We start from the raw sequence: 115,343 nt of genomic DNA, 5'->3' as shown, positions 1-115,343 counted from the left end.
AGCCGGCTGACTGTATGGAGCGTCGTTCCGGTCATTTCCGCAATATCCTGGCGGGTGATGGGAAAGGCGATCTCGATGCCGTCGGCAGTCTTGCGGCCGGATTGCTTCACGAGGCGCAACAGCGTGTGGGCGATCCGCTGCTCCACCTGCTGGGTCGATATCTCCACCACCCGCGCCTGGGTTTCCTGGAGACGGTTGCCTATGGTTTTGTAGGTGTTCGCTTCGAAAGCAGGTACGCGTGACTGCAGGTCAGGCCAGACGCTGTTTGGCCAGGACAGCACGACGCAGTCGACCGCCGCGATCGCCGACGCGGGATATGTGCTCCTGCCCATAGTGATGGCGATCCCGAAAAGCTCGCCCGCGTTGATGTATCGCGCGATGACCTGATCGCCTTCGGGCGAGGTGCGCACGACCCTTATGTGGCCGGAAAGCAGAAGAAAAAAGAACTTCGCTTCCCCGTCCTGCGCGAACACCTCCGTGTCCTTCGCAACGTGGGACGAGCGAGCCTGGACCAGGACGGCGTCGAGGGCATCGTCATCGCAACCCGCGAATGCAGGCAATCCAGCGATCAGGGTCTTGTCCAGCGCCATCCTTGGGGCGTCTCCCTCGTGTTGAACCGGATGCGCTGTATACCGTCCAACCACGCCAGCACAAAATGCTGCAGACGATTTCGCCTGAAGGAGGCCGGACTTGCGCAAATTGTGGCGCACACAACCCGGCGCAATAGGAAGTCACCGAGATAGCTGATCAAGCAGATCTGTGAGCGGCCGGACATGAAGCTCTACTTGGACAGCCGACGCGAATACGAGGGCGCGCCACCTTTTGGGGTCCATCAGGAGCGAAAGGGGTGGTGGCAGAGCGTTCACGGCTCGCGGCATGACGGAAGACCAGGCTGTTTAGGCCCAGCCAACAGCCTGAGCGCTACCTGGGAGAAAGCCACGCACGCGGCCGCGCGCGTCCAGAACGGATGCGTCCGTCATCATGCGTTGGCGCGTCGGCCCCAAAGAATTGGGGTGTAGCGCAGTGCAAACAGCAGGAATGCGGCGCTCCAGAATGCCCCGCCCCAGGCGAGCGCCGGCCCATACCAACTGCCGACCAGCGGCGCGACGACGCGCAACACCGCACCTGCCGTCACCAATGCGTAGATCGCCATGACAGCCGCGTCCGCCACGATCGACCGGCCGGTATGGCCGAGACTGGCGCGGGTCATCACGGCGAGCGTCATGGTGCCGATCGCACCAGCTGTCAGCGCATGCAGCGCCGCATTTTCGGGCAGAGCGCTGGTGAATACCGAAACTCCCAGGAGCGCCAGCGACAGGCCGAGCCAAGCGTATCCTATGTGCAGGATGAAAAGTATGGGTTCGCCGACGGTGCGAAGCCCCCGCCATCGGGCAAGCCGGGCGAGAAGCAAGACGGCGGCGACCACGAGCAGAGCACCCGAGGCGGGCGATCCGGGGTAGGTGACCCAGCTGGCGGCGCTGAGCGCGGTCGCGGCCAGCGCCATCTTGTCGAGACGGCCGAAGCTTGTCGGAAGGCGTGTCCCGCCTTGTTTCACAAGCCAGTTGCGCGTGAAGCTCGGCACGATCCGACCGCCAATCAGCGCCATGAGCATGTAGATTGCGGCGAGCGCGACACGCATGCCCAACCCCTCCGGCGCCAGGCCAAGATTGACCGCGTGGTCGAGCAGGTTCGCCATCGCGAACACCGTGATCATAACGGCCACGGGCGCATTCTTCCAGTTTCGGCCGGCGGCGACTTCGCGCCATACCGCGAAGCAAAGCATCGCTGGAAAGCCGAGGTCGATAGCCATCGCCACCTCTGGCATGGAGACAAAAAGACAGGCCAGGCGCCCCGCCACCCATAGGGCCACGAGCAGCGCGAGAGGCATGCCGCTCAGCGGCAGGCGGCCGGTCCAGTTCGGGATCGCTGTCAGGATGAAGCCGGCGACCACGGCGTATAAATAGCCGAAAACCATCTCATGAGCGTGCAACTGCAAGGCTCCGAATGGTCCTGCGATCTCCAATCGCCAGAAATAGGCCAGCAGCCAGAACGGGATCGCGAGCCCCGCATGAAGCGCTGCCAGGAAGAAGAACAGCCGAAAGCCGTCTTGCAGGATCGGAGGCATCGCCGAGATGCGTCCGCGTCCGTCGCGAGAGAAGTCGCCGGCTTTTCGCAGCGCGCGTGGGACCGACCTGTCAGGCCGTGGCGAAGCGGCCGGCATCAGTCGTTCTCGCTGGACGCAGATGCTCGTGCCGCCTGCGCGCCTCGCTCTGCCATGCCGCGTATCTCGTCGAATACCTCCGCGATCTGCAATGCGATGGTGCGCTGCGGCTCGCCGGGTAGCAGTTCGAACAGTTCATCGAGCAAGGCGACAGCAATCGCCACGCCTTCACGCATGGATCCTGCGTTCGAGACGGCGCCTGCCAATCGGAGACCCGTAGCGTCGTTGGCTGCCGCATACTGTCCGTCTGGGCCTTGCGCATAATAGGAATTCACCAAGGCGATTCGTCGTCTCAGTTCGACCAGCGCCGAACGTTCGCCCTTAGCGGTCAGTGCGGCCAGACGGGATGACGCCGCCACCAGTTTTTCGTTGGACATCCTGTTCTCTGTGCATTACCGGCGCTCGCCCAGGCCTGTACCGGACGAGGACAATTGCGGGATTGGAGCATTGCTGGTCCGCTGGCGGCCCGGACATGTTTTCCGGACCGCGGGCCTTCGCGCGCTCAGGCGGGTATCGGACCGGGAGCGGCAACCTGAGACATCAGGTCCTCGTTCCACTCGCCTTCGACCATCACGTGGGCCGTCGCGCCCAACTCCGCGGCCTCGATCAAATTGTGGTTGACGTAGGCGTAGAGGCCTGGCTGCCGGAAGGTGTAGAGCGCAGCGCCTGCCGATCCACCGCGAATGAACCAGGTTTCCAGGTCGCGGGCCGGCGGATTTGCGAACTTGCCCTGCTCCCACACATAGTCGCCGTGTCCGCCAATCAGATGCGGGCGCGTATCGCGATTGGCCTGCGAGTGGACGAACAGGACCGTCTCGCCGACCTTGGCCTTCATCGCATTGTCGCCCGTCAGCGCACCGACGCGACCGTTGAACACCACATGGGTGGGAACCAGCCCGCGCATGGCCTGGATCGTGTCGGGGTAGCTGTCGCCGAGCGTCTCGAAGTTGATGAAGCTGCCATTCGCGTTGCGCGGAATGTAGAACTCATTCTCGCCGACATAGAAGATTCGATCATATTTGATCGGTTCGTTCCGGTGGTTCCTGAGGCCGTCGCGCGGCAGGACCATGATGGTCCCGCTCATGCCCGAGACGACATGCCACGGGATCATGCCTTGCGGTGCGCAGTGATAGACGAAGGTTCCGGTGCGCGTAGCCTTGAAGCGCAGCGTCGCCTGTTCGCCGGGATTGACGAATGTGAGTTCCGCTCCGCCAAGCGCGCCGGTGGCGGCGTGGAAGTCGATGTTGTGCGGCATTTCATTGGTGTCGGGATTGACGAGGGTGAGTTCGACGTAGTCGCCCTCATGCACCACCATCATCGGACCCGGGATCGAGCCGCCGAACGTCATGGCCTGGAGAATCGTGCCTTCGTTGTCGATCTCTACCGGCTTCTCCTCGATCGACAGGGTAAACTCGACAACTTTTGGACCGCCCGTCGCGACCTGCTCGTGAGCATGCACGAAGGGTGGGGCGACCAGCGTCACCTTCTCGCGCGGCAGCGACGTGATCTCGGCTTCGCTGGCAAGTGCAGGGGAGACGGCCGTCATGCTCGTCAATGTGGGGGCGAGCACTCCGGTGGCGGCGGCCCCCAGCAGTGCCTGGCGACGCGTGAACATTTGGTTCTCCTTCTCGACCATGATTTCGATGAGGAGAACCTAGCCGGTCGCCCTTGTCCGCTCTTTGCGTAACGACAAACAAAGGAAACATTGCTCATACAGGGATCATGGTCTTCGCCGACATGCGGCACAGGCGGTGCTCGAGAGGAGCCAGCATCAATCGACATGGCGGCTCCATGTCGAGGTTGTGCGGCCGCCGCCGCCGACGCGCCCACCGCGACGAAATCGATCGCCGGCACGGTCTCACGGATCGATCCCGACCTCGCGACCAGACATGGAGCGCAAAGTTGTCTTCTGGGCGCGGCGCCGGTGACATGGAGCGAATTGAATTTTCTAGGGTCGGAAGCGGTAGCGACTTTCTTTGAGTGGCTACGGTCTTCGGGCGGTGCACGATTCCCGCGAAAGGTTCATTCCGATCGCTCGCAACGCAAACGGGCGCGACACCGCGCCCGTCCGTTAAGGCAATCAATGCTCAGCTTGCGGGAAGAGCCGCCAGAAGCTCTTCGAACTTCTTCTTCGCCCTGCCGGGATGTTTGACGATCCTCGCCTCTTCGAGGTTCGTCGGCTTGCCGACGGCAACCAGCATTACCATGCCCATTCCATAGTGGGGCATGCACTTCACTCCGTATACGCCCTCTTTTTCGACCGTGACGGTGATCTGTTCGTTCAGCTTTCCCTTGAACGGTGTGGAGTCCGCGGGAAACATGCCGGGAATGCTCTCCGCATTGTGGGACTTGTCCGTTGGAACGAAGGTGATGGTGTCCCCCGGCGCCGCCTGAACGAAGTCGGGCTCATAGACCATCGCTCCCTTCTTCCCCATGTTGAGCATCATGACCTGATGGTCGACGCTCGCCAGGGCGCGAACCGGCAGTAGCGCCAGAACCGTGGCTCCCGCCGCACCAGTCAGCACCTGACGTCTGGTAAACATCTTGCTTCTCCTTTCCTGAAGTCGGGATCCTCATAGACGGATGCGCCCGCTTCTCTTTGAGCAATCGCAAACTCAAACGGGTTCGCATAACAAGAGGACCGTGCACTGGTGCTAGGAGCGAAAAAGCTGCCGATCCGCATTGTCTGAGTTGGCGTGCCAACTTCAGACTGAAAGCGCCGACCTTTCTCCAGGCTTCGTCTCGTTCGACATCGATGGCCGCAACGCGGCCGAAGTGGTGTCCCGTCTCAGGCGACAAGTCGTAAACGCTTCGGTTGCCCCTATGCACACAGCCGCATGTACGGCTCACGCCAAACATCGTGAACGACGAAATGGACATAGAGCGCGCCATCGCGGACTGTCGGATGTCATCTGACCCCTCAGCATAGGCCAGCTTTCGGGGAGAAGCGGCTCACGACAGATTGCCGCCTCAAAAGAGCCCCAGAACGATGGCGGCGAGCGCGATGTAGCGGCCCGCCTTTGCGATGCTCACGGGCAGCAGGAAGCTCCAGAGCGGTTCGCGCAGCACACCGGCTGTCACTGTCAGCGCATCGCCGCCGAGAGGCGCCCAGCTCAAGAGCAGGCACCAGCGGCCCCATCGACGATACCAGCCCGTGGCGCGGTCGAGCGCCTGTTCGCTGACCGGAAACCAGCGCCGGTGACGATAGTGCTCGATCCAGCGTCCGAGCAGCCAGTTGGTGACAGAGCCGAGCACGTTGCCAATGGTTGCCACGATCACCAGCAGGACGGGCGACTGCTTGCCGAGTACCAGCAGCCCGACCAGCGCGGCTTCCGATTGGGCGGGCAGGACCGTGGCGGCGACGAAGGCGACGGCAAACAACCCGGCCAGAGAAAGCAGATATTCCACGCCCCCGGTCAGCGCTCACGCGGCCATGCGAGATGCATATCGTCGATCACATAAGCATGGGCGTGGCGATGCCCGTGCCCGGCATCCTCGAGATGCGGGTGACCCGCGGGCAAGTCGTTGTGGCTATGCTCCATCACCTCGGGATCGTCGGCTGACCACACGGCGAAGCCGATGCCGATCGCGGTGGCCGCTACGGCAGCAAGGATGACCGCGGTGAGCGGCAGGCCGAGTGCCGCGCCGGCCCAGCCAGCAAGCGGGTAGGCGATCAGCCAACAGGCATGGGAAAGCGCGAACTGCGCGGCGAATAGCGCTGGGCGGTCTTCCGGGTTTGCCGAGCGCCGGAGCAGCCGGCCGGATGGCGTCTGCGCTGTCGAATAGCCGAGACCGAGCACGAACCAAAGCGGCAGCAGCCAACCGTAACCAGGCAGCGCCGTTGCCGCCAGCGTTCCCATAGCCAGCAGCGAGGCGCCCGCCAGCATAGCGGTGCGGTCGGGCACGGACTCCAGCAGCGTCGGCAGCGCGAGCGCCGCGGCCATCGAGCCGCCGCCGAAAGCAGCAAGCGCCAGCGCCGTCGCCTGGTTGTCTAGGCCAAATCGGGCTTGCACGTAGACAACTGTGTTAACGATCACCAGCGCGCCGGCCGAGGCGACGGCGAGATTGATCGCCAGCAGCCCGCGCAGGCGCGGCGTTGCCAGATAGATACGGGCACCGCGGGTCGTGCGGTCGTAGATGCCGCGTGGCGTCGTCGGCTTCGGGCTTGGCAGGGCGACCGACACGACCAGCGCTGCGGAGACGAGAAAGCCGATCACCGTGCCGGCGAACAGGTCGTGGAAGGAGATGAAGGCGAGAAGTGCTGCCGCCAGCATCGGGCTGACGACGCTTTCCAGATCATAGGCGAGCCGCGACAGCGACAGCGCGCGCGTATACTCTTTCTCCTCCGGCAAGATATCGGGGATCGTCGCCTGAAACGTCGGTGTGAAGGCGGCCGAAGCCGATTGCAGGACGAAGATCAGGACATAGACCTGCCAGATTTCGGTGACGAAGGGCAGCAGCACGGCTACGGCCGCGCGCACGAGATCGAGCGCGACCAGCATGGCGCGGCGTGGCACCTGCTCGGCAAAGGCCGAGGCGATGGGTGCTACGCTCACATAAGCGACCATCTTGATGGCAAGCGCCGTTCCCAGAACCGCGCCGGCGTTCTCACCAGCCAGTTCGAAGGCGAGCAGTCCAAGAGCCACTGTCGCAAGGCCCGTGCCGATCAGCGCGATGACCTGGGCGAGAAAGAGGTGGCGATAGGTTCGGTTCCTGAGGATCGCCAGCATTACAGATACTTCGCGATTTCCTTGAACTCGTCGATCGACCGCCGCCGGTCGCGGGCGAGTGGCCCGACCACTTCTTCAAGGCAATGGTCAAGATGATCCTGGATCAGCGTCTTCTTGGCCTGCGCGATGGCCTTTTCAACCGCATGGAGCTGCTGGGCGATTTCGAGGCACGGCCTGCCGGCCTCAATCATCTTGATGACGCTGCGCAAATGACCGTCCGCGCGCTTCAAACGTTTGACGATCCGGGGATGCGTCTCGTGCAGGTGCTGGTTCATGATTTATGCTATCCCCCTGCATAGGATATGCCAAGGCGCAGTCGTCACTTTATTCGCTGCAGCGAACCAGCTGACGCCATGGGGAAACAACTCATCGACAGACGCGGCATCTCCGTGATCGTCGTGCCGCCGAACGACCCCGCTTACGCCGATCCAGCCGTCCTGAAACGGCTGGATCCTACTTTGTGAAGTGTTTTCCGGACAATACCGTGGAAGTCGCCTGGGTCGTGCAGCCACGCATCGAAGCCTTCACGGTGGCGTGCCGCGGTTGGGATGCCCGGTCGCCAAGAGCCGAGGCGCAGCAGAACGGCATGCCGAATTGATGGACTAAGCCTCGGCTCCTGGGGGGCGGTGGAGGTTGAGGCGCCACATGCCCCACCAGGCGAGCGGCGCAAGGACAAAGACGCTCGCCATCCCTGGTAAGTATCCATAGGGCTCGTTGGCCAGCAGCGGCATGATGAAGTGCGCCATCTCGGTCAGCCCCATGGACGCAAAGAAGGTCCAGGCGAGGAAACGGCCGAACTCGTGATCGCGCCGGAAGAGCAGGGGAATGGCCAGCCATGCTCCGACTGGGACGATCAGGAGCGCCAGCGCCAGCCCGACCGACATCTCCGGCACCGGTGTCCCCGTAATCCGCGCGGAGACGGCTTCGAAGAAGGCGGTGCGGTTTTCCTCGAGCTTGTGCAGCAAAAGGAAGGCAGCGAGCGTCAGCCAGTAGGGAACCCTGACGGATGCCCACGACGCTTCCTGTGCCGTGGCCAGCCACAGGATGAACCCGCCGAGATAGCCGACGAGGAAGATGAGAGCGTAAAGCCATCCGAGATAGAAATAGCCGAGCAGAGGGACCAGGATCGAAAACCCGAAGGCGGCGGCGACCAGCAGCGGACTTCTGTTCTGCATCACAGCCGATTCTCTCATAGTTCGGCCTTTCCTAGTATCCCGCGACCGCGTTCTGCTTGCCATGCAGGAAATGTGTAGGAAATAGCGCGGAGCAGGAATGTTCTGGCAAACGCCAGGTAGAGGGGCCAACCATACTGCACTGCCAGCATAAGCGACGTGATGGCGCCCGCCAAGTCCGCCACATGCCAGCCAGGTTGGACAACCGATCATTTGGAAGCGGCGGGATGCTGCAGGGAAAGACGAAGGCGGCGTGGATCAGCCCCCAACGCTGCGGCAAGAGCAGGCCACCGATCACCATCTCGACCTGGTCGGTTCGTTCAAGTCACGGGACATGACCGAACTCAATGTCAGCGCATTGTTCGTGCATAGCACGAATGGGAAGCTGCCGGAACCGGCAGTAGAAGCCGCAATTTTCAAGTGGACCATTCGCCTGTGACGCGCGGCATGCTGGTCTGTTAAGGAAATCTGTCTATAAACTGGCGGCAGGCGCTGATTTGCCATGGTCGCGCGGGCGGGGTCGGGAAGGTAATTGCAATGGCATCGGCTCAACAATTGATAGGGCTCGTCAAGAGCCACGCTGAAGGCGACGAAAAGCGATTCTTTGACCTTGCCATGCAGCTTGCCGCTGCGGAGGAGCAAAAGGGTCATGCTCGTCTGGCTGAACAGCTGCGGCAATGGGCCGACGCAGGCCAGCAACCGCAGACACCGACGCGTGTCACGCCCACGCCGATCTCTGCTCCACGCGGTGACCTGGCTGGATTTTTGAGCGCCAGCTATCCGACCACGCGGCTCAACGACCTGATCCTGCCGGCCCACATCGAGGACGAGCTGTCTCATATCGTCACCGAAACCCGTATGACGGAACGGCTCGAGGAGAAGGGCCTGCGGCCACGACGCCGGCTGTTACTTGCTGGTCCGCCGGGGACGGGCAAGACGCTAACGGCGGAGGCCCTCGCCGGCGAACTGAAGTTCCCGCTGTTCACAGTTCTCCTCCACGGCCTGATCACCAAGTTCATGGGCGAAACCGCGCAGAAGTTGCGGATGATATTCGACGCGGTTCGGACGAACCGCGGCGTTTACCTGTTCGATGAGATCGATGCGCTCGCGGCATCGCGCGGATCGGAGAACGACATCGGTGAAGCCCGTCGGATTCTGAACTCGGTCCTGCAATTCCTCGACGAGGACACGGGACCGTCGATCGTCGTGGCGACCACTAATCTGCCGGAAATCCTCGATCGCGCGATTCTTCGCCGCTTCGATCTGGTGCTACCCTATCAGCTGCCGGATGCCGATGCGATCGGAAAGGCCATGCGCCGACGACTGAGCGGCTTTGGCGTGGAGTCCGTGAATTGGAAAGAGGTAGTGCACCACGCAGAAGGGCTGTCGACGGCCGATGTGGTGGCTGCAGGGGAGGATGCGGCGAGACGGGCGGTCTTGGGTAATTCGAGCGAGATCAGGACGGTGGCAATCGTTGCGTCCCTCGAGCGCCGCCGGTCGCTGCACAGCATAGGGGCGGGAACGCATGCCGAGGGACCGAAGACACTTCATTCTCAACGAAATCTCAGCCGCAAACCCGTTCAAGCCAAAGGGCGGCGGATCCGCAAATCATCCTAGTGATGTCGTCAGCCGAGCAGCTCATGCCCAGTCGCTGCTTCACGCATTGGATTATCTGCCTGATATAAGCGCCGCTGCGCTGCCGGGCATCTACCTGGAGGTCGAGGGCAGGACAGGCGAGCCGATGATCACTGCGGGCCTCAATGCCAGCGATCTGACGCTACTTCGTGTCGAGCCGTCGCGGCCCGCAGCAAACCAGCCAGCCCGCGCTACCGTCTTTGCGACCGAAGAGGGCGTTGCAAAGCTCCGCAGAAAGGTCGAGGACTTCGCCGGCAAGGAGAGGAAATCCGGCCGACCCTACAATGCCGATCTGGTCCAGAGCATCGGCGCCATTGTCGAAGCCGGCCTGCGGGCATTGTGGCGCAGTCCGCCTCAACGGTTCCCTGCCCAGGAAGGGGCCGTACCGTGGGAGGTGTGGCTCGACAAGGCGCAGGCACAGGCTTTCATTGCCGGCGCGGCAGAACTCGATGTTGCGATCGGCGCCGATCGGCTCGAGTTCCCGGAAGATATCGTTGTCATCGCTACTGCGACGCGAGACGCGCTTGCGTTGGCGGTTCGGCGCCTTGCCGGCGTACGGGCGCTCGCTGCCCCAACGGTCACCGCCGACTATTTTGATGCGATGGACCCCGACGAGCAGGCCGATTGGGTCGACAACCTGCTCGGCCGGACAACCTTTGAGGCTATTGACGACCCGAACTATGTGACCCTGCTTGACCGCGGGGTTAGCCGGGCCCATCCGCTTATTGAGCCAGCGCTTGCCGTCGCTGATCGTCACGCCGCTCATCCTGCCTGGGGGGTCGAGGATATAGTCGGTCATGGCACACAGCTCGCCGGGCTTTCCCTATTCGGCGATTTGACGCCGGCGTTTCAGTCCATGCTGCCGATCCGGCTTCGCCATCGTCTGGAATCGGCAAAGATCATCCCTGATGCCGGTCACAATCCCCATCACCTACTCGGGGCAGTGACACGCGCCGGCATCAACGCGGCCGAGACGGCAGGCGTTCGCCGCCGGACGTTTACACTGGCCAGCACCACCGAGGACGACACGCCGCATGACGGAGCACCAACCTCATGGTCGAGCGAGCTGGACCAGTTGGCGGCCGGCGTATCCGGCATTGTCGCGACGCAGCGCCTCGTGCTGGTGTCTGCCGGAAACAGTGACCAGAACAGATTTGGAAACCACGACTATCTCACCACGAGCGACCATGCCGACAACGAGATAGAGTCGCCAGCACAGGCATGGAACGCAGTCTGCGTCGGTGCCTACACGGAAAAGAATGTTCTCCCGGCCGGCGTGCCCGGTACGCCTCTTGCTCCGATCGGTGATCTCGCGCCGTCTTCGAGAACCGCGAGTTGGTCGTCGCACTGGCCGATCAAGCCGGACGTGGTGATGGAGGGTGGGAACTGGATCGTGAACGGTCCACCACCGCCGATGAAACATCCCGCACTTTCGCTGCTGACAACCGACCGTCAGTACCCGCTGCGAGCCTTTACGACCGTCGGAGAAACCAGTGCCGCGACCGCACTTGCCGCTCGCGCCATCACTGAATTGTGGTCCGACTACCCGGAGCTTTGGCCCGAGACGATTCGCGCCCTTTTCGTCTCCTCGGCGCGTTGGACTGCCCGGATGCGGTTGCATCTGCCGGCAAGTCCGGGGAAGGGGCACTATGGTCCGCTGTTCAAACGCTATGGCTATGGCGTGCCGGACATGGAGCGCGCCCGGCGCAGTGCTTCTAATGCATTGACCTTGATCGTGCAGGACAGGATCACTCCCTATCGCGAAAGCGACACAGGCGGTGCTGATCATGTTCACAACGAAATGCGTCTGTTCGAGCTACCCTGGCCAGTCGAGGCATTGCGTGCGCTGGTCGCTCACCCCGTCAGGTTGAGGGTTGCTCTCAGCACCTTCATCGCGCCGAACCCCTCCGAGCCTGCTCGCGGCTCCAAATTCCGATACGCGTCACACAATCTGCGCTTCAAGCTGAACAGACCCAACGAGGATCGCGCGGCTTTCATCGCCCGCATCAGCAAGGTTGAAGAAGAGCCCGGGGGGCCGGCCTTCGATGAAAATGACGGCTGGACGTTCGGTCGCAATCGTCGGGACGTCGGCTCGCTTCAGATCGACGAGCTGACCTGCCCGGCTTCCGATCTTGCTCGCCGCAACCTGCTAGCCGTTCATCCGGTGGCAGGCTGGTGGAAGACGCGAGCGGTTTTGAATCCGAATGAGAGATCGGTTCGGTTCGCTCTGATCGTCGAGATCGATGCGGGAGAGGTGGAGTCCGAACTCTACGCCGAGGTGCAGTCTGCGATAGAAGTTCTCAACCTCGCCGAGATCGCTGTCTAGCTTGGTGGAGCCGTCGAGCCGTGCTTACATCTATAGTTCGACATCCCGATACCAACGCCAGGCGATCGTCACTGCGATCCTGAACTAATGAACCCCGATCAGTGCCCGAGGATCTGGCTGAGAAACAATTTGGTCCGTTCACTGCGGGGCGACGAGAAGAAGGCGACAGGCTCGTTCTCTTCAATGATCTGGCCGCCGTCCATGAAGACTACTCGATCGGCGACCGCTTGCGCGAAGCCCATCTCATGCGTCACGCACACCATCGTCATGCCCTCGTTCGCCAGTTCGATCATCGTGTCGAGCACCTCTTTGATCATCTCCGGATCGAGAGCGGAGGTCGGCTCGTCAAACAGCATGATCCGGGGTTTCATGCACAGGGCGCGGGCGATGGCAACGCGCTGCTGCTGGCCGCCCGAAAGTTGCCCCGGATACTTGTCCGCCTGTTCGGGTATGCGAACCTTGCGCAGGAAATGCATCGCGATCTCCTCAGCCTCCTCCCGCGGCAGCTTGCGCACCCAGATGGGTGCGAGCGTGCAGTTCTCAAGGATCGTCAGGTGAGGAAAAAGGTTGAAATGCTGGAACACCATGCCGACTTCTGAGCGGATCTTCTCGATCCCCTTGAGGTCGTTGGTCAGTTCGGTACCTTCCACCACGATCCGCCCGGACTGATGCTGCTCCAGCCGGTTTATCGACCGAATGAGCGTGGACTTGCCGGAACCTGATGGACCACAGACGACGATCTTTTCGCCTTGGCAAACCGTCAGGTTAACGTTCCGCAACACCTGAAAGTCGCCGAAGGACTTCCCGAGATTCTCGATCCTGATCGCCGGAGCGCGATCACTCAGTTTTTCACCATCGTTCATCCACGCTTCTCCGCACCGCTGCGTTCCAAGAAGTCTGCAAACCGCGCGAACGAAAAGGCGAGCGCGAAATAGATCAGGCCGATGAATAGAAAAGTCTCGGTGGACGGCGCCGGCCATGCCGGATCGGAGAGCGCTGCCTTGCCTGAACTGATCAGGTCGAAGAGGCCGACTACCAGCACGAGGCTTGTGTTCTTGATCATTACGATGATCGTGTTGGTCAGTGCCGGAATCACGATCCGGATGGCCTGCGGCAGGATAATCAGCCTTTGCGTACTCCAATAGTTCAGGCCGAGAGCCTCGGCTGCTTCCGACTGGCCGCCCGGTATGGCCTGGAGTCCTCCGCGGAGGACTTCCGCGAGATAAGCTGCGGCAAAGATGGTCAAGGCAAGCAGGGCGCGCACGAACTTGTCCGGAAGGAGTGATTCCGGCAGGAACAGCGGCAGCAGGATCGACGCGACGAAAAGCAGGCTCAGAAGAGGCAGCCCCCTTATCGTCTCGATGAAGAGCACGCTCAGAGTACGAACGACCGGGAGGCTCGACCTGCGACCGAGCGCGAGGAGGATGGCGGCCGGAAAGCCGAGCCCAATGGCAAAGACGGTGAGAATGAGCGTTACAGGCAGCCCGCCCCATGAGCTTGTCGGAACCGAGACAAGGCCGAAGCCGCCGCCCATCAGCCAAAGGACGATCGCCATCATACCCACCCAAATCGCCGCCAGCCCGGGACGCCACGCAGACGGTCGTGCCGATGCGACGAGCGTGATGATAATGAGGATGCACACCAGCCCAGCGCGCCATCTTTCCGCCGGCGGATAGATGCCGAAAAGGATCTGACCGGACTTCGCGATCACGAAGCTCCAGCATGCCCCGGTCGCGGCGGCGCAAGTTTCCGGTTCTGCAGGGAACAGGGCTGCGTTGAGGATAGCCCAGTCCACGAGCAGCGACCCGAGCCGGACCATCAGCCAAAGCAGGATCAGGGTCAGCGCAGCATTCAGTGGCGTGCCGAAGAACGGCGCGAGACGACGAAGCAATGAACGCGCGTCGGGCGCGGCGGCACGTGCAATCGTATTGGACGCTGTATCGGCCATGTCTCAGCGCTCCACGATTGCAATGCGGCGATTGTAGGCGTTGAGCAGCGCGGACAATGCCAGGTTCACGGCTAGAAAGACCCCCAGGATGATTGCGACGCCCTCGATCGCATGGCTGGTCTTGTTGATCATGGTGCTGACCACTGTCATGAAATCCTGGTAGCCCACCACGATTGCCAACGTGGAGTTCTTGACCACGTTGATATACTGGCTGTTCAGCGGCGGAACGATGCTACGGAGGGCCAGCGGCACGACCACGAGCCGATAAGTCTGGCCTCGCGACAGCCCCAGCGCCGTTGCTGCCTCCCACTGGCCTTTGCGAACGGCGAGGATGCCGCCGCGTACGATCTCGCCGATAAAGCCCGCAGTGTAGAAGGTGAGCCCGATCAGGATGGTGGTCAGTTCCGGGGTTAGCGACCAGCCGCCGGCAAAATTCGCCCGGCGAAATTCCGGAATGTCCAGGGAAATGACGTCACGATAAGCGAACAGAAAGATCCCGGCGGCGACCGCAACGAAAAGCCACGCGGCGCTCACATGGGCAGGGCGGCTTCCTGTCTCGATTTGCCGCCGCCGCGCAGCATACGAGGCGCCGGCTAGAATCACGGCACTCACGCCGACGAACGCTACCGGTGCAAATGCCGAAGTCGACCAGCCCAGCGCGGGCATCGACAGGCCTCGCACAGATATGTGCGTGCCGGGCGCGAGTTTCCATGCTTCGGTTGCGAGCGGCAGGATCTCCCACCACAGCGCGTAGTTGAAAATCAGCAGGACTACCAACGGCGTGTTTCGCGCCACCTCCACCCAGACACGGCATAGGCCGCTCACCAGCGGATTGGAGCTGAGGCGGCCAATTCCGATGAATAGGCCGATCACACTTGCGAGCAGGATCACGAGGACGGAAATGAACAGGCTGTTAGAAAGGCCGACCACGGCGGCCCACCAGTTTGGATCGGAAGACGAATAAGGCAGGATCGTCTCGGCGATCTGGAAATTTGCCGGCCGCCAAAGAAACCCGAAACCAAGCGGAATTCCACGAAGCTCGAGGTTTCGCGCCGTGGCTGTGAAGAGCATTGATCCGAGCGCTGCGATCCCTGCAAGAAGGGCGATCTGAACGATGATCGCGCGAAATCGTACATCCTGCAGCATCTCTGTCTCCTCACCCATTTGGCCGTCCGACCTTCGCCGGACGGCCTGTTAGCGCTTACTTGAATGGTATGGGGAACAGTATTCCGCCGTCCCGTGGAAGCGCGTTGAAGCGCCGTTCAGCCTTCAAGGGGCTATCTTCGCCGAGATTGCGCGCGAAAACTTCACCATAGTTGCCGACTTGCTTGATCACATTGTAGATCCACTTGTCGTCGAGCTTAAGAGGCTCGCCAATACCCGGATCCACACCAAGCGCCTTACGGGTTTCGCCGTCCGTCGAGCTTGCGGCGATTTCATCGACATTCTGCGACGTGATGCCCCGATCTTCCGCCCACACCATGGCATTGAATGCATAGCGGACAATGTCGAACCAGCGGTCGTCCCCACGTGGTATGGCCAACGCGAGCGGCTCCGTAGTCGCACCGCTCTGGAAGATCGCGTGTTCATCGGGATTGCCGGCGACAGCTGCTCGCTGTCCAGCGATCGCGAAACCGTCGCTCATATAGCCGTCGCAACGTCCGCCGAAATAAGCGTCGCGCGCCAAGATGGTGGAATCGAAATAGACGCGCTCCACCTTCACCTGATTGCTTTGCTCAATAATGTCGAGTGCATTCTCAACGAGGCTGCCGCCGCCTTGAAGGCAGATTGTAAGCCCGTCGAGGTCGGCTGCTTTCGCCACGTTCAACGCCTTGCGCAACATTATCGCGTCGCCATCGACGAGATTGATGGCAACAAATCGGACAGCGACGTCGCGGGTATAAGTCCAGGTCGTTGTGCGCGACAGTACGTCGACCTCGCCGGTCTGGACTGCGGGTATTCGCTGGGCCGCATTCAGCGGCACGAATTGGGCCTTCTGGCTGTCGCCAAAAAAGGCCGCGGCGACCGCGCGGCAGCTGTCCACGTCGAACCCTGTCCAGACACCCTTGTCGTCAGGACGGGAAAGCCCGGGCACTCCCTGACTGGCACCGCAACTGACATAACCGCGTTCACGGACCTTGTCCGCGATGGATTGCGCATTGGCCGATCCGGCCCCAATCATCGCCGTGGCCATGGCGACGGCAAACTGAATTGCAAGTTTCATCTGCGTTATCACTCCTCTTTTTATAGTTCCCTCTGATCAACAGCACGCTCCTGCGCGCCAGGCATGGTGCCCGCGGACAAGCCCATGAGAGCCGCTTCGATGTCCGCCTGCAGATCCTCGACGGGCTCAAGCCCGATAGAAAAGCGGATGAATTTTCCTGGTGTGGAGCCAGGTGCGGCGGTCAACCTGAACGCCAATTGGGGGGTCACGATGCTGTGAGTGCTGCCCCAGCTCGCCCCAATGCGGAAAACCCTGAGAGCATCCACGAACACTGACGTGCAGTCCTGATATTGCGGCGCCAGCTCAACAGAAAAGAGGCCGCTCGCACCCTGAAAATCGCGTTGCCAGAGGATGTGCCCCGGATCGCCTGGTAAGGCCGGGTGGAGTACCCGAGCGACTTCCGGGCGAGCAGCAAGCCAGTGCGCCAGGGTTAGCGCAGAGGTTCCCTCCCGCTCCAGGCGAAGAGGCATCGTCTGAAGGCCACGCAGAACCAAACTTGCGTCATCGGCGGACACCCCGAGTCCCATCAGTCGGCTAACGTCCTTCAATCGTCGAAAAAGCACCTCGTCGCGAGTAACGAGAGCGCCAATGAGCACGTCTGCATGTCCCCCCGCATGTTTGGACAACGCCTCCATGACTATGTCGGCGCCGAGATCGAGCGGGTTGCAGTGCAGAGCGGAGGCCCAGGTGTTGTCGGCCAACACTCGTCCTCCCGACGTATGTGCCGCTTGCACGATAGCGGGGATGTCCTGGATCTCCATCGTGTTCGAGCCCGGAGACTCAACCACGACCACGCGAGTGCGATCGTCAATGAGAGCGCCTATGCCAGAGGCGATGGTGGGGTCGTAGAGCGCAACCTCGACACCAAATGATGCGAGCACTTCAGTACAGAAGGTGCGGGTCGACCCATAGGCAGAGGTTGGCACCAGCACGCGATCTCCGGCCTTTAGGAGGGCGCTCAAGGCGAGCGCTGTCGCAGACTGCCCCGACGGCAGGCAAAGGCAATATTCCGCTGCATAGAGTTCAGAAATGCGCGCCTCAAGCGTGCGGCTGGTAGGCGTGCCGTAAAGCCCATAGGTATAGCCGTCGTAGAACTGCTCATACCGCCGTTCGAAGGCGTCACATGTGGGGAAGACGATAGTCGAAGCTCGGGTCACCGGAACCGCGAGGCTGCTGAAGCCTTTGTCGTTTGCGGGTTCAGCGCGCAGCAATCTGGTTTCTGTCTTCAAGGTCACTCTCCTGTGCGAGAGTTGTAGCGCAGCGCGCCTATGTGCAATAATGTTCTTGAGAGGTGTACATTATGCGTTGGTGTTATCATGCATCTGGGAGAACTTGAGGCATTCGATGCCGTTATGCGGATGGGCAGCACAAATCGAGCCGCCGACTTCCTGGGTATCAGCCAGCCGGCGATCAGCCGCGCTATTGGCCGGCTTGCCAAATCCACAAGGCTGACTCTGTTTCGCCAGGTTGGCGGCCGTCTTGTGCCGACGCCCGAAGCGTTGAGCCTGCACGAGGAAGTCCAGCGTGCGTTTGTTGGTTTGGACCAGTTGCGCGCGCGAGCCGCGATGATCCGCGAATTCGGCGCTGGCGGGCTTCGACTGGCTTGTTATCCCGCGCTTGGTTTGTCTTTCGCACCGAGAGCTATCCAAAGATATCGCGCCAAGGACCGGTCAGGACATGTGACCCTCCTGATCGCGGGGTCCAACGCTGTGCGCGATATGGTCGCTTCGGGTCAGGCAGATGTCGGACTCGCTGCAGATGAAATCGATGCGTCGCGCGTCTCTACGCAACCCTTCATGTCCGCGCCCGCTGTGTGTGTCATGCCGGCGGGCCACCGCCTGGCCAGCTACGAAACAGTTGCGCCCAGAGACCTTGCCGGTGAGCCGTTCATTGCTCTTTCGCCGGATGATACTGCCCGCAGGCGAGTCGAACGTATTTTCGAAGAAGCCGGCGTGCAGGCGCGCACTGTGGTCGAGACGCAGTATTCCGAGGTTGTCTGCAATCTGGCACTTGAAGGCGTTGGTATCGGAATTGCCAATTCCATGACATTCAAGGCCAGCAAATTCGAGAACCGAGGCTTAATCGCTCGTCCGTTCCACCCGCAGATCGCGTTTCGGGCCCTAGTCCTAACCGCAAAGGAGCGAGTAAAGTCTGCGCAGACACAGGCCCTGATTGCGGCGCTGCACGACACACGTGGTCAATTTGGAATTATGGCTGCACCTACAGCGCCCGTTGACTCGCCCAGCGGGATCTAATGGGTTTCGGTGACCGGGAATATGGCGGTCCCCACCCTGAGACTCGCATCCCGTAATCATGCAAGCGGAATGTGCCGCCGCTTAGTACGGTGGCCGACGATCAACGCGTCATGCAGGAAGCCCATTTTCCAATGCAGCAGACAAGCATCTAGACGGCGCCGCAGTGCTGTCTGAGCTAAGGAAATGAATAATCATACGATGCCCCAGAGGGATATCGAACCTGCCATCAATCTTGACAAGGTCGACTACTCAACGAGCATTCTACTGCAACGTAAAATCCGGTGTCACTCCCAGCATCGTTGCAGCGCGGCGAATGATGTTCGCTGCCATTGGCGCTGCGCTTACCCCCGCCGTGGCCGCGCGGCTAGATCCCTGGAGCTTTGGCTCGTCGACTATGGTCAGGATCACATACTTGGTGTCTTCAATCGGGAAAGCGGCCAGGAACACGTTGAAATTGCGATCCTTGGAGTAGCGGCCGCCGACAACCTTTTCCGCAGTGCCGGTTTTTCCCCCGACCCTATATCCCAGGACTGCTCCGCCCTTGCCCGACCCACCGGGCGCGGTGGCGTTAACATTGTAAAGATAGCGCATATCATCGCTGGTCTTGGCACTGACAACGCGTTCGGAAAGAGCATTCGCTTCCTCAATCGTCCGCGGCAGAAATGTTGGCGGCACGGGACGTCCGCCGTTCATGAGCGCTGCCGCCCCCGCAGCCGTCTGCAGCGGAGTGGTTGAGAAGCCGTAGCCGAAGGCTGCTGTAATCGAATGGCGCGGTCGCCAGAGGCTTTTAGCCTTGGCCACTTTCAAGGGTCGGCGATCCTGCCGGGCTGAGTTCCGTCAGTTGCGCGAGTCAATGCTCAGGATTCGCCAACCCGAAACGCTATCGCTGTGTCAACAGGCCTCGTTGTCGATAGGGCGGGGCCATGGTAGCTGGTGGCCATGATGACGGAGCCGAGACGATAATATGCGGATGGTCGCATTATGGGCAATGCTGCTGCCCTTCGTCCTTTCGTCGTTTGTCGCGCAGGGCTTCATGCCTGCCCGTGGCGCCGACGGCGTTATCACGATGGTGATCTGCACCGGCAACGGTATGGTCGAGATGGCGTTCGATGCCGTCACCATGGATCCTGTCGATGAAACTGCTTCGGGCAATGGCGAGAAGTCAGCGAGTGCCTATTGCGCGTTGGCCGCGGTAAAGCCTGCGGCAGCTCTTACGCTGCCGATTGCATTCGCTCTGCCGGTGCCGCCGGCTTCCGCCGTCAAATATTCCCGGCGGGAAGCGGTGCTGGAATACGCGGCGGCCACCGGACTACCCCACGCAACGGGACCCCCTTACCCGGTCTGACATTCTCGATCGAGCAATCAGACCAGGTAAGGTATTTGACACATGACCGAACTAACCGGCGGGGCCGTGTCCCCGAAGTCGGCTGCGCAAGCTGCCGGCAACATCGATCTCTATCGCGCGGTATGGCGCTGGCACTTCTATGCAGGACTGCTGGTCCTGCCCTTCATGATCACGCTGGCGGTGACGGGAGCGATCTATATCTTCAAGGACGAGGTAGACAGCTTCGTGCATGCGGATTTCATGCAGGTGAACTCCGTTAATCAACAGAAGCTGGCCCCATCCGGGATCATCGCGGCGGCGCTGAAGGCCCAGCCGGGTACGGCCGTCAAATACACCGACCCGCCAACCGACCGACGCTCGACGGAGATCACCGTTCAGCCGGAGACAGGTGGTCCAATGGCGATCTACGTCAACCAGTACGGCGGCGAGGTGCTCGAAATCCGGCCTGATCGCAGCACTTTTGCCTGGACCGTGCGCTACTTGCACTCCTTCCGGTTCTTTGGTGCGACGCCGCGCATGTGGATCGAGATCGTGGCAGGCTTCGCCATCCTGCTGGTTGCCACCGGTATCTATCTCTGGTGGCCGAGAAACCAGAGAGGTGGCGTCTTGTCTGTGCGCGGAACGCCACAACGGCGGGTTTTCTGGCGCGACACACATGCCGTCACAGGCATCGTCGCAGGCGGGTTCATCGTCTTTCTGGCCGCCACCGGCCTGCCCTGGTCTTCGGTCTGGGGAGCAAAGGTCAACGAATGGGCCAACGGCAGCAATTTCGGCTATCCGTCCGGCCTGCGCGTCGATGTTCCCATGTCCCAGGATCACCTCGACCATGTCGCCAAGACATCGTGGTCTCTGGAACAGGCGCAGATACCGGAAACCGCCGCGCCCGCCCAAGGCATGCCTTCGATCGGAATCGACACGGCGATCCAGACCTTCAACGAGTTGGGTTTGCACCGGGGTTATTCAGTGGCCCTGCCGTCCGGGCCGAACGGCGTGTTCTCCGGCTCCGTGTATCCCGATGACCTCAGTCAGCAACGCGTCATCCATCTCGATCAGAATACGGGGGAGCCGCTGATCGACATGAGCTATAGCGATTACGGTCCGCTGGCGCGCATTCTGGAATGGGGCATCAACACCCATATGGGACAGACCTTCGGACTGGCGAACCAACTTCTTCTTCTGCTGGCCTGTGTGGCGATAATCCTCCTGGCCGTTTCGGCGGCCGTGATGTGGTGGAAACGCAGGCCGTCCGGTAGTCTGGGCGTACCACCATTGCCCACCGACAAGAGGGTGTTCGCCGGCCTCTTCCTTATTCTCGGAATTGGCGGCCTGCTATTCCCGCTGACGGGTCTGGCGTTGCTCTCGCTGATACTGATCGACCTGAGTTGGCAGGGCTTGTCTCAGAGGCGGCGCGCCGCATAGGTGAACCGTATCAAAAAAAAACGCATCAGATCTGCCGATGGTGTTCCTGCTGCTAAGCAATCCCTGCCAATGGCTATGCTGCGCCGTTGGTAGGCTGAACAATCCATCCGTACGATGTTTACCGCCTCGCTAAGGGCCAGCAAAATGCCTCAGAGTGCCAAACAAGCGTGATTGTCACTTGTTCCCCTTGGCTGATAGTCGGACAATTTGCCCCTTGACCCTCTAGCGGGATGAGGTCCTACCGATGCCACAGTTAGACCGCCTGGCGGGATCTGAAACAGCAAGTCGCAGAACGACATCTGCGTTGCACGTATGAGAGCACCAATACGGAAATCGATCCGGCGTTTGATATATTTTGATCCCCACCCGTGGATGGCAAGCATGTCCGCTTTTTGGTGGTGATCCGTAGATTATCGAGGATATCAGCTCCAGTCTATGTCGTTCGAAAACACAGCCGAAACACTGGGGAATGAACCGCCTTTGGTGGCGGGCGGTCGTGGAAAGCCACCAGATGCGCGCGAGGTATCCATACGATGGCTGTCCGGGACGTTTCTCACAGGATTTACGTCATGTGTCCTGATGGGCGGTGCATTGCTTGCGACTCTTGATAGTAGGCAGGCTCTGAGCCCCCCACGTGAATTCGTCGAGAAATCGCCGCTCGGCGAATCCACAAACCAACCGACCGTCACGAAGACCGGTAGGCTGCTCTCTCCGCGAATCCTGTCGAATCTGAACGACACTCAACGCTTTGATATCTCCACCATAACTCCAGACCGCGACGGAGACCTTGTACGCACGACACCCTTTCTCCGGGTGAGCATGACGATGGCTGCCGAACACAGCATCGGCCGCTCATATGCCCCCTTCAACCCGCTCGAATTGTTTGACGAAGAACCAGCGCTGAACAATGCGAATACTGGCAATATTTACGGCGCCCGCGTCGAGAGCGAGGTCAAACTTCGTGTGGTCGACTTTCCGATCGCATCAGAAAGGTTTGATGACGAAGATGATCTAGCGACGCAAGATATTGAGATGGAGGTTCGAAATATTGCTGCTGTCCTTACGGACGGCGATGTCCAGGTCACGGCTCTCCAGCATGTTGACCCGCAACGATTTGGCGAAGCGGTCGGAACAAGTGGGATTGCACAGTCGTACGGAATCCGAATCGTACCTGAGAACATGTCAGTCGCGGTAGCAGGAGATTCTCGACGCATGGAATATGTCGAGGATGTCATTCCATTTGCAACTGATCGTGGAATTGATGATGCGCTGGCAAAGGCGGGTTACATTGGTGAGCGGTCAGGCCGTTTGGCGAATATACTGATGCGGAAGAATGGGTCCCCGATTCTGAAAGGCGGTAGCCTGCTGCGGCTTGGGATTGAATTGCGTCAGGACACTTCTGAAATCGTGAGGGCGAGCGTCTATTCAAAGAGCCAACATGTCTTCACTGTCGCCTTGAACGATCGTCAACAGCTCGTAGAAGGCCGCGAACCACAGCCCAATGCAACAATGGCGGCAGCCGTTGACACAACTCATCAACCCGCAGCCACCGAACCTGACAAACCCCCTGCTTTGTACGACGGCATCTATCGTGCTGCTTTCGCTCATGGTTTGACGCGCCCCATGACCCGACAGCTGGTAAGGATACTCGGAACGACAGCTGACCTGAAATCGCCGCTGAATCCGTCGGACAAAATCGAAGTATTTTTCTCTCAGCCGGACGATGAGGGTAAGGCGACGACCGGTTCAGAGTTGCTTTTCGTAAGGGCCGATTTTGATGGCGTCCCGCGCACTTTCTACAGATATCAGGCGAGTGACGGCACAATCGGCTACTTTGATGAGAATGGACGCAGCGCCCGCCAGTTTCTTCTGCGCAATCCGATTCCTGATGGCCGCTTCACATCCGGCTTCGGAAAAAGGCGACATCCTGTCCTCGGATACACCCGCCCACATACCGGAATTGATTGGGCGGCGCCACGCGGCACCCCTATCATCGCACCCGGAGACGGTGTGGTCGAGAAGGCGGGATGGAACGGCGGATACGGCCGCCAAACCGTCATTCGCCATGCAAATGGCTACCAGACCACGTTCAACCACCAAAGCAAGATCGCCGATGGTGTTCTCCCTGGTGAACGAATCCGCCAAGGACAGATCATCGGCTATGTCGGATCAACAGGCCTTTCTACCGGAAATCATCTCCACTACGAATTGATCGTCAATGGCTCCAAGGTTGATCCGATGCGAGTTCGATTGCCGGATGGGCAACTGCTTTCGAAGAGTGAGCTGGAGAAATTTCTCCTGGTGCGGAAGCGGATCGACAGCGTTCTCGGTGACAGAACGCGAAGGGATGCGGAGTTCACCACACCTGTCTGAAAACGATGCCGCCACAATGTCTTCGACGATGACACGCCGATACTTATCCGCGTTTGAACCATGCGGTGACTACGAACTTTCCTGTCACATTGAAACCGCAAAATGTCGCGCCACCATGGGCTGATGCAGTCTGCGAATTACTATGTCGCATCGACAGCGCTTATCGCGCCGATTTAGTATATGGCGATGTGCAAGTCGGCCTGCTCACGAAAAAGACACTGGAAAGACGGTCGTCTCATAGGGCTCCTTGCCTATGTTATCCTATTGCAAGGACTTGCAACCGCATATGCGACGACCCTCATGGCAACCGATCAATTCGGTCCCTCGTTCGTCATTTGCGCTCCATCCGGTAATGCTGATCAGCCAGCGAGCGATCCGCTCGAAGATGTGGCTCAAAAATGCTGCAGAGCTCTTTGCAAAGCGGCCAGCATGGCGGGCCCAGTTATCGAGCCGCCCGCAAGCGGGACACATTGGCTTGTCCCAACCGCAAGTCTGGTAAGCGCGTTCCCTTCGATTTTTCGTGCAGTCCCCACGGGCAGACAGGGGACACTTCCTGAAGCACGTGGGCCCCCGCGTTTCTCCATCTAATTCCTATCGCGGCATGCCCCCGAGGTGTGTGCCCCAACATGCATCCATTTGGAGAATACGATGTTCAGTTCCGCTCGCGCTGCAATCACAGCAGCACTTCTCGCCCTTTTCATTCCCGCACTCAGTCTTGAAGCAAACGCAGCTGAAATCGAGATCACGCAGCCCTGGACCCGTGCAACGCCGCCGGCGGCGAAGGTTGGCGGGGGCTATCTGACCTTGACCAACAAGGGCACGGTCATCGACACGCTTCTTGGCGCTTCGTCGGAGATTGCTGATCGTGTCGAGGTCCACAAAATGGAGATGGTGGACGGCATAATGAAGATGCGCCCTGTTCCCGAGGGTTTGGAAATACCGGCGGGGCAGACCGCAGAACTGGCGCCAGGAGGATACCACCTGATGCTCATGGGGCTGAAGAGGCCAATCACCCAAGGCGAAAGGATTTCGGTCACGCTCAAATTTGAAAAGTCGAATCCGGTCGATGTAGAACTTGTTGCCGGGCCGCTTGGCTCGTCTACGCCAAACAGTGGCGAAAATCCCAATGGTGGTAGTTCATCCATGTCGCACGGAGAGAGCAATTGATGCGAGGCCGCAGAATAGGGCTCATCGCTGCAGCGATTCTTGCGGTGGTGCTCACCGTCGTTGGTTTCACGATTGTTACGGGGTCGAAATCAACGGGAGGAGGGCCACGCGGCAGCGGAGTGGCGACGGTCGGAGGGCCGTTCACCCTGACCGGGGTCGACGGGCAGGCCGTGACTGAGAAGGATCTGCTTGGTAAACCCAGCGCCATCTTTTTCGGGTTCACCTACTGCCCCGAGGTTTGTCCGACGACCCTGTCCGAGCTGTCGGCGCTCGCCGACCAGCTTGGCTCCGATGCTGACAAGTTGAACCTCGTATTTATCTCCGTTGACGCGGAGCGTGACGGTCCCGAAGAAATGAAACAGTATCTCACCGCCTTCGATAGTCGCATCATCGGCTTAACCGGAACACCGGAGCAGATCGACGCGGCGGCCAAAGCCTTCAAAATCTACTATACGAAGGTGCCACTCGACGACGGTGACTACACGATGGACCACACAGCGTCGGTTATCCTGATGGATGCGTACGGCAAGTTCTTCGGGACCATGGCTTATGAGGAAGCGATGAGCGTGATGCTAGCGAAGCTCAAGAGGTTGATCGGCGAAGGCTGATCGGCCACGACAAAGCAAGGTTGCGACCGGCTTCAGTTCATCCGTCGCAACGAATCTTGACCTGCTGTTCGTGACCAACATGTTCGCTCGCGGTTCGAAGCGAGCGAACATGCCTTGCTCCAATTCCTGCTTTGGCGAGCGAGCCGATCGCGCAACATCCTTTCGCAGAAAGGGACGGCTGAAGGGTCACCTTCGTTGATCGTATGATCCGCAGTTAACTACGTTTGCTCTTTATACAGCCGTTCAATTGACGATCTCCAACCTCTCAGCTTAACCTTTTGTTAAGCAAGAATTGGGGTTGTGATGCGTACGAACGTGGGGCGGCGGTCCGGATCATTTGCTGTTGGCGCGATTTTGAGCGTTCTAATCTCGATTGCTCCTGCCCTTGCGGGTTCGGCGATGGAAGTGGGACGCCTGACATCCCAACCGATTGGTCACTACGAGTTTTGCCAGTCCAATCCCGACGAATGTTCAATCACGACGATTGCACCAAAGCGCGAGAAACTAACGGACTCGATGTGGCGTAAGATTGTGTCGGTCAATTCCGCAGTCAATCGTCAAGTCAGGCCGGTTTCGGATATGGAACTCTATGGCGTTGAAGAATTTTGGACGTACCCGGTGAACGGGGCTGGCGATTGCGAAGAATATGTCCTGGCCAAGCAACTGGAACTGCGAAACGCCGGACTTTCTATGTCCAATCTACTGATCACCGTGCTGCGTCAACGCAATGGCGAGGGTCATGCTGTGCTGACCGTGCGCACCGACAAAGGGGATTTCGTTCTCGATAACCTGAATGAGAAGGTGGTTGAATGGCACAATACCGACTACACCTATCTCAAGATCCAATCGAGCCGGCATAGTGGCAAATGGGTCTCCATTACCAATTCCGACGTACCTATGACAGCAACCGTGCGCTGAAAACTTCACGCCGTCGTTGAGCGTCGATAGAGATCGTGACCGCTCCTTCGATCACGATATCGCTAGTCGTATTTTTCGAAATTGCGTCACTGGTTGCTGTCTCCTAACGGAACAGCTTCCCCGTCCACGGCGACACGCACCGGCGTCCCCTCCGCCAGCCGGATGGACTGCATGGCGTCGACCTGCACTTCGACGCCGTTGCAGTCGACCCAGTAGGTCATGTCATGTCCCTTGAACTCCACCGCCACGATACGGCCGTTCGGCTGCTCGTCCGCTTCCACGGCGCGAATCCCGAGCCGCTCAGGCCTCAGAGAAATGCTCACCCGGCCTGATGCGGGGTGCGTCAGAGGCAGCAACCCGAGCGAGGTCTGCACGCAGCCACCTTCAGCGATCCCTTCCAGAAGATTCGTGCGTCCCAGAAAGGTCGCAACGAACGCATCGGCTGGCCGGTCATAGACTTCCTGCGCCATGCCGCTTTGCATAATGCGCCCGGCGTGCATGACTGCGACGCGATCGGCGAAACTCAGCGCTTCCTCCTGGTCATGCGTGACGAAGACGATCGCGATTCCGGCCGACTTGAGCAGTCGCCGGATCTCGCGTCGTGCCGCGCTGCGCAAAGCGGCGTCCAGATTGGAGAATGGCTCGTCGAGCAGAATCAGGCGGGGTTCGGCCGCGAAGCTGCGGGCAAGGGCGACCCGCTGCTGTTGCCCGCCGGAGAGCTGATCGGGATAGCGCTGGTCAAATCCCTCGAGGCCGACCATGCCGAGATAGCGTGCGACGACGTCCCGTCCTTTCTGCCGCGTACCGAACCGGATGTTTTCTCCGACAGTCATGTGAGGAAACAGCGCGTAGTCCTGGAACACCATGCCGATTCCCCGTTGTTCCGCAGGCGTCGAGGTCACATCCCGCCCCGAAAGCAGCACCCGGCCGGTATTCGGCGTCTCGAAGCCGGCAATCATCCGCAGTGTCGTCGTCTTGCCGCAACCCGAAGGACCGATCAGCGCAAGAATCTCGCCTGCATCAAGATCGAATGAAAGATCGTCGACGACTGCCGGTCCGCTGCTGGTAAAGCGCCGCGTCAGGCTGCGGACGGAAAGGAGATTATTGTCGGTCATGCCCATTCACTTCCCGGCAGCGCGCGCGGCGCTGCCTTCGTATTTCAGGATCAGCCCCACAAAGAGGCTGGAGAACAAGATGATGCTGAGCGCGAGCGGCGCCGCGTCCCCCATCATGCCTTCATTGGTTCGGCTGAAGACGTTCATGGCCAGCGTGCTGTAACCCATAGGGGCGAGCAGATAGGTGATTGGCAGTTCCTTCACGACCATGATGAAGACCAGGAGGGATCCGGCGACCATCGGCCGACGCAAGCGGGGCAGGACGACACGCATGAAGGCCGCCGTGGGTGAGACTCCAAGGGCGCGGGCGGCCTCTTCCTGCTTCGTGCCAATCTGCAAAAGCGCAAGCCGGAGCGGTCCGAACGCAAGCGCGACGAAGCTCATGACGTAGGCGAACATCAGCAGCGCGTAGCTTTGGTAGAGGAATGGCGCAGTCCGTAGTGCGAAGGCCACCATGGCCAGTGCGAAGGCCAGCGCCGGGGTCGCGTAGCCCATGAAGGCCAGCCTCTCGATCAGTGAGGCGAACGGTCCTGGATGGCGCAACGTCAAAACGACGACCGGCACCGCGAGCACCATTGTCAGGATTGCAGTCGGGCCCGCGGTCAGGAATGTACCGAGGGCAGTGCGACCAAGATGCGCCCAGTCCGCTTCCGGCACGCCGAGCCGCATCCAGTGGCCGAGAACCATCAACGGCAATCCAAGCGAGCACAGCACGACCAGCGCGAAGAATGCCCAGGCAGCCAGGTGCCAGCGACCAAGGCCAATTGGCCGGGTGATCCGCGCGGAGCCGGTTCCGGTACGCGCAAAGCGACGGTTGCGCGTGACGGCGCGCTGTGCGCTCAACGCCACGACAGTCAGCGCCAGCAGCATCAGAGACAGCCACGCGGCATAGGTGCGGTCGAAAGCGCCGCTGTACTGGGTGAATATGGCGTAGCTGAAAACCTCGTAGCGCATCAGCGCGATAGCGCCGAAATCGCCGATCACATAAAGACCGACGATCAGCCAACTTGCGACCATAGCGGGCCAGAGCTGAGGAAGAACGATGTGGCGAAAGATGACCAGGCGCGATTTGCCTAGGCTTTGCGCGGATTCCTCGAGCGCAGGATCCATGCCGAGAAACGCCGCCCGCAGGTTCAGGAACAGGTAGGGAAAGGTGTAGAGCGACAGGGCAAGGCCCGCGCCCCAGAGCCCGTGCAGGGGCGGCAGCGAGATGCCGGCCCATTGCCGGGCGAATCCGTAATAGCCGGAGAGCCCCAGCAACGCATAGGCCATCACATAGCCGGGAACGGCGAGCGGCAACGCCATGAGGAACGACAGAAGGCCCTTGAAGCGGATGTCCGTGCGCGTCACCAGCCATGCGGCTGGCAGGGCAAACAGCGTACCCAGCGTGAGCACGACCGCCACGAGCTTAAGCGTGTTCAGAAGAAGAAACAGGTTGCGCTGGCGGAAGACGATCTCACCGAGCTGCGACGCATCGGCATCGAGCGCGCGCATAAGCAGGTAGAAGACGGGCAAGAGTGTGCCGATGCCCACGACCAGCGCGGGCACGACAAGCAGGAGTGGAGGGCGGGGTGTGCGCCCCGCCCTCGTGAACGTGGCCAGAACCGTCACGAGCCGATCAGAGCAGACCGACTTCGCGCAGCAGGTTCAGCGTAGCTTCGAGATCGCCGAGCGTGTTGGTGTCGACCTTCGGGCTGATCTCGTTGACGGCCTCGAGAGGCTCAAGCGTGGCGTGCGGGATGATGCCGGTGCGAACCGGATACTCGTAGCCCTGCAAGGTGATGAACTGCTGGGCGGCGGGCGAGAGCAGGAAATCGATGAACTTGCGGGCGTTCTCCTTGTTGTCGCTCGCTTCTACGATGCCGGCGCCGGCGACGAGTACGAGATTGCCAATGTCCCCGGCTGCGAATGTGGTCTGACCGACAGGGAACTCCGCATCGCGAGCGGTGTAGCGGCCGAGGTAGTAGTTGTTGATCAGGCCGAAATCGACTTCGCCATTGGCTATGGCATCGATCTGGGTACCGTTATTGCGATAGACCTTCGCCTCATTGGCGATCATCGCCTTCAGCCATGCTTTGACGGTCTCGTCGCCTTTGGTCAGGCGGAACGCGGTGACGAAGGCCTGGAAACCACCATTGGTCGGCGCCCACGCGACGCGACCCTTGTATTTCTCGTCTGTCAGGTCAGCGATGTTCTTCGGCAGGTCATCGTCCTTGACCCGTTCGGTTGAATAGACCAGCACACGCGTGCGGCCCGAGGTCGCTACCCACTTGTTGGCGTCGTTACGGAAAGCGTCCAGCACCGTCTCGTTCACTTCAGCTGGAAGATCTGCAAACGCGGAAGAAAGTGCGCCGAGAGCGCCGGCATCCTGTGCCCAGAAGACGTCCGCAGGGCTTTTGGCGCCTTCTTCCAGCAGCAGGGTGGCAAGTTCCGAGGTGCCGCCGTAGCGGACTTCCGCAGTTACGCCGGTTTCGGCTTCAAACTGCTTGATCAGCGGTGCTATCAGCGCCTCGCCACGGCCCGAATAGATCGTGACCGTCTCAGCAGCGGCAAACGAGGTCAGGCCGAGCACGAGACCGAGACCTGCCAAAAGTGTTTTCTTCATAGTCGTTCCTTCCTTAATCTACCCGCACCCTCAGAGCAGGATCGCAAGGAAGTCCCGACATGACGGTCAGCAACGGCGCGTCGTGGCGGAACCACCGTGGCAGCTGCGAACGAATGCACAGCCAGCCAGCGAGCACGCTATGTGCGGTCGGTTCATAATACCTGCGGGTGGATGTTCCGAAGAGCTCTTCCGCTACGCGCGCAACCAACAACCCGGAGCAAAGACCATCCCCCATCGGTCTACCTACAGATAACTATCCTGAAATTGTCCAGTTTAACACTGGCTTAGGACCATTGGCCGAGGATATCAGACCAAAGTCCTATAAGCTCATTGGGCTTTCTCGCAGTTTCTCAGGACCAGCGCAGCCTCGGTACGGTTGCGCACATTGAGCTTTTGCAGGATGTGGGTCATGTGATGCTTGACCGTCTTTTCCTGGATATCGGCCTGACGGGCGACTTCCTTGTTCGAGCAGCCGGTCGCCACCAGTTTGAGAACCTGGGTCTCTCGTGGCGTGAGTTGCGACAGAAGGTACTTGCCACCGGAATCGGGCTCCTGCTGCATCGGTTGGTCAACACTGGCGTCGGACATTCGTCCTGCCGAGAGGATTTCCGCGGCCAGCGTCGGCGTGACATGGCCGACACCACGGGCGACATCACGCACCGCCTCGATCAATGCCCTGCTGCCGACGCCCTTCAGGACATAACCGTGTGCACCCAGCCTCAACGCTTTTAGCACGTCCTCACTGTCTTCCGAGGCGGTGAGCACGGCGATACGCAGATCGGGTTCCGAGGTACGGATGCGTTCCAGCGCGGCGAATCCTCCGCCTGGCATCGACAGGTCGAGCAGAACGACATCCGGCCGTAGTTCGCGGGCCAGATTCAAAGCTTCCTGCGCCGAAGAGCCTTCGCCGCAAACGGACAGGTCGCCGGCCTCAGAGAGCGCCATAAACAGTCCCTGACGGAAGATCGGATGATCGTCCACGATCAGAATCCGGGTCATGAAAGTTCGACCTCCGCCACTGCCGGCAAACGCATCACGACGCTCGTGCCCGATCCCTTCCGCGTATCGATATGGAAGCTTCCCTTCAGTCCCGCGACACGCTCGCGCAGACCAGGAAGCCCCAACCCTTCGCCACGCTCGTCCGGCTCGAAACCAGGGCCGTCATCGTGGACCTCGACCTCTAGGCCATCCACGATCCTCCGGATTGTAACGGTCTGTCGAGCGCCGCCAGCGTGCTTCGATCCGTTGTTAAGCGTTTCCTGCAGGAAACGATAGATACATGTCTTGGCCGCGAGCGGGAGCCCCGGTAGATCGTCCGCTATATTCATCGACACCTTGTGGCCGCAACGGGCCTCATGCGCCGCTGCGATACGCCTTGCTACCGTCGCAACCGACCAACCTTCAAGCTCGGGCAGCGCCAGCCCGCGGCAGATATAACGGATCTCCTGCATGGCCTCGTTGACTGCTTGCTGAACCTGTTCCTGCTGGAGGCTTTCGGGATTGCCGAGCCGCAATGCGGCGAAAGCCAGCAATTGCGTGGGGCCGTCGTGAAGCTCGGCGGAAATCCGGCGAAGCGTACGCTCGTGCAATTCGGCGATCCGGTGATTTGCCTGCTCCACCCGCCGCGCGAGACCGCTGTTCTTCTCCAGCAGCGACGAGAGCTGCTCAACCTTCTCGCCGAGCGCCTCGCTTTGACGCGCGATGGTGCGGCTGCCGCGCGCGAAGACGAAGTAAAGCGCCGAGAATATACCGAGCGAGACCATGCCCACGACGAGCCAGCTTCTAAGGCGTGCATCGAAGAGATGCTTCCGCAGCTTGTCAGCCGTTGTGTAGAACTCGGCTACGGCGATGATCTCGCCTGTCTTTGCCAAACGAACTGGGCTGTAGACCTCAAGAAGCGGTTCGTCGCCGAGGCTTTCGACGTCGTTGTCGGGATGCGACCGTCGAGCGTACGCAGCGTGGACCCTGCCGCCCAGGGCGCTCGTAAGACCGGGACTCAGATCGAAGATGCGCCCAACTATGTCGGGATTGTCGCTGAAAATAACACGGCCGTCCGGACCCCAGAGCTTGAATGCGGACACCTCGTCCCGCAGAGCGCCGCGCCGCAGGATGTTTTCGAGCTCAAGCCTTGCATTCGGGCTGAGTAGGCCAGCTTCACCGATTTCCTGCGTCACCGGCGCTATGATCGCTTCGACATAGAGCGCGGTCACCGCGCCCGCATTGTCGGTGACGCCATCCTCAATCTCTGAGGTTACCCAGAGGCCGATTACAAGCATTCCGGCGACAAGCACGATTCCAGCAACGACCATGAACTGGGCCATCAAGCCGGCTGACGCGTTCCGCCACCACGACGCAACAGTCTTGCGCCTCCCGACGTTGACATACACCTGTTCCCGCTCTCCTTGTTCGTCACATACGCTGGAGTTCATCGACAGACCGGAACCGCGGAACGACAACGCCTTTCTCGTGACGCAGCATGGGAGTTGCGGACTGCCGTCGTGACACGCACCTTCTGGACGTCGAAGCTCCGCTCCTTACTACTCCTCAAAATCTGAATACCATGCTCTACTTTTGTTTCCAATCACACCGTAGTTGAGTTCGACCCGCTTTCCGGCTGAGCCGACATGGCGTCTGGCCTGACGATCACGGCGATCATAGCTGTTGTTGTGACGGTCGGCGCGACCGGCATCGGCTTCGCCGTCAGGATCGTTTACATTTCTGGTCATGACGTGGCCCACTCGGACCGAAAGATTGCCAGCAAAAAACTCCACCTGCCAACCGGAGCGCTGATAGCATCCGCAATTGTTGCCGGGATGACTGCCGGTGCGGCTGGCGTCTACGTGTTCGGTGACCCTTTCGGAAGCGATAGGCTGCTGTCGCGACCGTCGATTCAGGTCAAAGCTGCCCTGAGCGCGACGACAAGATCGCGGCCGTCGATAAGGCCGCTCAAGGGGAGGTGGCGGCGATGCTGCCCGCCACGACGCCGCTTTCGATGCGCAACGTCGCGTACAACGGGCCAGATGGTGCGGCCATCACTGTCACCGAGTTGGCTGGCAAGACCCTGCGTATAAATCTCTGGGCGACATGGTGTGCGCCCTGCCGCGAAGAAATGCCTGCGTTGAATGAACTGCAGACGACGATGGGCGGCGCGGACTTTCAGGTCGTGGCCGTCAATGTCGACACCGGTGGCGACGAGAAGCCGAAGGCATTTCTGGAAGAGATCGGCGTCGACGAGCTTGCCTACTATCGAGATCCGTCGCTCGCGCTCTTCAACCGCTTGAAGCGACAGGGACTCGCTCTCAGACTGCCGGTAACCATCCTGATAGACAAAGAAGGGTGCCTTCTCGCCCTTATGAATGGTCCTGCCGAATGGGCCAACGACGACGCCAGGCTACTCATCGAAGCCGCGATGTGAGACGTTCCAGTCTGATCAGTCTGGTCACCCGGCGCCCGTTCTTGCGAACCTGTTTGGTAGCACCGCGCCGATCACTCCGCCGGGACATCCGACCTTGTAAGTGCGATCGGTTTCCGACTTGGTGCGCCGACCCGAAACCGACGATCGAACAACGATATCGCACCGCCGGCCATCATAGCCACGCCGCCGAACCATATCAGCAGCACGAGTGGTTTCCACCACACGCGCACCACCACGCCCCCGTCGGGGGTAGGGTCGCCGAGCGAGACGTAGAGCTGGCTGAAGCCGCGCGTGGCGATGCCGGCTTCCGTGGTCGGCATCTGTCGTGCCGTATAGAGCCGCTTGGACGACATGATTTCCCCGCGCTGCCGCCCAGCGCTGTCGAGATAGACGAAACGGGCCTGCTCCTCGGTGAAGTTGGGTCCACGGTGTGGCGCGATGCCGTCGAAGCGCAACGTGTATCCGGCGACGGGCAGCGTGTCGCCGGGGCGCATCACAACTATCCGTTCGATCTCGAGCGAGGTGACGGCGGCGATGCCCAACACCGTCACGCCCAATCCGAAATGAGCGGCCGTAGTACCATAGACCGAGCGCGGCAGCCCCCGAAAGCGCTTCCAAGCAACAAAAGCACTCGCGCTGCCGATGCCGGCCTTCAGCGCCAAATCGGTCAGCGCGCCCAGCATCAGCCAGACGGCGATACCGACCCCGAAGGCCGCCAGGGCGCCCTTGCCTTCAACGAAGAAGAAGACCACCAGTGCCGTCATCAGCGCAGCTCCGAAGGCGAAATAGAGACGCTGGGCAACGGCGTATGCATCCCCGCGCTTCCACGCGAGCAACGGCCCGAACGGCACGGCTAGCAGAAGGGGGATCATCAGAGGAATGAAGGTCAGGTTGAAGAAAGGTGCGCCCACGGAAATCTTGTCGCCGGTCACCGCCTCGACCATCAGCGGATAGAGTGTACCGATCAGTACGGTCGCAGCCGCCGTGGTCAGGAACAGGTTGTTGAGGACCAGCGCGCCTTCCCGCGAGACGGGATGAAACAGGCCGCCCTGCGTCAGCGTCGAGGCTCTCAGGGCGAAAAGCGCCAGCGATCCACCAATAAAAAGGATCAGAATCATCAGGATAAAGACGCCGCGCGCGGGATCGGTGGCGAAGGCATGGACAGAGGTCAAGATGCCTGAGCGCACAAGGAAGGTGCCGAGCAGCGACAGTGAAAAGGTCAGGATGGCAAGCAGCAGAGTCCAAATCTTCAGCGCCGACCGCTTTTCCATCACGATCGCCGAATGCAGCAGCGCCGTGCCAGACAGCCACGGTAGAAAGGAGGCGTTCTCCACTGGGTCCCAGAACCACCAGCCGCCCCAGCCGAGTTCGTAATAGGCCCAGTACGAGCCCATCGTGATGCCGCCCGTCAGGAAAAGCCAGGCCGCAAGCGTCCACGGCCTGACCCAGCGCGCCCAGGCGGCGTCGATCCGGCCCTCGATTAGCGCCGCGACCGCGAATGAGAAGCAGACCGAGAAACCGACATAGCCGAGATAGAGAAGCGGCGGATGGATGGCTAGGCCGATATCCTGGAGGATGGGGTTGAGATCGCGCCCCTCGATTGGCGCAGGGTTGATCCGGGCGAAAGGGTTCGATGTGGTGAGGATGAACAGCAGGAAGGCCGCGCCCACGAGTCCCTGTACAGACAGTACGTTCGTGCGCAGGCTCGCGGGAAGATTGTCGCTGAACCAGGCCACAAGCGCTCCGAAAAAGGTCAGGATCAGGACCCATAGCAGCATGGAGCCTTCGTGGTTTCCCCACACGCCGGTGAACTTGAAGAGCATAGGCTTCAGAGAATGCGAGTTCTCCCAGACGTTTTGAACGGAGAAGTCAGAGGTGACATAGGCGGTTGTTAGCGCGGCAAAGGACAGTACGACAAAGGCGAAGACTACAACTGCGGCCGGCCTGGCCACCGCCATCAGACGTGCGTCGCCCAGTTGCGTGCCGAGCCACGGTACGAAGAATTGCACCATTGCCAAAACAAATGCCAGGACGAGCGCGAAATGTCCCAATTCAACGATCATGGCGAGGTCCCACGCAGCCATCGCGGAGCGAACCAGTCAGTAACTGCGAGCGTGAACTGTCGTGTCGCAAAATGTCGATCCGTTCGTATGAGCACCAGGTCAACAGTAATCAACTCTGTTCTGCTCTGCGCTCAGGCGCGTTAGTCGGGAATACGCAGGAAACCGATCCCACATCCCAGCAAAGACATTTATCCAACCTCTAGCAGGGTGAGATGCAATAGGCCCGATTATCTGGACTCGTCAGGCGCACGCGGCCGCACTTGCCTTGGCGGTACACTGCTTCAAGCGCCGCTGCCGCCATGTACGAATGCGGCGACGAGCACCGCGTCGCCTCAACGCTGTTCGCCGCTCAGACCGATTTCACGGAGTTGCTAGGGTAGGTGAGATAGGTCAGGTCAACAGATTGCAGTATTGTTGTTCTATTGGGACATAGGCGCTTCCGGTGCGGCCCGCGTCAGGCCACCACCATCCTTATACGGCCCGGAGATCACTGGTCTTGCCAAACGAAATCGAACTCAAGCTCGAGCTGATGCGGGAAGCAGCCGCAAAGCTGATTGGATCTGATTTGCTGGCCGGCGATCCGGCTGTCTTCCAGCAACGCTCCGTCTACTTCGATACGCCGGAGTGTCGCCTGTCTGCTGCTGGCTTTTCGCTTAGGATCAGGCAGGTTGGAGACCGTCGCATCCAGACCGCCAAGGCGATCGGCTTCAGCGCCGCCGGCCTGTTCGCGCGGCCGGAATGGGAGCGGGACGTCGATGTCGACAGGCCACTCCTCGACGATAGTACGCCGATCCCGATGCTTCTAGGCATTAAGGTTCGCGATCTCGCGCCTGTGTTCGCCGTCGAGATAGAGCGACGGTGCTGGAACATCATCACCGACGAGGCGGCGATCGAGCTGGTGCTGGATCGCGGCGAGGTCGTGGCCGGAGAGAGGCGCACGTCCATCTGCGAGATCGAACTGGAGTTGAAGCGTGGATCAGGAAGCAGCCCGAGACGAATTGAAACCCAGACTTCAACGAATTGAGCTTGGTCAAATCTCTTCCGCATGGAAAGTGCTGGAACCCGCCGAGCCCATGTCCGCCGTTGACAAGCCGGTGGTCTTCGCCTGCCACGGTTACCCCATATCTCATTTCACCGGCTGACCTTCCGGCGCACCAAATACCACAATTTCTGTGTGCACGGCCTCCATGCGAACGCACGACGTCAACGCGTTTCGACATCGCGCTGTGAACCGGGTTGATCGGTGTCAGCTTGCGCCGGCCGCGCTGCAGTGTTTGGAAGGAAGCTGAAGAAAGCGCAGGACGTGTGTCTGCGAACATGTCGAGGCCATGCCTCTATTTCGCGGCCGGGGTTGGTCGAGGATACTCGCTTTGGAAGCAGGGACGTGGTTGGATGCGCAAGCATGGCGCTCCAAAGGCACCGCACCGCACGAGCCAACTATCTCGGCGGATCAGTTTGCGAAGGCCACCGTTCCGGGCACCAATCATGGAACTTTGCCGGCGAACAGCCGCATCTTGAGCAGGGCGGCAAAGTCCGCTACTGCCCGTCAGTATTCTCGTTGCCAACACCGCAGCGATGGCGTCGACGGAGATATGTTCGGCAAAGCGACCTTTTAGCCTCTCCAACCTGGGAAAATCGACCAAGAAATAGTTGAGGCCGAATTTGAGGACATCGCGAGTTCATACCCGCAATCAGACGCTACACCGCCACGGGGGACCCCATTTAGGTCCGAAAATGTCGGGACTTGATGTGCATCCCGGTTACATCAGCCCAAAGGCGCAGGCTTTCAGATAGTTCCTGGGGTGGTGGGGCGATCTTCGGACCCCCTAAAGACACGATGGAGTTGCGGCTTCCCTCAAGTCGGGAAGCCGCTGAAACGAACTACTTTTTAGTAGATCCGCTCTTGTCTCGATGACCATGCGGATCGAGATCGCCGGGTTTGTGCCCGGGATGATCATGATGCTCGCCGGGCACTTCCTTCATACCTTCCTTGTCACGGTGACCGTGGGGGTCGAGGTCACCCGGCTTGTGACCCGGATGGTCGTGGTGCTTTCCTGGTTTTTCCTGTGGCATTGTCTTCTCCTGGTTGGTAACGCCAGCGTGCATGCGTGACCCGAGGAAACGCTTGGACACAGCCTCACGTTCCCGACGTGTGCCAATCTGCAATCGAATCGCAATGCCTCCGCACATTTTCTGAGAGGCCAGACGCATGAGCGGCTGGTGGCGGTAAGCGACAGTTGCCACATGGCCAGGGCGGACGATGGTGGTTGCGCCGGCGACCATTTTCCCCTTCACATCATCGACATCGCCGACCGTGATCATGGCGCCATGCGCGACACGATGCGGTTCAACCATGCCTTGACCTCGGGCGGTCGTGCTCGCGCCGTGCCCAGCTGGATGCGCTGTCTGCCCCAGCGCGGGACGACCGGTGAGGGCTGGGCCGCCCGCCGCGAGCAGGCCTGCGCCGATCAGCCCTCGACGTTTGAGACCGGATGCGAGCCAGCATTGCGTCGACCAGGCCATCTACGATGTGGCTCGGCTATTTTGACGGAGGCTGCCCCACGGCGGCGTTAGAGTATACAGGAGTGCCACCTGCTCTGTCGACCACGACTTTGAGCCGGTTCAGTCGTAGGTCAGTTCGGTCGCCTTGCCGCCGAAGATCCGGTAGGCATAGAAGGAATAGCCGATGATGACAGGGAGCACGAAAGCGGTGCCGACGAGGATGATGCCGAGGCTCTCGGTCGCCGATGCGGCTTCCCAGATCGTCAGGCGGTCTGGCACGACATAGGGGTAGAAGGAGTAGGCGAGGCCGGCGAAGCCCAGCGTGAAGATCGCGGCGAGCGTCAGGAACGGGGTGATCGAATGGCGGTCGCCCTTGAGAGGCAGGTGGAACGACAAGTGCCACAGCCATAGGAATGCTCCTCCCGTGATGATCGGCAGCGGTGTCAGCCAGGCGATCTCCGGCCACGTGAACCACTTCTCGAAAATGCGCGGGCTGGCGAACGGCGTGGCGAGCGAGACGGCGACCATGCCCAAGGCCGTGAACAGGAGCGCGCCGCGCAGGAAGCGCACTGCCTTGCGCTGCAATTCCCCTTCGGTCTTGTAGATGAGCCATGCGGCGCCCATCGCCGCGTAGGACGCCGCGAGACACAGCGCCACCAGCGCACCGAAACCGAAGACGGCCAAGCCGTCGTCGAGACCCAGCACATAGACGCCGAGCATGTAGCCCTGCGAGAGGGAGGCCGTCAGCGAGCCGGCGAAGAACAGGAAATTCCAGCGGTGCTTGCGATGGACGGGAACCTTGGCGCGGAAGTCGAACGCGACCCCGCGCAGGATCAGCCCGACGAGCAGCACGAAGACGGGTAGGTAGAGCGCGGTCAGGATGATGCCGTGCGCGACTGGGAAGGCCACCAGCAGGAGGCCGACGGCCAGCACCAGCCAGGTTTCGTTGGCATCCCAGAACGGGCCGATCGCCGCGACCATCGTGTCGCGTTCGTCGTCGTCGGCCATGGCGAAGAGGATGCCGATGCCGAGGTCGAAACCGTCGAGCACGACGTAGATCAGGATCGACAGACCCATCAGGCCGGCGAAGATCAGGGGCAGGAGGACGGGCCAGTCGAGGGTCATTGGAGGCACTCCAGCCGAGGTGCGCGTCTGTGGACAGGAATGAGGCTCGACATCGTGCGGGCTACTCCCCGGCCTGCGCCGGCTGTGCCAGCGGTTCGTTGCGGACGCCCGGCATCGGTGTCTGGTCGCCGTCCTTTGCCGCCTTCAGCGCGAGATGCGTGAGCACGCCCAGATAGACGATCATCAACGTGACATAGAGCGCCACGTACACCGTCAGCGTGAAGCCGACCTGGCCGGCGGGCACGGGGCCTACCGCCTGTTCGGTTCGCAGGACGCCGGTGACCAGCCATGGCTGGCGGCCGATCTCGGTCGTGTACCAGCCTGCAAGCGTGGCGACCCAGCCGGAGAAGGCCATCGGCGCGTAGGCATAGGCGAGTGGCCTGGGCAGCGTGCCCCGCCGCAGGAGGAAGAAGCCTGTGGCCCAGGACAGCGCAAGCATGGCGAGCCCGACGCCGACCATAATGCGGAAGCCCCAGAACACGGGGGCCACCGGCGGATGGTTGCCGACATAATCGTTCAGGCCCGGCACGACACCGTCGATCGAGTGTTTCAGAATCAGGCTGGCCCCGTTGGGGATAGCGATCTCGAAGCGGTTTTCACGGGCTTCCTCGTCGGGCCAGGCAAACAGGACGAGCGGGACGTTAGGCCGGGTTACCCAGTTCGCCTCCATCGCGGCGACCTTCTGCGGCTGGTGCTCCAGCGTGTTGAGGCCGTGCATGTCGCCGACGAAGATCTGGACCGGGATGAGGCCCGCGCCGAGGAACACGCCGGTGCGCAGCGCCTTCCACATCGAATCGGATCGGTCGCCCTTGAGGTAGCGCAGGGCGGAGAGGCCCGCGATCAGGAACGCGACCGTCAGGCCCGACGCGATCAGCATGTGGGCCAGGCGATAGGGGAACGACGGATTGAAGACGATCGCCCACCAGTCGGTAGCGTAGGCGACGCCGTCGCGCATCTCGAAGCCGGCAGGCGTCTGCATCCAGGAGTTCAGCGCCAGGATCCAGAAGGCGGACATCGTGGTGCCGAACGCGACCAGCACCGTTGCCAGCGTATGGACCCGGTTGGAGACACGCCGGAAGCCGAACAGCATGATGCCGAGGAAGACGGCTTCGAGAAAGAACGCCGTCAGGACCTCATAAGCGAGGAGCGGCCCGGCAATGTTGCCGACCGTTTCCATGAAGCCCGGCCAGTTGGTGCCGAACTGGAAGCTCATGGTGACGCCCGAGACGACGCCCAGCGCGAAGGAGAGCGCAAAGACCTTCACCCAGAAGAAATAGGCGCGCATCCATGCGCCGTCGCCGGTGGCGTTGTAGCGCAGCTTGAAGAACAGGAGCACCCAGCCAAGCGCGATGGTTATGGTCGGAAAGAGGATGTGGAAGGAGATGTTGGCTGCGAACTGCAGTCTCGAAAGGATCAGCGCGTCCATGGGCCGAGCTCCGTTTTCTTCCACTTCCGCGTGCATAAGCGGCGGCAGCCGGTGGGTCAAAGTAACCACCTGTCGCAGAGGCGGAGTGTCGCGGAAGCTCCCATTGATAAGCGCGCGGCAATTCCGAAAGGTTACGGTTGCAAGCACTATCGATCTAAGAGGAACACGAAGCTCAGCAACTGCAGCCTTACTTCAGGGGAGCGGGTAGTGTTGTCGGATTTGCCGCACCGCGCGCGAAACTCGGCTTGGGGTTCGCTTGATGATGGCGATCCGCTCCCAGAGTGACCTGGGCCGCTTTTCGTGAGATGGCCAGGAAAAATCTAAACGAAATGAATCGCCATGCGGGATCAAACTGCCGGGCTCAAGGGCGGGATGCTCTTGTCGCTGATCCCGGCACAAAACAACTCAGCTTCTGTCGCACAACATGCGCGACTTGCGGCATCTGGCTGCGGGAAACGCAAGGCTGGACGGTATTGACGTCCAAGCCCTATCTTTGTCGCGCATAGGTCTCTGACTGGGCCATGTGTGGCGACACGGGGCGGCGATCTCGCTGCTGTCAAGAAATTCCGTGCGCGTGAAGACACCGACAGAGCGTGTCGGAACCCTCCGCCGCCGCAGGCGAATTGCCTGCGGCTTTGGTGTCGGCGACGCAACAGGGACGGTCGACTGCTCACGTCAGCCCTTCCTGACATCGGGTAGTATATTGACGAAACAGCACGCAGGGCTGGCCGAACGAACCTGCCGTTTCGTTTCGCAGCCACAAGCTACCGCGAGTAAAAACATCCGATTGCGTCGGTCGCAAACGTGGCCACGACGGTGACGGGGAGGTGATCCGTCTCCATCGTCTATGCTGGCACGGACTGCGCGCCTGCTTCCTTCAATCGCTTCGGCAGCAGGAAGTCGATCAGCGCAAAGAGCGCGATGCCGAGGCCGGTCAAAGGGAAAATGAGACAGACGACGACGGCGATCGCCATGATCGCAACTGGGGCCCTAAAATCGCGCGGGTAAAGCGGCGCGCCCAGTTGGCCCGCGGGACGCCGCTTCCACCACATCACCACACCGGAGAAGCACATGAAGAGGATGAAGAGGCAGAACAGCAGATTGAGCGCCGTGTTGAGTGGGCCGAGGTTGCCTTGATGCAGTGCAATTCCAACAGCCATCGCCTTGCCGGGGAGTGAATAGTCGGAAAATCCGACTTCGGCCAGCACCTTGCCAGTGTATTGATCGACATGGACCGTGCGGTCGCCTGTGGCGTTTGTCGTGTCGCCATCCATGGAGTCGGCGGAGATGGTGAAGACGCCGTCTTCGCCCTGCGGCACGTTGATGCGGAACTGCCCGTCGAAGCCGATTGTGCGCGCAAGTGCGGCCACCGTATCCAGGTTGACAGGCGTGCCCTCGGGGACACCCGAAGCGCCTGCCTCTGAGCCTGAGACGGGCATCGCCGTCTGCTCTATCGCCCACGGCACTTCCTTCAGCGCGCCGTGGTTCATCGAGGCGTGCGTCTTGTCCGAGAGCGGAACGTTATCCCACTTCTCTGCCGGGAATGTGCTCCAGGCCTGGGTGATCTTCTCACCCCATATGCCGGCCCAGGACAAGCCCGAGATCAAGAAGAATAGCAGCACCACGGCCATGTAGAAGCCGGCCGAAACATGCAGTTCCTTCCATGCGGCCCGGCCGCGGGCTGCGAAATTTGGCACGAGCGCGCGGGTCAGCGTCCTGCCGTTACGCGGCCACCACATATAGAGACCGGTGAGCACGAGCACGATGCCCAGGCCTGCGGCGATCTCCATGATGCGGTCGCCAATCGTGCCGATCAGCAACGTCCCATGGATGTTGTTGGCCCAATAGAACCAGGTGTTGTCCTTAACGATGCTGTGGACGACCTTCGGGCCATGCGGGTCCACACTGACGACGACGTTTTTCCCGTCAGCATCGACGATGAATACGCTGGCGCGATCACTCGATGCGGGATTGACGAGCAGCTTCAGGCTGCTTCCGGGAATGGCGGAAATGGCGGCCTCACCCTGCTCGACAAGGGAGGCGCGCTCCCCGTCTGGCGCGACATAGTGCTTGGCGCCTAGAAAGGTCTCGATCGAGTTGCCGTAGAGCATGATCATGCCGGTCAGTGCCGAGACGATCAGAAACGGTATGACGACGATGCCGGCATAAAAATGCCAGCGCCAGATGGAACGGTATAGACGCGTGCTGACTGTCTGGTCAGGCAGCCTTGGCTGCAAGAATGGACATGCTTCCCCCTCGGGATCAGAGGCAGCCTCTGAGGGCCGCCGGTTGGGTTGTGAATTGGTCAGGTCGGCCCGGGGGCCGACCACGCATGACGAAGGCCGTTACGACCCAGAGATCAGGCGCTTCAGCTTGGCAAGGCGCACATCGGCCTTCTCCTCGTAGGCGATGGTGCCAATAAACCGTCCGTCCGCATCCATCATGAAGATCGAGGCCGTGTGGTTCATCGTGTAGTCGCCATCGTCGGTGAGGATCTTCTCCCAATAGGCGCGGTAGGCCTTGCCGACGGTGGCGATGTCTTCCTCGCTTCCCGTCAAACCGACGATCCTCTGGTCGAAGGACTGCATGTAACGCGACAGCACATCCGGCGTGTCGCGCATCGGGTCGACCGAGATGAAGAGCACACGCAGCTTGTCGGCGTCAGGGCCCAAGGCCTTGAGCGCTTCCGACATTTCCCAAAGCGTCGTCGGGCAGACTTCGGGACAGTGGGTGAACCCGAAGAACACGGTAAAGGGCTTTCCGCGCAAGTTGCTGTCGGGAAACGCAGCACCGTTCTGGTCGGTCAGCGTGAAGGGGCCGCCGATTTCTACGGTCTGTTGCGCCGTCGGACGGAAGAGGCCCACGGCCAAACCGACTCCCAGGCTTCCGAACACGAGAACGGCAAGGATGGTCGACGCGATAAGCCGATTGCGCCAGACGCGTGCGTTAGCCGCCATGGCCGTTATGCTCCGTCGCGCCGCCGATTGCCTGGACGTCGAATTCGACGTCAACGGTACCGGCCTTCTCGAATGTCAGCGTACCCTTGAACTTTTCGCCCTGCTTGGCGCCTTGCTTGAGGTTCATGAACATGATGTGGAATGCGCCGGGCTTCAGTTCGACAGTCTCGCCCGCGCGGATCTCGACGCCACCTTCGACCGGCCGCATGGTCATGACCCCATTGGCGTCGACGGCCATTTCGTGGATCTCGGTTTTGCCGGCGATTTCGCCGGTGGCCGAGATCAGCCGATCGGGTTCCGTCCCGCCGTTCTTAAGGGTAATGTACCCTGCGGCAACCTTGGCGCCGTCTGGTGTGGCGCGCGACCATGGGTGCACGATTTCGATCTCGCCCGCCTTGAATTCATGGGCGAACAGCCCCTGGGTCATGGCAAAAAGCAGCATCGTCGTGAAGGCGAGGATGCCGAGACGCTCCTCGATCGAACGAAAACGTGAAAGCGGATAGGTGTTGGAAGCGACGCGCGCGGCATCGCGAATGGAATTGCGCATGAAATTGCTCCGAAGTCGCCCTTCTGCCGCATGGCAGCATGGGATTATGGCTGATATGATCGACGCTTCAGCGTCGGCGTGATCAGGCCGTTAGCGGAGGTGCGCGGGGACTTCCCGGATCGTGATCCGGTGAGGGCAGGACAACGCCCTTTCCGATTGAGAAAAGGACGTCGGAGACGATCAAAGGCCGGGCAAGACCGGTGCCGTCAGAATCCGGGATTGCAAGTAAGGGCGAGACCGTGCTGCAACCGAAAGTGCAGCAGTTCGGCATTTTTGAATGGTCGCTTGTGGAACCGCCTGTTGGGTCAGTACTGGTGATGCAAAGCGGATTGCCGAACGCGTCTAGCATCGGCGTGGCGGCCATCGCGCCGGATCCCCAGCCTGAGAGAGCTGTCTGGGCAAGAAGGATCAATGCCGCGACTAGCGCGACAAATATGTTCCTCTTGTGTTCGGCTGCCCTCACGATGTCTCTCCAGAATGGAGACTACCATCTCAGCGTGTGGGTGAAAATCGGGAGGGCTGCGACAAATGTGGCCACTGCACACTCAAACTGGCATAGGTACATGGGGCGCGCTGGATGCTGAGATCGGTATTTCTTAGCAGTGCTGGATATGAACCGCTCTGTTTGGTCGCGAAGGATCGAATATCGCGCCGATCGAAGAAAACCACGCACACCATTGGGGACGTTGCCCGATAGCGCTCATGATCGCTCACAAAATCCAGAAGAGCTATTGCGACCAAGCCCTTTCAGCAGGCACGCGGACATTTGAGAGAGGGATCGAACACGCGGACCTAGGGCAGGGGCGATCCTGTAATGATCAACTGAGAACCAACTCGTCTGTGTTCTTCACTTCGGCATAAGCGAACGCGAGGGCGGACATGTATGCGGCATGAACGTCCGACGCAGCAACGGTCTTACCGCCAAATTCAAGGTTGCGGGTCGCACAGGCATCCGACACGACCGTCACGCCAAACCCAAGGTCCACCGCGGCGCGGCTCGTGGCATCAATGCACATGTGGCTCATAGCGCCAACGATCACCAGTTCTGTGATGCCGTCTGCGTCCAGAACCGATTTTAGGGCCGTGTCGCGAAACGAATTCGGGTGGTGCTTGGTAACGACGGTTTCATCCGGCAGAGGTGTCATTTCCGGGATGATCTCTGAGCCTTCGGCGCCCGCTTCGAAAAATGGGGCGCCGACGGGATTTTCGTGACGAACGTTTATAACCTTGACCCCAGCGGCGCGCGCGGCAGCAGCTACTTTGGCGGCATTGCTGACGGCCTGTTCGATGCCATCGAGCGCGAAACGGCCTGAACTCAGATAATCCTTTTGAAGATCAACGACGATGACGGCGCGTTTGCTCATGGTCTTCTCCCCTTAGTGCTGCGAGAGTGGGCGGCAGCCTGCCACCCAATCAACTCACGTCTCTATTATCAAGTCTGGAGCGGCTTGGAAGGTGCGGCAATTGGGTCGCAATGTCGTTTCATCGAAACGCACAATATCAAAGAAGCACCGCCGGAGAATTGGGTGCTGACCCATTAGCCCGGTGAAACCGAGCGCAGCGGTGATGATAGACTACCACCGATACTCCCAGGCGCCGTGGATAGTTGTCGGTCGTCATGGCTCGACATTCTCGGAGTGTCGGCGGTTTTCACGAGTAGGTTGCACGGGTTGTGACAGACCGCCTAGAGGATCCGCTGCGGTCAAGACAACTGAGAACGGCGCCCGGCGAATGCTGGGCGACGCTCGATGTGGAAAACTCAACCGAGCGTTTCCGCAAGCCACTGTCTGACGCTGCGCGGCATTAGCCCGAGCACACTTTGCGCACTTGTCTCATTCCTAATGACGTTTGCCGGCGCTTCCCATAATGCCTTATACAGGCCGACCACATTGGCCGCAGCGGGGCCGAACATCGGCTCGATCAGCTTGCCGAATGAGTCCGGCGCGAGCGATTGAAACGCGACGCCGCGTCCGAATTCCTCGGCAAAGCCAGTGGCCAGATCCTCTCCTCCAAGCCCAGGCAGATGGCCGACCCCGACAATCCCGCTAACGGAATGATCGGTCAGAAGTTTTTGGGCGGCTTCAGCGACATCGAGGTGCGAGCACCAGGAAACAGGAAAGTTTGCCCGGATCGGATAGCTCAGCGTTCCGTCGGCTTTCGCGGCTTCGAAAATGGGCGGCAAAAGCAGATTTTCGAGATAAAGGCGCGGAGCGACGATAGAATGCGAGATGCCGCTGTCTCGGATACCGTTGACCAGGATCATGATGGCGCTGTCATCGGATGCTTGGAGCGGGCTGCCAGCCATGTCAATGATGGCACCGCTGGTCGAGGCGACGACCCGCTTCGGCCTGGCGGCCTTAATGGCAGCAACGATGTTTTGCGCATATTGTCGACGTACCGGCTCTGGCGCAGCCGGCAGGTGAGCGAAAACACCGTCGACTTCGTGATAGGCGACGGTCAGAGAATCGACCGATGCGTTGTCGACGGCGATTACTGGCTTGCCCTTCAATTGGCCAGGATTGCGCACCGCTCCGACTGCGGCCGTGCCGTTGGAAAGTAGTCGAGTGAGCAGCGGACCACCTTGTGCTCCACTGGCACCGTGAACAACGTAGGGCATCGAATTCCTCATAGGATATGGAAATCGGATAGCCATTGGTGCAATATCTGCATCGGTTACGTCAAATGCACCAATGCGAGAAAGTTCGATGAGTGTAAGAAACCTCCCGCAGTGCGGGGTGGACCGGTTCCTGATCCTGCTTGATGGACCCTGGGCCACGCTGATCGTGCGCGAGCTGTTGCATGGACCGCGGCGGTTTACTCAACTGCGCGAGGCGCTGTCAGGTATTAGCGCCCACACCCTGACGAACCGCCTGCGAAAGTTCGAGCAGCACGGTCTGGTGACACGCACGGCCTATGCCGAAACCCCACCAAAGGTGATTTATGAGCTGACGCCTCTCGGCACCTCTCTCCGCAACGTTCTCAACGCCATGAACGATTGGGGTGTAGCCGTGCCTGATACTGCGGTGATGCTGGCCGCGCCCGCCGAGACTCTAGCCAATCCCCTTCGTTAGGTTGGCCGTCACATGATCTTGGCGCGCATTCGTGTACCGACGAGCCTTTAACGAGCTGTGCCATCGCAAGGGAACAAGGCTGGCTGCCAAAAAGCGCCAGGAGTCACCAATTTCCAAATTATCTAACCGTAAATGCTAGACAATCTGCATTCCTTCGCCGCCAAAGTTGCTCTCTCCCTGACACAGTTTTCGAACGTGTGCCTCCTCTCGCTTTATGCGATTCGTTGCTCGATCATGCAGGCGGTATACCGACAACCACGGGGATTCCGATGACGCCGGAGTGAGTCCGGTAAAAGCGGCTCGTGATCCTGCGCTAAGCGGCGTCCACGATGCTGTAATATGTCCTGTCAAAGCCGCTGGTCCGCAGCGCGCCAAACACGTCCCGATGGGCAGTCGGTTATTCGTCCTCGGCGCTGGCGATTTGCTGCTCATCACCACCGACTTGAAGATCAAGGGTCAGATTACGACCGTCAGCCGGGTCTTGGTCTATCACCCCTAGGTCCTCAATCACACCGAGCCGGGCTAGCTGCTCTGGCCTGTGCCGATGGAATGGAAATGAACCGATCATCGCTGAACTTCGTAGCCCGCGTGTTCGACGACGTCGAAAATTGCACTCTCTGACACTTTGGTCGTATCGAGCTTTATAAGAGCACTGTTATCGACCAACGAAACCTTTACAGCCATGATACCCGGCAGCCTTCGCACCTCACTCTCGATGGTGCTGACGCAATCGGCGCAATCCATGCCCTCAATATTGAACTCGATAATTCTGGATGTCGTCATCGGTGGTTCCTTCGCATGTCTGGATCAACGATGACGCCCAATCTGAAACCTGCAGTTCCTCGAGGGTCAATAGCTTCTCTCGTGAAAATTGAGATAGCCGTATGCGCCAACGACGCACAAATCCGCACAAGGCCTCCTTCAACATGAAGGGTCATCTGCTATCGCTTCGCGGTAAAGTCTGCCGTTCGTGGCATCGGTCAGCACGGTCCGTCCTGACAGCGAGCCTTGGAGGACGATGATCCGAAATGCTGGGCTGGCCCATGCTCTCCACGTCATCTATGCGTTCCAAGGTCCTCTGGAGATACCGCTGCGGCCTTTAACTCATCACAGAGTTCATACCAACGGCGTGCGCCGTCAGAATGCGCCACGACACCGAATCTACGCTGCCGCCCGATAGGGGTCGCGGTAGGCAAGCAGGCGCAAGGCATTGAAGACTACGAGCAGGGTCGAGCCTTCATGGACCGCAACCGCAGCTCCAATGCTCAAACCGAAGATCGTCGCAGGCACGAGCACGGCGACGATGCCGAGGCTGACCACCACGTTCTGGAGGATGATCGAGCGGGTCCGGCGGCTAAGCCCAACGGCGAAGGGCAGGCGCGCCAGGTCGTCGGCCATCAGCGCGACATCGGCTGTCTCCAGGGCTACGTCAGACCCGGCAGCGCCCATGGCGATGCCGACCGTTGCGCTCGCCATCGCCGGCGCATCGTTGACGCCGTCGCCGACCATGGCCACTTTGCCTTCGGAGCGCAGTTTCTTGATCGCCTCCACCTTGTCCTCGGGCATCAGGTCGCCCCAGGCTTCGTCGAGTCCGACATCTCTGGCGATCGCGTCGGCGACCTTTTGGTTGTCGCCCGAGATCATGATCATGCGCGTGATGCCGATTTCGTGCAGCTTCTTCAGCGCGTCCCGCGCAGCGGCGCGTGGCGTGTCCATTAGCCCGATCGCGCCGAGATCGCGATCGTCCTTGCGAACCACCATAGTCGTACGGCCGCCGTCCCTGAGCTGCGCGATCGCCTCGGTCATAGCGGCGCCTAGAGCCGGGATGCCGTCGGAGCCGAACATTTCGGCCTTGCCGATCCACACCGTCTGCCCGTCGAGCGTCGCCGTCACACCTTTGCCTGTAAGGCTCTTGAGATCGGACGCCTCGGCAACAGCCTGTCCGTCCAGCTTCTCCCTGCCGTCGCGCGCGATCGCCGCGGCCAGCGGATGGTCGCTCAGGCTCTCGACGGCGACCGCGACCGTCAGCAGTTCTTGCTCGTCCACGCCCTTGGCGGTAACGATGTCGGTGATGCGCGGCTTGCCTTCCGTCAGCGTCCCGGTCTTGTCGAAGGCGATCGCCGTCAGCGAGCCGAGATTTTCCAGCGGCCCGCCGCCCTTGACCAGCACGCCGCCACGCGCCGCGCGGGCGACGCCCGAAAGGACCGCGCTCGGCGTAGCGATGGCGAGCGCGCAGGGGCTGGCGGCGACCAGCACCGCCATCGCCCGATAGAAACTATCTCGGAACGGCTCGTCCACGACGACCCAACCGAACAGCATCACGACCGCGAGCGCCAGCACCACCGGCACGAAGATGCGCTCGAACTTCTCGGTGAAACGCTGGGTGGGTGACTTCTGCGCCTCCGCCTCGCTCACCATCTTGACCACCTTGGCGAGCGCGCTGTCGGTGGAGCGGCGCGTCACCTCGATCTCGACCGCGCCCGCACCGTTGATCGTGCCGGCAAAGACGCGAGAGGCGCCGTCGACGGAGTCGGGCCGCGCCCGAGCCGCCGCGGCGTCGGTGACCGGACTTTTGTCGACCGGGATGCTCTCGCCGGTCACGGGCGCCTGATTGATGCTGGTCGTGCCGTTGATGAGGAAGCCGTCGGCGGGAAGTCGCTCGTTTGGGCGCACGACAACGATGTCGCCGACCACTAGCTCTTCCAGCGGGATCTCTCGGGTTTCGCCGTCGCGCCTGACGGTCGCGACCGGCGGCGCGAGTTCCGCTAGCGCCTCGATCGCGCGCTTGGCGCGGCCCATTGCGTAGTGCTCCAGCGCGTGGCCGAGGCTGAACAGGAACAGGAGCAGCGCGCCTTCCTCGAACGCGCCGAGGGCTGCCGCGCCGGCCGCGGCGACCAGCATCAGCGTGTCGATCTCGAACCGCCTGAGACGCAGATTGTCGACGGCCTCGCGCAGCGTGAAGAACCCGCCGAAGAAATAGGCCGCGATGAAGCAGGCCGTCGGCAGCCAGCCCGGCGCGCCCGCAACCAGATACTCGACGGCGACGCCGATGCCCAGCAGCGCACCGCTCGACAGAGCGAAGATCAGTTCGGTGTTCGGCCCGAGGAACTCGCCATGGGCATGATCGTGGCCGTCACCTTCGTCGTGCTTTTCGCCTTTCGGTCCGTGATTGTGACCGGCTTGCGCGTCCTTGCCGCCTCCCGGAACGGATGCAGGCTCCCCCGTTCGCCGGACGCCGAGGCTTCGCAGCGCCTCGTCTATGGCATCTTTAGATGTGGCCTCCCGATCGAACTCGACATGCACGGTGCCCGCGGCGTTCGCTTCGGCCTCGACGACCCCCTTCATAGCCCGTAGCTTTTCGGCGGCCGTACGGGCGCGACGTTCATGACCTATGCCTGTGACATTCCACGTCAGATGCCCGAAGCGGTTCGTGATCTGCGCGCCGGCGGCCTGGGTGATCTCGCGGATCCGCGCCAGGGGGAGAACTTCCGGGTCGTAATGGAGGCAAAGCCTGGCAGGAAACTCCGCTTCAGCAGGAACGATATGGACCTTTTCAACGCCCTCTCGAGCCGTAAGATCGGCGGTGAGGCGATTGACGCAAGAGTCCGCCATGTCGTCCACCTCAGGCAGAAGCACCGGAATATCCAGACGTAGCTTGCTTGTCATGCCGAAGGACTCCCGCGTCGTCAAACTTTGATTCAGTGACTCAATATCATTCCTGTACCCAAATCGATACTAGACGCTATAGCCCTTTGCCGCCTCTAGGCCACCGCTTGCCTACCCTCTGCTTGGTGACTTCAGGACTTCCGCTTCCGCCTTCTCAAGGGTCTTACATAAATCTCAAGCCTATGGCTGATAATCTCGAAGCCGTGCTCCCGCGCGATTTTCTGCTGAAGCCGCTCGATCTCATCGGACCGAAATTCGACCACCTGGCCCGATTCTACGTCGATGAGATGATCATGGTGTTCCGCGTCGGCGCGTTCGAAGCGCGCAGGTCCGCTTCCAAAAACATGCCTCTCGAGGACGCCTTTTTCATCGAGAAGGCTAAGTGTCCGGTAGATCGTCGAAAGCGCGATGCGTGGGTCGACTTTTGTCGCACGCCGATGAAGCTCTAAAGCGTCGGGATGATCGCTCGCCTGCTGAAGCAGCTCAACAATTACGCGTCGCTGACCCGTCAAGCGGAGACCGCATTCTTTGCAGATCTTGACGATATCAATCGGATCGGTTTGCAACGCTCTCGGCCAATCGTACCCTGCTACCATTCAATGGGCTGTGCCACCTCAACCTGCGCATCCCGACCCAAGAACCGCGGGCCGTGTCGAAATAGCACAAGTTCCAACCCTTCTGGCAAGGGCGGCGCTTCGGAGAACGTGCCGTAGAATTTCGTGTACTCGCTGCCTAAACACCGACTAGACTGCGCGAGTAGCTGGAGCTGCGTCGCGCTAGTGCCAAAAAGCTGAGATATTCAATTGCAGACTGATGAGAAGCCGAGGCATATCCAAAAAGTAAGCTCGGCGCTGAAAAGCGGAATACCTTGTGTGCCGATCAGGCAGTTGTGATCGAACAGCTGTGACGAGGCCAATCCCCGAAGTGTGCGGTACCCTCCGATCAATAGGATCGCCGGCTTTGTTGGTGACGGCGTGCTGCCAGTCGAACAGGCGCTCTCAGCGGGCCGTCAATGCCTCGGACATCAGTATCTCTGCAAGCCCTTTTGTCGCAGCGAAACAGAGATGACCGCGCTTGAACCTCGAGCAACCTGAGATGCTACCGAGGTAGGGGGTTAACCGCCATCTGACCGTCAAAGGGGGAGTGGATGTCGCAATAACCGTCAACGTATATTGTTTGATCAGTCTTATTGGAGCTGCAGCCGTGACGAAATTTTGTGAGATCGTTGTCGATGCGTGTCCGCGAAAAAATCTGACAGACACACTTCAATTTGCGCGCGAGATGGCTAATGCGTTTGATGCCAAAATCTCGGTCGCTTCCTATGCATGGCCAAAAACGTCTATGAAAGACGTCTTGGCTCCGAGTGTTTTTTGGGCTGAAGAGCAGGCCAGATTGATGGAGCGAGCCCTGGCGTCCAGCCGGACCATCGTCGACGAAGTCTTCGGTGCCGATTCTGATCAAGTCCACTGGTGTTCGGGAATTGGTGAACCTACCGCTTCAATGCAAGCGCACCTACTGACCGCAGACTTGCTGATCACGGATTCGTCAGAGGAAGAGGAAAGCGTGTTGCCAAACCCGGCTCACGTCGCCCTTGGTTCCGGTGTCCCGGTGTTGCGCCTCGGGCGCTCATTTGGGAAAGCTCACTTCTCACGCATCCTGGTCGCATGGAAGGACACGGCGCAAGCTCGCCGCGCGGTTCACGATGCACTTCCTCTGCTTGTCCGTGCAGAGAGTGTTTCAGTCGTGGGCGTGGGGGATGAGGTGTCGAGCGAAAGGCTCGACGCAGTTGCAGCACATCTGCGCTGTCATGGCGCAAAAGCACAGTATTTGCATATCCCGAATACCACTGGAGATGCTTGTTCAAGCCTACTCGATCAAGCTCGTCGTGAGCAAGCTGAGCTCATAGTGACCGGAGTCTTTGGACGCAATTCGCTGGCCGAACGCGTTTTTGGTGGTGTAACCTCCGAAATGCTGAGTAACGCCGAGATATGTTGGTTCATGTCGCACTGACGAGTGCTTTTGCAATGCGATATACAGATTGTATCCCATCTTGGCAGCACGCGTTGGCCTAACTCCATGGGAGCGTCTCGATCGGTTAAATAGGTAGAAGACTTCCTAGCTTTCATCCGAGCGTAGGAGCGTGGCTCGTGCTACGTGCCTTGCAATGACAATTTCTTCGTCAGCCGGCAAGACGCCTACATGTACGGCACTGGCATTCGCGCTGATAACTTCTGCGTGATGCTGATTTTTGTCGTCATCGATCTTCACTCCCATCCATGTCAGTCGTTCGCAAACCGCTTTCCGGACGACAGCGGAATGCTCGCCGATACCTGCCGTGAAGACAAGGCAGTCGAGGCCACCCAAGGTGTTCGCGAGCGCGGCGACTTCGCGGGCGATACGAAAGACAAAAAGCTCGATTGCTTCGCGAGCGTGAGGACTTGCACTTGCTTCCAGATCGCGCATGTCTCCGGATTCCGCTGAAACGCCGAGCAGGCCGGATCTCTCATAAAGCAGGTCGTGCAGGTCGTTAAGTGTCATTTTCTCATGCTGCAGGAGATAGAGGAGGACCCCCGGGTCGATACTTCCGCAACGTGTTCCCATGACAAGGCCATCCAGCGCCGAAAAGCCCATCGTCGTATCCAGGCTGCGCTTGTTACGCATGGCGCAGAGGCTTGCACCGTTACCGAGGTGGGCGACCACCGAGCGCTTATCCGCTTTGCCAGCCTGATCCAGCCGTGTCGCGATGTACTCGTAAGAAAGACCATGGAATCCGAAGCGGCGGATACCTCTTTCTACATACTCGCGAGGCAGAGCGAATCGATTGGCGGGCGCCTCGATCGTACGATGGAAGGCGGTATCGAAGCAGCCAATCTGCGGGAGTTGCGGTCGCAGTTCCACCATGACGCGGATCGGCGCAATACTACGCGGCTGATGCAGCGGCGCGAGCGGCGTAAGACTGTCGACCGCATCAATCACAGATGGCGTAAGAAGGACGGGATTGAAGAATGCCGTACCACCATGGACAATGCGATGACCGCAAGCAATCAGACGACGGTTGCCAAAACCATGCTCGATCCACTCCACCAGCGCGACGATCCCTTCAGCCAGACCGTCACTCTGCAAGATGAAGGTTGTCTGTAGCGCTGCTTCTATCGGATTGACCTCCAGACGTGGTGATGCTCCCATTTCGAGCGTTCCCCGCGCGGCCACCACAGGTCTATTGGCTTTACCGACATCGTAGACACCGAACTTGATGCTGGAGGAACCGGCATTCAGCACCAGGATCGCGTCGCACATCAGCCGCCCGCCTCGGCCGCGGCGCCATAGGGCCACGACCAATCGCGGATTTCTGGCATGTCTTCACCATGTTCGCGCACGAAAGCCTTGTGCTCTTCAAGCCTTCCCTCGAGGGTCGCGGCAAATTGCGCGGAGCGTTCGGCAAGCCGGGGCAGGCGCCTCAACGTGGCCAGCGCCAAGTGAAAGCGGTCGAGCTGATTCATCACCGCCATGTCGAACGGCGTAGTGGTCGTTCCTTCCTCTCGGAAGCCTTGAACGTGCAGGTTATCGTGATTGGTGCGCCGATAGGTCAGCCGGTGGATGAGATAGGGGTAGCCGTGATAGGCAAAGATCACCGGCTTGTCCTTGGTGAACAGCCGATCGAAGATCTCGTCGGTGAAGCCGTGCGGATGTTCGCTGTTCGACTGCAGCGTCATTAGGTCAACGACGTTGACGACCCGTATCCTGAGGTCCGGCAGGGCTGTTTTCAGGAGATCGACAGCGGCCAGCGTCTCCATTGTCGGAACGTCGCCCGCGCAGGCCATGACGATGTCCGGCTCCTCTTCAGCCGGGCAGGTCGACGCCCATTCCCAGATGCCTGCGCCGGCCCTGCAGTGAGCCTCGGCAGCTTCGGCCGTCAGCCATTGCGGCGCGGGCTGCTTGCCGGCGGTGATGACATTGATGCGGTTCCAGGTTCGCAGACAATGGTCGGTGACCCAGAGAAGCGTGTTGGCATCCGGCGGGAAATAGAGCCGTACCGTGTCGGCCTTCTTGTTGGCGACGAAATCGGCGAAACCGGGGTCCTGATGGCTGAAGCCGTTATGATCCTGCCGCCAGACATGCGACGTCAGCAGATAGTTCAGTGAGGCGATCGGCCTGCGCCATGGCAACTCCGCCGAGGTCTTCAGCCATTTGGCGTGCTGGTTCACCATGGAGTCGACGATGTGAATGAAGGCTTCGTAGCAGGAGAACAGGCCGTGCCGGCCGGTCAGCAGGTATCCTTCCAGCCAGCCCTGGCAAAGATGTTCCGACAGCACTTCCATGACGCGGCCCTCGCGGGCGAGGTGCACGTCATAGGGCTCGATCCCCTCCATCCAGACCCGGTCCGTGACCTCGAAGACGGCGTCCAGCCGGTTCGAGGATGTCTCATCCGGACCCATCAGCCGGAAGTTCCGGGCGTCGGCGTTCAGGCTCATGACATCGCGCAGGTAGACTCCCATGAGACGCGTCCCCTCGGCGGTCTTGCCGCCAGGGTGCGGCACGTCGAGCGCAAGGGTTTTCCAGTCCGGCAGCACAAGGTCCTTCCTCAGCACCCCGCCATTGGCATGCGGCAGTGCGCCCATGCGCTTCTCGCCTTCGGGCGCAAGGGCGGCGATCTCGGGTAGAAGACCGCCCTTCGAATCGAACAACTCTTCCGGCCGGTAGCTGCGCAGCCAGTCTTCCAGGATGTTACGGTGCACAGCGTCGCCGCGTGCGTTCGACACCGGCACCTGGTGCGAGCGCCAGAAATCCTCCACTTTTTTACCGTCGACCTCCTTGGGTCCGGTCCAGCCCTTCGGGCTTCGCAGGACAACCATCGGCCAGCGCGGCCGCGCAACGACGCTTCCGTCGGAGCGAGCATCCGCCTGGATGTCTCGAATGCGATCCATCACCTCGTCCATCGTGGCCGCCATCAGGCCGTGCATGGAAATCGGATCGCTGCCTTCTACGAAGAACGGATCGTAGCCGTAGCCCTTGAAAAGGTGCTCGAGTTCCCTGTCGTCCATTCGCGCCAGCAGCGTCGGGTTGGCAATCTTGTAGCCGTTGAGATGGAGGATCGGCAGCACCGCGCCGTCGACCCGCGGGTTCAGGAACTTGTTCGAATGCCAGGCGGCGGCCAGTGGGCCTGTCTCGGCCTCGCCGTCTCCGACGACGCAGGCAACGACGAGACCCGGATTGTCGAAAGCTGCGCCGAAGGCATGGACCAGCGCATATCCCAGCTCTCCGCCCTCATGGATCGAACCCGGGGTTTCGGGCGCGACGTGGCTCGGCACTCCGCCAGGAAAGGAGAACTGCTTGAAGAGCTTTTTCATTCCGTCGGCGTCGCGGCCGATTTCGGGGTAGATTTCGCTATAGCTCCCCTCAAGCCAGGTGTTTGCGACCATTGCGGGTCCGCCATGTCCCGGCCCGCAGACGTAGAGTACATCCAGATCGCGCTCCCTGATCAGCCTGTTTAAGTGGACGTAAATGAAATTCAGACCCGGCGTGGTGCCCCAGTGCCCGAGCAGCCGGGGCTTCACATGCTCGGCGCGCAGCGGCTCGCGCAGCAGCGGATTGTCCATAAGATAGATCTGACCCACCGACAGGTAGTTTGCCGCTCGCCAATAACGGTCCATCATTTCGATCGACGTTGACCTGTCATTCATAAGCTCAGTCCTTTCCAAACAACTCCACACTGCGATACCATCGGAATACATGGCGTATGCGAAACCGCGTATCGGACAACCACGAAAAAACAATGGCAATGTCCTTTGCGACTGCAGTTCGGAATCGACAGGGTCGCCTGTGTCTCATGCAAACTCAAAGCCCGATCAGTACCCATGCAACCCTCCGTCGCGACGCGGCACGATTCTATCGAGTAGAATCATCTGGAGGGGATCGCGGCGAAGTGAAGACGACCAAAGCGGCGCCGACTACGATGGCAATATCAGCGCCATTGAACGTCGGCCAATGCCAGCTACCCAAATGAAGATCGATGAAGTCAGTAACTGCGCCTTGCCGCATCCGATCGAAGATGTTTCCGACCGCGCCCCCCACGATCAGGCCGATCGCCATCGTCTGAACACGGGTTTTTGCGTAGAGCATCCACACAAAAAGAAACCCAACGACTAGCGATGTTGCGAAAGACAATATGGTCGAACTGTTTTCAAAGTAGCTGGAAAATATCCCAAAGCTTATTCCTTTATTATAAGACAGGGTGATATTAAAAAAACTTGTAATATAAATATTTCTAGGCGGCTGCATGACGATCTCGACGATCGCGAATTTCGACAGTTGATCGATCGAGAACGCCGAAACTGCGCATGCGAGACCGAGGAAAACTCGAGAGACATTTAATGTTCGCTTCACAACCATCCTCCGTCACATGGAGGACAAGAGCTTCGCTGCTCTAGCTGCTTGAGGTTCAATCGCTAACCTGCAGCTTCCTGTGGAAACTTGGCACCCCGTGCGCCGCCTCTTCACAAAGTCGTGGCCTAACGGCGATGGACGCGAGCCGCGGGAGCCATTAAGAGTTTGGTAATATCGATTAAGATCGGACGAGGGGTTGGGTAGTGACCTTGCGGGAGTCGATCGCCGCTGCGTGCATTGCGGCTGTATGGGCGCTTGGAAGCAGCAGCGCCTGGGCCCATCCGTCGGCCATGGTGACAGGAGGGCTGACCTCGCAACCGATCGGCCATTACGAGTTTTGCAAGCGCAACGCTTCGGAATGCGCGATACGCTCCCGTGACATGACGCCGTTGACAATGTCGGCCGAGCTTCTTGTGCGGCTGGAAGAGCTCACGATCTCCGTGAATCAAGCCGTCAAGCCGAAAAGCGATCTCGAACTCTACGGGAAGGAAGAGTTCTGGACCTATCCAGTTGATGCCGGCGACTGTGAAGACTACGCATTGGCAAAGCGACGCGTCTTGATGAACGATGGCATTCCGGCTTCGAATCTCCTGATGACAGTGTTGCGTCGACCAAACGGCGACGGACATGCTGTCCTCACCGTTCGAACCGACGTTGGAGATGTCGTTCTCGACAATCTCACGGATGCGGTCCTGAACTGGGATGAAACCGGCTACACCTACCTGAAGCGACAAGCGACCAATCACACCGGGCGATGGGTTTCGATACGAGAAGGAGACGCCCCGCTGGTCGGTTCAGTCCACTGAAACCCGAGCAGTCCATCCGTTTTCGTCCTGATCCTCGCTGCGTGATGGCACCGGCCGCGACAAGCAGCGCCATTATTGCCACGAGCGGCTTGTTCCCAAGCCTGACAAACACGATTTCAGATTTCACGGGCGCGGGCAGTGCGCCATCAATCACCCCGCTAACGTTTAGCGGAAGCAAGTCCTTCACTCGGCCATAGCCATCGACGATCGCGCTGATACCACTGTTGGCGGCGCGGATGAGCGGCAGACCGGCCTCGATCGCCCTGACGCGTGCGGCGAGAAAGTGCTGGTAGGGACCGGCAGACAGTCCGAACCATGCGTCATTTGTGATGTTCAAAATCCATCGTGCGTTGTCATTCCCAACACGTGGGAATATCGCCTCATAGCAAATCAATATCCTGGCAGCCGGTAAAGCGGCTAACTGGATGGGCATATCGCTCCTTCCGGGACTGTAGTCGATATCGCCGATTGTCATCTTCATGGCGCCAAGGACACTTTTGAAAGGGGTGAACTCCCCAAACGGGACCAGTCGAACCTTGTCGTAGTCCGCGATGACCCCTCCTTTGTCATCGAGCGCGAGGAGGCTGTTCAACAGGGCAGGGTCCTCAGGGCTTCGTCCAGCAACTTCCCTCACGGCTCCGGTGATAAGCAGCCCCCCTGATGGTATGGCAGCTAGAAGTATTGGAGGAATTTCGCGATCCGTTTCAAACAAAAAAGGATACGCCGTCTCGGGCCAGATCACATAGAGCGGTCGGGACGCATCACCGGACGTGCTAAGGGCGTGAAGCTTGTCAAGAATTCCTCTTGCTTCGCTCGGTTCCCATTTCTGGGTCTGAGGAATGTTCGGTTGGACGATCCGCACCCGTTCGCCATTGTCGGCCACGTCGACAGCCTCTAAACGCCATTTCCCCGCGGACCACAGAACGGCGAAAACGACCAGAGGCGTCAGCACGAAAACGAGCGCGGCTGGCAAGATGCCTAGCCGAAGTTTCCCGATGAGCAGGAGCGGCATCGTTGCGGCGAGAAGGGTGAGCAGCCCGAGGCCATAGATTCCTACAACGGACACAGTTTGGAGAATTTCATTGCTGAAGCCCCAGATGTATCCGATGAGGTTCCAAGGAAATCCCGTCAGTATCGCACCGCGGGCCATCTCCGCCATGGTCCAGGTCGCCGGAAGGACGATAAGTGCTCCTGAGCTTCTTCCGCCAAGGCATCGGGCAGCCATCGCGGCGATCGCAGGGAAAACTGCCAAGAATGCGGAAAGTACTATCACGGCGGGCCATGCCAGAACGCCGAATCTTTCCGCCTCGACGGCGAAGCTCTCGGTTATCCAATTCAGCCCAACGATGAATTGACCTAGGCCGAAGGCCCATCCGACCAAAAAGGCTGCAAAGACACTACGACTCTGCCGTATCAGCAAGGCCAATGCGCAGAGACCAAAATATGCGAGCGGCAACATGAAATAGGGCGCGAACCCGAAACCACTCAGTCCGCCGACCAGGATAGCAACGAGGAACCGATGACGCGAATGTTCGAGCCACCTTCCGCTCGCAATCGAGCTGATCCCGTTCGAATTCGGGCGGCTTTGCACCAGCCCTAGCCGATGTAGCCGAGACCAGGAAAGCGCTCGAGCAGCCAGAAGGCGATCAAGGTGAGACGTCCGGTCATCATCAGCAGGCCCATGGCGACCATGATGCCGCCGGCGAAAATGTTGAGGATATGACCAGCATAGCGAATACGCTTGAAGCCGGCAGCGAGGCTGCTGAAAGCGACAGCGACGATCAGGAACGGAATTCCAAGCCCTAGACTGTAGGCTGCCAGCAGGATTGCGCCACTCCCTGCCGATACCGCCGTCAGCGTAAGAATGGAACCGAGAACCGGACCGATGCAGGGTGTCCAACCGAAAGCAAAGGTTAGGCCAAGCGTGTAGGCGCCGGCCGGCCCCGATACGGTCTTCGGCCCTGGCAGCCTAAAATCTCTGAGGAGCACAGGTACCTTGATCAGGCCCGTCATGACGAGGCCGAAGCAGATAAGCAAGCCTCCTCCGAGGATATTCGCCTCGACGCTGTAACGCAGGAGCATTCCGCCGAACGCCTGCGCGCCGAGGCCGAGAATCACAAAGACTGTGGAGAACCCGGCTATAAAAAAGAGCGCTGACCAGACAATCCTGATCCGATCCGCAAGGCGTTTTGATGCAGGGTCGACACCACTTGAAACGAACGAAAGATAGCCTGGCACAAGCGGCAAGACACATGGGGAAATGAACGATATGGCGCCGGCCACAATCGCGGTGAGAAGTCCGACCGCTGACACGTCGATCGCCACGCCTGTCGACCTCCTTTGTTGACTACAATCCCAGACGGCTTTGATGACCGTTTAAACGCTCAAGCCACATGAGCTTCAATGGCAGCTTGACCAACCCCACCGTGACATTGCGACGCGCAGTCGCAGTAGTGTTAACCTTCCATCAAGGTTAACAATCAATTCTCCTTCTGCGTGGGGCATCCGGAGAATGAGATATTGCGGTCCAAACCGAAAGTCGCTTTCGAGCGACGATCCTCGAACGGTCACCGGCGCGTGCTCGCAATCCTCGGCGCAAGCTGGTTCGTATTCGGCTTTGCATCACCCACAGGAATCCAGGGTACCAGATCCGAGCTAGGCATCAGCCCCGACCCAAATCGCTGGGCGGCGTATGTTGAGCGAGCCGATGAGTGCTCTCATTTGCAGGAACTCCGACTGCCCAACGTCGCAATTCCAGCCCACGACGGAAACCTAGACCGCGTTCTCGGAGGCAAACGCCTCAATTTGCATGACGGCCAAGGGCCCTCCTTGTCGTCTCAGAGAGTGGTTGAAGAGGCGAAGAAGCCGCGACTTGTCAGTGTCGCACTCCAGACTGGATCGGATTCTTTGCGTGGCCAGCAAGAACTGGCCTCATGGATATTCTCCTCAGGGACGGACACCTCATATCTTCTACGGGGCTTTTCCACTCAATCTGATCCCGAAATGGTCGCGGGCCAATCGACTTTTCACAGCCCTGCGGACGACCGCCTTGTCGGAGTGCCGACGGCGCTCGCCGAACTGGTCACCAACGATGGAGCAGATATCCTCGCCACAGCCTATGCTCCAAAGGATGGTTTCCACACGCCTGCAAATCCCTTCGCTGCATTGCTCGGTTCTGATGAGACAGCGGGTCGCTTCGTTCCGCCTAGCGCCGAAGGCGATCACGATTGGATGAAGCAGCCGCTGCCTCGGAACGTGTTTTCTGCTGCCGAGCAAAAGTGCCTTGCAACCGCGATTTATTTCGAGGCGAGGGGAGAGGAGGTGCGGGGTCAGGCTGCTGTCGCGCAGGTCATTCTCAATCGGGTTCGAAACCCTGCTTATCCAGCAACCGTCTGCGACGTCGTCTACCAAAATGACAACTGGATCAACAAATGCCAGTTTTCCTTCGCGTGCGATGGAATTCCCGATGTCATCGCCGACAGAGGTGCTTACCGCCTTGCAAAAGACGTCGCCATGGCCGTTACTGGCGGGAAGGTCTTCTTGCCCGAAGTCGCATCATCGACACATTACAACGCGACGTATGTCAGCCCGCGCTGGGCGCGCTCGATGGAGCGCATGACGCAAATCGGATCGCATATATTTTACCGCACATTTGGTGGCGGGTGGAGTTGACGTTGTTGAAATCAGTGCATGGAAAGACGCCGTTTGAGCGCAAAAGAACCCTCGTAACCTGGATGTTGGCTCCGGCATGGCTGACGATTCTAATCGCAACCCAGCCTGAGGGTTTTGAAACGCTAGGTTACAGTCTGGTCGAGTTTTTCGGGTTCTTTCTGGTGTTCGGTGCGGTTCTTGGAAGACTGTGGTGCACGATATATATTGGCGGACGAAAAGATCAAAGATTGTGCCAAAGCGGACCGTATTCCCTCAGTCGAAATCCGCTTTACTTTTTCTCTTTCCTGGGACTAATCGGCGTGTGCCTTGCGGCACAGAATATTGCTCTTATGGCGATAAGCGCGGTCCTTTTTCTTGCCTACTATAGATCTGTGATCCTAAATGAAGAGAGAAGACTCCTTAGTCTCTTTGGATCCGACTACATACTATACATGGCTCGCGTACCGCGCTTCTTTCCTCGCTTCAGCTTTCCGCAAAGCGGAGACACTCTCCTTGTTCAGTCGCAGGCATTCGTTCGGTCGCTAAGGGATGTCAGCTGGTTTCTCGCCGCGATCATTGGTATTGAAGTGATTGAAGAGCTACGTCAGGCAGCTGTGATCTCCGGCTGGCAATTGCCTGTTTAGGCCAAGCATCTACAACAGCGTATGCCTATCAGGCCAAACCGAACTCAACGGTCGCCAGACGTTCGTTAATTCCCGCCGAAATGACGATAAATAGTCACCATGCTCGTATCGTATCCTCACGGCAAGGTTGTCTTTTGCCAGTGGCATACTGAGCAATTTTCAGTATTGCGATAATCGTGACGTCCAACCTTCGATACTGCACCACAGTCGTATACAGCGCTAATATACAGATCGCATCACCATTGCGCCCTTTCTGGAGGGCTTGCCGAGCAGCACCCTACATCGAAATGGCTTCATGCGGATGGCCGGCAAAGGGAGGGCTTGGGGGCTGGCGTGGCTGCATCATTGCGGGGAGGCTTGGGGGGCAGCACCGCCGGCCTCCAGGCAGTTATGATGCTAGTCCGCTGACGAGCCGTCGCTCTCTTCATCGAGAAGCACGGCGTTTGCGCCCGTCGCAGACAGACGCACGACGTTGTTTTCCACCAGGGCGACGAGACCACCCGGAACATAGTGTTTGTGCTTTGCATGGTGTCCAGAGCCTGCGGGTTCCAGCGCGATACGACCTCCTGTAACCGCTGCAACCTTACCGACAGGAGCGCCATCCGCTCCAAGGACCGTCATTCCGCGTTTGACATCTGCTAGATTCGACATGGCTCGCTCCTATCATTAAACACATCAATAATACCCGGCTTTTGCGGAAACAATCGAGCGGGTGACTGCCAATTCAGCAAAAGACACCTCGCTTGACATTCAGCGGCACCCGCTTGGGACCGCTGCCGCTAGTCCATCGTGAGCTGCACCTGATTGCGAACCGTGGTCGCTGTCTGGGTCGCGAAAAGCAACCCACATTTACGCATTGCCGCGATTGTCACGTGGTCGCTCTACCTCGCGGCTTGCCGATACATCCTGGTCACCAGTAGCTGCTCCGTTGCGACATTTATACGCTTGAACCTCATCCTACTCGAGGTCCTACCTTGGCAACAGCGAGGCTAGAAAATGCGCTTGCATGCCAGGAGATCGAGATGCTGCTCAATTCGCAGGGACCAAGCAATCAAGCCGCAAGCGCTCTTTGTCCACACTGCAGGATCGATCTCGTTATGAGCGAGCGACAGGGCATTGAGATCGACTATTGCCCGAAGTGCCGAGGGGTTTGGCTGGATCGAGGAGAACTCGACAAGATAATCGAACGGAGCGCTGCTGAAGATACACGATACGGGCAGGTTCAGGCTGGCCGAGGACGCTCACAAGCATCCCCTCGCGATGCCCAAAGTGACTGCCGTGAAGACCACCGCCGCGACTACAGCGACCATGATCGGCATGGCGGACACCATGGTCGGAGGCACGGTTCATTTCTGGGCCGATTGTTCGACTAACCGTTTGCGGAGCGGGACAATGAAGAGTGCGCGGTTAGGCCAGCTTGGATGTTATGCCATCGTTCTGTTGACAACGGTCGCACCAGCATCCGCTCAATCCGTTGACCGTGCGGAGATCGAAAAGATCGTCCGCGAATACCTCGTTCAAAACCCGGAAATCATCGAGGACGCACTAACGGAACTTGAAAGGCGGACTCAAATAGCCCAGGCCCAAGCCCGATCTCAAGCAATACTGGCCGAGACCGATGTCTTGCTCAGATCGGGCGACGATGTGATCTTGGGAAACCCGGACGGGGATGCCACTCTCGTTGAATTCTTTGACTTCAACTGTGGCTATTGCAAGCGGGCGGCGCCCGACGTGAAGGCACTTGTCGCCGAGGACCCCAAGTTGCGAATAGTCTTGAAGGAGTTCCCCATTCTTGGGCCGGGTTCGGTGGAGGCTGCGAAAGTGGCTTTGTCCGTGAAGCGCATTGCAGGCGATTCTGCTGCTCGTGATTTCCATGTCCGATTGATGGAGATGCAAGGACAAATAAACGCCAACCGGGCCTTGGATCTCACCGAGGAGATGGGACTCGACCGAAAGAAGCTCTCGGAAGAGATGGCCACTCCAGCGGTCGAGGCGATCATTGCGGCAAACCTCGCACTAGCGCAGCGACTCGGCCTGACAGGCACGCCGTCTTTCATTGTGGGCGATCAAGTCATCGCGGGAGCAGTCGGGAAAGAACCCCTAGCTGACGCAATCAAAGCGGTTCGCCAGAAATGAGAGTCTCGATCATCAGTCCTCGGCCTCTCGGGCCGTCAGCCTTTGGCGCGACTTCGACCCAACAGCGCAAATCATCTCGCAGCGGCGATATGGCCGTCGCAGTCGTCGACAATCCGCAACCTGCACAATGTCTGGTGCCGCTTCGCGAGAGACCGCGTCGATAGATGTTTTCTACACCGCAGCACTTCATGTTCCTGCGCCAGTGGGTCTCCAACCCCAAGATGGTCGGAGCCGTCCTTCCTTCAGGAATGTCGCTAGCTCGTTTGATGACCAAGGCAATCGACCAAACCACGGGCTCCGTACTCGAACTTGGACCCGGGACTGGCGTCTTCACCGGGGCTCTCCTGAGGCGCGGTCTTGCCGAAGAGCAACTGACACTTGTCGAACTCGACAAGAGATTTGCCGATCTGCTCTCGGCCCGCTTCCCGAGCGTTCGAATCGTCCAAGGAAGCGCGGCCCGGTTGTCTGCAGCGGGCGTCGCCAAAGATATCAGGTATGACGCAGTCATTAGCGGGTTGCCTCTTCTCTCGATGCCTGCGCCCACGGTGTTCCGGATTGTCAAGAATGTGGCGCACAGGCTCGCTCCCGGCGGAAATCTCTACCAGTTTACGTATGGAGCGCGGTGCCCTGTTGCCCGCGTGATGCTTGAGAAGCTTGGCCTGGAATCGCATTTGCTTGGGACTGCTGTTTGGAATTTTCCTCCAGCCTCAGTCTACCGCATTTCACATGCACGGGCGGGAGAGGAAAGGCATCCGAACACCTCCCATCCGTAAGCAATACCTGGCCGCAAGAAGCCAGGAAGGGGAGCGAGTTTCCCGAAGTAACTACATCCCCGAAGTACCAAAATCAAGGAGTTCGATATGTTTACTAGACGCGAGATACTGGCTGGAACAACTGCCATAGCAGCTCTGTCAACATTGCCGGCACGAGCACAGACCGGTGTCAATCACGAGGTCCAGATGCTGAACAAGGGCACGAAGGGTGCCATGGTCTACCAGCCGGATTTCGTGACTGCGTCGCCCGGCGATACCGTCACGTTCATTCCCACCGACAAGTCACACAATGCCGAAAGCATAAAGGGGATGCTGCCCGAAGGCGCAGTCCCCTTCAAAGGTAAGTTGAATGAGCAGATTACCATTACTATCGAGAACGAAGGCGTCTACGGCGTGAAGTGTACGCCGCACTATGGCATGGGCATGGTGATGCTTATTGCCGTCGGCACGCCCAGCAATTTTGATGAAGCCAAATCAGTCAAACATCCACCCAAAGCGAAGAAGCTGTTCGACGAACTCCTTGCCGCCGTTCCCTCAGCTTGATCTCTTCCGACTGCCATAGTGGGTTCCGGATGGCAGCACGCGGTCGATTCCCCGCGATCGTCTGCTGCCATCTTTTTCGAAGAAGGCTCGGAAGTTCACACGAGAGGCATCACAGGAAGGAGGCTGTGAAAACTATCTATTCGCTATCAGACAACAAGCGCTGGACTATTAGCTCGGCATCCGAACCCGCTCCCATGATCAGCGCCGATGCGCGGTTGCGCTGCCACGGACGGCCAACAAAGTATATGCCTTTCACCGGTGAGACGCCGGCCTCATGCAGAAACGCTCCATCAGGTCCCTTCGCTTCAGCGATATCGAGCCAGGATGTATCATCCTGATATCCTACCGCCCATATGACCGACCGGATATTCGCCGACGTGCCGTCGGCAAACTGCGCCACTCGGCCACTTGCCTCGGTAAGACGTGGTACAATCCTTATCCCTCTCCTCGCCAGACTATCAGTGCTCCTGTCACGATTGGGAAACGCGCCGGAGCCTTTGAGCATTCTGCCGATCCGCGACTGCGGAGGCGCTTTCAGAATGCCAAGCAGGTTGAGCCACCACCAGATGGATTTTCCCCAGACACGTTCGGGAAAGAGCCTGCGTGGGCCCCCCGCGGCGAGCAAAACGGGTTGGAGCGGCTTCACTTCCGCCGCGATATCTCGTCCACTCGCTCCATCGCCAACGACCAGGACGGGGCCATCGGGCAATTGGTTCGGATTGCGATAGGTTTCGGTCGTAAGCTGGAGTATGCCATTGCCAAACTGGAAGGCGAATTCTGGAACGACCGCCCGTTGGAATGCTCCTGTCGCAACGATCACGTCGCTGGCGGCGATTATCCTTCCGTCGTCCAACCGTGCCTCAAAACTCTCTCCGTCAGCGTTCAACAGCCGAGTCACCTGCCGGCCGAGTATGATTGGCAGCCGTAGCCGCCTCGCGTAGCTTTCGAGATAGTCTGCGAACTCATCCCGGGTGGCATAAAGCTCCCGGTTCCCCGCGAGCGCCAAGCCCGGCAGCGCGCTGAACTGCCGCGGCGTGAAGAGTGTCAGTGAGTCGTAGCGCGTCCGCCAGCTATCCCCGACCCGGTGATGGCTGTCGACGATCTGAAACGGCACGCCAGCCGCCCGCAGGTGGTACCCGGCAGCAAGTCCAGCCTGTCCGGCGCCGACTACAAGGACGTGTCTTTCCATCAGATGACGACGACTTGCGCCCCCACTGGCACTCGTTCGTAGAGATCCTCTACATGCTCGTTCACCATCCGAATGCAGCCGTTTGAGACCGCCTTTCCGATGGTCCATGGCTCCGTCGTTCCGTGGATACGGTAGAGCGTGTCCCGGCCGTTGCGGTAGAGGTAGAGCGCGCGCGAGCCCAAAGGATTGTTCGGCCCACCGGGCACGCCACCTGCATAACGGGCATACTTTTTAGGATCGCGACGGATCATGTTGTCGGTGGGCCGCCAGGACGGCCATTTCGCTTTACGTCCGATGAGTGCCGAACCCGTAAACGCCAGACCTGCCTTGCCAACACCGATACCGTAGCGCCACGTCCTCCCATCTCCCGTGACCAGATAAAGATACTTGTCGCGTGGAACCACGACAATCGTCCCTGCCGGGTAGTCGTATGGCGACACTATGCGCTGGGGAAGAAAACGCTCCTCAAGCTTGAACGTGCGCTTGGCGCCTTGCGCAAGGGCTTGCCCAGGCGCCACTACCAAGCCAACCGCGCCAATCAAAAATGCCCGTCGCCCGATTCCGACGGACGACGCCACGCCGGAATTGTTGTCGACGTCAGTGCTCATGACCATCCTCCTCGCCCTGCGGTGGCGCTACGTCAGGAACCAGCTTCTCCACCTTCGCGCCGGCCTTGAGCTCGGCAATAATTCGTCTTTCCTCCGTTGCTTCCAGGGATTGCCGAATCTGCGGTGCGACGGTTTCGAACGCCGGGGCTGGCCGGTTTCGCGTTTCCTCGAGCAGGACGACATGGAAGCCGAACGCGCTGGCAACTGGCGTCTGCGTGAACTCCCCGGCCTGCAATTTCGCCGCGGCGACATCGATCTCAGGGACGACTTGTCCATCGGCCACGAAGCCGAGATCTCCGCCGTTGACTTTGGACACCTCATCGGCCGAGCGTTCCTGCGCGAGTTCCGCGAAAGATTTACCCCCTTTCAGCGCGTCGATGACGGCGAGGGCATCGCTCTCGCTGCGAAGCAGTATATGTCGGAGCCGACGTTCAAGAACGGGCGGAATCTTCGCCGCCTGCTCATCATAGGCGGCCCTGACGGCCGCATCGGTTATCGCCTCTCCCACGCGCTGCTCAAGGAACAGAGAGCGGAGCGTCTGATCCTCGAAGAATGCCAGCTGTCTTTTGTAGGCTTCCTGCTCGGGCACGTTTGCCGCGCGCGCCGCCTCGGCCACGATCCTCAGGTCGATCAGGGCATCGACAAGAAGGGAACGTTTGGCATCGGCTGGCATTTGGCCGAGCTGCTGCGAATACATCTGCTCGGCAATGGCAAGGTCGTCTGCGGTAATGTCCTGGCCATTGACGCGACCGACGACGCCGGCGTCCTGCGCGAGGCCGGCCGAGCCAAGTGGCAACGACAGCGAAAGGATTGTCATGCCGACGAGCAGGCCGGCTTTCCATCGGTTTTTGATCCTGGTGGTCATCGGAACCTCCCTACTGCCTGGCCGCGGCAACCAGCGGATCGATGATCTCGCTGAAGCGTTCGATGCTGAGGGCGCCCTTCTGCATCTGCCCATTGATGAAGAATGTCGGTGTGGAATCGACACCGAACGATCTGCCGCCTTCGGCAACGGCCGTGACCTTCTCAAGAAGAGCCTGATCCTGGAGGCATTTTTCGAAGTCGGCGGTGCTCATTCCCGTCATGCCCATTGTCGACTTCAGAGCTGCCGTCCCGTCGGGCACGCGAGCCCAGTTGTCCTGGGTCCGGTAGAGCAGGTCGATCGTCGGATACCATTTGTCGTCGCTCACGCAGCGCGCCAGCATGAAGCCGGCGGATGAACGCGGATCGAAAGGGAACTCGCGCATGATGAACCGGACCTGGCCTGTATCGACATACTTCTTCTTGAGGTCCGGCCACACATTGACGTGAAAGGTACGGCAATGAGGACACGTCAGGGATGCGTATTCGATGATCGTCACCGGTGCATCGTCAGGTCCGAAGCTTTTTTCAGGCAGAACACCAGGGGCCAGCAGTGCCTCGGGTGTCGGCTGTGCCGACAGCAGCGCCGGATAGGCGGCGACCACACCAGTGGCGGCCATGCCGAAGATCAGATTGCGTCGTTTCATGTCGAGGTCCTTTCGTGAGGACAAGGTTGTGCAAGCTCTAGCCCCTTGAGAGGCAAGCGGCTTCTGTCAGACAAATGAGCGGGTGCCGCCGCGAACGACGATGGGAGTAGGCGTGGCAACACGGTCATACAGGTCAATGATGTCCTGGTTCATCAACCGGACGCAGCCACTCGAGACAGCCTTGCCGATGGTCCAGTACTCAGGCGTGCCGTGCAGCCGGTAGAGCGTGTCTTCGCCATTCTGGAAAATGTACAGCGCCCTCGCACCGAGCGGATTATTGAGCCCCGGTGGCTGCCCGCCGTTTTCAGCACTCCACTTCGCAAGTTCGGGCTGCCGCGCGATCATTTCCGCCGGCGGCGTCCACTTCGGCCAGCGCTGTTTCCACTGGATGACGCCTTCGCCCGACCATTCGAACCCTTGGCGGCCCAGACCAACGCCATAGCGCATCGCCTTGCCACCTGGGCGGACGAGATAAAGATAGAAGTTTCTCGTATCCACGACGATCGTGCCTGGACGTTCACCGGTCGGATCGTCGACAAGCCGCCTGTAGAAGCGCTTGTCGACCTTGGACAGGTCGACGGCCGGGATCGGAAAATCCTCCTCCGGCATGGCCCGGTACATGGAGATATAGGATGGATCTTCCGCTGGTTTGACCGGCGCAGGTTCCGCAGGCAGGTTCCCGGTGGTTGAGCAGGCTGACAAGATCAACCCGCTGGTGGCGGTGGCACCAAGGCTCAGGATTTGTCGACGTGAAAACTGTACTTGTTTGTTTTTTGGGGTCACTGTTACGCTCGCAATAAGGTCATCGGGAACCGGCGTCTGCGTGCAGACAGTGCCGGTGTGGAGCAACGACCTATCGAGCGCATCATGTCTGGCAGAACTGCCAACAGAGCGACGGCGATCGGTCTCGCCTCTCCTGACGTTATCGGGGCGGTGGGACGACTGAAGAAAATACTCCCGGAGGGAGGGTGTGAATAAGTCTATTCGGGGAAGAGGGATGCGCCTCACGAACTACAGGCGCATGCCATTCGGCAAGCCAGCTGCAGCTGTCATGACATTTGGCAGTGGCCTCAGGCGAAGGAGCATCATCACTACCAGTGTCAGCGCCTTCATCCCCAAGGACAGAGACAAGCTGAGCTGGCTCCTCGCCGGCTGCAGCCGCAGGCAATGCGGCATGCAGGCTGACGAAGCAGAGGAGGAGAAGAGCAAGCAGCGTCCGGACCATCGCGGTTTACTCGTCTGGCGAGTGCGGGTCTGCTATCGCCGCATCCGGCCGGCTAACTGGAACGGAAGATAGCGAGGTCCGCTTCGCCAACGCGGATTGGCCGCTACGCTCGAGCAGCCTACGAAAACTCGGATGCATGCCACCGTCGGCATAGGCGTGGGCCGAAAGCACAGTGCCAGCAGTAAGGAGTTCTTCCATCGCGACGCGATCGGACTGCGTCCTGGCGGCGACCAGAGCGTCTGGCGCGTTCAGCGCAGGGGGACATGGAGCAAGCACATCGCGCGGCTCACCTCCACCGAACTCCTTGTCGAAGACGTAGCGTCCTTCGCAATAGGACACTTTCGGCTGGCGTCGGGAGACCTCGAAGATGTCATATCCCTGCTTGAGATCGGACCAAAACGTGAAGTTCGGATCGTCCCGGTTCTTCGCCATGTTTTGAGGGGTCATTCGGAACGGAAACGCCTGGACCTGGAATGATCCTTGGCCGCCCTTCAGGGCCTCGCGCGCAACAGCATAAATCTCGGCTACTCCTTCATCGGTCAGCGCGAAACACCCGGAGGACGAGCATGCGCCATGCACCATGAGCGCCTCACCTGTGTAGCCAAGGGCCGCCTCAAGCTTGTTCGGGTAGCCGAGATTGAAGGACAGGTAATATTGGGAATTGGGGTTCAGCATCCCGGCGGAGACGTGGTAGAAGCCTTCGGGAGCCTGACGATCGCCGTTTTGCTTTTTCGGCCCCAGCTTTCCGGACCAGCGACACATCGGGTAAGTCTTGAGCAAGGCGAACCTTCCGCTTCGGTCGCGCTTCCAGATCTCCAGCTCGCTTTCCTGCTTGAAGATTCGCACGAGGATAGGCGCCGAAGGCGACATCGATTTGCGCGACATCTCTGCCGTAACCGCGGCGGGAATCGGCTGCGTCGCCTTGCCGTCAACCTCGAGAACGGTAGAGACGCATGCGCTCAATAAGAGCGTAAGCGCTGCAATCCCTCCGATCCTGACGGCCGTTAGCATCATTGAAAACCATTTCGTTGGCGCGCACCCTCTCCGGCGGCTCCTCGCACAGTTCGCCTATCATAGTTAAAATGGCGTTTCCGCCCACAAATTCGCGAGCGTCAAAGAACCGCAGCCGCAAAAAGAACCTGGTAGTACTGAGCTGGCGCTGAGTTACGGAGGCTAGGCATCCAATCAGGAAGGCAATGCGACGAGCGACGTGTTATTCGCTGCCATGAGGAAAAGGTAGACCTTGGAGTCTAATCCTAAAACAGAGCACGCGCCAAAGCTGTTGTCAGCATCCAACTGCCTTTCGATCCCGAACCCTGAATATGTTAGCGGCATTAGGCAAGGCCGGACGGCTGGTGCGGCCAAGACTGGTGTCGGCGGGCCCGCGGTCACCACGGTTTCATTGAGGTAGAACCTTGCGTCCAGGGCGACAGCCTTACAAGCGAACAAAAACTGTTCCCAAGCGCAAGCGTCAAAGAACCGCAGCACCAACCGTATGCTGCGATATCGAAGATCATCTAGATAAGAAGCTGACCAAGGCTCGAATGGAAGAAAGACCCAACCACGCCATGCCGGAAGGATCGGAACACCTTACCCTTGAAGAATCCAAGACGCTCGCACGCCGCAGACGGCGCATCAATTGGATGATCTGCGCGCTCCTGGTAGCGTTTGTCGTGACTGTTTACTGGATCAGCTTCAGCCACGTCCGCACTGAGACGAACGAAACGCAATCGCGCTACGAGGTCGATAACGTCGCAATCACCCACGCTTGAGTGGCAGATCGACCTTTTCGGTGTGAAGGTGGACCGGCTTGAAACCGTATCGGTCCACCTCTTGATGATTTTGCGTTTGGCCTGCTTTGCGTTGGTTGCACCTATTGCCTATCTGGCATTGGCCACGCTCTTCCGTTTGGTATGCGTCGGTCTCGGGCATAACACCATGGAAATGCTGTACGGAGGAACCGCTGTCTATCTCCTGACACTCGCCGCAGCAGTTGAGGGTGCCTGGCTTCTGCCTGAGGACATCAAGAGCTCTTCCTCGTTTATGAGGCTGACCCAGCGATTCAGGTCTTCTCCAGACTGACGCTTCAGATAGTAGATTTCCGTGTCCTTCCAGAGGAGCACTTTCTGTTCGAGGTTGTCGAGAACGAAGTCTCCCAGATCTGTCACCACAGTCAGGACTGCGTGCCCTCCGCCTTTGGCATCACGAGCGACAGTCAACAGAAGTGCTCCCAGGGGATAGCCCATTTCGTTCAGCCGCTTGCGCTTCAGAAGAGCGTAGTCCTCGCAATCTCCGACAGTCGCCGGGTATTCCCACCGCTCCTCAACTCCGAAGATTTCCATGTCGGTTAGCGGCGCAATCGCCGTATTCACTTCAGCGTTGACCAATACGATTTCTCGCCAGTTGGACTCGGTCAGCTTGATCATCGTGCCTTCTGGTCCGCGTGCGCACTCCCCGCGATAACGACGACAATAATCATAATAGCCCACCGGCATAGTTGTTGCGCCGTAAGTGAGCATGTTTCGTGCAGTTGTCGGCTGGGTCGGATTGAAGTGAAAGGCGTTGGCGGAAGCCACCACACAAGAGATTCCAAGCGCCAAAGCACTAAGAACAAAGCGTATCATTGATTGTCTCCCCGTCGTGTTGGGAAACAGATACAAGACAAGCCTCAAAATGACGCAAAATCAGTGGGTTAAATTAAGGACGAATTCTCGACGAATTTTGGTCCGCAATTCAAGGACCCATTTACCAACACGTTAGCCACGCAACCATCAGTCGATGGCAACATCTCCCTGGCCATGGTGATGTATCGTCAGTTGTTCGCGATACCGCAAGGTATCGGCTGCGACCACCATTTCCTGTCCGCCTTCGAAAACCAGAACAAAACTGCTTGCAGTCATGGGGTCCGAGCGCGCCACGGGCTCTTCCAGAAGCAGGCGAGTGCCGTTGGGTCGCATCGTGAGTTCCGCATGCCCCGGCACCAGGACGACTCCTTCCACAGGCCTCACGTCGGACATGTCCGACACGATTTCGCTTCTGACGATCGAGATTTTGGCGAATGAATCGCTTCGGATGGCCTCCAAGCCTACCTGCTGGCCCGTACCGTTCCAGATCGTGAGGTAGCCCTCAGCGCGACCCCCCTCATCGTCTGACATCAGGAGTTCCGCGTGCTCCACCGTCAAACGCTGAGGCGGGTTTGCGTGAACAACCGCGCCGTCGGACGCCTCCAGCGGTGTAGCCAAGACCAAAGTGGCAAGCGCGACTGACGCAAGAAATGCACTGTTCACGAGCATTCGTCCTCTCCCGAATGCCTCTTTGATTGACCACAATCTGGGCGATCCCGTGATTATCGGGACCGCACGATGCGGCAATTAAACACGTTTGCAGGAAGAAATCGTACGACATAATAGCTATAGAAACTGGAGCAAGAGATGCTGACAATCGGAGAGCTGTCACGCGCAACAGGCGTCAAGATTCCCACGATTCGGTATTATGAGCAGATGGGATTGATGACCGCCGCCGAACGATCCGAAGGCAACCAGCGGCGATACGAATCCCGGGATCGGGAACGCCTGTCATTCATCAGGCACGCCCGCGACCTTGGATTTACAATCGAGGCTATCCGAGAGCTTCTGGAGCTAAGTGCTCATCCCGAACGTCCATGTGCCGACGCGGATCAGATCGCGATCCGACAGCTCGAAATTGTGCGTGATAAGATTGCGAAGCTCCGGCCACTCGAAAAGGAACTCGAGCGTATAACGGCTCGGTGCCACGGTGATCATATCAAGGATTGCTATGTTCTGCAGTCGTTGGCGAACCACGACTTGTGCGCGAGTGAGCACTAGAAAGCTGCCGGCCAGAACCGCAATTCCAGCAATCGCTTGAAGGCTAGTGCGTTCCTGACGGGAAGCGCGGTTCGTGTCCTGGTTCGACAGATCGACGCGGGTGTCCAGCACGCCCTGCGATTGCCACCAGTGCGGTAATCAATGGAAGTAGGGCGGGTAAACCGATCTACCTGCCATTTTGAAGCCCATTCAAAGACAGCACGTGAGGCAGGGTCTGTTGCAGCACAGGCCACGGCAGCGCTCACCTTGCCAACGTTTCGCCAATGCAGTAATTGCAAATAAGATGCAACTGCAAAAGAATGAGTAAGAAATGACCGACCCGACATCGGATGGCGCCACCGGCTGGAAGCGCAGATCGTCCGTCCCCTCGATGTCGGATGTGCACCGATCGGTGGCCGTGCAGGGCATGAATTCGTCTTGGCGCCGCGCCGCTGCCTTCTTCGGACCGGGATATCTTGTGGCCGTGGGGTACATGGACCCGGGCAACTGGGCGACGTCGATCGCAGGCGGCTCGCGCTTCGGATACACGCTGCTGGTGGTGGCCCTGATCTCCAACATCATGGCGATCATTCTCCAGTCGCTTTGCGCCCGGCTTGCGATCGCTTCGGGAAGGGACTTGGCACAGGCCTGCAAGGATGCCTACCCGAAGGCCGTTTCGCGCACGCTCTGGGCGCTCGCCGAGGTGGCGATCATTGCCACCGACATCGCCGAGGTCATCGGAACCGCCATCGGCCTAAACCTGCTGTTCGGCATCCCGCTGGAAATCGGCGTCGTGATCACCGCGCTGGACGTGTTCCTTATCCTCTATCTGCAAAGGCTTGGCTTCCGCTGGGTCGAAGCCCTCGTGATCGTGCTGCTCGCGGTGATCGCCGTCTGCTTCGTGCTTCAGATCGTTCTGGCGGACCCGAATTGGGGCGACGTCATTCGCGGCTTCGCGCCGACCACCGAGATCGTCACCAATCCTGAAATGCTCTATCTCGCCCTGGGTATCCTTGGCGCGACGGTGATGCCGCACAACCTCTACCTCCATTCCGGCATCGTCCAGACCAGAAACTATGGCGACAGCCTGCCGGAAAAACGTGAAGCCCTGAAATTCGCCACGATCGACTCGACGGTCGCCCTCATGTTCGCGCTTTGCGTGAACGCGTCCATCCTCATCCTTGCCGCGGCCACCTTCAACACGACCGGCCGGACCGAAATTGCCGAACTGGGGGAAGCGCACAGCCTGCTGGCTCCGATGCTTGGCGCGGCCATAGCGCCGACATTGTTCGGGATCGCGCTCCTTTGCTGCGGCATAAACTCGACAGTGACCGCAACCCTGGCAGGCCAGATCGTCATGGAAGGGTTCCTCGACATCAAGCTGCCCCCCTGGCTCCGCCGGCTCATCACCCGGGCGATCGCCATCATCCCGGCCGCGGCGATCACCATCTGGTACGGTGAAAGCGGTACGGCCCAGCTACTGATCCTGACACAGGTGATCCTCAGCCTTCAGCTGTCATTTGCGGTGTTTCCGTTGGTGATGTTCACGGCCGACCGACGCAAGATGGGAGACCTCGTAGCGCCCCGCGCGCTGATAGCGTTCGCCTTTTTCATCGCGTTCGTCATCGCCGCCCTGAACATCAAGCTGCTGTTCGACTTTCTTGCTGCCGCGGCCTGATCGGGATGCCCTTAGGCTTCGCTGTCTTCCTCAAACCGGCAGAAGTAGGATACCCTGTCGACCGCGCCGTTTGATGAAGGAACATTGCGCAGGATGACAGTGATCACTGAGCTGTCCGCAGGCGCGACGATTGTCCCCTCTATCGTGACAGTTGGATGGTCATCCGGGACGAGTTCAAAGAGGTTCTCGTCTCCACGGGTCTCGCCGAACCGTACCGTCCCGGCATCGTAATCGCCTTCCGCAGCATAGGTGGGCTCCATCCTGCTTTGATCCAGGAACAGGTAGAATTCCACGTCCGAACCAAACGGCGCGCGGCCCCAAAGCCATGCCTCGGCCTTTTCACGGGAGGGCCTCGTAAGCCGCACGAGCGCGTCGCAATCCGCAGAGGAAGGCACTACCCCTCGCTCTGGAAACCATAGGAAGACACCGGTCGGCACTTTGGCCGCAGCCGGTGCAATGCTTGCAAGGGATGCCCCGAGAAGGAATCCGAACAACTGCCATGGCCAGGCTCGTCTGGTCCGCTCAATCCGAAGCATCTGTTCCTCTTGCCTCCAATCCGGACCGAGGGCCAGGCCTATGGAAGTGTCAGCCTCGCAATCACGGGAAGGTGATTTGAGCCGAACGTCGGTCCCATCGCCAGTCTATCCAGGCCCACGGCCGGCGACAGTACGATGCGGTCGATCGGCGTCCCAAGCTGCGTCAACGATCCAAACCTCATACTGAAGCGAGTGGGGCGAGGCCACCAACGGGATTCCGTCGTCCTGTATCCTGTAGAGGACAACAGGTCTTTGAAGAAGGGCGACCACGACGGGGTGTTCCAGTCCCCCGCGACGACAACCGGGGTATCACGCTGTTCGGATCTGAGCGCCTGTGCTAGGTCGCGTAGGTAGGCCGCCCGCTCGCGCCACATGCGCGGACTCCTTGGTGTCTGCGGGTGAACCGCATACACGATCAGAGTCCGGTCTCCCACGGCCAACACGTACCGCATTGCATAGCGGCCGCCCGTGTCGCTGCTTTCGGGCGAGATAGTTCTCGCAGCCAGGATCGGGAATCGGCTGAACAGCTTCATGTCGGTGTTGGCATGAAGGGCGCGACTGCTTTCGAACGGCCACCGGCCGCTCGCAGCCAATGCGTCCTGCCATCGCGGGGTCATCTCCTGCAACACCAGGATTTCGGCATCCGCTACGACCGGAAGAGCCAGGAAATCCGCCGGATCGGGATTGTCGACATAGACGTTGGCACTCACGATCGTAAAAGGCACGCCGCCTTGTGCGGGCGCGGGTACAGGCAAGAAAAAGAAGGGGGATAGAGCGCTCAACAATGCAAATGCCCCAAAGACCGCTGTGGCCAGGTGGCGGAAGAGCAAGCTCAATATGAAAAGGCATATTGCAAAAAGCAGCATGTGTGGTCGCAAGAAATTTGCGAGGTCCGCACTCCACATTGTGGTCGAGAGAAACATTGATCCTAATGATGCTACGGAAAACCCAGCACAGAGGACCGCCACGACGACGTTCCCGGCCTCGCGAAGTCCGTCTTTCACAGTCGCATCGAGCATTCTTTGGCCGCAAGACAGTCGGGACGGATCAATGAATAGTTCGTCCTTCTCGCCCTTGCCAGTGAGTCAAACTAACGCGGGCCAGGGTCTCTGAACGCTCTTGAACCTCTAGCACCTTGAGATTGTAGGCTATAGGCGAAGCAGCCGCTTCGAGCGGCTGACACTGAACGTGCAAGGGTCGTTCCCCCCGTGCTTCAACAGCGATCGAAGAGGTTCGGATGTGCCAGCCGACAGTTTGAACGGACATATTCTGGTAGTTGACGACCATCAGGACATTCGAGACCTGGTAGCAGGGTTGCTCGCCAAGGAAGGATATCGCGTTAGCGCCGCCGCAAACGGGCGACAGATGCGTCGCCACCTGATCGAGACTAGCGTCGACCTTGTGGTTCTGGATCTCATGTTGCCAGGCGAAGACGGACTCACGCTTTGCCGCGATCTCAGAGCCACGACCAACATTCCAGTCGTAATGCTCACGGCCAAAGCCGACGAATTTGATCTCGTGCTTGGTCTTGAGATGGGCGCTGACGACTATCTGACGAAGCCATTCGGGGGGAGGGAACTGGTTGCCAGGATTCGCGCAGTTCTTAGAAGGACACGATCGGTGCCAACGGGTACTCGAAGCCAAACGGCGTGCGTGTGGCGCTTCGGCCGCTGGACCTTCGATACGTCGACACGCTCCCTGAAGTCGACGAACGGCGCGCTGCTGTCTCTAAGTACTGCCGAATTCAACCTGCTGAGGGTGTTTGTTGAGCGACCGCAGATCGTTCTAACCCGTGATCAGCTCTTGGATTTGACGCGGGGCCGCGAATCCGAATTCATTGATCGGAGCATAGACACCAGAATCAGCAGACTACGCCGGAAAATAGAAGAGGATCCCCAAAACCCTCAAATCCTTAAGACAGTTTGGGGCGACGGCTATGTTTTTTCCGCCGACGTGTCCCGTGGATGACCGGGTTGCTGCCGAAAAGCCTTAGCGGTCGGACTGTCGTCTTACTCGTGTCCGGCCTAATTGCGACCCATATCGTGACCTTGCTCGTGCTATCGGAAGATCGGGTGGAGTCGCTTACGCGTACAGAAGAGCAGCACATCGCGCAGCATATCGCATCCATTGCAAATATCGTTTCAAATGTACCAAATGAATGGAGGGATCGCATCGTTCGTTCTTCCGATGGCCACCTGTTCAACGTCAGAATAACTGAGACCAGCAGCAACAAGACGATTCAATCCACAGGCACCAGCACCAGCACGCTGGGCGACCTCTTGCTACGACAAGTTCGACCCAACACAAACGAGCCGATATCAGTAGACATAAGTGATGTTGACCCCGGCAACACGGCGCCTGCGCGGGATAGCTGGCGACGGTGGCTGGAATCCCGACTTAGTCGCCTCGCCTACGGGCACGACCGCGACCAAGCCGTGCTGGTCTCCATTCCGCTCTCAGAAGGTCAAAGGCTCAGCTTCTCAACCTCGATGCCCATGGCTTCGGCGCCTGGGTGGGAGCGACAGCTGGCAGTTACCGGCGCGTTTCTGGTTATCGTATTGATGCTTTCCCTGTGGGCCATCAGGAAAATGTCGAGACCACTTGCGCTGTTTGCGAACGCCGCCACTACGTTCGCTCGGAATGTGTATGCACCATCCTTGCCCGAGACTGGGCCGAGTGAGGTTCGGGAAGCGGCCCGGGCATTCAACAATATGCAGAAGCGGGTGCTCCAGACGATCGAGGCGCGCGCCTACATGCTCGGATCCATCTCCCACGACTTGCGCACGCCGCTGACGACAATTCGTCTTAGGGCCGAGGATTTGGCCGATTCGGAAGCACGGCGTCGAATCCTCGCCTCGATTGAGGAGATGGACACGATGCTCGCTTCAACGTTGACGTTTGCACGCGAGGGCACAGCGCAGGAAGAGCTCCAGGCGACGGACATCGGATCTCTTCTGGAGGCGATCTGCAGCGACTTTTCGGACACCGGACATCAGGTCACATTGGTCGTCAATAGCACCATCGTTGCTGCTTGCCGCCCGTTAGCGTTGAAACGAGCTCTTTCCAACCTTATCGACAACGCTCTCAAGTATGGAGAGCGCGCTAATGTCGTCGCCAACGTCAAGGACGGAATGATCGACATCAGCATTACAGACCAAGGTCCTGGTATTCCAAGTGAGGAGCTGGAGCGCATATTTCAGCCGTTCTACCGCCTTGAGAACTCAAGGAACCGCAACACCGGCGGTATGGGCTTGGGACTGGCTATTGCCCAGATGGCCGTGGACATGCACGGCGGATCTATCCAGTTGGAGAACCGCAGGGAAGCTGCAGGTCTCTGCGTACGGGTACTGCTGCCGATGGGAACTAACGCCAACAAAGACGAACCCTACCGGAACCGTCGATCACGTTAGCTCAGACGCAACTCCTCGCCGGCGGCCACGCCGGAATGCTCGCCAGCGCCTCATGCCGACTTATATGGACCTAATAGAGCGTGACGGTGACGAACTGGACAACTCTTTCGGAAAATTATTGCAGAATGTGTCGAGGCCACCGTCGTGAAAGATTTCGCCATACCGCGACGGGGTTACGACGAACTCCCGTAAATTATGTCGTGTACGTGCCATCCAGCACTGTAGTTCTCCGCTGAACGGTATCCGGGGAGGACTGCCATGGGTCGATCTTCGACACTGGTGGTCTTACCCCGCCCTGCTTCGACTATTTCCGTTCAAGGAGCGTTACGGTAGCCAGACTTTTTCCTTGTCGCGAAAGTCGAGAGGCGATGGATCGCAAAGAGCGCACCGTATTCGTTACGATACTCATCAACGGCCTGCTGATCCTGTTCAAGTTCTGGCTCTCGACAGCCTCGGGAAGCCTGGCTCTTCGGTCAAGCGCCATCCATTCCTTGGCAGATCTGGCGATCGGCGTATTCGTTTTGATCGGTTTGTTCTTGAGCCGTACAAAACTAGCCGCGGCTGCTCAACACGGCGCTCGTGCCATGGAAAACTGGGTGGCGCTCCTGGTCTCGGCCGCGATCTTTTATGTCGGGTTCGATATCGTCGGAGAGGTCCTGGCAGGCGATCCGCCCGATCTAAGAAATCTCGGGCCAATCACTCTGGCTTCTTTGGTCACCGTCATCGTCGCTTACGTCATTGCCCGCTACAAGCTTTACGTAGGTCGCCAGACGGATTCCCCCGCACTCATAGCCAGCGGATATCATTCCCAAGTCGACATCTACGCATCGATCGTCGTCGTTGCTGGCTTAGGAGGTGCCGCCCTCGGCCTGCAAAACCTGGACACGGCAGCCGCGGCCATCGTCGTCGTCATGATTTTTCTTTCCGGGTTCGAGATAGCGGCGGCCGCGATCACTGCGTTACGAAATCGCGAGCAGCTGCAGGTGGAAGGCGAAAACGCACACGGCCATGTCCATAGTCGCGGTTGGTTACGCGTGTATGCCCCTATTTCCGCGCTCGCATTGGTCGGGCTCTATTTCCTCACCGGCATCTACACGGTCCAACCGGGAGAGGTGGCGGTGGTGAGGCGATTCGGGAAGGTGATCGAAGAGGCCGGGCCAGGGATGCACTATCGTTGGCCGAACCCGGTAGAGTCCGTTGATGTGGTCGCCCTCGACTTGGTGCGGCGGATCGAGACGGGTCCTCTCCAGATGCTGACGGGCGACGAGAACCTTATCTCTGTGCGGGCCAGCCTTCAGTTTGCAGTCGGTGATGCCTCTGCATTCGTTCTTAATGTGTCTGCTCCCAACGATCTCGTCCTACAAGCCGGTGTGGCGGCTTTGCGTCAGAGCGTCGGCGAGGAAGCCGTTGACGCAGTTCTCACAGTCGACAAGACCGCAATACAAGAAAAGGCCGTTGGCGCTGTACAGGCGTCGCTTGATCGCAGCGCCTCGGGTATCCGCGTTGTCGGCGTGCAGTTGCTCGAAAGCGCGCCTCCTCAGGAAGTCGCTGACGCATTTCGCGACGTGGCAAGTGCCCGGGAAGATCGCAATACGTTCGTCAACGAGGCGCTTGCCTATCGCAACGAAGTTCTTCCCACCGCGCGCGGCGATGCCGACATCATGCGACAGACAGCACAAGCATACGCAGTTGAAAAGCTCGCTGCATCCGCAGGAGACGCGGCGAACTTCGAGGCGCGGCGACAGGCCTACGCAGCGGCGCCCGATATCACCCGCCAGCGACTCTACCTAGAAGCCGTCGAGAAGTCGCTGGCAGGCTCGAAGAAATTTGTGATGGACCCGACGATCACATTACAGTCGACCGATCTTTGGATACCGCAACAGGGCAAGGCACAATTGCTCCCCCCAATACAATAGTGACGGGCGCGAGGACGAATATTCCATGAAACCACTTCGAATTACCGCCCTGGGCATCTTGGGCCTTGGCTTCCTGGCAGCAACATTGACGCTCTATCAGGTCGATACCACCGAATATGCGATCGTGACGCAGTTCGGGCGACCCGTCCGCGTCCTGGAATATCCCGGTCTCTACATCAAGGCACCCGACCCCATTCAAAACGTCCTGAAGATCAGCAAGCAAATCCAAGTCTACAACCTCCCAAAAACGGAGTTCCTGAGTAGAGACAAGAAGAACATTATGGTGGAGGCCTACGCAACCTGGCAGGTGACGGATGCACTGGCGTTTCTCAAGAACGTCAACAATCTGCGCGGCGCAGGCACACAGCTGAACGATATCATCAAGGCGGAGCTCGGAGCTGCGCTGGGCCAGGTCGAGCTTGGCAGTCTCGTCACAGTCGACGCGTCAGAGGCTAGCCTTTCGGATACTTTGAACGCCGTGAAAGAAAGGGCCGCAGCACGCACTGGAGCATATGGCTTCACCGTTACGGACGTCCAGCTCAAGGAGCTCACATTCCCAGAAGCCAACCTGACAAGCGTCTTTCAGCGCATGCGCTCGGAGCGAGAGGCGATCGCCCGACAATTCCGCTCGGAAGGTGCGGAAGAAGCAGCCCGGATCCGAGCGGAAGCCGACACAGAGAAGGCGAAGATTCTCGCTACGGCGAACCGCGAATCGGCAGAGACCCGAGGAACGGCTGACGCGGAAGCGATCGCGATCTATGCGAGCTCTTTCGGCAAGGACAAGGATTTCTACCGGTTTACCCGAACGCTCGAAGCATACGACAAGTTCATCGATGAAGGCACGACGCTAATTTTGCCCGCCGACTCAGACCTGCTTCAATATCTCGATCCACGAAATGCCCTGAAGCTCCCTTCATCCGCAACCGCAACCGCACCATCGTCGAATGAGTCGCCCGAGGTTGCCGTCGGATCGGAGTTCAATAAATGATGGACGAGGAGGTCCCAGCATCACCCAGAGCAAAAACGACGGACGACCCTGGAGGCCGTACAATCGTTCACAACATCGCGACCAAATCGATGCTGCTCGCTCGCTCACTTGCCGAAAGCGGACGTTTCGCCCTGGCTGACCTCAAAGTGTCTCTTGCCCACTTGAGACCAGGCCCTCTGCTGTTGGGCGCCGTAACGCTGATCGGCGTCGGCTATGCCTTGACTGGTGTCTATTCCGTTGCGCCGGGAGAAGCCGCGGTGGTGCGTCGCTTTGGTGAGATCATCCAACCCAGCGTTGAGCCGGGCCTCCACTACCGGCTTCCGTGGCCGATAGATCGCGTAGATATCGTCGACGTAACCAGCGTAAGGCGTGAACAGGTCGGCATAAGCGCTCCCGAGGAAGAGCACATACATCCGGAACCTCCGACAAAGCTACAAACACTCTCCGGTGATACCAATGTGGTCGATGTGGAAGTCATCGTCCAATACCAAGTTAGCGTGCCCGCCGACTACATCACAAACGTCGAGTATGCCCCCTATCGCATTGTGCGGGACGCGTTGCGAGCGTCTGTGACCAGGCTTGTAACACGGCTGCCGGTCGATGCGTTGCTGACCAGCGGGCGGCAGTCCTTGCAACAAGCTATCCGCGAGGAGACACAATCCCGCTTGGACGAATACCGTACCGGCCTCGTTATTGTCGGCGTCGACCTGCAGAAAGCGTTCCCTCCGGCAAACGTGGCGGACGCTTTCACAGCGGTCAACACAGCGCGCGAGGAAAAGGCCCGGCTGATCAATGAAGCGCGGGGCTATGCCAACAGCCGCCTACCGGAAGCCAGGGGTCAAGCACAGCAAGTGCGGGCGGAGGCCTCCGCCTACAGGTCCCGAATTCTCGCAAACGCGAGTGGCACCGCACGCGCATTCGACCTTCTTTGGGATGAATATCGGAAGAACGCCGAGGCGTACGGCGAAGACATAACCCGATATCGGATGTATCTGGAAAGCATCGAAAGGATCATGCCCCGTGTTCAGGTCTATGCACTGGACAACGCCAACGGTGGCACGTTCAACCTCAGACTCTATGGCGCCAAGAATGGCACGACCGAAGAGGCATCGCGCTAACCATGGCGGATGGATGGCGGCAGAGCTGGTCCGACTTCCTCGATAGCCTCCGAGGAAAGCAATCGCGCCAGACCAGCGAACCTGCAACTGAACGACAGTCGGAATCGGAGACAAAGCCGCCCGTTCCAATCACGTCACCAAAGCCAATCACAGCTAGCACATTTGCGGCGACTACCCATGACGAAGTAACCGGATTCACTTCCCATTCCGCATGCGATATCCCGTCAGAGAGAAACGGGCCGGCCGAGACAGCCCCATCTGAGCAGAATCCGGGGAGACGACTGACACTAGGCCAGTATGGGGCCAGCGTTCTCGCGATCATAGCCATTCCCGGCACGCTACTGTTCGTTTCGTCTGACTACTTCGCCGACATGGCGCTTCCATCACCTCCGGCGCCAAATGTGGTCGCGACCTTCGAAAGTGGTCAGATAACCCTCGAAGACATCGAATCACATCTGGACGTGCTGTTGTCGTCCAATAGCAGTCCAGGCACCATGTCGCAGGACATGCTCCTGGAAACCGTGGAAGACCTCGTATCGGATCAACTTATCCTGCGATGGGCAGCCAATCGTAAACCAGAAGCCGACGAGAGCTTCCAACATGCGGTCAAGCATATAAATGAGAACATAAGCCTTGAATCTTTCGCAAACCAACTCCACACCGAGCGGATTTCAGTCTCGGAAAGCAGCATCCGCGATTACTTTGACAAAAATAAAGGACGATACGAAGGACGCACCTTTGCCGACGTCCGCGACGAAATACGGCAGGCCCTTGTCGCCGAACAGGAACCGGCTTTTGTTGAAGGCTATATAGAGAAGCTACGAACGAGCGCATCGGTCACTCGCAGTTTCGAATTGCTTGATGTACCTTCTCCCACGCAGCAGGAGCTTGAGAGCCACTACCGGCAGAACGTCGATCAGTTCAAGATCCCGCGCCGCGCGATCGTTGATGAGTTGGAGTTTCCCGTATCGGAATTCGGCACGAACGCTCAACGGGAGGCTGCCAATGCCCTGCTGAGCCTCCAGGGTGGGGCAACATTTCCTGCGACAGCCGCCCGGTTCTCGAAAGCGCGTTTCTTACCCAGTGCTGAAGTCACCGAAGGCAGTAGAAATTCCGATTGGGACACTAACGTCTTCACATTGGTTGCCGGCGAGCTGGGAACGGTGTTTCAGGCGGGGGGGTCCTATTTCATCGTTCGCCTTCAGCAAGTCATTCCCGCCGGTGCGAAGAGCTTTGCAGAAGTCCGCTCGGAAATCGTCACGGCCGTCAGCGCACAAAAGGAACAGCGATGGTTTGCCGACAACGGCGAAAAGACGCTCTTCACGATCAAAGGGCAGCGCTACAGTCTGCGTGATTTTTACAGGGAGTACGAGGAAGCCGCACTTCGCGGCCAATTCGCTGGAGCCGAAGGCATGAAGCGCCTGGCGAACGCGTTGATCGATCGCATGCTGCTGGTATCGGACACCTACGACAGTTTGCTCGATGTCGCAGACAAGCCGCTTGCGGACGAGACCAGACTCCGTCTGCTACGCCAAATGATGGAGCAGGAAGAGGTAGACGACCGCATCGATGTTACCGAAGAGCAGATCAAGGTTCTTTACACAGAGAACAGCAATCGCCTTGTCAGCCCACCGAAATCAAAAATCCGCTACATCCGCATCGGCTTGGGATCAAACGAGGATGAGGCAAAGCGGTCGCGTGAACGCGCAGATGAAGCCTATGGAAAGCTGACGGGAGCCGACCCGGCAGCAGCAGATTTCGCCTCAGTGGCCCAGGAATATTCCGAGGATGTCGAAACATCTTCTAGTGGTGGAGAATTTTCCGAATGGATCGGCGAAAGCGGGGACCCGTTTAGCGAATTGATGAGCCATCCGTTCCACGAAGCGATCCAAGGCTTGCAGCCTGGAAAGCCGGGCAAACCTTTCGAGCTAGGGGGCAGCATCTACATCGTTGAAATCAAGGAGCGGACTGCACCGCAAAAGCTCACAATTGACGAGGCTAGACCGTACCTTAAAGAGTACCTGACCAACCAACAGCATCGCACCATGGCAGAGGAATTACAGAGACGCCAGCTGCAAGAGGCAAAAGTCCAACTGTATCCTCAGGTACTGGAAGAATATCTCAAAAGCACGGCCTCGAGCGAATAGCTGCTCCAATTTTCCCTGCTTCGCCTTGCCGCGAAAACGCTGCGTTAGAGCGAGCACGTTGCGACGGCGAAGATTTTCTGAAAGCCCCTTGACCCTCTAGCTACTACAGGTCCTATCTTCCGGTCCCTGCGAGACAGGAGACACCAAAATGACCGCTTCAGGGCGCCGCACCCGCTTTCGGGTTGAAGGTATGGATTGCGCAAGTTGCGCCGCGAAGATCGAAAAGGCGGTTCGACGCACGCCGGGTGTGACAGACGTCAATGTATCTGTCGTCGCAGGTACAATGAGTGTTCAACATGGTGACGAGCTCGATCTCGACTCACTGAGCCAGAAGGTGACCCGACTAGGCTATAAGGCAACCCGGGTCGGCGCGACCAAGAAAACGATGCCGGTGGCTCTGGCACAGAGTGGCGACCGCAAATACGATCATGCCAACGATCACGCGGTGCACGATCATTCGGACCACGACCACGCCGGACACGTGCATGATCCGAACTGCAAGCACGATCATGACCATGCTGGCGCGGGGAATGATCATTCGGGCCACGACCACGCCGGACACGTGCATGGTCCGAACTGCAAGCACGATCATGACCACGGCCACCCTGGACACGATCATTCAGTTCACGACCGCAGGGCGCTTCATCCGAATGAGGATCCAACGCCGGCCGCCCAAAATCAGACTCGTTTTCGCATTTCTGGGATGGATTGCGCGAGCTGTGCGTCAAAGATCGACACGGCGGTACGACGGATGCCGGACGTCACCGACGTCAAGGTTTCGGTTGTCGCCGGCACAATGACAGTCATGCACGGAGTCCAGGCTGACATTGACGGGGTTGCTCGAAAGGTGAACAGCCTTGGCTATAAGGCGGCGCCGATATTGGCCGACAGACAGACGGCGCCCGCCGCAGTCCTCGATTCCGCACAAAGTATCGCGGCGTCCGGCCCGCCTGATGCCTTGGAGGGGATGCACGGACATGATCACGGACCGCAAGACGGGCCGTGGTGGAAGACATCCAAAGCGCAATTGACCATCGTCTGCGGCCTCGCCCTGGCGGTCGCCTTCGGCCTTTCGCAGTTCCTTCCGCAGACCCAGCCCTGGGGCTTCATTATTGCGATGGCGGTGGGCCTCATACCGATCGCAAGGCGCGCCTTGTCCGGCGCGATGAATGGAAGCCCGTTCACCATCGAGACGTTGATGACGATCGCGGCGATCGGAGCGGTCATCATCGACGCGGCCGAAGAAGCCGCCGTCGTTGTCTTCCTGTTCCTCGTCGGCGAGCTGCTCGAGGGAATAGCGACGGGTCGGGCACGCGCCAGCATTCGTGCCCTGGCGGCCCTGATGCCGAAGACGGCGCTTGTCGAGCGCGATGGAACTACCGAGACCGTGCCCGCCGACAGCCTTGCTGTCAACATGATCGTCCTTGTCCGGCCCGGCGACAGGGTGCCTGCCGATGGCGTCGTCGTTTCCGGGGAAAGCGCCGTCGACGAGGCGCCGGTGACCGGCGAGTCGGTGCCGAAGCGCAAGGAGACGGGCGACAATGTCTTTGCGGGCACGGTAAATCAGGAGGGCGTGCTCAAGGTGCGCGTGACGGCATCCGCCGCCGACAACACCATCTCCCGCATCATCGCACTGGTGGAGGAGGCCCAGGAGTCAAAGGCTCCGACCGAGCGCTTCATCGATCGCTTCTCGAAATATTATACGCCCGGCGTGATGGTTGTCGCCGCGCTGATCGCGATCCTGCCGCCATTGCTGGCCGGCGCCGAATGGAACACCTGGATCTACCGGGGGCTCGCGGTGCTCCTGATCGGCTGCCCCTGCGCTCTCGTCATCTCAACGCCCGCCGCGATCGCCGCCGCACTCTCCGCCGGCGCGCGCCGTGGCCTCCTCATGAAGGGCGGCGCGGTGCTGGAGAACCTCGGCAAGGTGAACTACGTCGCGCTCGACAAGACGGGGACGCTCACGGAAGGAAAACCGAAGGTCACCGACATCGTCGGCGTCGCCCGGGACCAGCGCGAAACATTGAGGCTCGCTGCCGCGCTTGAGGCGGGATCGAGTCATCCACTTGCAGTCGCCATCCTGGCAAAAGCGGCCGACGAGAAAGTCTCGATTGCCCAGGCTACCGACGCAGGCGCCGTCGGCGGCAAAGGCGTCGTCGGCACCGTAGACGGCGTGAGACTGTTCCTGGCTTCGCCTCGTGCAGCGGCTGAAGAGGTCTCGCTGGATCAGCAACTGCTGATACAGATCGCCGGGCTGAACGACGAGGGCAAGACTGTCTCTGTCCTGCTCGCGGACAAGGAAGTGGCGGGGCTTTTCGCGATACGCGATGAACCGAGGGAAGATGCAAGGCAGGGAATAGCGGCCCTGCACGATCTAGGCGCCGAGACGGTCATGCTGACCGGCGACAACCAGCGCACGGCAAAAGCGATCGCCGCATCGCTCGGCATGGAAGCGCGCGCCGAACTGATGCCTCAGGACAAGCAGAAGATCGTCGGTGAGATGCGCGCGAAAGGGAAGTTCGTCGCCAAGGTCGGCGACGGCATCAACGACGCGCCCGCACTCGCCGCCGCCGATATCGGGATCGCCATGGGCAGCGGCACCGATGTCGCGCTCGAGACGGCAGACGCGGCCGTCCTTCACGGCCGGGTCAAGGACGTGGCCAACATGGTCATGCTGTCGCGCCTTACGATGCGCAATATCTTCCAGAATATTACGCTCTCGCTCGGCCTCAAGGCCGTCTTCTTGGTGACGACGGTCCTTGGTGTAACCGGCCTGTGGCCGGCGATCCTGGCCGATACCGGTGCCACAGTTCTGGTGACAGCCAATGCAATGCGCCTGCTCGCATGGAAAGGCCTTCAAGAAACATGATAGCACTGTGCATACAACGAAGTGTTCCATGATGCACACGCTACAACGACACGATAAAACCTCGACGCGACGAGATCAGCCGGAGTAAGGTAGTTGTCTTCAGTTCTGAAGCTGACAGTACAAATCGCCCTTTTGCTGACTGCGACATTGTACTCTACAGTATCGGTAGCGCACAAGTTCTCGCAAGGTGATCTCAGAATCGACCATCCATGGTCACGAGTCATGCCTTCTGCCGCCCCCGTTGCCGGAGCCTATCTGACGCTGACGAATTCAGGGGCTGCACCAGACACGCTTACCGGCGGCTCGACACCGATTGCTGACCGGATCGAAGTCCACCAGATGACCATGGGCGACGGCATAGGCCGCATGCGGCCTCTTCCGGAAGGAGTTGAAATCGCCGCGGGCGCCAAGGTCGAGTTGGCACCCGGGGGGATTCACCTCATGCTTATCAACCCCAGCCAGCAGTTGATCGAGGGGAACAGCTTCAAAGCGACGCTGCAGTTTGCCCGGGCCGGGAGCGTTGAAGTCGAGTTCCTCGTGCAGAGGAATGTATCGGCAGAGACGGGAAACGGCACCGAGCACGAAGGCCATGGTTATGACGAAATCGGCGGTGTTCGCTATTTTGATGACGCAATAGGCTACAAGCTGCAAAGCGATGCTGAATAGAATGACGAACCATGAAATCGAAGAGCGCAATAGCTGGTGGTTGTTATTGGCCTGGATGATCGCAGTAGCAGCAACGCTGATTGCGTTGTTCGTCGGCGAGATATTGGGTCAGGCACCGTGCAACCTGTGTTGGTTCCAGAGAGTGTTCATGTTTCCTCTGCCGATCATCCTGGGTATAGCGGCCTTCAGGGCTGATTCTGCTATCAGGTTTTACGCGCTTCCCCTCGTCGGAATCGGCGCAGCTATCGCCGCCTTCCATACTTTGATTTATTTCGGCCTGGTCGAAGAGGCGATAACCCCTTGCACCCGCACCGGGCCATCATGCGCTGGAGAAGCCATGACGATCCTCGGCACCGTACCTTTACCGCTCGCCTCGCTGCTCGCCTTTGCGGCGATTGGCGGCCTTCTCTTCCTGTGCCGCGCGGGAGTTTACCGATGAACCGTCGCCAGTTGATAGTCGTTTCTGCCGCCGTCGTCGCCGCCGTCATCTTTGGAGGCTCTGCTTTTTACTATAACCAAAGCGGCGTGAGTGACGCCGCGGTGGCAACTGACGATTCCCGAAGTCTCGTCAGGGAACATTCGCCGATAATCGGTCCTGCCGACGCTCCTGTCACAATCGTGGAGTTCTTTGATCCCTCATGCGAAGCCTGCCGGTCGTTCTACCCGCTGGTGAAGAACATCCTCGCCCAATATCCGCAAGACGTCCGTCTCGTGCTGCGATACGCCGCCTTCCACGACGGGTCGGACCAGGCGGTGGGGATCCTCGAAGCTGCACGGAAGCAAGATCTTTTCGAGCCTGTACTGGAGGCTTTGCTAGCCGCACAACCAGATTGGGCACCGCATAGCGGACCGGTTATTGAAAAGGCGTGGCAAGCCGCCGCCGCTGCGGGATTAGAGCTCGAACGTGCACGGTCGGATGCATCTTCAAGCGAGGTCGCATCGATTCTCGATCAAGAATCGAAAGACATAGACATCTGGCAGGTTGAGCAGACGCCCACGTTCTTCGTCAACGGCAAGAGCTTGCAAACATTCGGTCCGCAACAGCTCACCGATCTCGTCTCGAGGGAGGTTGAACTCGCACGGAATACGCAATGAGTTTCGCTTCGGGGTACGAGCATGCGACAAGGGTGCTAGAATCCCGCCTCTGACGGGTTTCGCTGCCATGACATGAAGACGGGGCGGAGACATTGGCTCGAGGCCAGCGCATAGTTGCAATCGACATTTCGCGGGGACTGGCGATCGCCGGCGTAGTCCTGTTCCACATCGTTTGGGATCTGGAATTCACCGGCCTCATCAGCGGCGTCGCTCGCCATCCGATCTGGTTGGCTTTTGGACGAACCCTCGCCAGCACATTCATGTTTCTCGTTGGTATCAGTCTCGTGCTCGCGCACCCTGACACCATTTGCATCAGAGCTTTCGCCCGACGCTTGCTCACGATCATCGCTTACGCGGCAATCATTTCGATCGTCACATGGTTCGCCTTCCCCAAGAGCTTCATCTATTTCGGCATCCTGCATGCAATCGCGGCGGCCACGCTTTTAGGCGCATTGTTTCTACGCAGCAGCGTCACGGTCTGTTTGGTTTCGGCTGTGGTAATGATCGTACTGCCGTTCATCGTGGACGCGCCTGCATTCAACACACGATGGCTTGCCTGGATCGGTTTTGCCGGGCAACCACCGCCCAGCAACGATTTTGTTCCCATCTTCCCATGGGTTGGCATAACGCTTCTGGGCATGGCAGCGGCGAAGCAATTCCAATTTCACAAGGGTAGAAGGTTCGCGTCAACGTCCGACCCGCAAGGCCTACTGACCAGAGTCTTGGTCTGGATGGGAAACCGGAGTCTGCTGATCTACCTCCTGCACCAGCCTATTCTGTTGAGCGTTATCGTGCCCCTCTCCTGGGTTCTGCCTACCCAGCAATGAGATAGAGGAGCAGAAAGCGTCCTTCGCCGTTCTTGTCGCCGCTTTACTTTCACGTTTTCTATGTCAAGTCGCGAGCGTATTACATATCGCAGAACTCTCGAAATTCGCTACGCCATAGGAGCGGCGAAAAAAAACGTCGCAGGTTTGGCGTCTTTTGCTATTCAGCGTCAGAAGGCCTTCCGCGCGTCGCGCATAGCTGCCCAAGGCGCCGACTGTAAGCCTGTAGTTGAACAACGTTGAGACCTCCAGGGTCTGGATAACCTCACGGGTTGGCCCTCGGGAATTTGGGTGAAATACTAGGCACAAAGCGATCGGAGGGGGTGAGTGATAACGGGATCGAGGAAGCTGCCGTCGCAGCATGTGACGATACGCGTGCCCTGGCACGACGGAGGCTGGAACGGCCGCGTGTGCGTTGCTCCTTCGGCAAACACTTCCTGCCTCGCCCTGAGCCGGATCGCCGCGGGAAAGCGCGACGACCAGGATGAGCATGCCGGACAGCTCTTCGAGGAACTGGATGCCTCGGTCATGCCGCCGTGCGTTGACGAGCGGGTGAGTTTCATGGCGGACCATGACATCATCCTGAAGAAGCAGCATCCTTACAAGTCCTCGAGCCCCGAGAGCCATGGCCACTTCGGCGAAACCACGCTCCGGCTGGAGGCCTTCTCGGCCGCGTGCATCCCCTTCGGATGGATGCTGAAGTCGAACGTGGAAGGCGACGAAAAGTCGGGGGTGGTCGGGAAGGCGTCTGCGCTGCGCCTGGGCTATGAGCCGGAGCGCGAACCCGAACTTTCCTTCGAGACAGGCTGGGTCCAGGACAAGACAAACCAGCTCGTCATGCTGGACACGTTCTTCGGCGCACTGGAGCCCGGAACCTCCCTCTGCTTCTTCTATGCGAAGAAGACGCCGCTTTCCGACAGCGCCAACCGCGTGATTATCGGCGCGGCGCGCGTGAAGGGTATTGGCCAGTACACCGAATACTCTTACGACGCACCGGGCGACCTCCAGGGCGTCCTTTGGGAACGTTGCGTTCGGCACAGCCTGCGCTCTGGTGGCGCGGACGGGTTCCTGATGCCATATTACGACGTGCTCGCCGCTGCGGACGCCGACCCCGGGATTGCGCTCGAGGAGTGCGTCGCGTTCGCGCCCGATGACCAGTTCGATGCCTTCTCCTACGGGTCGGAGCATCTGGGTCACGACGGCGCCATCGCGTCGCTCCTCGCCTGCGCCGGCGCGCTGAGGGCGTCTGCGAAGGTGATCGAGGCGGACATATCTTCCGCGCTTGCATGGATCGACCGGGAGGTCGCCCGCCTTTGGACCGCCAGGGGAATCCACCCCGGGCTCGGCAGCGCGCTGGCAGCCTTCGGGCTTGAGCACGGGGCGCTGCTCGCCCACGAGATCGCGAGTGCCGGAAGCAAGGAGGGCGACGTCTTTGACGCCTTCTCGTTCATCGATGGGTTCGTCGCTGCGCCGAAGTCTTTTCCTCAAGCGGAGTCGTTCGGCTTCGGATCCACGTACCGCGAGAAGTGGCGGGGGCTGGCCAAACCTCGACGGCAGCTTCTCGACCTTATAGCCCGGTGCAGCCTCACCCCCGATCAGGCGCTCAGGGCATATCAACCGAGCAAGCGCGCCTACTCGGAAGAGACGACGGACGCCGAGATCCTGGCGAACCCCTACCTGTTGTTCGAACGGGACGAAGCCGCGGCCGACCGCACGGCATTTGGCACAATCGACCGTGGCGTCTTTCCGCCCGATGCCGTGCGTGCGAAGGCCCCACTGCCGCCAGGCACAGCGATGAGCGACGGCATCGATCGCCGCCGGGTGCGCGGTCTCGTGACCGAGTTGCTCGAACGAACGGTACAGCTGGAGGGCCACACCCTGCTGCCGCGAAGCTGGATCGTGCGACGTGCGTTCGACTCCTCCCTGGATCCGCGCTGCGCCGTCGACGAGGACGTTCTCGACATGGCGCCGGCCTATCTCGCACAGACTCTGGAGGAGGCGAAGACATCGGGGGGCGAGCCTGCGCTGAAGCTGAGGCGCTACGGGCTGGCCCGCACCGCGATCACCAGCGCTGTGCGCAAGCGGGTGTCGGGCAAACGGCATGCGCTCGCCCACGACTGGCGCGCGCTGGTGGACGCCGCGTTGCCCGCCGTTGACGCCGGTCCTGAAGCCGAGACCGAGAAACTGGCGCGCCAGGAGAAGACGGCCGCGCTCGAACAGCTCGCATCGGGGCGCTTCTCAGTGCTGATCGGTCCCGCGGGCTCTGGCAAGACCACGCTGCTTAAGGTCATCTGCGACCTCCCCGAGATCGCCTCGGGTGGCGTCCTGCTGCTCGCGCCGACAGGCAAGGCGCGCGTTCGACTGGAGGAGGCCACCGAGCGCCTGGGCAAAGGCATGACCCTCGCCCAATTCCTGCAGCGATACGAGCGCTATGACGGCTCGAGCGGTCGCTACTACCGTAATCCGGGAGCCCCACGCGAGAAGGGCTATCGCTCCGTGGTCGTGGATGAGTGCTCGATGCTCACCGAGGACCAGCTTGCGGCACTCATAGATGCGCTCGAGGGGGTCGATAGGCTCATCCTGGTCGGCGATCCGCGCCAGCTCCCGCCGATCGGCGCTGGCAGGCCATTCGTCGACATCTGCCGGCATCTAGCGCCCGATGACACCAAACCGATGTTCCCGAGAGTGGCTCCGGGATATGCTAAGTTGACGATCATCGGACGGCAGCGTGGTCACGACAGGGGCGACGTGCTGCTCGCCAGACAGTTCAGCGGTGAACCCTTGGATGCAGGCGCCGACGAGGTCTGGGATGCCCTGCAGCTGGGCGCGCTGTCGCACGTCCGAACCGCCAGGTGGGGTCTGCCCAGCGATCTGGAACCCGCCCTGGCGGAAGAACTGGTGCGAGGGCTGAAGCTGGCGGACGGAACGGATCAATCCGGCTTCGAGCGGAGCATCGGCGGCAGCGAGTGGGAGGGCCACGTTCTGTTCTGGGCGCGGCGATTCGGCGAAACCGAAGGCGGCGCGGCGGCGAGCTCACACGACTGGCAGATCCTGTCGCCGGTTCGTGCGGGTCTATCCGGTGTCGAGGCCATCAACCTGGCGGTGCAGCGCCGCTTCCGGAGCAAGGTTCGCGAACGGGCGCTGACCAGGTACGCCAAGATCCCGAAGCCAGCGGGGCCGCAGGGCGTGCTCTGGGGCGACAAGGTCATCAATCTGCGCAACAACGCGCGCCGACGCACCTATCCGCCCCAGGAGAAGCCCTACATCGCGAATGGTGACATCGGCGTGGTGGTGGGAGGCTATAAGACGGCCAGGATGAGGTTCCGTCCCAGGGACCTTGAGGTTGAGTTTGCTAGCCAACCTGGGATCAAATTCACCTACTATGCGAGCGAGTTCTCCGGAGAGGAAGGCTCCCCCGATCTTGAGCTCGCCTATGCGCTAACCGTGCACAAGACCCAGGGGAGCCAGTTCGGGCGATCTTACCTCGTACTTCCGCGCAATTGCCGCCCGCTCTCGCGGGAACTGCTCTACACCGCCCTGACCCGGCACCAGCACGAACTGGTAATTCTTCATGAGGACGAACTGGGGGCTCTACGCCGCTACGCGGATCCGTCGGCGTCCGAGATCGCGCGCCGGATGACCGACCTTTTCACAGATCCCGGACCGGTCGAGGTCAAAACGAACTCGGGGCCGCGCTTCCTCGACCGGCACCTTCTGCACCGCACCAGCAGGGGCGAGTTCGTCAGGTCGAAGTCCGAACTCGCGATCGCCGAAAAGCTGCACGGCATGGGCATCGCCTATGTCTACGAGCAGCCCGTGCTTCTCGGCGGCCAGACCCGCTGGCCCGACTTTACGATCGCCAACGACGAGTCAGGCGTCACCTATTACTGGGAACACCTGGGCATGTTGTCGGACCCGCAATATGCGGCGCGATGGCAGACCAAGCGAGCTGCCTATCTCGCGGCCGGCATAAGACCGATCGAGGAGCGCGCGGGCGGGGACATCCTGATAGAGACGCGCGAGCTTGCGGGCGTTGGGCTCGACATGGGTGAGGTGGAACGGCTCGCGAAAGTAATATCATCTTAAAGTGTAGCTGGCCACGAGTTGGCCCCCATCCCCCGGGTCGGCCGCGAGCGGCGCGCCGATCAACGAGGTGACATGCGCCCCTTCATAGTCGGGAAGGGGCAGAGCCCGTGTCCGGCATTTTGGATTGCAGACTTCTACAGCCTGGCAGTGGCGTTTTCCCGTGTCCTCCGAGTGCGGTCGTACCGAGGATCGCGCCGGTATCGCTGGTCTCCAGAACGTCAGCTGGCATCCGCAAGCCCTGAACATCAACACAATGCTCCTATCGGCACGACGCTGAACGCGATCGTCAGACTCCATTAGGCGTACGCGTCGGTCTGGTCCGGCACCCCTCACGGAGCCCGCTGATGCTTCGCCGTCACGGCTGGTGCAGACAGAGGCAGAGGTGGGGCCGGGAGGCGGCGGCGGGTTGGCGGCCGGGAGAGAGGCTTCCGGCGCCCGCCGTGGAGCAAGTCCCATGACACAGATGGAAATTCAGGTGCCGACACGCGTCGCGCGCAATGGCTACAAGGTCGACGTCAACCGCGGCCAGCGCATCGGTCGCGTTTCGTCGGAATGGTTCAACCGACCCGCAGACGAGCGCTTCCTGTCGCTTGGCGATCTGCACACTTCGGTAAAGCGAAGGTCTGAACGCAGCAAGACGCGCATCGTCGAGAGCGAAGCCATCCGCGTCGAAGCAGCCCGTGACAATCCCGAACGGCTGACGTTGGCACTGCCCGGTGCGCATGAGCCGGTAGCGCCGACACATTGGAGTTTCGGCCAGCTCGCCAGCCTTGTCGGTGCGCCCGCGGCCTATCTTCGCCAACTGCCAGCGCCGCTTGCCGCCATCAACCTGCAATACGGCCTTTCCACGCACCGTGCCGAGCAGGTCAAGACGCTTGAGATCGAGAACGGTCGCCTTGAGCTCAGAGCGGTGACGGGTCCCGACTACGGGAGAATTTTCGACCACGAACTGATCGAGGCGGTGCAGAAAATCGCTGGCAACGGCACGGGCGACACGCGTTGGAAGGTGCCCGGCGTTCTTGACTGGGCGACCAGCATCTACAACCCGAATGTCGACATCTCCAAGGACACCACGACGCTCTACGCTTCGGATCGTGATGTCTTCGTCTTCCTTGTCGACGATCTCAACCCCATCGAAGCCGGGCGGCTTCCCAACGGCGACCCGGATCTGTTCTTCCGAGGCTTCTATGCCTGGAACAGCGAAGTGGGCTCGAAAACGCTCGGAATCGCGAGCTTTTACCTGCGCGCAGTTTGTTGCAACAGGAATCTGTGGGGGGTCGAGGATTTCCAGGAGATTACCATCCGCCACTCCAAATATGCAGCCTCTCGCTTTGCTGTCGAAGCCGAGCCCGCGCTGATACAGTTCGCGGAATCCTCACCCATGCCCTTCGTCAACAGCATCAGAAGCGCGCGGGAACGCATCGTCGCCCGGGACGATGACGACCGCCAGTCTTTCCTGCGCAAACGCGGCTTCTCGAAGGCCGAGACCTCGAAGATCATCGACACCGTGCTGAACGAAGAAGGCCATCCGCCGGCCTCCGTGTTTGATTTCGTCCAAGGCATTACCCGGGTCGCTCGCGACAAGGAGCACCAGGACGTCCGGCTCGAAATGGAAGGCAAGGCCAAGAAGCTGTTCGATCTCGCCAGCTGACCCCTCATTCGCCGGCGATGCGTGCAACGCGCCGGCGGTTGTCCCGCAATCGCCGTTGACGGCGCCGTCCTCCAAGGCCCGGGGACGGCGCCTGTCGTCGTGACGGATCCTGCGTCGGGAGAATGGCCCCCGGCGGTCCGTCGCGGAGCAACCCCGATGGATAAACCTTTCCCGAACCCGATGCCCCTGCTCACACCCGAACTGAGCGAGCGGCTCCTCGCCAATGGCCGCCAGTCCGGACTCGACCATATTCCGCTCGTCAAGTTCTTCAATCCGGTCGGTATCGGCACATGGCTTGCGACCGAACTCGATTCAGACGGCGACACCTTATACGGCCTTGCGCAGTTGAACGGCGCCCCGGAACTCGGATCGTTCAGCCTCGAAGAGTTATCTTCGCTATCCCTGCATATCGAGCGCGACATTTTCTTCTCAGGCCAATTCCCGATCTCGGCCTATGCCGAGGCCGCTTGGCAGGCCGGCAGCATCACAGCCGCCATCCGCATCCTTTCAACCGCGGCACGGTCAAAAGGGGAGCGGAACTGATGCGATTCCGCCCCTGGCCGAAACCGGAACCCTATCGCGACACAACCCGCAAACGCGCTGCCTTCAAGCGTAAGCAGCGTCTCGAACAGCAGGCTCTCCCGCTCTTTGCCGAAATGATCGCGGCGGGACAACACAGCGTCGATGAAGAGATGGCCCGCCGCCATATCTGGTGGGATGAGCGCGAACGTGTTCAGCGCGCTGCGCGTGCTGCCCGCTGGCGAAAGGCCCGGGCCCAGCTTTTCGCATTGCCTGATGTTCTTCGCTGCAGGGTGCGCAACCTCTGGCGGACTTGTCCCTATCCGGCAGATCCGACCTGTCTCCTCGATCTTCTTCACCAGATCGCCGTCGGGCGTGTCGACCCACGTCACCCACCTTGGGTGTTCGACGGAAAGCTGACGGCACGAACCACGCCCAATCCGGCGAATTTCGATGAAGCCTTCCGTCAGATCGGGCAACGAAAAGTCGGCGGCGGCCCAAAAACCACATCCGCCGACGAATTCCTGTTTTGCGGCAATCTCGGGTCCGGGATCCTGTTTCTCCGCACACGTGTGCGGCTCAACGACCCGCATGAGAGCTTCTACACGTCTTCCAATCATCGGCTGCGCGACTCCCATGTCGGCCGCTCGGGTCACTGGATCGACCTGGAGGTGCGCGGAGACTGCACGGACGATGAGCTCGAGCTGATCCGATGCCTCGCCCAGGAAGCCGACACCCGGCCAGTCGTCGTACGCCGTGTGGCCAAGCTGACAGCCGCGACTGAGAAGGTCGAGCCATGACGTCGCCCCTGTTTCCACCCAAGCGATTGCTCATCCTCGCTTGCTCGACAACCAAACGCCACGACGCTGGACACATCCCTGCAAACGTCCGCTATGACGGCCCGCTTTGGCAAACACTTCGCGCGGCCGACCCCAACGGAACGCGAGCCAGCGTCGCCTTCCTGTCAGCGCACTACGGCTTTCGTGATGCCACCACGCCCATCGCGGACTATGACGCGCGGCTTACGCCTCATCTCGCCGAACGCATGATTGCCGGCGGCGTCACCACGCGCTGGCCCCGCCCTCGTCGGAAAAACGGCCCCGATAATTCCGGCATGCATGCAAGTGCCGAGATAGCCTCGATGTCGCTTTATGGACGTGAACCATTCCGCGATGTCGCTCTGGCAGGCGGCGCTCTCTACCTGACCGTGATGCGCACCTTGCTCGGCGAATTCCAGCGAATGGGATGCGTGCTACCTGACGCCCGCGTCTTCACGATCAATGGTGCGATCGGCCGAATGCGGCAGGATCTGCGCTGCTGGCTACTCGAAACCGAGCCGACACACGCAGGCACGCCATGATGAGCCACCCCGAAGCCTGCACGGCGCTGACCCGTATGGAAGCACGTCTACACGAAACTCGGCACAGTCTCTACGAACTTGAGCGATCTTTGCGTGATCGTGCAGAAACCGAGGCCATCCATTCACGACCGAAGCAGCACCGGTACAATCGCCGCATGTCGAACTGGACCGGTGCCGACGAGGACGCCTATCGCCGGGTCCTCGACCAGCTGACCGACAACGCCGCCGCAGATCTCGATCGGCTTCGTCGCAAGGTCGAGCGGCAAGATGCTGCTATCGAGACGATACGCCGAAAGTACCGCGTCAATGCCGCGCGGCCGAACTTCACGCCTTTGTAGATAATGCATCGCATTTCCTTGCGTCATATTTTTCGAACATTCGCGCCTCCCCCTCGTGTCCAAGGGGGCGGCTTTCTTCCGTGACGGCTCTGCAGGCCGGGACCTCTCCCGCCAGCCGTCGCGGAGAATCGCTATGACATCCCCACAGAAATCACCATTCGACTACACTGCCGACATTGCCACTGCGCTAGCTACCGAAGGAGGCCATCTTTCGATCGGACCTGGCGGCTTCACGCTGCACTATCGCGAAGGGGCTATGCTCTCAGGCTATGGATGCGAGGCCATCAAGTCCCAAAGCATCGAAGCCGGTCTACCAGTGATCGACAGTCGCAATGTCGATCTCGACATGGTCTTGCAACTCACACTGCACGGTCCGTTGGTTGCTGTTGGCCGCGAGCCCGAACCGGCTCCCTGGTACGGCCTCTCCTATGCACCGCTTGAAGCCGTCGCCGCAGCCTACGCAGCTGCGGGCGCAGAGATCTGGAACATCGAAGGAATAGAGCTTTTCGAGGCGGTCGCGAAAGGCAGCACCGTCCCATGAGCAGCCGACCCATTTTGAAGCTCTACACCACCATGCCTGAATTCGAACTGCTCCATAAGCGGCACGATCGTACCCGCAGCACGAGCAGAACAGTCACCGTGGACCGCCAAGCGCAGATCCACATACTGATGGACCATGCCCGCATGCTCGAAGCGCTGCGCAAGGCTGGGCGCGTCGATATCGCGGCGCCGGACGAGTAGATTTCCATCCGGTAAGATTGCGCCTGTCGATCCCCACCTCCCGGTCTGCCTCCCCCAATCGTCACCATGCGGCTGCTCCAACCGGCGGGCGGCGGCGCTACGCCGAGAGGCAGAGGGTGGAGGGGAGGGTTCCTGACGGGTTTGGAGGTTCGGGGAGAGGCCCCGTGCCGCCCGTCATGGAGACCCTGACCATGGCCAAGGCCAATCAGAAGATCATCCTCAATCCGGCCGAAAACATTCCCTTCGACCTGCTCGACCTGTCGCAGAAGAACGTGCGCCAGATCGTCAATGGTGTATCGATCCCGAACCTCGCCGATGACATCGCTTATCGCGGCATGATCGAGAGCCTTAACATTCGTCCGAAGAAGAACGAGAACGGTGAAGAGACAGGCCGCTACGAGGTTCCTGCTGGCGGGCGTCGCTACCGGGCGCTCGAACTCCTCGTGCGCCAGAAGCGCATGGCCAAGAACCAGCCGGTCCCGTGTGTCGTCAATCGCTCCGAGCGCACAAGCATGGAGGACGACTCGCTTGCGGAGAATGTTCACCGCGAGAACCTGCATCCACTCGACCAGTATCGTGCGTTCAAAATCCTGAGCGACCAGGGCAAGGATGTCGAGGAGATCGCTGCGCGCTATTTCGTGTCGACGCACACGGTGAAGCAGCGTCTGAAGCTCGCCACCGTTTCTCCCAAGCTCCTGGATCTCTACGAGCAGGAGGAGATCAGCCTCGACCAGCTCCAGGCCTTTTCCGTCTCCGATGATCATGCCCGTCAGGAGCAGGTCTGGGAGCGCATTTCCAGCAATCCTCACATGCAGGAATCCTACTACATCAGGCGCCTGCTGACGGAGACCACGGTTCGCGCTGACGATAGGCGGGCCGTCTATGTCGGCGCCGAAGCCTACGAAGCCGCCGGCGGCGTCATCCTGCGCGATCTCTTCGAACAGGATTCCGGCGGCTGGTTCCAGGATGCTGCCCTTCTCGAACAGCTCGTTTTCGAGAAGCTGAAGGTGGACGCCGAAGCCGTTCGCAATGACGGCTGGAAGTGGGTCGAGGCGGCGATCAGCTTTCCCTATGGCCACACCTCCGGCATGCGGCGCATCTATGCCGAGCCTGAGGAGATGAGTGCCGACGAAATCGCCCGGCATGACGCGGTGAAGGCAGAGTATGACGCGCTCGACGCCAAATATGCCGAGATGGAGGATGCCGACCAGGAAATCGAGGACAAGCTCGACCAGCTCGGCACTGAACTCGACGGCTTCAACGACCGCCCCTTCGTCTACGACCCGGCGCAAAAGGCGATCGCCGGCACGTTCATCACGCTTGCCGCCAATGGCAAACTTCAGGTCGAGGCCGGCTTCATTCGCGCGGAGGACGAACCGCGGGTCGAGACGGGCGATGATGAGGAGGCAGGCGAAGGCGAGGACCTCGACACCTCGTTCGGAGATGAGGACGAAGACGACGAGCATGCCGTCGTGGTCAACGGCCAGCCTCTTGGTCGAACCACCGAATCCGCCGAGGAGCCGGAGGATGACGGCATCAGGCCGCTACCGGATCGCCTCATCGTCGACCTGACCGCGCAGAAGACGCTGTCGCTGCGCAACGCGCTCGCCAGCGATGTCGACACCGCCTTCGTGGCGGTCCTGCACGCTCTCGTGCTGCAGGTGTTCTACCGCCACGCCAAGAACAGCTGCCTCGAGATTACCCAGACGAGCAACAGTTTCGGCCAGGTCCAGGGTCTCGCCGAAACTCCCTGGGCCAAGGAAATCGCCGAGCGTCATGAGGCATGGGACAAGGAGATGCCCGACAGTCCAAATCTCTGGGGCTTCTTGCTGGGTCTCGACGAAGCGAGCCGAAAGGCACTGTTCGCGCATTGCGCCTCACTCTCGCTCAACGCGGTCGTCGAGCCCTGGAACAAGCGACCGGGAGCGATTGCCCATGCCGATGCTCTGGCAGCCACGATCCAGTTCGACATGGTCGCGGCTGGCTGGGAGCCGACCGTCGACAACTATCTCGGCCGCGTAACCAAGGCCCGGATCGTTCAGGCAGTGCGTGAAGGCCGTGGCGAGGATTCCGCGCAACTGATCGACCACATGAAGAAGGATCTCATGGCCCGTGAGGCCGCCCGTCTTCTCGAAGGATCGAACTGGCTGCCCGAACCACTGCGGCTCGAAAGCGACGATGCGATCGCAGCTTCCGATACGGCGGTCGAAGAGGCTGTCTCCGACGAGGCTGACATCGGTGATGATGCGGCCGAACTGCCCGCCTTCCTCGCAGAAGATGCCGATCCGTCAGTCGACGAGCCCGTGGCCGTCGCCGACGACACGGCTGATCACCTCCAGGCAGCCGAATAGTCGCCCACTCGATCCGCACTGGGCCTGGCAAATCTGCCGGGCCCTTTCCGCTTTCGCATAGGAGAAAATCGCAAATGCCCGCAAATATCGTCTACGATTGCGCCAGTCTGGGAAGCGTCATTCGGTACCTTGACTCAACCCCGAAACCACCGGAGCGGTTCAGGAAGAAGCTCGCCGCCTGGAAATCCCGCAACAGCACCGGTCGCCTGGTGAAGAAGGAACCACCGCGCGAGCGACCGACCTACAGTTCGCCCGCCTGCTTCACGCTGCACGAAGGCGATTTCGGCCAGGATGGCACCGTCATCATCTCGGTCAGGCGCACCTACTCGGTCGAGACCGACCTGCGTTTCGAGATCGTTCAGCGCCCTGCCATAGGCAGTGTGCGCGTCCTGCAAATGCTCGGCGACATCCCGGAACTTCTGCATCTTGCCCCGAACAGGGAGTCGGCGGAACGCTGGCTCGCCAACAATCGGTACAGTCGCGCCTATCTCGAGGAGGTGACCGCCGACGAGGTTGGCGCCGACGTCATCGAAGGCCGCGCGCCCGCCTGACTTTCTCACCCACATAGAATCCACCGACGACAGGCCCGGGATCGCATCAGCGATCGCCGGGCCTGTCTCGTTCATGGAGATCGACATGTTCGACTGGACCAAGACCTGCTCCTATGACGAGCACCAGAAGAGACGTTTTCACACGACGGCCCGTTCGCGGCTGAAAAAACTCGCCGCCGAACTCCGCCTGCCGCCGGGATCCTATGACCTGCGCTCGAACAAGGCCGGCATAGCTGTTTCAGGTGAAGTGACCCTGCACCACGGCAGCGCCTATATCCAGGTCGGCCAATTCGGTATGTCGTCGGGACACGGCATCCTGATCCGCACCTGCAAGGGTCGCAAGGATTATACCGGCGGCGCCAATCACTTTGTGGCGCTGATCATGCTCGACGATATCCCGGCACTTGCCGCGGCAGTCCGCGCGATCACCGGCATCGGCAGCAACGGCTTGCTTTCTGCCGACCGCCACGCCGCCTGAGCCGCGCCACCCCGAAACGGACGAAGCTGCTGCGCTTGCCGCCGGATCCAGCGCGACGCCGCAGCTTCGTCCGCACGGGAGGATCTTTCCCCTTCAAAACCAGAAAGGAATGTCGCCATGAATGCGACCATTCGTGAGGCGCCGGAACGGCCGATCAGCCGCGCATTCGGCACGGTGTTCCCGAAGCCAGACCAAATGGCCAGACTATCGCCTGCAGACCGCCGCCTTGCGCTCCTGCTGGCCAATGAGGCCCGTCATGAAATCCCCGAACTTGCGCTTCCCAATTTCGCCACGCCCGAAAAGGACGATGCGCCGATTGGACAGGTTAGGTCGGCAGACGTCGACCTCGGAAAGACTGAGCAGGACGAGGCGATCGGCCTCGACCTGGCGCGGCTTCTCGACGGGCGCATGCTCGTGCAGGGCGCTTCCGGGGCCGGCAAGTCGTGGACGTTGCGTCGACTGATCGAGCAGACCGCCGGCCGCGTCCAGCAGATCATCGTCGATCCAGAAGGCGAGTTCCGCTCTATTTCGGAGACGTATGGTCACTTCCATGTCGAGGCGCACAAGCTCGACACGGCCGCATTGGCCGTACTTGGCGCCCGCGTAAGGGCACATCGAATCTCGGTCCTGCTCGATATGTCGGAACTGGATCGCGAAGGACAGATGCAGGCGATCGCCGCGTTCTTCGAAGCGCTCGTCAACGCACCAAGGACACATTGGCATGCGTGCCTCGTGTTCGTGGACGAGGCACATCTGTTCGCGCCTTTCGGTGGACAGTCGACGGCGGCGACCTCGGTGCGGCGATCGGCGATCGGCGCCGTGGTCGACCTGATGAGCCGCGGCCGCAAACGTGGCCTCGCAGGTGTGCTCGCCACCCAGCGCCTCGCGCGGTTGGCCAAGTCGGTCGCCTCCGAGATGCACAATTTCCTGGTCGGCATGAACACGCTCGATCTTGATATCCGCCGCGCGGCCGAGACCATCGGCTGGGACGCCAGCAGGGCATTCGACCGGCTCCCGATGCTCGAGCCCGGCGATTTCGTCGCGGTTGGACCGGCGTTCTCCCGGTCGCCTGCCGTCCTGCGCGTCGGCGGCGTGGTCACACATCACCGCGGAGCAAGACCCGAAATAGAGCCTCCGGACGATCTCGACAGCAAGACGGCAGCTGAACTGCTCGACCTCGACTCGCTGATCGACGCGACCCAGGCCGATGACGATCTTCGTGAGGAAAATGCCTTGGTGCCCGGTCTCAGGGCCGTGCGCGCCTTCATTCGCGATCCGGCTTTCCCGATCGCCGGCAGGCTCATCCAGGAACTGCGCAGATTGCAGCCGAACGGCGCCCACGTGGCCGACATAGCCCCTGGGCTTTCCATCGACCCGGCCGAGGTCGCCGCGGCGATCACCCTGCTCGACCAATATGGCGCGCTCGAATTCATGGGCGAGGGCGAGGATCGCGCGATCCGGATCGAGAAGGGAATGTGCCAATGAGCCTGCAACCGGTCTCTTTCAGCAAGGGCAGAGCGCATCTGCCACGTCTGTCCACACCCTACATCCCGGGCCGGCGTGATCCGCGATTCTGGACGAATGATGAAATAGATATCGTCCGCCGTTACTATCCGACTGGCGGCGCTGCAGCATGTCTCGCGCACCTGCCAGCGCACCGAACGAAATCGGGCGTCTACGTCCAGGCCGGCAAGCTCGGCCTGACCGCCAAAGTCGGCGGCGGGCCAAAAGTCAGGATCGAGACGCCACCAGATTTCGACGAGACACTGAAGGACGCATGGTCCGAGTTGGACGGCAAGCAACGTGGCGCTGTAAACAGGCTCGCCGAGCGTCTCGGGGTCCCACGCTGGTGGCTCTCGCAGCGTGCACGCAAGCTCGGGCTGACCATGCCCCACAAAAAGCAGCCACCATGGACGGCCGCCGAAGACGCGCTGATGGCGAAGGTTCCGCTCCACAACCCCGATCGCTGTGCCGAAATCTTCCGGGAACATGGATTCAGGCGATCACCGACTGCGATCATGGTTCGCGCAAAGCGTATCGGGCTGTCTCGCCGGTTCAATGAGGGCTTCTCCGCCAGGCAGGCCGCGCGGATCCTCGGCTTCGACGACAAGACCATGACCGCCTATTGCATCTCGGGCGAACTGAAAGCGTCGAAACGCAACGGCAACCGCCTTCCGCAGCAAGGCGGAAGCCGGTGGATCATCACCCCGGCCGACCTGCGCCGCTTCGTTATCGACCAGCTGGAACGCATCGATTTTCGCAAAGTCGACAAGTTCGAACTGGTCCACCTGCTCACCATGGTGACGGATCGCGAAACCGATATCCCGTCCCGCTGACCAGAGGCCGGTGCGTCCATCCCCGACCGATATCGGTGTCATCCAGCCACAGCGCTCCGATGTTCGCCAGACAAAAACGGCGGCGAACCACATCCATCGCCATCGATCCGCACCACCTTCGAAAGGAAGACGACATGGCAATGCACAGGATCAGAATCGTCCAGGTCTTCAAGGCCACACGCATCATCGAAATCGAGGTAGAGGCCGAAGATCAAGACGAGGCCATCGAGGTCGTGTCATCGGGTGCCATCGACACACCCCACTTCGATGATCCGCATTGGAACACCGGCTGGGACCTCCAGAACGAGGAGGTGGAACCGGCATGAACATCGAGGATGGCTACGACCTGCCTCTCCGCGTGACGTTCGAGGAAGAAGGTGACGCCTACTGGCACTGCAACCTCGCGGTGCTGCCGCGCGTCGGCGAGACAATCTTCATCGGCTCCGCACCGAAAGGCGTCAAGCACATCGTGGCCGGTATCGATCACCATGTCGGCGCTGCCAACCACCGGATCATCATCGCTGTCAGGCGGTTCGTTTGACGACCGCCCATGACGTCCATTGCGAAAGAAACGACCATGATCGAAATCACGATTTTTCCGATGCGCACGCTACCGGAGGGCAGTGCGACAATCGCGGAGCGTCCAATCGAACCTGATTCCTGGGACGTGCTCGTCCGAGACGAGAATGGCGACGTTCTCGATGAGGCAGATGATATCAAAACCTATGCCGCGGTCGAGACCGTCCTTGCTGCGTTCCTCCTGAAATATCCCGACGCCGACGTCGAGGAGCTCTGATCTGTTCGGCCGCACCATACCGCCAGGGCAGGCCTCCGTGATCTGGCCCCTGTGATCGGCTCCCCTCGACAAGGACGCAGGCGGTCACAGTCGCCGTCAATCGTCCTTGCACCAATTCCATGGAGCTTTCCTATGACTACGCTGGAAACCCGCCGCTTTGTCGTGATCTCCACGGCACATGTCTCCGAGACTACGGCCAAGCGGCTTGACAACACACCGAACAAGGATTGGCCATGCCTTGGCGCTCCCTATGGCGAATATGGCTGGTTCCTCTATGCCCACGAAGAGAACGCGGGCGTCTGGCCAGATGTCATTCCCGACGACCTCTTCGCCGTCATGACCTGGGCCCGGCGCCAGGGATTCGACTACATCCTCTTCGACTGTGACGCCGACCAGGTTGTCGGCCTGCCTGCATTCGACTGGTGACGCCAGCACCACCTTCCCTATCCGATCCGCGCATTAGTTCCGGCCGCAGAGGAAGAGAGGGGCCGGTTTTGGGTGCGCGCTGGCGGGGCGGGGAGGGCCCTGCCGGCTGCGGCGTGGCATGCGGTTCGTGAACCTCGACGATCGAAACTGATCCCGACAATCGCTGCCATGCCTCTCGCCCTTCGAGGGGCCGATATCGATCTGCAATTTTCAACCGAGCCCGGCCATCGCGCCGGGCTTCGTCGTTTCAGGAGGTAACAATGGACGCTAAACAAGCGAACCCAGCCGGCTACGTGCCGGATCAATGTGTTCCGGCGAGCGAAGACAAGCAGGTGATGAACCTCCTTCGAGCCCTCGGCATCGAAGAGATAGAGTACCACCTTGATGGTGGCGGTGACTCCGGGGACACCAATCTCGAACGCATCCTTTATGCCGATGGTCGCGAAGATACGCACCTCCCGGAGCTTCCGATCAGTTTTTCCTCTCGTGGCGAGATCCACACGCTCGGGCACTATCTCGACGACCTCGCATCCAATTTGCCGGAGGGCGACTGGATCAACAATGAAGGCGGTTCCGGTGAAGTCTTCATCAGGCCGAGGGCGGACGAGGAGGATTGGTTCGAATGCAACATGACCTACCACGATGAGGACGACAGCGAGGACGATTTTGAGGAAGACGATCTCGATGATGACGATGACCCTGCGGCCATCGACCCGCATCAGCATGACGCTGTCCTCGCAGATGGGGAGGGCGCACAATGAACGCCACATCTCCATCCACCAGCTGGACCCATCTGCGTGCATGTTCAGCGGCAGAACTTCTCTCGCACGTACCGGCATTCGCGAAGCTCGGCACGCATCCAGCGATCAACGCCCTGGTGACGATCTCGGCATTCGCGAGGACTACGATCACAGCCAGACGTTCGGTCAACGGCGTCGAGGCCCGCGTCTCCGTCAAGCCGAAGCTCCAGGACGATCCCCATGCCACGCAGCTCGTCAAGGACATGGAAGCCGCGATCACGGCCAATGCCTGTCGCGCCGGCTCAACACCGCAATTCGATCTCGGAACCTGGCTGGATCGCTACGGCTATATCGATCTGCTTGCAAAGGCTGTCGAGGCCGGTGCGCGCGAGATCGCCCTGAAGACCATGGCCGAGATGATCTCGAAAGCCATCGCAACGGTTGCGCTGCAGGTGGGTCATCTGACCGACATGCATCTCAAACGCCTGCTACGTCGCGACATTCCCGGTCTGGAAGAGCGTCCGACCAGCCCATGCTCGACACTCGAATGGCTGCTTGCTGTCGATCATTCCGGTGACCCGAGGCGGCCGATCCTGCTGACCCGACGTTGGCAGGCGCTCCGGATCTACGCCTCGCTTTCCACGGTCCTGCGCGAGCCGAACATAACCGCAACCATCGATGAGGGCCTTCCACTCAAACCCGTGCTGATGGATCGGCTCAACATCACGACACCTGAACTCAGGGCGCTTCGTGGTGCGCGATCCCTTACCACTGCACTGCGGATCGGTACTGATTTCGAGGCGACGATTGCCGAACTCAAAGCCCATGGCGTTCCCCTTGCGGAATGGCCCGGCCGCGGCGAACCAGACCAGCCCAGTGCATGGTCCTTGTCACCATGGGCGGCGTATCATCGCAACAACATCATCCGCGTCGACTATGTCAGCGCCAACCAGCACGCTACAGACGCCATAAGTTCTCTTGCCGACGATATTCTGCGGCCGGTCGTCGCCAACCGGCTCGTGCTGGCAAACCGTTCCATCGTCGCCAACGTCTTCCTCCATTCGTTGGCGTTCCCGACGGGTTTGCGCGACAGTCCGGATCGCCGCGCCTTCCTGTCTATCCTCAACAAGGCGATCATCGGAACCCGCGGGATCAAGGCCTTTCATGAAGCGGCCGAACTCTGGCACCGTCGGGTCGCGACGCTCTCGGCGGTTCGCCATGAACACAGAACCGACCGCCCGGGTTGGCCGTCGATCTGCCCGCCTTGGCAATGTCCACGAGGACTCCACGACATCGTTCCAATCACCACGGCCGGCGGCCTCGTCGAGGAGGGCAACAGCCTCGACCACTGCGTTGGCGGCTACTACCAACCTTGCCGCTCCGGCGCCGTGCAAATCCTGTCGTTGAAGCGTGGTGGTAGTCATGTCGCGACGATCGAGCTGAAACTGTCAGGCACGACCGCTGACACGCTCTCCTACCAGGTTGGACAGTTCAAGGCACGCCGCAACCAGCGACCCGACGACGAACTGCATGATGTGCTTCGCGCCTTCCTCAGCGATTTGAACTGCCGCAGACACCCGATCTTCCGTTCGCAGCTCGCCGCCCATCGCAAGCGAATGCAACGGGAAGGTGACTATGTGTGGAGTTCCCACACACTGCCCATCGCGCATGCCCGTGAGGTCTTTCCGTTCTACCTGCCGCTGCTGCCACGCAATACGCCGGGAAGCCTCGACGCATGGTGCGAAAAGACAGGCCTCGCCCATGCTGTCGATCGCGCCATCGTGGCGCTTTCCAGCCCGATCGATCCGGGCGCCCCAATCCCCTACTGAGAAGGAGGACCGTACGATGCATCCCTACGACCATGCGCGTTCGTCAGCGAAATCCATGGCGGCTGCTGGAGCGACTTTTTCCAGTTCCATACATGGTTCGACTCGACGAAGGCCATACAGTGCCGCTTCACGCATCGCGCACTTCGTCACCACCTGCAGGGCGTCGAAGAGGCAATTCTGCTCTTCGGCGCCACCATCGCCAATGGAGACGGCATTGCCGTCGACACCCGCACACTCGGGCTGCTGCATCTCGAGGAAGATTGCGGCATGATCCCGTCGGCAAGCGACTGGTTGCTTGGCTTTCAACGCCCCGATTGGCTTCGCTCCGTAAACATCGATGCTGAAGAATTGGCGCAGGACAGCGCTCGCCGTTTCGGCGGCGATGCAAGCCTCTATCTGCCGCTCCACGGTTGGTTCCTCGCAACGTCCAGTTGGTGCGACGGGATCGAGCATCTGCTGTTTCGCCATCACTCGTTCGGCGTCTTCGAAGCCGAGACTCGCTTCGGTCCGGTCTTACAGTCGGATAGTGGCACCACAGTGCCGACACGGATCGTCGCCGAACGCCATGTTCAAACCGTAGTAGGTTCGATCCCTCCCGCGATCGACGTGCTCAGGCGCATCAAGGCCGAGCGCTGGATGTTGCAGGCGACATCGCCACGTAAGCTCGGCCTCGACTAGCAGACGATAACCTCCCGATCCATCCGTCGGGCATCCAACCACCACCAACTGCATGCCGTCACACGCCGCGGTCCACGCCGCGCGATGCCGGTCTGCGTCCAGGAGAAACCGCCATGACTTCACATCCTCCCTTCAGGAAGGTGTTCGACGGGGTCGCCACGCGCGAGCAGATGTTCCGGCTGTTCAACCACCACCAGGACAATCCGGCGTTCGATCCGCTGTCCGGCACGCCATATGCGTGCGAATGGTTCGAGATAAGCCCGTCAGACTACCATTTCATGCTCGGCCTGCCAAGATGCAAGGCGTCCGCGAAGGCCATCCGCCATGTCCATATCGAACATTCGACGCGCCCAGCGGCTGGTTTCGGCCGGGGTTGCGCGCGGGAGGTAGAGGCAGGGCGGCGGGAGGTGGTGTCGGGTTTCGGGAGAGGGGACCGGCATCACGATTCTAACGATTGCCACGCAACCTTCATGAACGGGAACCGCAACAATGTGCCGAGTCCTCAACAAGCACACAGACGTCATCGCGCCGGAAGCCAAATACATCGGCCGTGGATCGAAATGGGGCAATCGCTTCGTCATCGGCCGCGACGGCGATCGTCAGACCGTGGTCGCGAAGCACGAGCACTGGCTCGCCGATCAGCATGACCTGCTCAGATCGCTCGACGAATTGAAGGGCTGTGACCTCGTTTGCTTTTGTCGACCCAAGCTATGTCACGGCAATCTTCTGATCCGACTGGCGAACGCCACGCGCGAGGAGCGCATCGCCTGGTGGCGCAGCGTCAAAGCGGGCGGATGATCGGCATGCCTCGCTGATCGTTCGGCAATCACCGAATTATCACATTTTCCGCCCGGCCTCGTGCCGGGCATCGTTTTTCATGACAGGAGCAATCCCATGCCCAGGTTCACCATCGAAGCCACCTACCGCATGCCCTACTACCGGCAGCGCACCTACGATGCCGCAACGCCAGCGGACGCGTGCCGTCTCGCCATCGAGGACGCGGACTGGTCGGGCGAACTGCCCGACTTCGAATGCGCGGGCCACACCTACATCACCGGCATCTGGAGCGGGGCGGATTGCGCCTACAGGGGCGAGGCGTTGGCGATACCGTCGCATTTCGAGGAAACGACGCAGCGCATGGTCGATCACTTCCCCGTCTTGCTCGACCTGCTCGCCTGTCCGGCCCAGCCCATGGGGCTCTCTCGGATTGATTTTGAGCGCTGGTTACCGAAAGCCGTCGCGGCCGTCGAAAAGGCGAAAGCCATCATCGAAGAACGCCGCGATCCCGATCAGGGATCCATGCCGGAGGCATCGTCATGACAAACTATGTCCTGGCCTTCTACGAGATCAATAGGGTCTGTGGGGGGCCTGAAGAGGGCGGCTGGTGGTACGACACTGGCCAGATCGTGCGCGTCTGGCGCACCTTCAAGACCAAAGAAAAGGCATTCGCCGTCGCCCATCGCGCCAACCGTCTTCTGGAGCGCCTGCAGCAGCACCGACCAGATGTGAGGTCAGTCGTCTATGCAGGCGGCCGCTATTCGGTCTCGGTCTACGAGGACTTCGCTCCAAAATTCTATCCCGAAACCCGGCCTCGCTACGAATAGGCCGTTCGGCCTACTTCTTCCTGCGAAGCACCTCAGGCAGCCGCCGCTTCCATCGCTGGCCCCGCGGAAGGCTCTCGGTGCTTCCGCGTCGTCTACGAGATGGTTTCGGACTCGCCGGGTCGATGTCAGCCACGTCACCCGGCGCATGCGCGAGATCGTTCGCTTCGATATCCGGATAGCCCTGCGCCCTGGGAGGCGCGATTATGGACGGAGCGACCGCCACATTTTCTGGCGCAGCGGGTTCCATGACCTTCGCCTCCGTCTGCGACGGCGCGGAATCTGGCAGTTCGTTGTTCGCTTCGGCGGCGATCGCAGAAAGATCCAGTCCGCCCCATATCGACTGCTTCCGGGCACCGTCGCCACGCTTCTTCTTCACCTCGACGACGAAGGGTCGGGTCTGCCGCTTCATGATTGGCGTCCTGGACAGGATTCGATCCGTGGACCGGATCACCGGGCCCACCTACATCGGCCACGTTCTACCGTCCACCCGCACGAGGCTTGAGAATACGTGCATCCACCGGATGATGTCGGCGCGCAAGCCAGTTGGCAAGAGGCTCCCCGCGTAGGTCCGAGCGGCAATCGACCCGGCCATTCCCACCGTCCACATCAACTGCGACGACAATCAAACGGATATCGGCACTCCGAGACTGCTCGCCCGAAGGTCGCAGGATGCTCACCCTGATGCACGATTGCTGCTCTTTCCCCGCCATGCCGTCATGATCGCTGCGAGGGATAAGGCCGTCCAACGCATTCTTTGAATCAATGGCGGCGAACCGATTCACCACGTTGATGGAAGCGCTTCAGTACACGGTCCCACAAACCGGATCAGGGCAACGCCGGCATGTCACCGTCGGCGACACGCCATATCCACGGCCTCATTTCCGGGCGTGCCGCAATCATGTCCTGCAAGGACGCTTCGAAGTCCTCATCCGCTCCGGCCGGAACGATGAAGAGGGCGAACGGCTCCCTCCTGTTCTGAAGAAGCGCGTTCGCGATCGGTTGATCCGGGTGCAGATTGTAGCGAAGGCCCTTGATGCTTTTTTCACGGAACCGGGCAAGAGCATCGACCAGCCGCTTCTCGTACATCGTCTCGTAGGGGATCCAGTTTTCCGACACGATCATCAGCGCGACTTCCTCGACGATGGCCAGCCCCGCCGGATTCAGTCCGAACGTTGCAACGGCGATCAAATGCGAAGAAGGATCGGCGCCCCACAGCGAGAATTCGCGCTCGAAGCGGGCCAGCAGCCGCCGATGTAGCGTATCGTCGATCAGTAGCGGAAATCCCGGCAGATGCCTGATGACGACCTTTTGGCCCGATCTCGCCGGCGCGACTTCCTTCACCTCGCCGACAAGCACCATCAGCCGGCGTGGCCCGGTCTTCGGCGGCAACGCGGCGGCGAGCGCCACGCTGCGCCGCTGCTCGATGGCCTCCTTGTTGTCGGCACGAAACGGCTCAGGGACGAACAGAATGTCCGAAAGCTGGCCACCCTTCACAGTCATCTGCTTCGCCGCCTCGAGCAGATGCCAACGTACGTTCCACCAATGTCGTTTCCCCGCCCACCTTGAGGTCCAGACGGTCAGCTCGGCCTCGTGCCACAGATAGTGCAGCAGGCCACGCAAGGACAGTTTCCTCTGGTCGGCGCTTACGCCGGCCGGACCGCCGTCGCCCGCGACGGGCGGTGCCCGACTGCCGGTCTTCGACAGGCTGAAGTCAAGCTTGAGCGCCGCCGTGCCACTTTCAGCGTCGAGTTGAATAGCACTTCCCATCAGAGGTCCGAGACCTGACAGCGCATAGGGAGATTCGTAGGACTCACAGGAGGGATCGTGCTCGCCGCCACTGAGCGGCATGCGCTTGATCACGTGAAGATCGCCGATCTGCGCGATGTACATCGCGCATCCCGGATCGCGGCACAGGCACAGCGGCCGCTCCTTGCGGGTGTAGGCTGCTGCAAGCGCTGCCTGCAGTTCCGGCACCTCATCGGTGAAGACGTCACCGCCAATCGAAAATCGCCGCATTACCTCCCTTGCTCCGGGTCGCCGCCGCATCCCCTGTATTCGTATTGAGTCACGGCTTCGGGCAGGATGCAACCCTGGGATCGAGCATCGTCCGAGGGAGAGGGCGGCCGGCAGGGGGTGAGAGCCGGCGCGGAGAGAGCGGGTTGCCGGCTGTCGTTCACCCGGCCGCTCTCGGAGAACCACGATGCTTCCCCACTCCTCGACAGCGACCACCGACAGGCTCGCCTGCGAAGCCGGCATTCTTGCTCCTTGGCGGCGCGCCGCACTTCTGCGCAACAAGACCGTCATCCTGGATACGCTCGCCGCCGCCCGCATCGCGCGCGCCGACATCGAGTTCGAGGATCTTCCCTTCGGCTGCTATATTCACAGCGCCAACGCCTATGGCGATGCGGGCCGGTTCATCCTGCCGGCCCTGCAGCTACGCTATGCAGAGCCGGGTCGTCGACTACGGTTCCGCCACCGCAAATTGCATCTGATCGCAGCACTTTCCCGCATGCTGGACGATCTGCTCGGTGATGCCTGGAATTCGGCGCTCGACGCCGAAGGAATCCTGAACATCGACGTTCAGGGCAGGGTCTTCCTCCTTTCCGGCCACAGCAAGGACGTCGACCGGCAAGCTTTCCGCCGTCTCTACTAGCAACACGCAGCGCCATAGATGCGGCCTGCCCAGACCAATCCTTCCCATTTTCCGAAGCTCAAGAGGTTTCCATGCCGACGTACAAACTCGGATCGAGCTCGCTCGTCCATGCGCCGGGCCTGATCGCCTGGGCGATCAACGCCTATGTGTTTCCGCGCGACCGTGCCGCGATCCTCCGCGTCGTCACCGACACTTGGCCCGGCCTTCCGGCCGATAGCGCTCGACGTCTTCTCACCGGAGAGCAGGCCTACAGGATCGAAGACGATACAATTGTCATCGACGTTACGCAGACCGATGTCGCCGACGCCACTTCCTGGACGATGGACAGCACAGGGAAGGTGGGACAATGACCGACTATATTGTCAAACTGCGCTTCTGGCTGCGCTGCTGGGACAGCATGACGATCGACGCAGCCAGCGATGCCGACGCGATCGCCATCGCACAGCATGTCGCGCGCGAGCTGATGCTTGGCTCCGGCTTTCCAGAATCCATCGAAGCCGATGAGCGCCGCGAGGGGCTCATCTCCTACATCGACCGTCTCGATTCCGAAGGCCGCAATGAAATCGCCGAGGCCGTCGAGTTCGACGGCGCCTGTCGGCTCTTTCCGGAGGCAGCCGCCCTGATTGTGCGGCTGGCAGACCTTCATCTCGATCTCGTGAGCGGCGAGGGCGAGTTGCGCCGACTCCTCGCCGACCTCGTGCGGAAAGCCCGCCAGATCACACCGGACGTTCCGCCACGTTCCAGCCTGCCGGAAATCGGCAACCGGTAGCGGCCGATCCAGGACGCGCATCGTCGTCTCTTCGTACATGCCGACGGAGGGAGAGCGGGGCCGGGA

General features: G+C 60.0%; 109 protein-coding genes and 4 pseudogenes (1 of these 113 cut by a window edge). 62 read left to right on the top strand and 51 right to left on the bottom strand.

The annotated features are described in order from the left end of the window. The 9 genes from GGR00_RS17920 to GGR00_RS17880 all read right to left on the bottom strand — a co-directional run. A protein-coding gene (locus tag GGR00_RS17920; RefSeq protein WP_184700230.1) for a Crp/Fnr family transcriptional regulator crosses the window boundary here: on the bottom strand, positions 1–590 show its 5' portion. Its footprint begins 118 nt before the window's first position; the window shows 590 of its 708 coding nt (coding positions 1–590); its start codon is at positions 588–590; its stop codon lies beyond the left edge, outside the window. 389 nt (positions 591–979) lie between these two features. Further along, the gene (locus tag GGR00_RS17915) at positions 980–2,125 is read right to left on the bottom strand and encodes an NnrS family protein (RefSeq protein WP_246441451.1); all 1,146 of its coding nucleotides are present in this window, start codon (positions 2,123–2,125) and stop codon (positions 980–982) included. 95 nt (positions 2,126–2,220) lie between these two features. Next, positions 2,221–2,598, bottom strand: coding sequence for a hypothetical protein (locus tag GGR00_RS17910; RefSeq protein WP_184700228.1), 378 nt, complete (start codon positions 2,596–2,598; stop codon positions 2,221–2,223). A 125-nt stretch (positions 2,599–2,723) separates the two neighbouring features. After that, entirely contained in the window at positions 2,724–3,836 is a 1,113-nt protein-coding gene (nirK, locus tag GGR00_RS17905; RefSeq protein ID WP_184700227.1) for a copper-containing nitrite reductase, read from the bottom strand. A gap of 472 nt (positions 3,837–4,308) precedes the next feature. Next, on the bottom strand, positions 4,309–4,764 hold the full coding sequence (locus GGR00_RS17900) for a pseudoazurin (protein ID WP_184700226.1): 456 nt from the start codon (positions 4,762–4,764) through the stop codon (positions 4,309–4,311). Positions 4,765–5,191: 427 nt separating this feature from the next. Beyond that, positions 5,192–5,620 carry a YqaA family protein gene (locus GGR00_RS17895; protein ID WP_184700257.1) on the bottom strand — a complete coding sequence of 143 codons (429 nt, stop codon included), beginning with the start codon at positions 5,618–5,620 and terminating at the stop codon, positions 5,192–5,194. A gap of 17 nt (positions 5,621–5,637) precedes the next feature. Then, the gene (locus GGR00_RS17890) at positions 5,638–6,951 is read right to left on the bottom strand and encodes an MFS transporter (RefSeq protein ID WP_184700225.1); all 1,314 of its coding nucleotides are present in this window, start codon (positions 6,949–6,951) and stop codon (positions 5,638–5,640) included. Further along, a complete protein-coding gene (locus GGR00_RS17885; protein WP_184700224.1) occupies positions 6,951–7,226 on the bottom strand; it encodes a metal-sensing transcriptional repressor in 276 nt (91 codons plus the stop codon). The genes GGR00_RS17890 and GGR00_RS17885 overlap by 1 nt, the downstream gene beginning before the upstream one ends. Positions 7,227–7,553: 327 nt before the next feature. Next, positions 7,554–8,126, bottom strand: a complete 573-nt coding sequence (locus GGR00_RS17880; protein ID WP_184700223.1) for a hypothetical protein — start codon at positions 8,124–8,126, stop codon at positions 7,554–7,556. Between the two features lie 250 nt (positions 8,127–8,376). On the opposite strand from GGR00_RS17880, the gene GGR00_RS17875 reads away from it, so the two are divergent. The 3 genes from GGR00_RS17875 to GGR00_RS17865 all read left to right on the top strand — a co-directional run bounded on the left by GGR00_RS17875 (position 8,377) and on the right by GGR00_RS17865 (position 12,084). Continuing rightward, positions 8,377–8,562: a hypothetical protein gene (locus GGR00_RS17875; protein WP_184700222.1), complete on the top strand. Its 186-nt coding sequence runs from the start codon at positions 8,377–8,379 to the stop codon at positions 8,560–8,562. 98 nt (positions 8,563–8,660) lie between these two features. Then, positions 8,661–9,740: an AAA family ATPase gene (locus GGR00_RS17870; protein ID WP_184700221.1), complete on the top strand. Its 1,080-nt coding sequence runs from the start codon at positions 8,661–8,663 to the stop codon at positions 9,738–9,740. A gap of 46 nt (positions 9,741–9,786) precedes the next feature. After that, positions 9,787–12,084 carry a S8 family peptidase gene (locus tag GGR00_RS17865; protein ID WP_246441449.1) on the top strand — a complete coding sequence of 766 codons (2,298 nt, stop codon included), beginning with the start codon at positions 9,787–9,789 and terminating at the stop codon, positions 12,082–12,084. A gap of 98 nt (positions 12,085–12,182) precedes the next feature. Here the strand turns inward: GGR00_RS17865 and GGR00_RS17860 are convergent, their stop codons facing one another. From GGR00_RS17860 to metC, 5 genes are read right to left on the bottom strand one after another with little or no spacing between them, the layout of a single operon-like run. After that, positions 12,183–12,947, bottom strand: a complete 765-nt coding sequence (locus tag GGR00_RS17860) for an amino acid ABC transporter ATP-binding protein (protein ID WP_184700220.1) — start codon at positions 12,945–12,947, stop codon at positions 12,183–12,185. Then, the gene (locus GGR00_RS17855) at positions 12,944–14,032 is read right to left on the bottom strand and encodes an amino acid ABC transporter permease (RefSeq protein WP_184700219.1); all 1,089 of its coding nucleotides are present in this window, start codon (positions 14,030–14,032) and stop codon (positions 12,944–12,946) included. Before GGR00_RS17855 ends, GGR00_RS17860 begins: the two co-directional genes overlap by 4 nt. Before the next feature lie 3 nt (positions 14,033–14,035). Continuing rightward, positions 14,036–15,178 carry an amino acid ABC transporter permease gene (locus tag GGR00_RS17850; protein ID WP_184700218.1) on the bottom strand — a complete coding sequence of 381 codons (1,143 nt, stop codon included), beginning with the start codon at positions 15,176–15,178 and terminating at the stop codon, positions 14,036–14,038. Positions 15,179–15,233: 55 nt separating this feature from the next. Further along, positions 15,234–16,256 carry a transporter substrate-binding domain-containing protein gene (locus GGR00_RS17845; protein WP_210315056.1) on the bottom strand — a complete coding sequence of 341 codons (1,023 nt, stop codon included), beginning with the start codon at positions 16,254–16,256 and terminating at the stop codon, positions 15,234–15,236. Between the two features lie 20 nt (positions 16,257–16,276). Next, the gene (metC, locus tag GGR00_RS17840) at positions 16,277–17,485 is read right to left on the bottom strand and encodes a cystathionine beta-lyase (protein WP_184700217.1); all 1,209 of its coding nucleotides are present in this window, start codon (positions 17,483–17,485) and stop codon (positions 16,277–16,279) included. 87 nt (positions 17,486–17,572) lie between these two features. Here metC and GGR00_RS17835 point away from each other — a divergent pair, with 87 nt between their 5' ends. Continuing rightward, positions 17,573–18,511, top strand: a complete 939-nt coding sequence (locus tag GGR00_RS17835) for a LysR substrate-binding domain-containing protein (protein ID WP_246441448.1) — start codon at positions 17,573–17,575, stop codon at positions 18,509–18,511. Positions 18,512–18,772: 261 nt separating this feature from the next. Here GGR00_RS17835 and GGR00_RS17830 read toward each other — a convergent pair. Beyond that, positions 18,773–19,294 (bottom strand): annotated as a pseudogene (locus GGR00_RS17830) (penicillin-binding transpeptidase domain-containing protein); the annotation flags it as partial. A 181-nt stretch (positions 19,295–19,475) separates the two neighbouring features. On the opposite strand from GGR00_RS17830, the gene GGR00_RS17825 reads away from it, so the two are divergent. From GGR00_RS17825 to GGR00_RS17800, 6 genes are all read left to right on the top strand, one after another. Continuing rightward, positions 19,476–19,856 carry a DUF2946 family protein gene (locus GGR00_RS17825; RefSeq protein WP_184700214.1) on the top strand — a complete coding sequence of 127 codons (381 nt, stop codon included), beginning with the start codon at positions 19,476–19,478 and terminating at the stop codon, positions 19,854–19,856. Between the two features lie 42 nt (positions 19,857–19,898). Continuing rightward, entirely contained in the window at positions 19,899–21,275 is a 1,377-nt protein-coding gene (locus GGR00_RS17820; protein WP_184700213.1) for a PepSY-associated TM helix domain-containing protein, read from the top strand. Positions 21,276–21,710: 435 nt separating this feature from the next. Next, complete coding sequence (locus tag GGR00_RS17815; protein ID WP_184700212.1) at positions 21,711–23,648, top strand: M23 family metallopeptidase; 1,938 nt, start codon at positions 21,711–21,713, stop codon at positions 23,646–23,648. Positions 23,649–24,296: 648 nt separating this feature from the next. Then, positions 24,297–24,815, top strand: a complete 519-nt coding sequence (locus GGR00_RS17810) for a copper chaperone PCu(A)C (RefSeq protein WP_184700211.1) — start codon at positions 24,297–24,299, stop codon at positions 24,813–24,815. Then, positions 24,815–25,423 carry an SCO family protein gene (locus tag GGR00_RS17805; RefSeq protein ID WP_184700254.1) on the top strand — a complete coding sequence of 203 codons (609 nt, stop codon included), beginning with the start codon at positions 24,815–24,817 and terminating at the stop codon, positions 25,421–25,423. The genes GGR00_RS17810 and GGR00_RS17805 overlap by 1 nt, the downstream gene beginning before the upstream one ends. Before the next feature lie 303 nt (positions 25,424–25,726). Next, on the top strand, positions 25,727–26,341 hold the full coding sequence (locus GGR00_RS17800; RefSeq protein WP_184700210.1) for a transglutaminase-like cysteine peptidase: 615 nt from the start codon (positions 25,727–25,729) through the stop codon (positions 26,339–26,341). Positions 26,342–26,427: 86 nt separating this feature from the next. Here GGR00_RS17800 and GGR00_RS17795 read toward each other — a convergent pair whose 3' ends face one another. The 6 genes from GGR00_RS17795 to GGR00_RS17770 form a co-directional block, all read right to left on the bottom strand. Next, on the bottom strand, positions 26,428–27,456 hold the full coding sequence (locus GGR00_RS17795; RefSeq protein WP_184700209.1) for an ABC transporter ATP-binding protein: 1,029 nt from the start codon (positions 27,454–27,456) through the stop codon (positions 26,428–26,430). 6 nt (positions 27,457–27,462) lie between these two features. Then, positions 27,463–28,989, bottom strand: coding sequence for an ABC transporter permease (locus tag GGR00_RS17790; protein WP_343065582.1), 1,527 nt, complete (start codon positions 28,987–28,989; stop codon positions 27,463–27,465). Between the two features lie 85 nt (positions 28,990–29,074). Further along, positions 29,075–30,061 (bottom strand): iron ABC transporter substrate-binding protein, encoded by a 987-nt coding sequence (locus GGR00_RS17785; RefSeq protein WP_184700208.1) that lies wholly within the window; start codon positions 30,059–30,061, stop codon positions 29,075–29,077. Between the two features lie 327 nt (positions 30,062–30,388). Next, a complete protein-coding gene (locus tag GGR00_RS17780) occupies positions 30,389–31,060 on the bottom strand; it encodes a response regulator (protein ID WP_184700207.1) in 672 nt (223 codons plus the stop codon). Continuing rightward, the gene (locus tag GGR00_RS17775) at positions 31,057–32,517 is read right to left on the bottom strand and encodes a sensor histidine kinase (RefSeq protein WP_184700206.1); all 1,461 of its coding nucleotides are present in this window, start codon (positions 32,515–32,517) and stop codon (positions 31,057–31,059) included. The genes GGR00_RS17780 and GGR00_RS17775 overlap by 4 nt, the downstream gene beginning before the upstream one ends. Before the next feature lie 81 nt (positions 32,518–32,598). Then, entirely contained in the window at positions 32,599–32,787 is a 189-nt protein-coding gene (locus GGR00_RS17770; RefSeq protein WP_184700263.1) for a hypothetical protein, read from the bottom strand. Between the two features lie 197 nt (positions 32,788–32,984). Here GGR00_RS17770 and tlpA point away from each other — a divergent pair, with 197 nt between their 5' ends. Beyond that, complete coding sequence (tlpA, locus tag GGR00_RS17765; RefSeq protein ID WP_425488801.1) at positions 32,985–33,476, top strand: thiol:disulfide interchange protein TlpA; 492 nt, start codon at positions 32,985–32,987, stop codon at positions 33,474–33,476. Between the two features lie 71 nt (positions 33,477–33,547). Here tlpA and GGR00_RS17760 read toward each other — a convergent pair whose 3' ends face one another. Then, complete coding sequence (locus GGR00_RS17760; RefSeq protein WP_210315055.1) at positions 33,548–35,539, bottom strand: heme lyase CcmF/NrfE family subunit; 1,992 nt, start codon at positions 35,537–35,539, stop codon at positions 33,548–33,550. A gap of 496 nt (positions 35,540–36,035) precedes the next feature. Between GGR00_RS17760 and GGR00_RS17755 the strand changes: the two genes are divergently transcribed. Further along, positions 36,036–36,563, top strand: coding sequence for a CYTH domain-containing protein (locus GGR00_RS17755; protein WP_184700205.1), 528 nt, complete (start codon positions 36,036–36,038; stop codon positions 36,561–36,563). Positions 36,564–37,420: 857 nt separating this feature from the next. Here the strand turns inward: GGR00_RS17755 and GGR00_RS17750 are convergent. The 8 genes from GGR00_RS17750 to GGR00_RS17715 all read right to left on the bottom strand — a co-directional run bounded on the left by GGR00_RS17750 (position 37,421) and on the right by GGR00_RS17715 (position 46,713). Beyond that, the gene (locus GGR00_RS17750; protein ID WP_184700204.1) at positions 37,421–38,062 is read right to left on the bottom strand and encodes a hypothetical protein; all 642 of its coding nucleotides are present in this window, start codon (positions 38,060–38,062) and stop codon (positions 37,421–37,423) included. A 99-nt stretch (positions 38,063–38,161) separates the two neighbouring features. Then, positions 38,162–39,166, bottom strand: coding sequence for a cytochrome d ubiquinol oxidase subunit II (locus GGR00_RS17745; RefSeq protein WP_184700203.1), 1,005 nt, complete (start codon positions 39,164–39,166; stop codon positions 38,162–38,164). 61 nt (positions 39,167–39,227) lie between these two features. After that, the gene (locus GGR00_RS17740; RefSeq protein ID WP_184700202.1) at positions 39,228–40,592 is read right to left on the bottom strand and encodes a cytochrome ubiquinol oxidase subunit I; all 1,365 of its coding nucleotides are present in this window, start codon (positions 40,590–40,592) and stop codon (positions 39,228–39,230) included. 845 nt (positions 40,593–41,437) lie between these two features. After that, positions 41,438–42,829: a PepSY-associated TM helix domain-containing protein gene (locus GGR00_RS17735; protein ID WP_184700201.1), complete on the bottom strand. Its 1,392-nt coding sequence runs from the start codon at positions 42,827–42,829 to the stop codon at positions 41,438–41,440. Between the two features lie 108 nt (positions 42,830–42,937). Further along, complete coding sequence (locus GGR00_RS17730) at positions 42,938–43,456, bottom strand: SCO family protein (protein ID WP_343065579.1); 519 nt, start codon at positions 43,454–43,456, stop codon at positions 42,938–42,940. 82 nt (positions 43,457–43,538) lie between these two features. Next, positions 43,539–44,096, bottom strand: coding sequence for a copper chaperone PCu(A)C (locus GGR00_RS17725; RefSeq protein WP_184700199.1), 558 nt, complete (start codon positions 44,094–44,096; stop codon positions 43,539–43,541). 818 nt (positions 44,097–44,914) lie between these two features. Further along, a complete protein-coding gene (locus tag GGR00_RS17720; protein WP_184700198.1) occupies positions 44,915–45,460 on the bottom strand; it encodes a cysteine hydrolase family protein in 546 nt (181 codons plus the stop codon). Positions 45,461–45,855: 395 nt separating this feature from the next. Further along, positions 45,856–46,713: an SDR family oxidoreductase gene (locus GGR00_RS17715; RefSeq protein WP_184700197.1), complete on the bottom strand. Its 858-nt coding sequence runs from the start codon at positions 46,711–46,713 to the stop codon at positions 45,856–45,858. 118 nt (positions 46,714–46,831) lie between these two features. Between GGR00_RS17715 and GGR00_RS17710 the strand changes: the two genes are divergently transcribed. Further along, on the top strand, positions 46,832–47,167 hold the full coding sequence (locus tag GGR00_RS17710; protein WP_210315054.1) for a winged helix-turn-helix transcriptional regulator: 336 nt from the start codon (positions 46,832–46,834) through the stop codon (positions 47,165–47,167). A 564-nt stretch (positions 47,168–47,731) separates the two neighbouring features. Here the strand turns inward: GGR00_RS17710 and GGR00_RS17705 are convergent. From GGR00_RS17705 to GGR00_RS17695, 3 genes are all read right to left on the bottom strand, one after another. Beyond that, positions 47,732–47,950 carry a heavy-metal-associated domain-containing protein gene (locus tag GGR00_RS17705; protein WP_184700195.1) on the bottom strand — a complete coding sequence of 73 codons (219 nt, stop codon included), beginning with the start codon at positions 47,948–47,950 and terminating at the stop codon, positions 47,732–47,734. A 378-nt stretch (positions 47,951–48,328) separates the two neighbouring features. Then, positions 48,329–50,833 carry a heavy metal translocating P-type ATPase gene (locus tag GGR00_RS17700; RefSeq protein WP_184700194.1) on the bottom strand — a complete coding sequence of 835 codons (2,505 nt, stop codon included), beginning with the start codon at positions 50,831–50,833 and terminating at the stop codon, positions 48,329–48,331. A gap of 131 nt (positions 50,834–50,964) precedes the next feature. Beyond that, the gene (locus GGR00_RS17695) at positions 50,965–51,429 is read right to left on the bottom strand and encodes a Fur family transcriptional regulator (RefSeq protein ID WP_184700193.1); all 465 of its coding nucleotides are present in this window, start codon (positions 51,427–51,429) and stop codon (positions 50,965–50,967) included. A 607-nt stretch (positions 51,430–52,036) separates the two neighbouring features. On the opposite strand from GGR00_RS17695, the gene GGR00_RS17690 reads away from it, so the two are divergent. Next, positions 52,037–52,843 carry a universal stress protein gene (locus tag GGR00_RS17690; RefSeq protein WP_184700192.1) on the top strand — a complete coding sequence of 269 codons (807 nt, stop codon included), beginning with the start codon at positions 52,037–52,039 and terminating at the stop codon, positions 52,841–52,843. A 105-nt stretch (positions 52,844–52,948) separates the two neighbouring features. On the opposite strand, the gene GGR00_RS17685 is transcribed toward GGR00_RS17690, so the two are convergent. From GGR00_RS17685 to lspA, 3 genes are all read right to left on the bottom strand, one after another. Further along, positions 52,949–54,130, bottom strand: coding sequence for an acetate/propionate family kinase (locus tag GGR00_RS17685; protein WP_184700191.1), 1,182 nt, complete (start codon positions 54,128–54,130; stop codon positions 52,949–52,951). Further along, entirely contained in the window at positions 54,130–56,514 is a 2,385-nt protein-coding gene (locus GGR00_RS17680) for a phosphoketolase family protein (RefSeq protein ID WP_184700190.1), read from the bottom strand. Before GGR00_RS17680 ends, GGR00_RS17685 begins: the two co-directional genes overlap by 1 nt. A 205-nt stretch (positions 56,515–56,719) precedes the next feature. Further along, positions 56,720–57,223, bottom strand: coding sequence for a signal peptidase II (lspA, locus tag GGR00_RS17675; RefSeq protein WP_210315052.1), 504 nt, complete (start codon positions 57,221–57,223; stop codon positions 56,720–56,722). A 197-nt stretch (positions 57,224–57,420) separates the two neighbouring features. Between lspA and GGR00_RS17670 the strand changes: the two genes are divergently transcribed. Next, the gene (locus tag GGR00_RS17670; protein WP_377864036.1) at positions 57,421–58,023 is read left to right on the top strand and encodes a transglutaminase-like cysteine peptidase; all 603 of its coding nucleotides are present in this window, start codon (positions 57,421–57,423) and stop codon (positions 58,021–58,023) included. Between the two features lie 145 nt (positions 58,024–58,168). On the opposite strand, the pseudogene lnt reads toward GGR00_RS17670, so the two are convergent. Together lnt and GGR00_RS17660 are read right to left on the bottom strand one after the other, a co-directional pair. After that, positions 58,169–59,614, bottom strand: a pseudogene (gene lnt, locus GGR00_RS17665) (apolipoprotein N-acyltransferase); the annotation flags it as partial. A 5-nt stretch (positions 59,615–59,619) separates the two neighbouring features. Further along, positions 59,620–60,348: a cytochrome c biogenesis protein CcdA gene (locus GGR00_RS17660; RefSeq protein WP_184700189.1), complete on the bottom strand. Its 729-nt coding sequence runs from the start codon at positions 60,346–60,348 to the stop codon at positions 59,620–59,622. A gap of 195 nt (positions 60,349–60,543) precedes the next feature. Between GGR00_RS17660 and GGR00_RS17655 the strand changes: the two genes are divergently transcribed. Then, positions 60,544–61,695, top strand: a complete 1,152-nt coding sequence (locus GGR00_RS17655) for a cell wall hydrolase (protein WP_184700188.1) — start codon at positions 60,544–60,546, stop codon at positions 61,693–61,695. A 2-nt stretch (positions 61,696–61,697) separates the two neighbouring features. After that, on the top strand, positions 61,698–62,318 hold the full coding sequence (locus GGR00_RS17650) for a methyltransferase family protein (RefSeq protein WP_184700187.1): 621 nt from the start codon (positions 61,698–61,700) through the stop codon (positions 62,316–62,318). A gap of 396 nt (positions 62,319–62,714) precedes the next feature. Here the strand turns inward: GGR00_RS17650 and GGR00_RS17645 are convergent, their stop codons facing one another. Next, entirely contained in the window at positions 62,715–62,969 is a 255-nt protein-coding gene (locus GGR00_RS17645) for a DUF2171 domain-containing protein (RefSeq protein WP_136542918.1), read from the bottom strand. A 371-nt stretch (positions 62,970–63,340) separates the two neighbouring features. On the opposite strand from GGR00_RS17645, the gene GGR00_RS17640 reads away from it, so the two are divergent. The 4 genes from GGR00_RS17640 to GGR00_RS17625 all read left to right on the top strand — a co-directional run bounded on the left by GGR00_RS17640 (position 63,341) and on the right by GGR00_RS17625 (position 65,770). Continuing rightward, a complete protein-coding gene (locus tag GGR00_RS17640; protein ID WP_136542919.1) occupies positions 63,341–63,691 on the top strand; it encodes a TFIIB-type zinc ribbon-containing protein in 351 nt (116 codons plus the stop codon). Continuing rightward, on the top strand, positions 63,597–64,454 hold the full coding sequence (locus tag GGR00_RS17635) for a DsbA family protein (protein WP_343065578.1): 858 nt from the start codon (positions 63,597–63,599) through the stop codon (positions 64,452–64,454). The genes GGR00_RS17640 and GGR00_RS17635 overlap by 95 nt, the downstream gene beginning before the upstream one ends. A gap of 188 nt (positions 64,455–64,642) precedes the next feature. Then, complete coding sequence (locus tag GGR00_RS17630) at positions 64,643–65,227, top strand: class I SAM-dependent methyltransferase (protein ID WP_246441444.1); 585 nt, start codon at positions 64,643–64,645, stop codon at positions 65,225–65,227. 87 nt (positions 65,228–65,314) lie between these two features. After that, a complete protein-coding gene (locus tag GGR00_RS17625; RefSeq protein WP_184700184.1) occupies positions 65,315–65,770 on the top strand; it encodes a pseudoazurin in 456 nt (151 codons plus the stop codon). Positions 65,771–65,906: 136 nt separating this feature from the next. Here the strand turns inward: GGR00_RS17625 and GGR00_RS17620 are convergent, their stop codons facing one another. From GGR00_RS17620 to GGR00_RS17585, 8 genes are all read right to left on the bottom strand, one after another. Continuing rightward, the gene (locus tag GGR00_RS17620; RefSeq protein ID WP_184700183.1) at positions 65,907–66,959 is read right to left on the bottom strand and encodes an NAD(P)-binding domain-containing protein; all 1,053 of its coding nucleotides are present in this window, start codon (positions 66,957–66,959) and stop codon (positions 65,907–65,909) included. After that, positions 66,959–67,567 carry a L,D-transpeptidase gene (locus tag GGR00_RS17615; RefSeq protein ID WP_184700182.1) on the bottom strand — a complete coding sequence of 203 codons (609 nt, stop codon included), beginning with the start codon at positions 67,565–67,567 and terminating at the stop codon, positions 66,959–66,961. The genes GGR00_RS17620 and GGR00_RS17615 overlap by 1 nt, the downstream gene beginning before the upstream one ends. Further along, a complete protein-coding gene (locus tag GGR00_RS17610) occupies positions 67,557–68,432 on the bottom strand; it encodes a peptidylprolyl isomerase (RefSeq protein WP_184700181.1) in 876 nt (291 codons plus the stop codon). Before GGR00_RS17610 ends, GGR00_RS17615 begins: the two co-directional genes overlap by 11 nt. A gap of 10 nt (positions 68,433–68,442) precedes the next feature. Continuing rightward, on the bottom strand, positions 68,443–69,075 hold the full coding sequence (locus GGR00_RS17605) for a DsbA family protein (protein ID WP_184700180.1): 633 nt from the start codon (positions 69,073–69,075) through the stop codon (positions 68,443–68,445). 66 nt (positions 69,076–69,141) lie between these two features. Continuing rightward, positions 69,142–69,858: a L,D-transpeptidase gene (locus GGR00_RS17600; protein WP_336072112.1), complete on the bottom strand. Its 717-nt coding sequence runs from the start codon at positions 69,856–69,858 to the stop codon at positions 69,142–69,144. 448 nt (positions 69,859–70,306) lie between these two features. Beyond that, positions 70,307–71,314, bottom strand: a complete 1,008-nt coding sequence (locus tag GGR00_RS17595) for a L,D-transpeptidase family protein (protein WP_184700179.1) — start codon at positions 71,312–71,314, stop codon at positions 70,307–70,309. Positions 71,315–72,267: 953 nt separating this feature from the next. Further along, positions 72,268–72,924 (bottom strand): transglutaminase-like cysteine peptidase, encoded by a 657-nt coding sequence (locus GGR00_RS17590; protein ID WP_184700178.1) that lies wholly within the window; start codon positions 72,922–72,924, stop codon positions 72,268–72,270. 147 nt (positions 72,925–73,071) lie between these two features. Next, positions 73,072–73,593: a copper chaperone PCu(A)C gene (locus GGR00_RS17585; RefSeq protein WP_184700177.1), complete on the bottom strand. Its 522-nt coding sequence runs from the start codon at positions 73,591–73,593 to the stop codon at positions 73,072–73,074. Between the two features lie 138 nt (positions 73,594–73,731). Here GGR00_RS17585 and GGR00_RS17580 point away from each other — a divergent pair, with 138 nt between their 5' ends. Beyond that, a complete protein-coding gene (locus GGR00_RS17580) occupies positions 73,732–74,145 on the top strand; it encodes a MerR family transcriptional regulator (protein WP_184700176.1) in 414 nt (137 codons plus the stop codon). 310 nt (positions 74,146–74,455) lie between these two features. Then, positions 74,456–75,802, top strand: coding sequence for an Nramp family divalent metal transporter (locus GGR00_RS17575; protein WP_184700175.1), 1,347 nt, complete (start codon positions 74,456–74,458; stop codon positions 75,800–75,802). Between the two features lie 11 nt (positions 75,803–75,813). Here GGR00_RS17575 and GGR00_RS17570 read toward each other — a convergent pair whose 3' ends face one another. Both GGR00_RS17570 and GGR00_RS17565 read right to left on the bottom strand, forming a co-directional pair. Further along, positions 75,814–76,338 carry a hypothetical protein gene (locus tag GGR00_RS17570; protein ID WP_184700174.1) on the bottom strand — a complete coding sequence of 175 codons (525 nt, stop codon included), beginning with the start codon at positions 76,336–76,338 and terminating at the stop codon, positions 75,814–75,816. A gap of 38 nt (positions 76,339–76,376) precedes the next feature. Continuing rightward, entirely contained in the window at positions 76,377–77,204 is an 828-nt protein-coding gene (locus tag GGR00_RS17565; RefSeq protein ID WP_246441441.1) for an endonuclease/exonuclease/phosphatase family protein, read from the bottom strand. Between the two features lie 373 nt (positions 77,205–77,577). Here GGR00_RS17565 and GGR00_RS17560 point away from each other — a divergent pair, with 373 nt between their 5' ends. From GGR00_RS17560 to GGR00_RS17390, 36 genes and pseudogenes are all read left to right on the top strand, one after another. Next, a complete protein-coding gene (locus tag GGR00_RS17560; protein ID WP_184700173.1) occupies positions 77,578–78,306 on the top strand; it encodes a response regulator in 729 nt (242 codons plus the stop codon). Next, on the top strand, positions 78,303–79,748 hold the full coding sequence (locus GGR00_RS17555; protein ID WP_184700172.1) for an ATP-binding protein: 1,446 nt from the start codon (positions 78,303–78,305) through the stop codon (positions 79,746–79,748). Before GGR00_RS17560 ends, GGR00_RS17555 begins: the two co-directional genes overlap by 4 nt. A gap of 368 nt (positions 79,749–80,116) precedes the next feature. Further along, positions 80,117–81,664 (top strand): FtsH protease activity modulator HflK, encoded by a 1,548-nt coding sequence (hflK, locus tag GGR00_RS17550; RefSeq protein WP_184700171.1) that lies wholly within the window; start codon positions 80,117–80,119, stop codon positions 81,662–81,664. A gap of 25 nt (positions 81,665–81,689) precedes the next feature. Next, positions 81,690–82,652, top strand: coding sequence for a protease modulator HflC (gene hflC, locus GGR00_RS17545; protein ID WP_184700170.1), 963 nt, complete (start codon positions 81,690–81,692; stop codon positions 82,650–82,652). After that, positions 82,649–83,770, top strand: a complete 1,122-nt coding sequence (hflK, locus tag GGR00_RS17540; RefSeq protein ID WP_184700169.1) for an FtsH protease activity modulator HflK — start codon at positions 82,649–82,651, stop codon at positions 83,768–83,770. The genes hflC and hflK (GGR00_RS17540) overlap by 4 nt, the downstream gene beginning before the upstream one ends. Positions 83,771–84,171: 401 nt before the next feature. Beyond that, on the top strand, positions 84,172–85,917 hold the full coding sequence (locus GGR00_RS17535; RefSeq protein WP_343065577.1) for a peptidylprolyl isomerase: 1,746 nt from the start codon (positions 84,172–84,174) through the stop codon (positions 85,915–85,917). 148 nt (positions 85,918–86,065) lie between these two features. Further along, positions 86,066–88,786, top strand: coding sequence for a heavy metal translocating P-type ATPase (locus GGR00_RS17530; RefSeq protein ID WP_184700167.1), 2,721 nt, complete (start codon positions 86,066–86,068; stop codon positions 88,784–88,786). A gap of 93 nt (positions 88,787–88,879) precedes the next feature. Beyond that, a complete protein-coding gene (locus tag GGR00_RS17525; protein ID WP_246441439.1) occupies positions 88,880–89,452 on the top strand; it encodes a copper chaperone PCu(A)C in 573 nt (190 codons plus the stop codon). Between the two features lies 1 nt (position 89,453). Next, positions 89,454–89,891, top strand: a complete 438-nt coding sequence (locus GGR00_RS17520; protein ID WP_246441438.1) for a disulfide bond formation protein B — start codon at positions 89,454–89,456, stop codon at positions 89,889–89,891. After that, entirely contained in the window at positions 89,888–90,547 is a 660-nt protein-coding gene (locus GGR00_RS17515) for a DsbA family protein (RefSeq protein WP_184700165.1), read from the top strand. Before GGR00_RS17520 ends, GGR00_RS17515 begins: the two co-directional genes overlap by 4 nt. Positions 90,548–90,639: 92 nt before the next feature. Continuing rightward, positions 90,640–91,374 carry a heparan-alpha-glucosaminide N-acetyltransferase gene (locus tag GGR00_RS17510; RefSeq protein ID WP_184700164.1) on the top strand — a complete coding sequence of 245 codons (735 nt, stop codon included), beginning with the start codon at positions 90,640–90,642 and terminating at the stop codon, positions 91,372–91,374. A gap of 324 nt (positions 91,375–91,698) precedes the next feature. Next, positions 91,699–95,457 (top strand): AAA family ATPase, encoded by a 3,759-nt coding sequence (locus GGR00_RS17505; protein WP_184700163.1) that lies wholly within the window; start codon positions 91,699–91,701, stop codon positions 95,455–95,457. Between the two features lie 454 nt (positions 95,458–95,911). Continuing rightward, on the top strand, positions 95,912–97,108 hold the full coding sequence (locus GGR00_RS17500) for a DUF932 domain-containing protein (protein ID WP_184700162.1): 1,197 nt from the start codon (positions 95,912–95,914) through the stop codon (positions 97,106–97,108). A gap of 180 nt (positions 97,109–97,288) precedes the next feature. Then, complete coding sequence (locus GGR00_RS17495; RefSeq protein WP_184700247.1) at positions 97,289–97,651, top strand: DUF2958 domain-containing protein; 363 nt, start codon at positions 97,289–97,291, stop codon at positions 97,649–97,651. After that, positions 97,651–98,427: a hypothetical protein gene (locus GGR00_RS17490; RefSeq protein WP_184700161.1), complete on the top strand. Its 777-nt coding sequence runs from the start codon at positions 97,651–97,653 to the stop codon at positions 98,425–98,427. The genes GGR00_RS17495 and GGR00_RS17490 overlap by 1 nt, the downstream gene beginning before the upstream one ends. After that, positions 98,424–98,987, top strand: a complete 564-nt coding sequence (locus GGR00_RS17485; protein WP_184700160.1) for a hypothetical protein — start codon at positions 98,424–98,426, stop codon at positions 98,985–98,987. Before GGR00_RS17490 ends, GGR00_RS17485 begins: the two co-directional genes overlap by 4 nt. Then, a complete protein-coding gene (locus GGR00_RS17480) occupies positions 98,984–99,325 on the top strand; it encodes a hypothetical protein (protein WP_184700159.1) in 342 nt (113 codons plus the stop codon). The genes GGR00_RS17485 and GGR00_RS17480 overlap by 4 nt, the downstream gene beginning before the upstream one ends. 133 nt (positions 99,326–99,458) lie before the next feature. Continuing rightward, on the top strand, positions 99,459–99,866 hold the full coding sequence (locus GGR00_RS17475; RefSeq protein WP_184700158.1) for a hypothetical protein: 408 nt from the start codon (positions 99,459–99,461) through the stop codon (positions 99,864–99,866). After that, positions 99,863–100,066: a hypothetical protein gene (locus GGR00_RS17470; RefSeq protein WP_184700157.1), complete on the top strand. Its 204-nt coding sequence runs from the start codon at positions 99,863–99,865 to the stop codon at positions 100,064–100,066. The genes GGR00_RS17475 and GGR00_RS17470 overlap by 4 nt, the downstream gene beginning before the upstream one ends. A gap of 191 nt (positions 100,067–100,257) precedes the next feature. After that, positions 100,258–102,417, top strand: coding sequence for a ParB/RepB/Spo0J family partition protein (locus GGR00_RS17465; protein ID WP_184700246.1), 2,160 nt, complete (start codon positions 100,258–100,260; stop codon positions 102,415–102,417). Between the two features lie 74 nt (positions 102,418–102,491). After that, on the top strand, positions 102,492–102,968 hold the full coding sequence (locus tag GGR00_RS17460) for a hypothetical protein (RefSeq protein WP_184700156.1): 477 nt from the start codon (positions 102,492–102,494) through the stop codon (positions 102,966–102,968). Between the two features lie 85 nt (positions 102,969–103,053). Next, positions 103,054–103,446, top strand: a complete 393-nt coding sequence (locus tag GGR00_RS17455; protein WP_184700155.1) for a hypothetical protein — start codon at positions 103,054–103,056, stop codon at positions 103,444–103,446. A gap of 117 nt (positions 103,447–103,563) precedes the next feature. After that, a complete protein-coding gene (locus GGR00_RS17450) occupies positions 103,564–104,931 on the top strand; it encodes a helicase HerA domain-containing protein (protein ID WP_184700154.1) in 1,368 nt (455 codons plus the stop codon). Next, positions 104,928–105,782 carry a helix-turn-helix domain-containing protein gene (locus GGR00_RS17445; RefSeq protein ID WP_184700153.1) on the top strand — a complete coding sequence of 285 codons (855 nt, stop codon included), beginning with the start codon at positions 104,928–104,930 and terminating at the stop codon, positions 105,780–105,782. Before GGR00_RS17450 ends, GGR00_RS17445 begins: the two co-directional genes overlap by 4 nt. A gap of 134 nt (positions 105,783–105,916) precedes the next feature. Then, complete coding sequence (locus GGR00_RS17440; RefSeq protein WP_184700152.1) at positions 105,917–106,108, top strand: hypothetical protein; 192 nt, start codon at positions 105,917–105,919, stop codon at positions 106,106–106,108. Then, positions 106,105–106,323: a hypothetical protein gene (locus GGR00_RS17435; RefSeq protein WP_184700151.1), complete on the top strand. Its 219-nt coding sequence runs from the start codon at positions 106,105–106,107 to the stop codon at positions 106,321–106,323. Before GGR00_RS17440 ends, GGR00_RS17435 begins: the two co-directional genes overlap by 4 nt. A gap of 36 nt (positions 106,324–106,359) precedes the next feature. Further along, positions 106,360–106,578, top strand: a complete 219-nt coding sequence (locus GGR00_RS17430) for a hypothetical protein (RefSeq protein ID WP_184700150.1) — start codon at positions 106,360–106,362, stop codon at positions 106,576–106,578. A 132-nt stretch (positions 106,579–106,710) separates the two neighbouring features. Then, a complete protein-coding gene (locus GGR00_RS17425; protein WP_184700149.1) occupies positions 106,711–107,004 on the top strand; it encodes a DUF5983 family protein in 294 nt (97 codons plus the stop codon). 260 nt (positions 107,005–107,264) lie between these two features. After that, complete coding sequence (locus GGR00_RS17420; protein WP_184700148.1) at positions 107,265–107,765, top strand: hypothetical protein; 501 nt, start codon at positions 107,265–107,267, stop codon at positions 107,763–107,765. Next, positions 107,762–109,573, top strand: coding sequence for a PcfJ domain-containing protein (locus GGR00_RS17415; protein ID WP_184700147.1), 1,812 nt, complete (start codon positions 107,762–107,764; stop codon positions 109,571–109,573). Before GGR00_RS17420 ends, GGR00_RS17415 begins: the two co-directional genes overlap by 4 nt. 51 nt (positions 109,574–109,624) lie before the next feature. Next, positions 109,625–109,834 (top strand): annotated as a pseudogene (locus tag GGR00_RS28675) (DUF6915 family protein); the annotation flags it as partial. A gap of 6 nt (positions 109,835–109,840) precedes the next feature. Beyond that, a complete protein-coding gene (locus tag GGR00_RS28305; protein WP_246441435.1) occupies positions 109,841–110,251 on the top strand; it encodes a DUF6915 family protein in 411 nt (136 codons plus the stop codon). A 113-nt stretch (positions 110,252–110,364) separates the two neighbouring features. Continuing rightward, positions 110,365–110,529, top strand: a pseudogene (locus tag GGR00_RS28510) (DUF1419 domain-containing protein); the annotation flags it as partial. 211 nt (positions 110,530–110,740) lie between these two features. Next, positions 110,741–111,049, top strand: a complete 309-nt coding sequence (locus GGR00_RS17400; protein ID WP_184700146.1) for a DUF4326 domain-containing protein — start codon at positions 110,741–110,743, stop codon at positions 111,047–111,049. Positions 111,050–111,145: 96 nt separating this feature from the next. Continuing rightward, positions 111,146–111,571: a hypothetical protein gene (locus GGR00_RS17395; protein ID WP_184700145.1), complete on the top strand. Its 426-nt coding sequence runs from the start codon at positions 111,146–111,148 to the stop codon at positions 111,569–111,571. Beyond that, positions 111,568–111,855: a hypothetical protein gene (locus tag GGR00_RS17390; protein ID WP_184700144.1), complete on the top strand. Its 288-nt coding sequence runs from the start codon at positions 111,568–111,570 to the stop codon at positions 111,853–111,855. The genes GGR00_RS17395 and GGR00_RS17390 overlap by 4 nt, the downstream gene beginning before the upstream one ends. A gap of 10 nt (positions 111,856–111,865) precedes the next feature. On the opposite strand, the gene GGR00_RS17385 is transcribed toward GGR00_RS17390, so the two are convergent. Beyond that, positions 111,866–112,264 carry a hypothetical protein gene (locus tag GGR00_RS17385; protein ID WP_184700143.1) on the bottom strand — a complete coding sequence of 133 codons (399 nt, stop codon included), beginning with the start codon at positions 112,262–112,264 and terminating at the stop codon, positions 111,866–111,868. A 416-nt stretch (positions 112,265–112,680) separates the two neighbouring features. Continuing rightward, the gene (locus tag GGR00_RS17380) at positions 112,681–113,871 is read right to left on the bottom strand and encodes a DUF1173 domain-containing protein (protein ID WP_184700142.1); all 1,191 of its coding nucleotides are present in this window, start codon (positions 113,869–113,871) and stop codon (positions 112,681–112,683) included. A gap of 184 nt (positions 113,872–114,055) precedes the next feature. Between GGR00_RS17380 and GGR00_RS17375 the strand changes: the two genes are divergently transcribed. The 3 genes from GGR00_RS17375 to GGR00_RS17365 all read left to right on the top strand — a co-directional run bounded on the left by GGR00_RS17375 (position 114,056) and on the right by GGR00_RS17365 (position 115,277). Next, the gene (locus tag GGR00_RS17375) at positions 114,056–114,508 is read left to right on the top strand and encodes a hypothetical protein (protein ID WP_184700141.1); all 453 of its coding nucleotides are present in this window, start codon (positions 114,056–114,058) and stop codon (positions 114,506–114,508) included. Positions 114,509–114,579: 71 nt separating this feature from the next. After that, a complete protein-coding gene (locus GGR00_RS17370) occupies positions 114,580–114,858 on the top strand; it encodes a hypothetical protein (RefSeq protein ID WP_184700140.1) in 279 nt (92 codons plus the stop codon). A gap of 47 nt (positions 114,859–114,905) precedes the next feature. Continuing rightward, complete coding sequence (locus tag GGR00_RS17365; RefSeq protein ID WP_184700139.1) at positions 114,906–115,277, top strand: hypothetical protein; 372 nt, start codon at positions 114,906–114,908, stop codon at positions 115,275–115,277. The last annotated feature ends 66 nt before the right edge of the window (positions 115,278–115,343 follow it).

Origin of the sequence: Aminobacter aganoensis (assembly GCF_014206975.1) — a bacterium.
Taxonomy (GTDB): Bacteria; Pseudomonadota; Alphaproteobacteria; order Rhizobiales; family Rhizobiaceae; genus Aminobacter; species Aminobacter aganoensis.
The sequence above is the reverse complement of the archived record's forward strand: the minus strand, read 5'-3'. Positions and strand labels throughout refer to the sequence as shown.

Excerpts from the sequence above, each read along its gene's own strand:
- GGR00_RS17915 (WP_246441451.1), bottom strand. The coding sequence starts at position 2,125 with ATGCCTCCGATCCTGCAAGACGGCTTTCGGCTGTTCTTCTTCCTGGCA.
- GGR00_RS17910 (WP_184700228.1), bottom strand. The coding sequence starts at position 2,598 with ATGTCCAACGAAAAACTGGTGGCGGCGTCATCCCGTCTGGCCGCACTG.
- nirK (WP_184700227.1), bottom strand. The coding sequence starts at position 3,836 with ATGTTCACGCGTCGCCAGGCACTGCTGGGGGCCGCCGCCACCGGAGTG.
- GGR00_RS17900 (WP_184700226.1), bottom strand. The coding sequence starts at position 4,764 with ATGTTTACCAGACGTCAGGTGCTGACTGGTGCGGCGGGAGCCACGGTT.
- GGR00_RS17890 (WP_184700225.1), bottom strand. The coding sequence starts at position 6,951 with ATGCTGGCGATCCTCAGGAACCGAACCTATCGCCACCTCTTTCTCGCC.
- GGR00_RS17885 (WP_184700224.1), bottom strand. The coding sequence starts at position 7,226 with ATGAACCAGCACCTGCACGAGACGCATCCCCGGATCGTCAAACGTTTG.
- GGR00_RS17880 (WP_184700223.1), bottom strand. The coding sequence starts at position 8,126 with ATGCAGAACAGAAGTCCGCTGCTGGTCGCCGCCGCCTTCGGGTTTTCG.
- GGR00_RS17870 (WP_184700221.1), top strand. The coding sequence starts at position 8,661 with ATGGCATCGGCTCAACAATTGATAGGGCTCGTCAAGAGCCACGCTGAA.
- GGR00_RS17860 (WP_184700220.1), bottom strand. The coding sequence starts at position 12,947 with ATGAACGATGGTGAAAAACTGAGTGATCGCGCTCCGGCGATCAGGATC.
- GGR00_RS17855 (WP_184700219.1), bottom strand. The coding sequence starts at position 14,032 with ATGGCCGATACAGCGTCCAATACGATTGCACGTGCCGCCGCGCCCGAC.
- GGR00_RS17850 (WP_184700218.1), bottom strand. The coding sequence starts at position 15,178 with ATGCTGCAGGATGTACGATTTCGCGCGATCATCGTTCAGATCGCCCTT.
- GGR00_RS17845 (WP_210315056.1), bottom strand. The coding sequence starts at position 16,256 with ATGAAACTTGCAATTCAGTTTGCCGTCGCCATGGCCACGGCGATGATT.
- GGR00_RS17835 (WP_246441448.1), top strand. The coding sequence starts at position 17,573 with ATGCATCTGGGAGAACTTGAGGCATTCGATGCCGTTATGCGGATGGGC.
- GGR00_RS17825 (WP_184700214.1), top strand. The coding sequence starts at position 19,476 with ATGCGGATGGTCGCATTATGGGCAATGCTGCTGCCCTTCGTCCTTTCG.
- GGR00_RS17820 (WP_184700213.1), top strand. The coding sequence starts at position 19,899 with ATGACCGAACTAACCGGCGGGGCCGTGTCCCCGAAGTCGGCTGCGCAA.
- GGR00_RS17815 (WP_184700212.1), top strand. The coding sequence starts at position 21,711 with ATGTCGTTCGAAAACACAGCCGAAACACTGGGGAATGAACCGCCTTTG.
- GGR00_RS17810 (WP_184700211.1), top strand. The coding sequence starts at position 24,297 with ATGTTCAGTTCCGCTCGCGCTGCAATCACAGCAGCACTTCTCGCCCTT.
- GGR00_RS17805 (WP_184700254.1), top strand. The coding sequence starts at position 24,815 with ATGCGAGGCCGCAGAATAGGGCTCATCGCTGCAGCGATTCTTGCGGTG.
- GGR00_RS17800 (WP_184700210.1), top strand. The coding sequence starts at position 25,727 with ATGCGTACGAACGTGGGGCGGCGGTCCGGATCATTTGCTGTTGGCGCG.
- GGR00_RS17795 (WP_184700209.1), bottom strand. The coding sequence starts at position 27,456 with ATGACCGACAATAATCTCCTTTCCGTCCGCAGCCTGACGCGGCGCTTT.
- GGR00_RS17785 (WP_184700208.1), bottom strand. The coding sequence starts at position 30,061 with ATGAAGAAAACACTTTTGGCAGGTCTCGGTCTCGTGCTCGGCCTGACC.
- GGR00_RS17780 (WP_184700207.1), bottom strand. The coding sequence starts at position 31,060 with ATGACCCGGATTCTGATCGTGGACGATCATCCGATCTTCCGTCAGGGA.
- GGR00_RS17770 (WP_184700263.1), bottom strand. The coding sequence starts at position 32,787 with ATGACCAGAAATGTAAACGATCCTGACGGCGAAGCCGATGCCGGTCGC.
- GGR00_RS17760 (WP_210315055.1), bottom strand. The coding sequence starts at position 35,539 with ATGATCGTTGAATTGGGACATTTCGCGCTCGTCCTGGCATTTGTTTTG.
- GGR00_RS17750 (WP_184700204.1), bottom strand. The coding sequence starts at position 38,062 with ATGGCCTGGTCGACGCAATGCTGGCTCGCATCCGGTCTCAAACGTCGA.
- GGR00_RS17745 (WP_184700203.1), bottom strand. The coding sequence starts at position 39,166 with ATGACCCTCGACTGGCCCGTCCTCCTGCCCCTGATCTTCGCCGGCCTG.
- GGR00_RS17740 (WP_184700202.1), bottom strand. The coding sequence starts at position 40,592 with ATGGACGCGCTGATCCTTTCGAGACTGCAGTTCGCAGCCAACATCTCC.
- GGR00_RS17725 (WP_184700199.1), bottom strand. The coding sequence starts at position 44,096 with ATGCGCAATTCCATTCGCGATGCCGCGCGCGTCGCTTCCAACACCTAT.
- GGR00_RS17720 (WP_184700198.1), bottom strand. The coding sequence starts at position 45,460 with ATGAGCAAACGCGCCGTCATCGTCGTTGATCTTCAAAAGGATTATCTG.
- GGR00_RS17715 (WP_184700197.1), bottom strand. The coding sequence starts at position 46,713 with ATGCCCTACGTTGTTCACGGTGCCAGTGGAGCACAAGGTGGTCCGCTG.
- GGR00_RS17705 (WP_184700195.1), bottom strand. The coding sequence starts at position 47,950 with ATGACGACATCCAGAATTATCGAGTTCAATATTGAGGGCATGGATTGC.
- GGR00_RS17700 (WP_184700194.1), bottom strand. The coding sequence starts at position 50,833 with ATGACAAGCAAGCTACGTCTGGATATTCCGGTGCTTCTGCCTGAGGTG.
- GGR00_RS17695 (WP_184700193.1), bottom strand. The coding sequence starts at position 51,429 with ATGGTAGCAGGGTACGATTGGCCGAGAGCGTTGCAAACCGATCCGATT.
- GGR00_RS17685 (WP_184700191.1), bottom strand. The coding sequence starts at position 54,130 with ATGTGCGACGCGATCCTGGTGCTGAATGCCGGTTCCTCCAGCATCAAG.
- GGR00_RS17680 (WP_184700190.1), bottom strand. The coding sequence starts at position 56,514 with ATGAATGACAGGTCAACGTCGATCGAAATGATGGACCGTTATTGGCGA.
- lspA (WP_210315052.1), bottom strand. The coding sequence starts at position 57,223 with ATGGTTGTGAAGCGAACATTAAATGTCTCTCGAGTTTTCCTCGGTCTC.
- GGR00_RS17645 (WP_136542918.1), bottom strand. The coding sequence starts at position 62,969 with ATGTCGAATCTAGCAGATGTCAAACGCGGAATGACGGTCCTTGGAGCG.
- GGR00_RS17640 (WP_136542919.1), top strand. The coding sequence starts at position 63,341 with ATGCTGCTCAATTCGCAGGGACCAAGCAATCAAGCCGCAAGCGCTCTT.
- GGR00_RS17630 (WP_246441444.1), top strand. The coding sequence starts at position 64,643 with ATGTTCCTGCGCCAGTGGGTCTCCAACCCCAAGATGGTCGGAGCCGTC.
- GGR00_RS17625 (WP_184700184.1), top strand. The coding sequence starts at position 65,315 with ATGTTTACTAGACGCGAGATACTGGCTGGAACAACTGCCATAGCAGCT.
- GGR00_RS17620 (WP_184700183.1), bottom strand. The coding sequence starts at position 66,959 with ATGGAAAGACACGTCCTTGTAGTCGGCGCCGGACAGGCTGGACTTGCT.
- GGR00_RS17615 (WP_184700182.1), bottom strand. The coding sequence starts at position 67,567 with ATGAGCACTGACGTCGACAACAATTCCGGCGTGGCGTCGTCCGTCGGA.
- GGR00_RS17610 (WP_184700181.1), bottom strand. The coding sequence starts at position 68,432 with ATGACCACCAGGATCAAAAACCGATGGAAAGCCGGCCTGCTCGTCGGC.
- GGR00_RS17605 (WP_184700180.1), bottom strand. The coding sequence starts at position 69,075 with ATGAAACGACGCAATCTGATCTTCGGCATGGCCGCCACTGGTGTGGTC.
- GGR00_RS17595 (WP_184700179.1), bottom strand. The coding sequence starts at position 71,314 with ATGATGCTAACGGCCGTCAGGATCGGAGGGATTGCAGCGCTTACGCTC.
- GGR00_RS17590 (WP_184700178.1), bottom strand. The coding sequence starts at position 72,924 with ATGATACGCTTTGTTCTTAGTGCTTTGGCGCTTGGAATCTCTTGTGTG.
- GGR00_RS17585 (WP_184700177.1), bottom strand. The coding sequence starts at position 73,593 with ATGCTCGTGAACAGTGCATTTCTTGCGTCAGTCGCGCTTGCCACTTTG.
- GGR00_RS17580 (WP_184700176.1), top strand. The coding sequence starts at position 73,732 with ATGCTGACAATCGGAGAGCTGTCACGCGCAACAGGCGTCAAGATTCCC.
- GGR00_RS17575 (WP_184700175.1), top strand. The coding sequence starts at position 74,456 with ATGACCGACCCGACATCGGATGGCGCCACCGGCTGGAAGCGCAGATCG.
- GGR00_RS17570 (WP_184700174.1), bottom strand. The coding sequence starts at position 76,338 with ATGCTTCGGATTGAGCGGACCAGACGAGCCTGGCCATGGCAGTTGTTC.
- GGR00_RS17565 (WP_246441441.1), bottom strand. The coding sequence starts at position 77,204 with ATGCTGCTTTTTGCAATATGCCTTTTCATATTGAGCTTGCTCTTCCGC.
- GGR00_RS17555 (WP_184700172.1), top strand. The coding sequence starts at position 78,303 with ATGACCGGGTTGCTGCCGAAAAGCCTTAGCGGTCGGACTGTCGTCTTA.
- hflK (WP_184700171.1), top strand. The coding sequence starts at position 80,117 with ATGGATCGCAAAGAGCGCACCGTATTCGTTACGATACTCATCAACGGC.
- hflC (WP_184700170.1), top strand. The coding sequence starts at position 81,690 with ATGAAACCACTTCGAATTACCGCCCTGGGCATCTTGGGCCTTGGCTTC.
- hflK (WP_184700169.1), top strand. The coding sequence starts at position 82,649 with ATGATGGACGAGGAGGTCCCAGCATCACCCAGAGCAAAAACGACGGAC.
- GGR00_RS17530 (WP_184700167.1), top strand. The coding sequence starts at position 86,066 with ATGACCGCTTCAGGGCGCCGCACCCGCTTTCGGGTTGAAGGTATGGAT.
- GGR00_RS17520 (WP_246441438.1), top strand. The coding sequence starts at position 89,454 with ATGACGAACCATGAAATCGAAGAGCGCAATAGCTGGTGGTTGTTATTG.
- GGR00_RS17515 (WP_184700165.1), top strand. The coding sequence starts at position 89,888 with ATGAACCGTCGCCAGTTGATAGTCGTTTCTGCCGCCGTCGTCGCCGCC.
- GGR00_RS17500 (WP_184700162.1), top strand. The coding sequence starts at position 95,912 with ATGACACAGATGGAAATTCAGGTGCCGACACGCGTCGCGCGCAATGGC.
- GGR00_RS17495 (WP_184700247.1), top strand. The coding sequence starts at position 97,289 with ATGCCCCTGCTCACACCCGAACTGAGCGAGCGGCTCCTCGCCAATGGC.
- GGR00_RS17490 (WP_184700161.1), top strand. The coding sequence starts at position 97,651 with ATGCGATTCCGCCCCTGGCCGAAACCGGAACCCTATCGCGACACAACC.
- GGR00_RS17485 (WP_184700160.1), top strand. The coding sequence starts at position 98,424 with ATGACGTCGCCCCTGTTTCCACCCAAGCGATTGCTCATCCTCGCTTGC.
- GGR00_RS17480 (WP_184700159.1), top strand. The coding sequence starts at position 98,984 with ATGATGAGCCACCCCGAAGCCTGCACGGCGCTGACCCGTATGGAAGCA.
- GGR00_RS17475 (WP_184700158.1), top strand. The coding sequence starts at position 99,459 with ATGACATCCCCACAGAAATCACCATTCGACTACACTGCCGACATTGCC.
- GGR00_RS17470 (WP_184700157.1), top strand. The coding sequence starts at position 99,863 with ATGAGCAGCCGACCCATTTTGAAGCTCTACACCACCATGCCTGAATTC.
- GGR00_RS17465 (WP_184700246.1), top strand. The coding sequence starts at position 100,258 with ATGGCCAAGGCCAATCAGAAGATCATCCTCAATCCGGCCGAAAACATT.
- GGR00_RS17460 (WP_184700156.1), top strand. The coding sequence starts at position 102,492 with ATGCCCGCAAATATCGTCTACGATTGCGCCAGTCTGGGAAGCGTCATT.
- GGR00_RS17455 (WP_184700155.1), top strand. The coding sequence starts at position 103,054 with ATGTTCGACTGGACCAAGACCTGCTCCTATGACGAGCACCAGAAGAGA.
- GGR00_RS17450 (WP_184700154.1), top strand. The coding sequence starts at position 103,564 with ATGAATGCGACCATTCGTGAGGCGCCGGAACGGCCGATCAGCCGCGCA.
- GGR00_RS17445 (WP_184700153.1), top strand. The coding sequence starts at position 104,928 with ATGAGCCTGCAACCGGTCTCTTTCAGCAAGGGCAGAGCGCATCTGCCA.
- GGR00_RS17440 (WP_184700152.1), top strand. The coding sequence starts at position 105,917 with ATGGCAATGCACAGGATCAGAATCGTCCAGGTCTTCAAGGCCACACGC.
- GGR00_RS17435 (WP_184700151.1), top strand. The coding sequence starts at position 106,105 with ATGAACATCGAGGATGGCTACGACCTGCCTCTCCGCGTGACGTTCGAG.
- GGR00_RS17430 (WP_184700150.1), top strand. The coding sequence starts at position 106,360 with ATGATCGAAATCACGATTTTTCCGATGCGCACGCTACCGGAGGGCAGT.
- GGR00_RS17425 (WP_184700149.1), top strand. The coding sequence starts at position 106,711 with ATGACTACGCTGGAAACCCGCCGCTTTGTCGTGATCTCCACGGCACAT.
- GGR00_RS17420 (WP_184700148.1), top strand. The coding sequence starts at position 107,265 with ATGGACGCTAAACAAGCGAACCCAGCCGGCTACGTGCCGGATCAATGT.
- GGR00_RS17415 (WP_184700147.1), top strand. The coding sequence starts at position 107,762 with ATGAACGCCACATCTCCATCCACCAGCTGGACCCATCTGCGTGCATGT.
- GGR00_RS28305 (WP_246441435.1), top strand. The coding sequence starts at position 109,841 with ATGATCCCGTCGGCAAGCGACTGGTTGCTTGGCTTTCAACGCCCCGAT.
- GGR00_RS17400 (WP_184700146.1), top strand. The coding sequence starts at position 110,741 with ATGTGCCGAGTCCTCAACAAGCACACAGACGTCATCGCGCCGGAAGCC.
- GGR00_RS17395 (WP_184700145.1), top strand. The coding sequence starts at position 111,146 with ATGCCCAGGTTCACCATCGAAGCCACCTACCGCATGCCCTACTACCGG.
- GGR00_RS17390 (WP_184700144.1), top strand. The coding sequence starts at position 111,568 with ATGACAAACTATGTCCTGGCCTTCTACGAGATCAATAGGGTCTGTGGG.
- GGR00_RS17385 (WP_184700143.1), bottom strand. The coding sequence starts at position 112,264 with ATGAAGCGGCAGACCCGACCCTTCGTCGTCGAGGTGAAGAAGAAGCGT.
- GGR00_RS17380 (WP_184700142.1), bottom strand. The coding sequence starts at position 113,871 with ATGCGGCGATTTTCGATTGGCGGTGACGTCTTCACCGATGAGGTGCCG.
- GGR00_RS17375 (WP_184700141.1), top strand. The coding sequence starts at position 114,056 with ATGCTTCCCCACTCCTCGACAGCGACCACCGACAGGCTCGCCTGCGAA.
- GGR00_RS17370 (WP_184700140.1), top strand. The coding sequence starts at position 114,580 with ATGCCGACGTACAAACTCGGATCGAGCTCGCTCGTCCATGCGCCGGGC.
- GGR00_RS17365 (WP_184700139.1), top strand. The coding sequence starts at position 114,906 with ATGACGATCGACGCAGCCAGCGATGCCGACGCGATCGCCATCGCACAG.